Source organism: Streptomyces sp. NPDC041122 (genome assembly GCF_055592445.1).
Genome location: NZ_JBVIYQ010000002.1, coordinates 984558 through 1096085, shown reverse-complemented (window position 1 = coordinate 1096085; position 111528 = coordinate 984558). Strand labels below are relative to the sequence as shown.

The window sequence follows — 111528 nt, the reverse complement described above, 5'->3', positions numbered from 1 at the left end:
CGGGCGAGTGTCCTTCGGTGGCGTTCTCGATGCGGAAGAGGGCGGAGTTCTCGTCGCCGTTGAAGTAGCCGGTGCCGTAGTCGAGGACGTACAGGGCGCCGTCGGGGCCGAAGGCCATGTCCATGACCTGGGTGCCGGTCCACGGGAACGCGTTGATCTTCGAGACAGTACCGTCGGCGCCCTGCTCGATGCGCTTGATCCAGCGGCGGCCGAACTCGCCAGCGAAGAAGTCGCCGTCGTAGGCCTCGGGGAACTTCACCGGGGAGTCGTTGGCGGCGTCGTAGCGGTAGACGGGGCCGCCCATCGGGGACTCGGAGCCGGAGCCGAACTCGGGGACGGAGCCGCCGTCGTAGGGAATCCAGGCCTCCTGCGCGGGCGGCAGGTCGGTCAGTCCGGTGTTGCGCGGCGAGTCGTTCTTGGGTGCCTCGCAGTCGAAGGCGGAGCCGGAGGTGCCGGTGGCGAAGTCGTAGTCGATGTAGGCGTCGTTCTTGCCGGTGCAGTACGGCCAGCCGAAGTTGCCCGGCTTGGTGACGCGGGCGAACTCGACCTGTCCCGCGGGGCCGCGCTTGGGGTCGGCGGCGCCCGCGTCGGGCCCGTAGTCACCCACGTACACGGTGCCGGTGGGCTTGTCGACGCTCAGCCGGAAGGGGTTGCGGAAGCCCATCGCGTAGATCTCGGGCCGGGTCTTCTCGGTGCCCTTGGCGAACAGGTTGCCGTCCGGGACCGTGTAGGAGCCGTCGTCGGCGACCTTGATGCGGAGGATCTTGCCGCGCAGGTCGTTGCTGTTGCCGGCGCTGCGGCGGGCGTCGAAGGCGGGGTTGCGGTTCTCCCGCTCGTCGATGGGGGTGAAGCCGTCGGAGGCGAAGGGGTTGGAGTCGTCGCCGGTCGAGAGGTAGAGGTTGCCGTCCTTGTCGAAGTCGATGTCGCCGCCGACGTGGCAGCAGATGCCGCGGTTGGCGGGGACGTCGAGGACCTTCTTCTCGCTGGCGGTGTCCAGGGTGCCGTCGGCCTTCAGGACGAAGCGGGAGAGGCGGTTGACGCCGTCGAACTTCTTGAAGTCCTCGGCGGTGCCGGTCTCCGGTGCGTCGCCGGCGGGGGTGTCCAGCGGGGGCGCGTAGTAGAGGTAGATCGCGCGGTTCTCGCTGAACTTCGGGTCGACGCCGACGCCCTGGAGACCCTCTTCGTCGTGGGAGTAGACGGGAATCTTCCCCGCGACCTTGGTGTCGCCGGCGGCGTCGGTGAGGCGCAGTGTGCCGTCGCGGGCGGTGTGCAGGACCGACCGGTCGGGCAGGACGGCGAGCGTCATGGGCTCGCCCATCTCCGGTTCACCCTTGGCGAGGGTGACCTGCTGGAAGTCCTCGGCGGCGGGGGCGGCCTTCGCGGGCGGGTCCGCGGGGACGGCACCGGCCTGGGGTACGGCGAGGGCGATGCCGGCGCCGGTGAGCACGGTGCTGGTGAGCAGGGCGAGCGTCGTGCGGAGTCTCGGGCGTTTCCTGTGCACGGGGTTCCTCCGGAATGGGGGGACGGTCGTACGGGGGCGGGTGCGCCGTGCGCCGGGGTGCGCCGTCACCCCGGAGTTTTCATGTCCTGTACACCTCAAGGACGGTAGCCACGTTTGTCCCGGGCGGAAAGCCCTTACGCAGCACGGAAGTTGAACTTTTTCCTGTCAATGGACAAACAGGGACGGGGGCCGTACTAGTCGGAGCCGCCGAACGCCGCGTCGAACGACGCCGTCGGGGCCTCGAAGTCGAAGGCCTTCAGCCGCGCGAGAGCCTCGGGGGCGCCCTGCAGCCGGTCCATGCCCGCGTCCTCCCACTCCACCGAGATGGGCCCCTCGTACGCGATGGAGCGCAGCATCCGGAAGACGTCCTCCCAGGGGACGTCGCCGTGACCGGCGGAGACGAAGTCCCAGCCGCGGCGCGGGTCGCCCCACGGCAGATGGGAGCCGAGGCGGCCGTTGCGGCCGTCGAGGCGGCGGCGGGCCTCCTTGCAGTCCACGTGGTAGACGCGGTCGCGGAAGTCGTAGAGGAAGCCGACCGGGTCGAGGTCCTGCCACACGAAGTGCGACGGGTCGAAGTTGAGCCCGAAGGCGGCGCGGTGGCCGACGGCTTCCAGGGCCTTGTGCGTGGTCCAGTAGTCGTACGCGATCTCCGAGGGATGCACCTCGTGGGCGAACCGCACGCCTTCGGCGTCGAAGACGTCCAGGATCGGGTTCCAGCGCTCGGCGAAGTCCTCGTATCCCCGCTCGATCATCGATTCGGGGGCGGGCGGGAACATCGCGACCAAGTGCCAGATGGACGAGCCGGTGAAGCCGACGACGGTGTCGACGCCGAAGGCCGCCGCCGCCCGCGCGGTGTCCTCGATCTCCGCGGCGGCCCGCTGCCGCACCCCTTCCCCTTCGCCGTCGCCCCAGATGCGGGCGGGCAGGATCGCCCGGTGGCGCTCGTCGATGATCGCGTCACAGACGGCCTGGCCGACCAGGTGGTTGGAGATGGCCCAGCACTTGAGTCCGTACTTGTCGAGCAGCGCGTGCCGCCCGTCCAGGTAGGCGGGGTCGGCGAGCGCCTTGTCGACCTCGAAGTGGTCGCCCCAACAGGCGAGTTCGAGGCCGTCGTAGCCGAAGTCGCGGGCGAGCCGGCAGACCTCTTCGAGCGGCAGGTCGGCCCACTGACCGGTGAAGAGCGTGAACTGGCGTGGCATGTCCTGGGCCTCCTCAGGCGGGGATCGGCGTGTACACGGAGTTCTTCGCCGCGCTCTCCTCCACGGCGGCGAGCACGCGCTGCACCGAGAGGCCGTCGGCGAAGGAGGGTTCGGGGCACGTTCCCTCGGCGATGGCGAGCAGCAGGTCGCGGGCCTGGTGCACGAAGGTGTGCTCGTAGCCGAGGCCGTGGCCCGGCGGCCACCAGCCCTCCAGGTACGGGTGGTCCGGCTCGGTCACGAGGATGCGGCGGAAGCCGGAGGACGCGGCGGGCTCGGTGTGGTCGTGGAAGGAGAGCTCGTTGAGGCGCTCCAGGTCGAACGCCAACGAGCCGTCGGCGCCGTTGAGTTCGACGCGCAGGGCGTTCTTGCGTCCGGCGGCGAAGCGGGTGGCCTCGAAGGAGGCGAGGGCGCCGGAGGCGAAGCGGCCGGTGAAGACGGCCGCGTCGTCGACCGTGACCGGGCCGAGCCGGCTGCCGGCCTCGGCGCTCAGGCCACTGGACGCGCCGTCCAGGAGGGGTCGTTCGCGGACGAACGTCTCGGTGAGGGCCGACACCCCGGCCACCGGCTCGCCGACCAGGAACTGCGCCAGGTCCACGATGTGCGCGCCCAGGTCGCCGAGCGCACCGGAGCCCGCCCGGTCCTTCCGCAGCCGCCAGGTGAGCGGGAACCCGGCGTCCACCAGCCAGTCCTGGAGGTAGGTCAGGCGTACGTGACGCAGCGCGCCGAGCCGGCCCTCGGCGACCATCCGTCTGGCGAGCGAGAGGGCGGGAACCCGGCGGTAGTTGAAGCCGACCATGGCCACCTGGTTCCGGGCGCGGGCCCGTTCGGCGGCCTCGGCCATCGCCTCCGCCTCTTCGACGGTGTTGGCGAGGGGCTTCTCGCACAGCACGTGTTTGCCCGCCTCCAGAGCGGCGAGGGCGATCTCCGCGTGACTGTCGCCCGGCGTGCAGATGTCGACGAGGTCGACGTCGTCACGGGCGATCAGGGCGCGCCAGTCGGTCTCGGCGGCGGCCCAGCCGAGCCGGTCGGCGGCGGCGCGCACGGCGCCGCCGTCGCGACCGCAGACGGCCGAGAGCACCGGCCGCACCGGCAGGTCGAAGACGCGTCCCACGGTGCGCCAGCCCTGGGAGTGGGCGGCGCCCATGAAGGCGTAGCCGACCATGCCCACTCCCAGCGGCCGCTTGCCGGCCGGCCCGGAATCGGGCCCTGCCTCGGTTTCCGTCTCACGCATGCGGTACTCCTCCTGGTAAACGCTCGGTGGGGGGTGCGGGCGTGCGCGTCACTTGAAGCCGGTGGACATGTACTGGCCGACGTTGTCCTTGTCGACGACGGCGGAGTAGCAGGTGACGAACGAGGGGATCTCGAACTCGGCCATGCCGCCGACGCCCTTGCCCTGGCCGAGGGCGCGCGCGAGGTCGATGGCGGAGGCGGCCATGGTGGGCGGGTAGAGGACGGTGGCCTTCAGGACGCTGTCGTCCTGTTCGATGGCCTGGAAGGCGGAGAGCGCGCCCGCGCCGCCCACCATCAGGAAGTCGTCGCGGCCGGCCTGCTTGATGGCGCGCAGGGCGCCCACACCCTGGTCGTCGTCGTGGTTCCACAGGGCGTCGAAGTTCTTCTGGGCCTGCAGCAGTTGGGACATCTTCGACTGTCCCGACTCGACGGTGAAGTCGGCGGCCTGCCGGGCGACCTTCTTGATGTTGGAGTAGTTCTTGAGGGCGTCGTCGAAGCCCTTGGAGCGCTGCTTGGTGAGCTCCAGGTTGTCCAGGCCCGCCAGTTCCACGACGCGCGCGTTCTCCTTGCCCTTGAGCTTCTCGCCGATGTAGTGGCCGGCGCTCAGGCCCATGCCGTAGTTGTCGCCGCCGATCCAGCAGCGGTAGGCCTGCGGGGTGGCGAAGACGCGGTCGAGGTTGACGACCGGGATGCCGGCCTTCATGGCCTTCAGGCCGACCTGGGTGAGGGCCTTGCCGTCGGCCGGCAGGATCACCAGGACGTCGACCTTCTTGTTGATGAGCGTCTCGACCTGGCCGATCTGGGCCGCCGTGTCGTTGGAGCCCTCGGTGGCCTCCAGCGTGACGTCCTGGTACTTCTCCGCGCGCTTCTTGGCGTTGTCGTTGATGGCGTTGAGCCAGCCGTGGTCGGCCTGGGGGCCCGCGAAGCCGATGGTGACCTTCTTGCCCGGCTTGTCGTCGGCGACCTGCTGCGACCTGTCGTCGGAGTCGTCGTCCTTCGACTCGTTGCTGGTGCACGCCGTCAGGAGCGCCCCGGAGGACAGGGCGGCGGCTCCGAAGAGGAGTCCTCTGCGGCTCGTGTGGGTTGGCATGGGTGAACCCCTCAGCTCAGGATGTGTGGGCTGTACGTCGTTGGACGAGCACCGCGGCGACGATGATCGCGCCCTTGGCGATCTGCTGGGTCGCGGTCTCCAGGTTGTTGAGCGCGAAGATGTTCTGGATCGTGGTGAAGATCAGCACGCCGAGCACGGAGCCCGTGATGGTGCCGCGGCCACCGCTGAGCAGGGTGCCGCCGATGATCACCGCGGCGATGGCGTCGAGTTCGTACAGGTTGCCGTTGGTGTTCTGTCCCGAACCGGCGAGGACGATCAGCAGGAAGGCGGCGATGCCGCAGCACAGGCCGGAGAGCAGATACAGATAGAGCCGCTGCCTGCGCACGTCGATGCCGGCGAGGCGGGCCGCCTCCGGGTTGCCGCCGACCGCGACCGAGCGCCGCCCGAAGGTGGTGCGGTTCAGCAGCAGCCAGCCGACGACGGTGACCGCGGCGAAGACGAGGACCAGCGGCGGGATGCCGAGGATGTACGAGTCGCGCTCGCCGAGTTCGAGCACCGAGTCCACGGTGACCATCTGGGTCTTGCCGTCGGTGATCTGCAGGGCGAGACCGCGCCCCGCGGCGAGCATGGCGAGGGTGGCGATGAACGGCACGATCGCGCCGTACGCGATGAGCACGCCGTTGACCAGGCCGCATCCCATGCCGACGATCACGGCGGTGAAGAGGATGCCCGCGAAGCCGTACTCCTGAGTGGCGACCGTCGTCGCCCACACCGAGGCCAGCGCGACGATCGCGCCGACCGACAGGTCGATGCCCCCGGAGATGATCACGAACGTCATGCCGACGGTGACCACGCCGATGACGGAGGCCTGGGTGAGGATCAGCTGGACGTTGTCGGTGTCGAGGAACGAGTCGGGCTGGGTGATGCCGCCGATCAGGATCAGCACGGCGAGCACGCCGAGCAGGGACAGCGTCCGCACGTCGGCGCGGGCCACGGTGGCGCGCCACGGGCGGCCGTTGTCGGCGGGGGCGGTCTTGCGGGTGGCGGCCTCGGCCGCCGGTGCCGGCTGGGTCATGCCGCCGGGCTCCCTTCTAGGACGAGGTCGAGTACGCGGTGTTCGTCGAGGTCACGGGCGGGGGCGGTGTGGACGACGCGGCCTTCGCGGAGCACCAGGACGCGGTCGGCGAGGCCGAGCACCTCGGGCACCTCGCTGGAGACGAGGAGGACGGCGAGGCCCTCGTCGGCGAGCCGGCGGATCACCGCGTACAGCTCGGCGCGGGCACCGACGTCGACGCCGCGGGTGGGCTCGTCGAGCAGCAGGACGCGGCAGCCGCGCAGCAGCCAGCGGGCCAGGACGGCCTTTTGCTGGTTGCCGCCGGACAGGGTGCGCACCGGGGCGGACGGTTCGTCGGGGCGCAGGGACAGCTCGCGGGTCGCGGTGCGCGCGGCCTCGCGTTCGGCTCCCCGGTCGAGCCAACCGCCGTGGCTGAAGCGGGACATGGAGGAGACCGAGACGTTGCGGGTGACGGACTCCAGCATGAGCAGGGCCTGCGCCTTGCGCTCCTCGGGGGCGAGGCCGAGTCCCGCCCGGACGGCGGCCCGGACGCTGCCGGGACGCAACACCCGTCCTTCGAGGCTCACTTGACCGGAGCTGGGCTTGCGCGCCCCGTAGATGGTCTCCAGGATCTCGGAGCGTCCCGAGCCGACGAGTCCGGCCAGACCGACGATCTCGCCGGGCCGCAGATCGAGGTCGAGGGGCTCGAACTCACCCCGCCGTGACAGGCCGCGTACGGTCAACACCGCTGGTGGTGAGGCCTGTTCGGCGGCGGGTGCGACGGGCCGTTCGGGAAAGACGTACTCGACGTTGCGCCCCGTCATGAGGGCCACGACGTCCTTGGTCGGTGTGGACTTCGCGGGAAGCCCGCCTGCGACGGCGCGTCCGTCCTTGAGGACGGTGACCCGGTCGCCGATGCGGCGGATCTCCTCCAGGCGGTGGGAGATGTAGATGACGGCGACACCTTCGGCGGTGAGATCGCTGACGATGCGGAAGAGGTTGTCGACCTCGTCGGGGTCGAGGGCGGCGGACGGCTCGTCCATCACGATGAGGCGGACCTCGTGGGAGAGCGCCCGGGCCATCGAGACGATCTGCTGCTGGGCGGCGGAGAGGTCGCCGACGAGCCGGCCGGGGTCGATCTCACCGTGCCCGAGCCGCTTGAGCAGGGCGGCCGTCGACGCCCGGACCGTCCGGCCCCGGACGACGAATCCGGCGGCGGTCGGCTCGTGCCCGAGGTGGACGTTCTCGGCGACGGAGAGCCCCTCCACCAGGTCGAGTTCCTGGTAGATGGTGGCGATGCCGAGCCGCATGGCGGCGATCGGCGAGCGGAGCGTGGTGCGTTCGCCGCGCCAGGTGATCTCACCGTCGTCGGGCTGGTGGGCGCCGGCGAGGACCTTGATGAGGGTGGACTTCCCGGCGCCGTTCTGACCGAGGAGGCAGTGCACTTCTCCGGCCTGGACCCGGAGGTCGACGCCGTCGAGGGCGCGCACCCCGGGGAACGACTTGGTGATGCCGGACATGGTGAGCAGCGGTGGTTCGGGTGCCATGACGGTTCCCCTCGGCGGCGGCCGCAGCAGGGCAGGACGGATTCAGGGCAGGGCGAAGAGAGAGGTGACGGTGGTATTCAGCAGGGCGCGACAGAGCGAGGCAGGATGTCGCCACGATCCGTACGTACCGGTGGCAGGTGTCGCCGACCCGTCAGGCCGGGGAGAACAGGTGGTCGCTGATGAGCCGCGCGCCGCCGATGACACCGGCGGTGGGGCCCAACTCCCCGAGGACGATGGGGAGGTTGCCGGTCGCCAGAGGCAGCGACTGGCGGTAGACCTGGGTGCGGATCGCGGCGAGCAGCGTGTGGCCGAGGCCGGTCACACCGCCGCCGATCACCACGAGGCCGGGGTTGAAGAAGCTGACGAGGCCCGCGATGACCTGGCCGGTGCGGTTGCCGCCGTCGCGGATCAGCTCCAGTGCCGTGGCGTCACCCGCGGCGGCGGCCGCCGCGACGTCGACGGCGCTGAGCCGTCCCGCCTCGTCGAGCCGCGTGGCGAGCTCCGCCGAACGCCCCTCCCTGGCCGCCTCCTCGGCGTCGCGGGCGAGCGCCGCGCCACTGAAGTAGGCCTCCAGGCAGCCCTTGTTGCCACAGGCACAGGGGCGCCCGTCCGGCTCGGACTGGATGTGGCCGATGTCGCCGGCGCTGCCGGTCGTACCGCGGTAGACCTCACCGCCGACGACGATGCCGCAGCCGATGCCCGTGCCGATCTTGACGCAGAGGAAGTCGGCCACGGAACGGGCGACGCCCGCGTGCTGCTCCCCCATCGCCATGAGGTTCACGTCGTTGTCCACCATGACGGGGCAGCCGAGGTCCTGGCTGAGCGCCTCCCGTACGGGGAAGCCGTCCCAGCCCGGCATGATCGGCGGGGCGACCGGCACACCCTCCGGGAAGCGGACGGGGCCGGGGACGCCGATGCCGGCGCCGTCGAACCCTTCCGCGAGACCGGAGGCCTTGAGTTTGGCCGCCATGGCGAGGACCTGCTCGAAGACCGCGACCGGGCCCTCGCGCACGTCCATGGGCTGGTTGATGTGGCCGAGTACCTCCAGCTCGGCGTTGGTCACCGCGACGTCGATCGAGGTCGCGCCGATGTCCACGCCGAGGAAACGCAGGGCCGGGGCCAGGCGGATGTTGTGGGACCGCCGACCGCCGCGCGAGGCGGCGAGCCCGTCGGCGACCACGAGTCCGGTCTCCAGGAGCCGGTCGACCTCGACGGCCAGCTTGGACCGCGAGAGATCGACCTGATCGCCCAGCTGGGCGCGGGAGTTGGGTCCTCCGTCGCGCAGCAGCCGCAGCAAGCGCGCCTGGTGCGCATTGGCGGGTCGAGCCGTCATACGTCTCACGCGCCCCTCCCCGCCTCATCGGGCTTCCCATGCCGTTGCCGTCAGGCTTTCCGTGCCGTCGCCTTCGGGCTTCCTTCAAGCTTTCGAGGGGAACGTAGCAGCGCCTGTCGGGGCTGGGAAGAAGTTGCGCAGGAATTACCCATGACTTTCTCCAGTCACAGGACAAAGGGCGGTGGCGCGCACGCCGCGGGGCTCAGCCCGTCTCGCGCTGGTGGTAGGTGCGCCGGGTGTGCTCGGTGTGGGCCCGCATGATGTCCGTGGCGCGCTGTTCGTCGCGCTCGGCGATGGCCGCGATCAGCTCGCGGTGCTCCAGCCAGGACTGGCTGCCGCGCTGCCGGGCCACCGGCGTGTAGTACCAGCGGACCCTGCGGTCCACCTGCCCGGCGAGCTCGGCGAGGACCACGTTGCCCGCGAGCTCCATCACCTTGGCGTGGAAGGCCGCGTTGAGGGTGACCACCTGGTCCACGTCGCCGTCGGCCACGGCCTGCTCGCCGCGGGTGCACAGCTCGTCGAGCGCGGCGATGCCCGCGGTGCCGGTGTTCGCGGCGGCGAGACGGGCGGCCTCGGCCTCCAACAGGGTGCGCACGGTGAGGAGTTGGTCCGCCTCCTGCTCGGTCGGCTCGTGCACGAACGCGCCCTGGGCGGGCCGCAGGTCGACCCAGCCCTCGGTGTTCAGCCGTTGCAGCGCCTCGCGCACCGGCTGGCGGGAGACCCCCAGGTGGCCGGCCAGTTCGCTCTCGACCAGATGCTGGCCGGGTTGCAGTGAGCGGGTGGTGATCAGTTCGAGCAGCGCCTCGTAGACCCGCTCCCGGAGCGGCCCCGGGCGTTCGAGTCTGGGCACCGCCCCCTGCGGCAGTCCTGTGGACAACATCGCGGTCCCCTCCTCGACGATTGCCTTTTGTCTACAGTCTACGAGCGGGAGGGGCCAGCGCCAGGACGAGTTGAGCCGACCACACGGCCGTACATGACTCATTCATGGGCATCGCATGACCGGCTCTTGGGTATCACGCGGGCCTGCGAGGTCGCGTCAGGGGCAGCGCACGACCTGTCCCGCGTACGAGAGGTTCCCGCCGAACCCGAACAGCAGCACCGGGTCGCCGGAGCGGAGGTCACCGCGCTCGACGAGCTTCGACAGCGCCATCGGGACGCTGGCCGCCGAGGTGTTGCCGGAGTCGACGACGTCCCGCGCGACGACGGCGTTCACGGCGCCGATGCGCTCGGCGAGCGGCTCGATGATCCGCAGGTTGGCCTGGTGCAGGACGACTCCGGCGAGGTCGGCCGGGGTCAGCCCGGCGCGCTCGCAGGCCGCGCGGGCGAGCGGGGGCAGCTGGGTCGTCGCCCAGCGGTAGACGCTCTGGCCCTCCTGGGCGAAGCGCGGCGGAGTGCCCTCGATGCGGACGGCGTTGCCCATCTCGGGCACCGAGCCCCACAGCACCGGGCCGATGCCGGGCTCCTCGCCGGGGCCGCACGCCTCGACGACGGCCGCGCCCGCGCCGTCGCCGGTCAGCACGCAGGTGGTGCGGTCCGTCCAGTCGGTGACCTCGGTCATCTTGTCCGCGCCGATGACCAGGGCACGGGTGGCGGCACCGGCCCGCAGGGTGTGGTCGGCGGTGGCGAGGGCGTGCGTGAAGCCCGCGCAGACGACGTTGACGTCCATCGCGCACGGGGAGGGGATGCCGAGCCGGGCGGCGACCCGGGCGGCCATGTTCGGGGAGCGGTCGATGGCCGTGGAGGTGGCGACCAGGACCAGGTCGATCGCCTCGGGCGCCAGGCCCGCCGCCGCGAGGGCCTTGCCGCCGGCGTGCGCGGCCAGCTCGTCGACCGGCTCCTCCGGGCCCGCGACATGGCGGGTGCGGATGCCCACCCGGGACCGGATCCACTCGTCACTGGTGTCGACCATGCCCGCCAGCTCCTCGTTGGTGAGGATCTTGGCGGGCTGGTAATGGCCGACAGCGGCGATGCGCGAGCCGTGCATGGAGGGGTCCCCCTTGGTGCGGACGTGGTGCGGAAACTGCTTGCCGGAATCGGGTGCCGAGGTACGGAACCCCCCAGTCTGGTCAGCGACTGGTGAGTAACCGTGCACGTGATGCGACAGGAAAGGAGCGCGGGGTTTGGATGCTTCTCATGATCCGGTCACCCTCCGCAGAAGGGTGTGACCTTGTGTGCGAGTGCGCGTCATCCGCAGGCGTGACGCCGCGGGAAGTCCGCGCACGCCCGGCCCGCTCGACAGACGCAGTGCCGCGCAAACCCTTGCCGAAACCCTTGTTCGCCTAACTTCCATACTGTAGACAATATTTCGTAGACGTTCTCCTCCACGTCCCGCGGCACACGTGCGCCGCGCCACGTTCCTCGGACCCTCAACCGAACGGAGCGCCCACCGTGAAAGTCGCAGTCCTCGGTGCCGGTGCGATCGGTGCCTACGTCGGAGCCGCGCTGCACCGCGCGGGCGCCGACGTCCATCTCGTCGCCCGTGGACCGCACCTCGCGGCCATGAGGCGGCACGGAGTCAGGGTGCTGAGCCCGCGCGGCGACTTCACCGCGCGGGCCCGGGCCACCGACGACCCGGCCCAGATCGGGCCGGTCGACTTCGTCTTCCTGGGTCTGAAGGCCAACTCGTACGCGGCGTGCGGGCCGCTGATCGAGCCGCTCCTGCACGAGAGCACCGCGGTCGTCGCCGCGCAGAACGGCATCCCCTGGTGGTACTTCCACCGGCACGGCGGCCCGCACGACGGCCACCGCGTCGAGAGCGTCGACCCGGGCGGCGCGGTGAGCGCGGTCCTCGCGCCGCAACGCGCGATCGGCTGCGTCGTCTACGCGGCGACCGAGCTCGAAGGCCCGGGCGTCGTGCGCCACTTGGAGGGCACCCGCTTCTCCGTCGGCGAGCCCGACCGGTCCGTGTCGGCGCGGTGCACGGCGTTCAGCGAGGCCATGGTGGCGGGCGGCCTCAAGTGCCCGGTCGAACCCGAACTGCGCGGCGACATCTGGATCAAGCTGCTCGGCAACATCTCCTTCAACCCGATCAGCGCGCTGGCCCGCGCCACCATGGCCGAGATGTGCCGGCACGGCGGCACCCGGCGGGTCATCGAGATCATGATGAACGAGACGCTCGCCGTCGCCGCCGCACTCGGCTGCACGCCGGACATCTCTGTGGAGCGGCGGCTGGCCGGCGCCGAGCGGGTCGGCGACCACCGCACGTCCACCCTCCAGGACCTGGAGCGCGGCAAGCCGCTCGAACTCGACGTGCTGCTCGCGGCCGTCGTCGAGCTGGCCGACATCACCGGCGTCCCGGTGCCGACGCTGCGCACCGTGCACGCCATCTCGGACCTGCTCGCAGTGAGGACCGCCGCATGAGCACACGTGACGACACCCGCGGGAGCACACGTGACGCCCGCGGGGCCGGGCCCCGCACCGCCGGGCCCCGCACCCCCAAGACGTACACCCGCCTCACCCACCCGCTGGTCCGCGACGCCCGCGGCCGGCCGCTGCGCCGGGCCACCTGGGAGGAGGCGCTGACCCGCACGGCGGCCGGGTTCGAGCGGGCCCGCGGCGCCTTCGGGATGTTCTCCTGCGCCCGCGCGACCAACGAGATGAACTACGTGGCGCAGAAGTTCGCGCGCGTGGTGATGGGCACCAACAACGTCGACTCCTGCAACCGCACCTGCCACGCGCCCAGCGTCGCCGGGCTGTCGGCCGCGTTCGCCTCGGGCGGCGGGACCTCCTCGTACGAAGAGGTCGAGCACACCGATGTGATCGTGATGTGGGGCTCCAACGCCCGTTTCGCGCACCCGATCTTCTTCCAGCACGTCCTGAAGGGCATCCACAACGGCGCCCGGATGTACGCGGTCGACCCGCGCCGCACGAAGACCGCGGAGTGGGCCGAGAGCTGGCTCGGCCTGGACGTCGGCACGGACATCCCGATGGCGCACGCGATCGGCCGCGAGATCATCCACGCGGGCCTGGCCAACCACGCGTTCATCGAGCGGGCGACCACCGGCTACGACGCCTACGCCGCCCTCGTCGAGCCGTGGACGCTCACGCTCGCCGAGCAGGTGACGGGCGTACCGGCGGCGGCCGTCCGGGAGTTGGCGCACGCCTACGCGCGCGCCGAGCGGGCCCAGCTGTGCTGGACGCTCGGCATCACCGAGCACCACAACGGCACCGACAACGTCCGCGCCCTGATCAACCTGTCCCTCCTGACCGGACACGTGGGCCGCTACGGCTCGGGCCTGCAGCCGCTGCGCGGCCAGAACAACGTGCAGGGCGGCGGCGACATGGGCGCCATCCCCAACCGCCTGCCCGGCTTCCAGGACCCGCGCGACCCGGACACCCGGCGGAAGTTCGAGTCGGCCTGGAACACCGTGATCCAGCCCCGCTACGGGCTGACCCTCACCGAGATGTTCGAGGCCATGGACGAGGGCACCCTCAAGGCCGTCTACTGCATCGGCGAGAACCCCGCGCAGTCCGAGGCGGACAGTGAGCAGGCGGTGCGGCGGCTGCGCGCCCTGGACTTCCTCGTCGTCCAGGACATCTTCCTGACCAGGGCCGCCGAACTGGCGGACGTGGTGCTGCCCGCGACCGCCGCGTGGGCGGAGACCGAGGGCACGACGACCAACAGCGAGCGACGCGTGCAGCGGGTCCGCAGGGCGGTGCGGCCGCCCGGCGAGGCGCGTGAGGACATCGACGTCCTGTGCGACCTCGCCACGCGGCTCGGTCACGACTGGAAGTACGCCGACGCGCGGGCGGTCTGGGACGAGCTGCGGTCGGTCTCGCCGGACCACCACGGCATGACGTACGACCGTCTGGAGGCGCTGCGGGGCATCCAGTGGCCCTGCCCCGACGAGAACGGGCTCGAACCCCCTTATCTGCACGGCAGGTTGTGGGATCCGGATCCGGCGCAGCGCGGTCCGCTCGCGCCGTTCGGGCTCGTCGAGCACGATCCGCCGGTCGACGTCACCGACGAGGCGTACCCGATCCGGCTGACGACCGGGCGGCGTCTGGACTCCTACAACACCGGGGTGCAGAGCGGGAGTTTCGCCTCCCCGCTGCGCCGCGGCGAGTACGTCGAGCTGTGCCCGCGGGACGCGGAGCGGTACGGCGTCGTGACGGGCGAGGAGGTCCGGGTCTCCTCGCGGCGCGGGACGGTGACGGCGCCGGTCTGGATCGACCCGGGCCTGCGTCCCGGCCTGGCCTTCATGACCATGCACTTTCCCGACGAGGTCGACACCAACCGGCTGACCATCGAGGCGAACTGCCCGATCGCGGGCACGGCCGAGTTCAAGGCGTCGGCGATACGCATCGACAAGCTGTCCACACCCGTGAGGTGAGGTGACGTATGGATCTGCACTTCGGTGACAGCGAGCCGACGGACGAGGAACGGGCGGCCGTCGACTCCGTGCTCGGACCGCCCGGATCCGCCCGGGAGTTCCCCGCCGGCCGGCGCGCGGAGGGCGACGGCGCGGAGCTTCGCTGGGCGCGGGGCGGCCGGGCGGCACGGGACCGGCGCGATCAGCTGTTGCCGGGGCTGCACGCGCTCAACGACCGGGTGGGGTGGATCAGCGAGGGCGGCCTCGACTACCTGTGCCGGCGGCTGACGGTGCCGCCGGCCGAGGGGTACGGGGTGGCCACGTTCTACTCCCTCTTCTCGGTGCGGCCGCGGCCCGCGACGGTGGTGCGGGTGTGCACGGATCTCGCGTGCGGGGGCGCCGCGCTGTGCGGCGATGTGGCGGAGCGGTTGCGCTCCGCGCCGGGGGTGGCGGTCGAGGCGAGCCCCTGTCTGGGGGTGTGCGAGCGGGCCCCGGCGGCGATGGTGGTGCGGGCAGGGGCGCCCTCTTCCGCCGGTCCGGCGTACGAGGGCGAGCACGCGAAGCGATCGGGGGCTCTGGGGCAGAGTCCCCGGGACGGCGCCCCCGTGGCGGCGGAGCCGCTGGATTCGGGCAGGGGCGGGAGCGGACAGAAGGCCCACGCCACCGCGACCATCGCCCCGGCCACACCCGAGACCCTCGCCTCCGTGGCCACGGACCCCGGCCTCGCCCCCGCCGAACCCCCGGCCGCCCTCTCCGTCCCCCAGACGGGTCACCCGGGCCCGGACCACCCAGGGCGCGCCGACCTGCTGCTCCTGCGCCGGATCGGCGCCGTCGATCCCGCCTCCCTCGACGACTACCGCGCCCACGGCGGCTACACCGCCCTGCGCCGCGCCTTCGCCATCGGTCCCGCCGAGGTCATCCGGGAGGTCACCGACGCGGGGCTCGTCGGCCGGGGCGGCGCCGCCTTCCCCACCGGCCGGAAGTGGGCGGCCACCGCCGCCCGGCCGGACCACCCGCATTACCTCGTCTGCAACGCCGACGAGTCCGAGCCCGGCACCTTCAAGGACCGGGTACTCATGGAGGGCGATCCGTACGCCCTGATCGAGGCCATGACGATCGCCGGGTACGCGACCGGCGCCCACTTGGGCTACCTCTACCTGCGCGGCGAGTACCCCCGCGCGCTCCAGCGGCTGCGGCACGCGATCGACCGGGCCCGCGCGCGGGGTCTGCTCGGTGACGACGTGCTCGGGCAGGGCTACGCCTTCGACATCGAGATCAGACGGGGCGCGGGTGCCTACATCTGCGGCGAGGAGACCGCCCTCTTCAACTCCATCGAGGGGTACCGGGGCGAGCCCCGGTCCAAGCCGCCCTTCCCCGTGGAGAAGGGCCTGTTCGGCAGGCCCACCGCCGAGAACAACGTGGAGACCCTCGTCAACGTCCTGCCGATCCTGACGATGGGCGCCCAGGCGTACGCCGCCGTCGGCACCGGGCAGTCGACCGGCCCCAAACTGTTCTGCGTCTCCGGCAGCGTGGCGCGGCCCGGCGTCTACGAGCTGCCGTTCGGGGCCACGCTCGGTGAACTCCTCGACCTCGCCGGGAAACCGGACCAGCTGCGCGCGGTCCTGCTCGGCGGCGCCGCGGGCGGCTTCGTGCGCCCCGACGAGCTGGACATCCCGCTGACGTTCGAGGGCACCCGCGCCGCCGGCACCACCCTCGGCTCGGGTGTCGTGCTCGCGCTCGACGACACCGTGCCGCTCCCCCGGATCCTGCTGCGCATCGCGGAGTTCTTCCGGGACGAGTCGTGCGGGCAGTGCGTGCCCTGCCGGGTCGGCACCGTCCGCCAGGAGGAGGCCCTGCACCGGCTGCTTCAGCGGACCGGCGCCGAGGCGGCCGGCGACATCGCGCTCCTGCGCGACGTGGGGCGGGCCATGCGGGACGCCTCGATCTGCGGTCTCGGCCAGACCGCGTGGAATGCCGTGGAATCCGCCATCGACCGTCTGGGGGCGTACGCATGACCGCCGTTCCTCTTCAACCGCCCCGACGTCTCGTGGAGTTCACCCTGGACGGACAGCCAGCCAGGGTGCCGGAGGGGGCGACGCTCCTGGACGCCTGCCGCGCCGCCGGGAAGAACGTCCCGACCCTCTGCGAGGGCGACACCCTGACCCCCAAGAACGCCTGCCGGGTCTGTGTCGTCGAGGTGGAGGGCGCCCGCACCCTCGCGCCGGCCTGCTCGCGCCGGGCCGAGCCGGGCATGACCGTCCGCACCGACACCGAGCGCACCCGGCACAGCCGCCGTCTCGTCCTCGAACTGCTCGCCTCCTCCGTCGACTTGTCGACGACACCGAAGGTGGCGGGGTGGCTCGATGAGTACGAGGCGGAGCCGGACCGCTTCGGCCCCGAGGCGGCGCGCCTGGCCGAGGAGCCCCGGGTCGACAACGACCTGTACGTGCGCGACTACGACAAGTGCATCCTCTGCTACAAGTGCGTCGACGCCTGCGGCGAGCAGTGGCAGAACACCTTCGCCATCGCGGTGGCGGGCCGCGGCTTCGACGCCCGTATCGCCGTCGAGCACGACGCGCCGCTGACCGACTCGGCCTGCGTGTACTGCGGGAACTGCATCGAGGTGTGCCCGACGGGCGCCCTCAGCTTCAAGTCGGAGTTCGACATGCGGGCGGCGGGGACCTGGGACGAGTCGGCGCAGACCGAGACGACGACGGTCTGCGCCTACTGCGGAGTCGGCTGCAGCCTGACCCTGCACGTGCAGGACAATGACATCGTGAAGGTCACCTCGCCGCACGACAGCCCGGTGACCCACGGCAACCTCTGCATCAAGGGCCGCTTCGGCTACCAGCACGTACAGAACCGGGACTGATCGACACATGGGACGAGTCACTGAGCGACGCAAGGTGATCCGGGTCCGGGACGGGCGCGTCTCGGAGCGGCCCGACACCCTGGTCGCCGAGGAACCCCTGGAGATCCGGCTCAACGGCAAGCCGCTGGCCATCACCATGCGCACGCCCGGTGACGACTTCGCGCTCGCGGCCGGGTTCCTGGTCAGCGAGGGCGTGCTCGGCGCCGCGGACGAGCTCCAGTCGATCGTGTACTGCGCCGGCGCGACGACCGAGGGCGTGAACACGTACAACGTGGTCGACGTGCGGACCGCTCCGGGCGTCGTCGTCCCCGACATCACGCTGGAGCGCAACGTCTACACCACGTCCTCCTGCGGCCTGTGCGGCAAGGCGAGCCTGGACGCGGTGCGCACCACGGCGCGCTTCCCGATAGCCGACGCTCCCCCGGTCCGGCTCGGCACCGAGCTGCTCGCGAGCCTCCCCGACCGGCTGCGCGCGCGGCAGCGGGTCTTCGACCGGACCGGGGGGCTGCACGCCGCGGCGCTCTTCGACGAGCAGGGGGAACTCCTCGACCTGCGCGAGGACGTGGGGCGGCACAACGCCGTGGACAAGCTCGTCGGACGCGCCCTCCAGGACGGCCGGCTTCCGCTCTCCCGCGCGGTCCTGCTCGTCTCGGGCCGCGCCTCCTTCGAGCTCGCCCAGAAGGCCGTGATGGCGGGCATCCCGGTGCTCGCCGCGGTCTCCGCGCCGTCCTCGCTGGCGGTGGACCTGGCCGCCGAGACGGGACTGACGCTCGTCGGTTTCCTGCGCGGCTCCTCCATGAACGTGTACGCGGGCGAGCACCGCGTCGCCCTGGAGGCCGCGGCCGCCCAGGACTGACCCGGGCCACCCGCCGCACGGCGGCGGCGCCCCGGCCGGCGGGGAGCGCCCCCTGCGCCGGCCGGGCCCTCTGCCCCGGCCCCGGCGTCACGTCCCGCGCCGGCGTCAGTCCTGCGGCGCGACCCCCGAGATCCGGACCAGCAGCGCGAGGAACCGTTCGCGTTCCGCCGCCGAGAGGGGCGCGAGGAGTTCGGCGTTGGCCTGCTCGGCCGCCTCGGCGCACCGCCGTACGGTCCGGCGGCCGCGCGCGGTGATGGTGATCGCGTTCTTGCGGCGGTCCGCGGGGTCGGGTGCGCGCTCGATCAGTCCTTCGGCCTGCAGGTCGTTGAGGACGCCGACCATGTCCTTCGGGTCGAGCGAGACGCTCCGGCCGAGTTCCGCCTGGGCGAGCGGCCCGAGGTCGGCGACGGCGGACAGCACCACGTGGTGCCACATCTTCAGCCCCTCGCGCGCCAGCGCCTCGGCGACCAGGCCGCGCCCGCGGGCCGCCGCGCGGCCGAGCAGCCAACTGGGGAGGGTGCGGATGGTGCTGGGAGCGGACGGTGTCGTGGCCATGGGAGGAGCCTAGCCAAGCCTCACGTAATCGTTGGACTTCCCCATGATTTGCGGGCTACCGTGAGCACGCGTGAACTCGTTGGGACTCCCAACGGTTTCTGGTGCGGATCGTTCCCGGGACGGTCCCCGGTGTCTGGAGGTGGTCGGATGCGTCGCATTCGGTACGAGCGCAGTGGTGGACCCGAGGTCCTGTTCCTGGAGGAGACCCCCGTCCCCGAGCCGGGGCCCGGCGAGCTCCTGGTGCGGGTCGAGGCGGTCGGCGTCACCTTGCCCGTCGTCCGCAAGGTCCGCGAGGACCGCCCGCCGATCGCGCTCGGCGGAGAGATCGCCGGCACGGTCGTCGCCCTCGGCCAGGGCGTCACCGCTCACGCGCCGGGCGACCGGGTGACCGGCCTCGTCTTCGGGCACGGATACGCCGACCACGCCCTGCTGCACACCACGATGGCCTCCCCCGTGCCGGACGGCGCGAGCGCCGTCGACGCGGTCGCGCTGGTCCGCTCCGGGCTCGTCGCACGCGGCGCCCTCGAAGCGGCCCGCCCCGCACCCGGCGAGTCCGCGCTCGTCACCGCGGCGGCCGGCGGCGTCGGCCACCTCGCCGTGCAGCTGGCCCGGGCGCGGGGCGCGGGCCGGGTCGTGGCGGCCGTGTCCGACGCCGCCAAGGCGGAGTTCGTGCGCGGCCTCGGCGCCGACGAGGTCGTCACGTACGACCGGGCGGAGTGGGGCGAGCCCGTGGACTACGTCCTGGACGCGGTCGGCGGCGAGCTGCTCACCCCCGCCGTCCGCTCCCTCGCCCCGCACGGCCGGCTCGTCGCGTACAGCTCGGGCGGCGGCACGGTGGCCGCGTACGACCTGCTCGTCGGCGCGAAGTCCGTCATCGGGTTCCAGATGGGCCTGATCGCGCGCGGCCGGCCGGGGCTGTACGAGGCGTGGCGGCGCGAGCTGTGGGAGCTGCACGCGGCGGGCACGCTGCGGCCCGTGGTGCACGCGGAGTTCGCCCTCACGGACGCGGCGGAGGCGCACGCGGTGATCGAGGCGCGGACCAACCGGGGCAAGGTCGTCCTGATCCCGTGACGCCTGCTCCTTGTGGGTGGCCGAGAGCCCCACGTAGCGTCTGTGCCACGCACATGGGACGTGGGATGTCAGGATGTCCGCATCACCGTACGATCTGATTGCCCGTCATCCCGGGTCCGGGACCGGGGCGCCTCGCCCCGGCCCCTCATCGCCATGAGTCGCCGTCGCCCCGAAAGGCGGACCGCACCATGCCATCGAGCCTCCGTGCACGTCTGAGACCGCTCCGCGCCGCCACGGCCCTGCTGACCGCCGTCACCCTCGGCGCCCTGCTGCCCGCGCCCTCGGCGCAGGCGGCGCGGGCGACGGCCGCGCCGACACCGGCCTTCGAACAGCAGGTGCTGTTCAGGGCCTCCCAGGACCCCGGTTATGCCTGCTACCGCATCCCTGCCGTGGTGCGGACGGCCAAGGGCACGCTGCTCGCCTTCGCCGAGGGACGGGTGAACAACTGCGGCGACGCGGGCGACATAGACATCGTGGTCAAGCGGTCCCACGACGGCGGCCGGACCTGGGGGCCGCTCCAGGTGGTCACCGAGGGCGCGGGCGACACCCACGGCAACCCCGCCCCCGTCGTGGACCGCAGGACCGGCCGCATCCTCCTCGCCGAGACGTACAACACCGGCCGCACGGACGCGCAGAACTGCACCGTCCCCTGCGACCGCACCCCCCACCTCCAGTACAGCGACGACGACGGCCGCAGCTGGTCGGCGCCGCGCGACCTGAGCGACCAGATCCTGCCGAAGGACTGGAACTCGTGGTACGCGACCGGGCCCGTGCACGGGCTGCAGCTGACTCGCGGGCGGCACGCGGGCCGGCTCGTCTTCACCGCCAACACCGAGACCTGGGACGGCAGTCGGGTCACCGCCAACCACGCGGCGCTGATCGTCAGTGACGACGGCGGCGACCGCTGGAAGATCGGCGCCAGGGACTCCTACCCGATACCGGCCGACGGCACCTTCCGGCAGAAGCCGTCCGAGATGACCGTCACCGAGCGGCCCGACGGGACCCTCTACGTCAGCGGCCGCGAGCAGGACGGCACGGACCTGGGCCACCGCACGCACACCGTCAGCCGCGACGGCGGGAGCTCCTTCGTCGCGCCGTTCCGTGCGATCCCCGACCTCTACACGCCTCAGGTGCAGGGCTCCACACTGCAGTTCGGCAAGCGGATGCTGCTCGCCTGCCCCGCCGACCCCGACCGGCGCCGCACCATGCAGATCCGCTCCTCCTACGACGGCGGCCGCACCTGGGACAGCGTCGACCGCGGCACGACGGTGACCACCGACTGGTCGGGCTACTCCGACCTGGTGCGGGCCGACGGCGCGCACGTGGGACTGCTGTACGAGGGCGGCGCCGTCGACGCGCGCGACGAGATCCGCTTCGCCCGCTTCACCGAGGAGTGGCTCACGCCGCGCCGCGGCCCCGACCCGACGACCCCCGACCGGGCGCCGGGTGCCCGTCCCGCGGCGGTGCTCGGCGGGGCCCGCACGACCGAGGGGCGGTTCGGCCGTGCGCTCGCCCTCGACGGGAGCGACGACGCGGTGCGCCTGCCGTTCCAACGCCACCTCCCGCTCGGCACAAGTGACTTCACCGCCTCGGTGTGGTTCCGCTACTCCGCCACGACCGGTGAGCAGCCGCTGCTCTGGATGGGCGGCATCGGCACCAACCAGCCGCAGGTGTGGCTGCGCGGCGAGCCCGCGAGCAACCGGGTCACCGGCCTGATCACCACGCGCGAGGGCGCCACGCCCCCGAGGTCGGCGTCCGTGCGCACGGCCGGCGCGTACAACGACGGCCAGTGGCACCACGTCGCACTGCGCCGCGGCGACGGGCGCCTGACGCTCTTCCTCGACGGGGAGCGGGTGGAGGCCCCGGACGTGCCGGGCTCGGTCAGCCGCAACTCCCCCTTCGGCGTGCACGTCGGCCAACGCATGGACAGCCGCGCCTACTTCACCGGGGACATCGACGAAGTCCGGGTGTACGACGAGGCGTTGGACGACGACCGGATGGAAGCCCTGCGAACTCAAGGGGACGCTGTGACACGGGACACCGTGATCCACCTCCCCATGGACCACGTGCGCGGCAGCAACTAACGTCCCGGTCGTGTCCGCCCGCGAACGTCCCGCCGCGGGGCCGCGCAGGATCTGGCCGGTCCTGCTGCTGGTCCTGGCCTGCGCGGCCGTGCTGCTCATCGCCCTCCCGGACGACGACCGGGAGGGCGACGCGGCGTGCCGGCCCCGCACGGTCACTTCCTGGAGCGCCGACGACGCGGCCACCGCGGAGTTCGCCCGCTACGGCGACGACACGGCGCGCACCGACGACTGGACCGGCGGCGACGGCACCCACTCGGTGCGGCTGCCGGACGGGCGGGTGCTGTGGCTTTTCTCCGACACCTTCCTCGGCCAGGTCCACGCGCCGCCCAACCCGGCGGGCCAGCCGCACACCTGGCGCGACGCGAACACCCCGATGGTCCGCAACTCCGCGGTGGTGATGTCCCGTTCGGGCACCCTCCAGCGCACCCTCGCCGCGCCGCTCTTCCCCGATCCGGCGCCCCAGCAGTGGCGCTGGCCGGTGGCGGCCCGGGTGGAGCCCCGCTCGCCCGGCGCCGACGAGCAGGTCGTGCGGGTGCTGCTGTGGACCCGGCAGGCGAGCCAGGGCCCGTGGATCTACGGCGTCCCGCTCGCCACCGAGGTCGCCACCCTCTCCCTGCCGGACCTGCGCGTCGAGTCCGTCGTGAAGGTCTCCGACCAGCAAGGGGTGGCCGATCCGCAGAAGCGGGTCCTGTACGGCACGACGACGGTCGAGGACGACGGCTGGACGTACGTCTTCGGCGGCACGGACGCCCAAGCTGCCGCGCGCCCCTCCTCCCACGCCCATGTGGCACGCGTCCCGCGCGGCAGGCTCGCCGACGCCTCGGCGTGGGAGTACTGGGACGGCGAGGAGTGGGGGCACGGGGTGACGTCGCGGTCCGTGCTCGGGGACGGCAAGCGCAAGGGGGTGGGCAGCGCGTTCACCGTGGTGCGGGACGACGGCACGTATGTCCTGTTCACCATGGCCGCGGGCACCGAGGGCCTGACCACCGTCGCCTCGTACTGGTCGTGCTCCCCGACCGGCCCCTGGCACGGCCCCGCCAAGGGCTTCGAGGCACCGCTCCCGCACGACGGCAACCCGCAGCAGGAGACCGCCGCGTACAACCCGCAGGTCCACCCGGCGCTCGGCGGCGACGGCCGCGTCGTCCTCAGCTACGACGTCAACTGGCTCAACGCGACGCCCACGACCGCGCAGGCCAACGTCACCCGGAACGTGTCGCTGTACCGACCGCGGTTCGTGTCGCTGCGTCTCGGGGCGGCTCGCTGACGTACTCCCGCGGATCGCGCGAGCGGCGTTTGGCGATGACCGCGCAGACCATCAGCTGCATCTGGTGGAAGAGCATCAGCGGCAGCACCGCGAGGGAGGCGTCCGCGCCGAACAGGACGCTCGCCATGGGCAGTCCGGCGGCCAGCGACTTCTTGGAGCCGGCGAACTGGATCGCGATCCGGTCGGCCCGCCCGAAGCCGAGCCGCTTCGCGCCGTACCAGGTCAGCGTCAGCATCACCGCGAGCAGCACCGCCTCGACGCCGAGCAGCGCGAGCAGCCGCACCGGGTGGACCTGGTGCCAGATGCCCTGCACCATGCCCTCGCTGAACGCCGTGTAGACGACCAGCAGGATCGAGCCGCGGTCGACATAGCCGAGGATCTTCTTGTGGCGCGTGACGAAACCGCCCACCCAGCGGCGCAGGAACTGCCCGGCGAGGAACGGCACGAGCAGTTGCAGCACGATCTTGACGAGCGAGTCGCCCGAGAACCCGCCGCCGCTCCCACCGAGCAGCGCCGCCGCGAGGAGCGGGGTGAGCAGGATGCCCGCGAGCGAGGAGAAGGAGCCCGCGCAGATCGCCGCGGGGACGTTGCCGCGGGCCATCGAGGTGAAGGCGATGGACGACTGGATCGTCGAGGGCACCAGGGTGAGAAAGAGGAAACCGCTGAAGAGCGCGGGCGTCAGGACGTACGGGACGAGCCCCTTCGCGGCGAGCCCGAGCAGCGGGAAGACGACGAACGTGCAGGCCAGGACGGTGACGTGGAGGCGCCAGTGCTTCAGCCCGTCGAGCGCCTCGCGGGTGGAGAGGCGGGCACCGTAGAGGAAGAAGAGCAGGGCGACGGCCGCGGTGGAGGCGCCGGATGCGACATCGGCGGCGGTGTCGCGGGCGGGCAGCAGGGCCGCGAGCCCCACAGTCGCGAGCAACGCCACGATGTACGGGTCGACCGGCATCCAGGACGGCCACTTCAGGCGTTTCACGGCGCTCCATGCTCTCGGTGCGGGGTGGTACGGGTGGTACGGGTGGCGCTGGGTCGTGCGGGCGCCGAGGCCGGCCGGGGGGCGCCCTGACGTGCCCCTCCCATGATCCTCCCGACCCGGGTGATCGGGAATCCCGTACACCGCACTGACTGCCATCGTGATCCGTGATGAGCGGGTTAGGCTGGCCCGTGTGTACGACCCCTCGCAGCTCCGCACCTTCCTCGCGGTCGCCCAGACGCTGAGCTTCACGCGCGCGGCCCTGCGGCTGAACCTGCGCCAGTCGACCGTCAGCCAGCACGTGCGCCGCCTGGAGGAGGCGGCCGGGCGGCAGCTGTTCACCCGGGACACCCACAGCGTGGAGCTCACCGAGGACGGCGAGGCGATGCTCGGCTTCGCCCGCCGCATCCTGGCCGCGCACGAGCAGGCGGCGGCGTTCTTCACCGGCAGACGGCTCGGCGGGCGGCTGCGGTTCGGGGCGTCGGAGGACTTCGTCCTGACCCGGCTCACCGACATCCTGGAGTCGTTCCGCCACGACCACCCCGACGTCGACCTGGAACTGACCGTCGAGCTCTCCGGCACGCTGCACAAGCAACTGGACGCGGGCCGGCTCGACCTGGTGCTGGCCAAGCGGCGCCCGGAGGATACCCGCGGCGAGCTGGTCTGGCGGGACGACCTGGTCTGGATCGGCTCCGAACGGCTGCGGCTCGACCCGGAGCGCCCGGTGCCGCTGATCGTCTATCCCCCGCCGGGCATCACCCGCGCCCTCGCCTTCGAGGCGCTGGAGCGGCGGGGCCGCGCGTGGCGGGTGGCCTGTACGAGCGGCAGCCTCAACGGCCTGGTGGCCGCCGCCCGCGCGGGCCTCGGCGTGATGGCGCACTCGCGGGGCCTGATCCCGCCGGGCCTCGTCCGTGTCCCGGAGCGGGCGGGCCTGCCGGAGCTCGGCTCCGTCGACTTCGTCCTGCTGCACGGCGAGCGGCGGGCCTCCGCACAGGAGGCCGCGGACGCGCTGGCGGCGGCGATCCTGGCGGGCGGCGACCGGCTGCACCGGGGCGGCCGGTGAGCGTCGGTTCGGATCGTCCGGGCCCGGTGCCACCGCGTCGCCGCTCACCCCGGCCGGCGCGTACCGCGTCGTGACGGCCCGTACCGGCCCTTGACGGTCCGGGCCGACCCTCGGCCTCCCGCGGCACATGAGCCCGCGAGGGACGGGTGGGGTCCACGGGCTGTGAGTGCGGAGCTCCGTCCCCTCCGGCGGAAGGCGCGGCGAAACTATCGGCCATTCGCGAAGACTGCCCCATCCTTCCTGAATTCGCCTTTCCGGCCGATCCGCCCCAAAGCTATCGTCGCGGTCCCGGCTGGTCGGCCGGGAAGAAATCAACCGGGCAGAGGAGATCTGCGCATGTCGAAGGTCGACACGTCAGGCACCTGGACCGCGATCAGCATCAACCCGCCCAACCTGGAAGGCCTGAGCACCGACAACATCAAGTGGGGCATTCCCGCGGGCGGCGGCAAGAGCGGCTATCTCTTCGCCGGCGGCACGGTCGATGTCCTCCTGGACGGCACGGAGTTCACGCTCGGCACGTTCACCCATCAGAACTTCCCCATTCAGGGAATGCCGCAGAACCAGTTCGAGATCGACCTCGCCGCACGCGTCGTGTTCGAGGACCAGGTTCCGCACGACTTCAGTTTCCGTTTCCAGCACAACGAGACGCCGAACGTCGGCCCGAACCCCGAGGACATCGTCGACCTGCCCACCCGGGTGTCGCCGGAGACCGTCACCATCGACAACACCGAATACGCGGTGGTCATCACGGGATTCAAGCAGGGCGGCCAGATCGTCACGCGGTTCATCAGCCCCGAGAACGCCGCCAACAGCGCCGACCTCGTCGCGGTGCTGGCCCGCACCGGACTCCCGGACGTCCACATCACCACCGTGCGGTTCAAGGGCGAGGTGAAGCGCTCGCAGGCCGACGAGTACGTGGAGGTCGTCAACCGCGGCACCGCGCCCGCCGACATCTCCGGCTGGGTGCTCGGCGCGGACGACGCGGGGCAGAACTTCACCTTCCCGGCGGGCACGACGCTGCTGCCCGGCGCCCGCGTCCGCATCTACACCAACCAGAGCCACCCGGAGTGGGGCGGCTTCTCGTACGGCAGCGGACGCCCCATCTGGAACGACCGGGGCGACGCGGCCAGGCTGCGCGACACCGGCGGCACCCTGATCTCCGAGTACGCCTACGGGTCGGCCGCGTCCGCTCCCTGAGCCGCCCCCTCCGTCCCGCGCCCGCGCGGATCAGTGGCGGGTGGGGCGGTAGATGAGCTCCTGGATGCGGCCGTCGAGCGTCCGGCTCTCCAGCAGTTCCAGGTCGAAGTCGTCCGCGCCCCGGAAGACGGGGGCCAGACCGGTGCGGCCGGTGACGACGGGGAAGACGGTCACCTGGAGGCGGTCGACCAGGCCGGCGGCCATCAGCGCCCGGTTCATCGACAGGCTGCCGTGCGAGCGCAACGGCACGGCGGACTCCTTCTTGAGCCGGGCGACTACGTCGACGGCGTCGCCGCTCGCGACGGTGGCGTCCGGCCAGTCGAGTGGGCCTTCCAGCGTCGTCGACACCACCGTCGCCGGCAGGTTCACCATCCGGGTGACCCAGGGGTCGCGCACGTCGGAGTCCTCGGTGGCCGCCCCCAGCATCTGCACGAACTGCCGGTAGGTACGGGCGCCGAAGACCATCCGCTGCTCCGCGCCGTACAGCGAGAGGCGGTGGTCGAGCAGCTCGGGACCCTGCTTGCCCCAGTAGCCGGTCCAGTCGCCCTCGGCGGCGCCGTAGCCGTCGAGGCTGGAGAAGACGTCGAAGGTGTAGGTGGCGGCCATGGCGTTCTCCTCGGGCGGTGACTGCGGCGGGTTCCGTCGACCGGCGAACCGCCGAGCGATCAATCCGTCGACTCAGCGATCGTCACCCCTGTAGACCCGGCGCGCCCGCGGAACTCATCGCACTCGGCGCCCGGCCCGCTCGGACGGGGATCACGCCACCGTGTCCCCCGGCGCGTTCCCCGCCCACACCCGGGGCGTCCGGCCGGCCCACGGGCTCGCCTGTTCGAGCTGCCCAGCGAGGCGGAAGAGGAGCCCTTCCCGCCCGAAGCCCGCGGCGAACTGCGCGCCGACCGGGAGCCCGGTCGCGGCGTCGGCCGTCACGGGCACGGACATGGCGGGTGTGCCCGCCACATTGAACGCCGCGGAGAACGGCGCGCGGTCGAAGAGGCGGCGCAGCCAGTCCAGGCCGTCCAGCTCCTGTGCCCCGCGCCCCGGCGTACCCAACGGCACCGCGAGCTCCGGAAGGGTCGGGGTGAGCAGCACGTCGTAGGCGGCGAAGGAGCGCGCGAGGCTCCGGGCGACGCGGTTGCGGACCGCGAGGGCGGAGACGAACCCGGCGCCGGTGACCCGCTGCCCGTACCGGTAGCCGGCCAGGGTGGAGGGCTCCAGGGTCGACAGGTCGACGGGACGGTCGAAGGCGGCGGCCAGCTCGTCGACCGACGCGGTGAGGTGCGCCGACCACTGCCGGGCGTTGGCCAGGACGAACTCCTCCCAGTCCACGCCGAGTTCGACCTCGGCCTCCGTCACCCGGTGGCCGAGGGATTCGAGCAGGGCGACGGTGCGGGCGAGGCCGTCGGCCACCGGCGCGGTGGTGCGGCACCCACCCCACGGCTGTCCGAGGACGCCGATCCGCAGCCGGCCCGGGTCGCGGGTGACTTCCCGCACGTACGGGCGGGGCGGCTCGGCGGCGAAGTAGGGGTCGCCCGGTTCCGGGCCGCGCACCGCGTCGAGCAGCACCGCGCTGTCGCGCACCGTACGGCTGACGCAGCCCTGCACCGCGAGGCCGCCCAGGACCTCGTCGGCGTCGGGGCCGACGGAGACCCGGCCGCGGGTGGGCTTCAGGGCGAACAGGCCGGTGCAGGCGGCGGGGATGCGCAGCGATCCGGCGGCGTCGGTGCCGTGGGCGACCGGCACCACCCCGGCGGCGACCGCCGCGGCCGCGCCCCCACTGGAGCCGCCGGCGCTCCGGTCCGGGTCCCACGGGTTGCGGGTCGGGCCGCGGAACGCCGGTTCGGTGGTGATGCCGTACGCCATCTCCGGTGTCGCGGTGCGGCCGAACGTCACGAGTCCGGCGCGGCGGAAGCGCCGCATCAGGAAGGAGTCGGCGCGGGCGACGTGGCCGGCCGCGAGGCGGCTGCCGAGCTCCGTGCGCCGGCCGGCCATCGTGACGCCGATGTCCTTGATCAGGAACGGGACGCCGGCCAGCGGGGCGCTGCCCGGCTCGGGCCGGTCGTCGGTGGGCCAGGTCTCCACGATCGCGTTGATCAGCGGATCGACCGCCCGCGCGGCCTCGCGGGCGACCGTCTCGACCTCGGCGGGGCTCACCTCGCCCGCAGCGACCAGCTCGGCGAGGCCAACGGCGTCATGACTCACGTACTCGGCAATTCTCACGGTCACTCCCAGCGGTGAGGCGGTACCGGATGCGCACCTCTCGATACCCGTGAGTACCGAGTGATACCGATCGGTATCGCGTGGAACGGACTGGTACCGTAGCACCGCGTCGAGGGCCCAAGAACCACAGGCCCCGGAGCGGACCCGAGCGGACGGACGGCACGGAGGACTCATGGCGACGACCGCCGGCAGACCGGACAGAGTGGCGAAGCTGCCGCCGCGCGAGCGGATCCTGGACGCGGCCGAGGAGCTCTTCCAGAGCGAAGGGATCCGGCGGGTGGGCGTCCAGGCGATCGCCGAGAAGGCCGAGACCACCAAGATGGCGATCTACCGGCACTTCGAGACGAAGGACGCCCTCGTCGCGGAGTGGCTGCGCATCGTCGCCGCCGACTACCAGGCGGCCTTCGACCGTGTCGAGGCCGCACACCCCGGCCGCCCCGAGGAACAGATCCTGGGCCTGGCCCGCTTCATCGCCGAGGGGCTGCCCGGCATCTCCTACCGGGGCTGCCCCTTCATCAACTCCCTGGCGGAGCTGCCCGACCGCGCCCATCCGGCCCGGCAGGTGATCGAGCGGCACAAGGCGCTCCAGACCCGCAGACTGGTCGCCATGTGCGCCGCGGCCGGGCTGCCGGACCCCGGACAGACCGCCGCAGAGATCACCTTCGCGCTCGAAGGTGCGCAGGTCAGCACGCAGAACGGCAGCGTCGACCGGGTCGGCGAGCGGCTGATGACGATCATCGAGGGCATCGTGGACCGGCACCGCGGGCGCTGAGCGGGCGACGAGTGAGCGACGAGCAGGCGATGAGTGGGCGATGAATCGGCACAAGTTCCCCACCTGCTCCACGCCCGAGGAGCCGTGACGAAGGGTCGGCCGCCAGGGGCCCGAAGGGCTCGCGCCGCCACCTCGCTCCGCGAAGTCCCAGGCGGGAGCGGAAGCGCGACGGGGCGGACGCGTACATGATCTTGTGGTGGGCAAGCGGCCGGAAGATCGTCCGATGCGAACGAATCTGTGTGCTGCGTACAGATTCGGTGGAGATTACGCTCCCGAAACTTACTCCTCCGTAAGTAAGTTGTCCCGCCCTTCCCCTTGTGGCCGCATTTCCACCGGCTGACCAGTGCCGATGGTCCGTACCGGCGCCTTTTGGACCCCCTCCCGAAGGCGGGCGGGGTGGGGTACCGTCACGGCGCTGTGCGGAGCGCCACAAGGAGCATCATTGCGCGAGTTCTCGAATCCTCCGATGGCGTCGGCGCCGCTGGTGGGCGGCCTTGCCGACGCCGTGTTCGACCATGCCGTCGAGGACCCGTCGCGCGTCGCCTTCGGCCGCAAGACCGACGGACGCTGGAGCGACGTCACCGCGGCCGAGTTCCGCGACGAGGTGCTCGCGCTGGCCAAGGGCCTGATCGCCCAGGGGGTGCGGTTCGGCGACCGCGTCGCCATCATGTCCCGCACCCGCTACGAGTGGACGCTCTTCGACTTCGCGCTGTGGACCATCGGCGCCCAGGTCGTGCCGATCTACCCGACGTCCTCGGCCGAGCAGGTCTTCTGGATGCTGCACGACGCGCAGGTCTCGGCCGCGATGGTCGAGCACGAGGACCACGCGATGACGATCGGCTCGGTCGTCGACCGCCTCCCCCAGCTGCGCAAGCTCTGGCAGCTCGACGCCGACGCGGTGGGTGAACTGGGCGCGGCGGGCCGCGACATCGACGACGAGGTGGTGCACCGCCACCGCCGCGCCGTGACGCCCGACTCGATCGCCACGATCATCTACACGTCCGGCACCACGGGCCGCCCCAAGGGCTGTCTGATCTCGCACGCGAACTTCATGTTCGAGGCGGACGTGATGGTGTCGCGCTGGGAGCCGGTCTTCCACTCCAAGCGCGACAGCGAGGCGACCACGCTCCTGTTCCTGCCGCTCGCCCATGTCTTCGGCCGCATGGTGCAGGTCGCGGCGGTGCGCGGCCGGGTCAAGATGGGCCATCAGCCCAACCTCAACGCGGCGGCGCTCCTTCCCGATCTCGCCGCCTTCCGGCCCACGTTCATCCTGGCCGTGCCGTACATCTTCGAGAAGGTCTTCAACGCGGCGCGGCGCAAGGCGGAGAAGGACGGCAAGGCCGGCCCGTTCGACAAGGCCGTGGAGTGCGCGGTGCGGTACGCCGACGCGCTCGAGGCCAAGGCCTTCGGGACGGGGCCGGGCCCGGCGGCGGGGCTGCGCATGCAGCACCAGCTCTTCGAGAAGCTCGTCTACTCCAAGGTCCGCGAGGCGATGGGCGGCCGGGTGCGGCACGCGATGTCCGGCGGTTCCGGGATGGACCGACGGCTCGGGCTGTTCTTCGCGGGCGCCGGAGTGACGATCTACGAGGGGTACGGCCTGACGGAGTCGACGGCCGCCGCGACCGCCAACCCGCCCGAGCGCACCCGCTACGGCACGGTCGGCCAGGCCATCCCCGGCGTCAGCGTGCACATCGCGGAGGACGGCGAGGTCTGGCTGTACGGCGGCAACGTCTTCCAGGGGTACCTCAACGACCCCAAGTCCACCGACGCGACCCTGCACGACGGCTGGCTCGCCACCGGTGACCTGGGCGCGCTCGACGAGGACGGCTATCTGACGATCACCGGGCGCAAGAAGGAGATCCTGGTGACGTCCGGCGGCAAGAGCGTCTCGCCGGCCCAGCTGGAGGAGCGGGTGCGCGACCATCCGCTGGTCGCGCAGTGCATCGTCGTGGGCAACGACCGCCCCTACATCGCCGCGCTCGTCACGCTCGACTCCGAGGCCGTGGAGCACTGGCTGACCATGCGCCGCAAGCCGATGATGGCGCCGGGCGACCTGGTGCGCGACCCCGACCTGGAGACCGAGGTGCGGCGGGCCGTCGTCGCCGCCAACACCCTGGTCTCCCAGGCCGAGTCGATCCGTACGTTCCGCATACTGGCGCACCAGTTCACCGAGGAGCACGGCCTGCTCACGCCGTCGCTGAAGCTGAAGCGCAAGGCGATCGAGACGGTGTACTCGGCGGAGGTCGAGGCGCTCTACCGCAGCTAGGCGCGGTCACGCGGGTGCGGAGATCGTACCCCGGCACACCTCCTGCCGGCCCATCAACTGACGCTGCGCCGACGCACGGTGGCGTTGCCGAACTCGGTGTTCTCGAGGTCGGTGTCGAAGGCCTTCACCTTGTAGGCGTCGATGACCCTTCGGTAGGCGCCGGCGAGCGTGAACCACCTGACGCCGGTCGCGGCCATGACGTCGGTGGGCTTCGGAAGGCTTGGGCCGGCGTTCACACGTTCACATGTATGTCGCACGTTCGGCGACGTGCAAGAGATTCGCGTGACGGGACACCGTCAATGGCCCGGACCGATCCGCGAGGAAAACCGCGTCCGCGTTCGTTTCGGCACCCGCCCGACCGGCGACAGGATGGAGACCGGTGCACACGACGATCGGCGTCCCGACCGCGGCCAGGAATGCGGCACGGCCCCTGATCGTTGACCATGGGAAGACCAACCGACGACTTAAGGATCGAAAGCTCGTGAGCAAGGTTCCCCCGATCATCCTGAACAACGGCGTCGAGATGCCCCAGCTCGGCTTCGGCGTGTGGCAGGTTCCGGACGACGAGGCCGAGAAGGCCGTCGCGCTGGCCCTGGAGGCCGGGTACCGGAGCATCGACACCGCGGCCATCTACGGCAACGAGGAAGGCACCGGCCGGGCGATCGCCGCGTCCGGTGTGGCCCGTGAGGACCTGTTCGTCACGACGAAGCTCTGGAACAGCGAGCACGGCCACGACGCGACACTGCGCGCCTTCGACGCCTCGCTGGAGAAGCTGGGCCTCGACTACGTGGACCTCTACCTGATCCACTGGCCGGCGCCGTCGAACGACAAGTACGTGGACACGTACAAGGCGTTCGAGAAGATCCTGGCGGACGGCCGCGCGAAGTCCATCGGCGTCTCGAACTTCCTCCCCGACCAGCTGACGCGGCTCATCTCCGAGACGTCGGTCATCCCCGCCGTCAACCAGATCGAGCTCCACCCCCACCTGCAGCAGCGCGCCTCGCGCGAGCTCCACGCCGAGCAGGGCATCGCCACCGAGGCGTGGTCGCCGCTCGGCTCCGGCAGGGGCCTCCTGGAGGTCCCGGCGATCATCGCCATCGCGCAGAAGCACGGGCGCTCGCCCGCGCAGGTCGTCCTGCGCTGGCACATCCAGCTGGGCAACATCGTGATCCCGAAGTCCGTGACGCCGTCGCGGATCAAGGAGAACATCGACGTGTTCGACTTCGAGCTGGACCCCGAGGACATGGCGGCGATCTCGGCCCTGAACGAGGACCGCCGCATCGGCCCGGACCCGGCGACGTTCCACGTCGTCTGAGCCGCGGCACCCCGGCTCTGCGCCGGCGGGACCTCAGCGGTCCGCTGCACGTCACCCGGCCTGTCACGACAGGCCGGGTGACGTATGTCCACTCGAAGCGCGCCCTCTCGGTCGCCGCTAAGCGTTCCTCACCGCCACATGCACCGTCTGCGCCGTCAGCACGAACAGGTCGGCGCGGTGGTGCAGGCTCTGGGGGTCCTTCTCGTCCAGGAGGCGGTCGAGGGTGGTGAGGTCGTCGGGGGCGAGGCGGTCGGCGTGCATCTCGCGGCGGCGGGTGAACTCCTGCACCACGTGGGCGCGGGCGTCGTGGGAGAGCGGGGCCGGCAGGTCGAGCAGGAAGCTGCGGCTGGCCTCGTGACGCAGGCCCGCGCCGGCGAGGAGGGCCGGCCAGTCCTCCGGCGTGTCCCGCGAGCCGTCGAGGCCCGCGCGCATCCCCGTGAACCACTCCTCGTCCGCCGCCTCCAGCCGGGCGAGCAGTCCCGGGCGGCCGACGCCGATGTCGCGGGGCAGATAGCGGGAGCCCAGGCCGCCCTCCAGGAGAGCCATCGTGCCGCCCGGCGCGAGGCGTCCGGCGAGCGCCGCCAGCGCACCGGCCTGGTCGCCGACGTGGTGCAGGGACTTGCACAGCCACAGCAGGTCGGCCGTCGGCACGTCGCCGATGTCGTCCGGGAGTGCGGCGCGCGCCGTGCCGAACCGGTCGGCCAGGCCCTCGCGCTCCGCACGCTCGCGGGCCTGCTCCAGGAGGGCGTCCTCGGGGTCCGCCGCGACGATCCGGGCCTTCGGGAACGCCTCGGCCAGCAGGACGGAGACGGCGCCCGGGCCGGAGCCGACGTCGACGACCACGCCCGGCGCGGGGGCCCAGCGCTTCAGCCAGTCGGCCACCTGGCCGTAGAGGGGCGCGGCGATGCGCGCGTAGCGCTCCAGCATGGCACCCATGGCGGCCCAGTCCATGTCGCCGTCATGCCCATGCCCATGCCCGTGGCCGTGCCCCTGTCGGTGCCCGTGGTGATGCCCCATCGTCTTCTGCCGCCTTCCGGTTCCCGAGCCGTGCTGTGTGCTGCCGACGGAGCCAGCCTGCTCCCCGTACCGGTTTCGGACCACCACAGTTGCCGGTTCCGCAAAAGATCCGTCAGCCTCGCTTGCGGTAGGCGCGCACGCCGAACCGGGGGTCGGGGCGCGGAACGTCCTGGTCGGGGAGGTCCGCGAGCGCGGTCGTGAACCGCGCGGCGAGCGGTCCTCCGGCCGGGATCTGCGTGAACCAGCCGCGTCGCACGTCCTCGATGGTGGAGCGGGGCGAGCGGCCCTGGCCGTGGCCGCGGAAGCTCGCCCGGCCCGCCGGCGTCAGGCCGTGCTCGGCGGCGCAGGCGTCGACGGCCTCGGCGCGGTCGACGGCCACCGCCACCGGGCGCGGCGCGAGCACGGCGTCGATGTCGCTGCCCACGTCGTGCGCGGCGGCCTTGTCCACGGTGGTGACGTAGACGCCGCCGGGCCGCAGCACCCGCGCGCACTCCGCGACGACCGCCGAGGCCTCCTCGGCCCCGGACAGCAGGTGCAGCAGCCACACGGTGCTCACGGCGTCGAACGACGCGTCGGCGAAGGGGAGTTGACGGCTGTCGCCGAGGACCACGGCGCCCGGCAGCCGTCCCGCCGCCATCCGCGCCATCCGGTATGTGGCGTCGAGGCCGGTCACCCGCAGCCCCTGCCGCGCGGCGAGGCGCCGGGTGACCAGGCCGGTGCCGCAGGCGACGTCGAGGAGCGCGCCCGGCCCGTCGGGCACCAGGCCGAGCACCGCGTCCGCGGCGGCGGCGGCGCGGGGCTCTCCGCCGCGCGAGGCGTCGTACCGGTCGGCTTCCTCGCTGTAGTCCAGCATCGGCCTCTTGCTCCCCTGACTCGGCTTGCGTCGCTTGCCCGGCCGAGCCGCCGTCGATGCGGGCGGTCGCCGGTGCGGGGCCGTCCGCCGGGAAAGGCCTCAACCGTCCCCGGCGAGGTAGCTGCCCAGTACGGGTGCGAACAGTTCGACCAGGGTCTCGGTCGAGGCCGAGGCGAGCGGCTCCACCCGCACGATATAGCGCACCATGATCAGGCCGATCAGCTGGGAGCCGACCATCGTGGCGCGCACCGGCGCGTCAGGGCCGGGGATGGACCGAGCGAGCGTGCCGAGAACCTCCGTGGTGATGAACTTCCGCAACTGGAGCGCGGCGTCCTCGTGGGAGACCGCGGACCGGATCACCGCCAGCATGGGATCGCGCCGCTCCACCGTCTCCCACTGCTGGAGGAAGCTGCGCAGGATCCGTTCGCCGAGGCCGTCCGGTGCGCCCGCGAGTACCTCCGGCTTGATCTCGGCCGGGTGCAGGGCCCGGCTCATCGCGGCCGAGAAGACGCCCTCCTTCGTACCGAAGAAGTGGTGGACCAACGAGGCGTCCACACCGGCCTCGCGGGCGATCGACCGGATCGTGGTGCCTTCGTAGCCGCGTTCGGCGAACTTCACCTGGGCGGCTCGCAGGATCTGCCCGCGGGCGCTGCCCGCGCCGGGCCGTCTGCCCCGGCGGACCGGCGGACCGCCGCTCACGGCAGCGGCTCCCTCAACAGGACGAGCAGATAGTCGGCGAGCGCCCCGGGAACCAGTGGCGCCGGCGGATCGAGCAACTCGGCTCCCGTGCAGGACAACAGGGCGAGGCCCAGCAGGTGACTGACCGTCATGGCGACCCGTGATTCCCGCTGGCGCAGCTGCACCGATCCCAACAGCTCGTCGACGAGCCCGGTGAGGAAGGAGCGGAGCAGCGCCGCGGAGCGCTCGTGGGTGAGTGCCGCGGCGACCAGCGCCCGGCCGACAGGAGGGTCGGCGGCCCACGTGCGCAGGAGGGCCTGGGCGATACGGGGGCCGGCCGGCGCGCCGGGCTCCCCCGCGTCGGGCGGGCGGGACACGGCCGTGGCGCAGGGCAGCCTGATGGCCTCGGCGCAGAGCCGGTCCTTCCCGGCGAAGTAGTGGCTCACCAGGCGGGTGTCCACCTGGGCCCGGCGGGCGACGCCGCGCAGTGTCATTCCGTCGTAGCCGTGCCGGGCGAGCTCCTGGCGGGCCGCGTCCACGATGCGTTCCTTCGTGGGGGCTCTGGGCGTGCGGTCGGACACTTCGACCTCCACTGCATTGAATTCAACTTCCGTTTATTTTCGCAGACTAGAGGAAAGCGAGGCGGCCGTGCAGGGCGGATTTCGGCAATAATCCCGGCTGTCACAGACGTGTCGGGCACCTGTCCCCGCGTGTGGGCGGTCGTCCCGGGTGTCTTCGGCCATTTGTCACGTGCCGGCCGTGATCCGCGCCCATCGAAACCGTGAGCGGTACTGCCATAGATTCATGTGCGGCACCGACCCGATCCGGCAATCACCTGACGGAAAGGAAGCACATGAGGCGCGTTCACAGGACCGCGGTAAAGGCGGAGATCGTAAGGGAGCCGGGAGCGAAGGAAACCACCCACCGCAAACTCATCGACACACCCGACGGCGCGGACCGGTTCGTCCTCACGGAATTCGAGGTGGCGCCGAACGGCTCCACGCCGCCGCACTTCCACGAGTGGGAGCACGAGATCTACGTCATCGAGGGCTCCATGGGCCTCGTCATGCCCGACCAGGGCAGGACCGAGCAGGTGGGACCGGGGGACGCCATCTTCATCCCCAGGAACGAGCCCCACGGATTCGTCACGGGACCCGACCAGACGTGCCGGTTCCTGGTGGTGGCGCCCTGTGAACGGCCGCCGGTGCGCAATGTCTTCCTCTCCGAGGACCCGTACGAGTACACGCAGCTCCCCGCGTACACGAGTCTCCTGGAGGGCAAGTGAGCACGACGGACGCCACCGAGCAGGACTCCTCCCGGGTCCACTCGATCCTGACCGCCTACCTCCAGTCCAAGGCGGTGTTCAGCGCACTCGAACTGGGCGTCTTCGAAGCCCTCGAGAAGAGTCCGCGGACCATCGAGGAGCTGGCGGCGGAGCTGGAACTCCAGCATCGGCCCACCCGCGCCCTGCTGGTCGCGCTCACCGGGCTCGACCTGGTGTCGCGCGAGGACGGCCGCTACCGCAACACCCCGGAGTCCTCCCGCTTCCTCGTCGCGGGCCGGCCCGAGTACATGGGCGGCTTCGCCGAGCACCAGAACAAGCACTTCGGCCACTTCGACCGCCTCGGGGACGCGGTACGCGAGAACGCCTCGCTCAACCAGCGTGTCCTCAAGGAGGGTTACCGCGACCAGGGTGCGGCGGTCGGCGAAGGCCGCGAGGGCACCGGCCGGCTGATCCAGGCCATGCGGGTGAGTTCCCGGCTCCAGGCCGACAAGCTCGCCGCCGCGGTGCCCCTCGACGGGGTGGGGAACATCATCGACCTGGGCTGCGGCTCGGGCGACTACTCCATCGCGCTGGCCAAGCACCACCCGCGGCTGCGGGTCACCTCCCTCGACTACCCCGCGGTGTGCGAACTGACCAAGGCGAACGTGGCGGAGGCGGGCGTCGCGGACCGGGTGGAGGTCCGGCCGTCGGACATCATGAGCGACCCGTGGCCCGCGAGTGACGCCGTCCTGCTCTCGCACGTGCTCGACGGGTACGGCCCTGAGCGCGCCGGACATCTGATCAAGCGGATCCACGAGCACCTGCCGGAAGGCGGGCGGCTGTTGGTGCACGCGCACATGCCGTCGCTGGCCACCGGGCTCTTCCCGTACATGTTCGGCCTGATCCTCCTCGTCAACACCGAGGAGGGCGAGGTGCGCGACAGCGAGGACATCCTCGGCTGGGTGCAGGAAGCGGGCTTCCGGGACGTACGCACCAGCAACGTCTCGCTCCTCTCCGGGCTGGTCGTCGCCACCAAGTAGGGAGCTCCCGGTGCCGAAGAACATCCCCTCGTACGACCTGTCGACGGCGCTGGAAGGCCCCGACCCGGCTCCGCTGCTCGCCCTCAACTTCGGGTTCGCACGCGCCAGGGTGCTCTCCGCCGCCCTGGAACTCGGCGTCTTCACCGAACTGGCCCGCGCCCCCCGCACCGCCGCGGCGCTCGCCGGGGTGCTGCGCTGCGACGGTGAGGCGGTGCGCAGGCTGCTGGACGCGCTCACGGAGCTGGGCCTGGTCCGCGGTGACGACGCGAGCGGCCGGGAGGTCACCGAGCTCTCCCGGGCCCATCTCGTCAAGGGCGGCCCGGGGTTCCTCGGGGACCACTTCGCCGAGGTGATGGCGCAGTGGGACAGCTGGGGCGGCCTCGCCGATCTGGTGCGGAGCGGTCGGCGCGGCGGCGACCTGGGCGAACCCGGGGCCCGCGGCGTCCATCGCGGGATGTTCGGCGGCGCCTTCGCCCTGGCGGCCCGCGCCGCCACGGCCGTGGTCGAGGCGCTCCGGCCGGTCCCGGCCGGCCGGGTCCTCGACCTCACCGCGGGCGGCGGGGAGTGGGGCATCGCCCTGGCCGTGTCGGACCCGTCGGCGCGGGTGACGGCCCACGACGATCCGGCGCTCCTGGCGGGGGCCCGGGCACGGGTGACGGAGCTGGGGCTGCTGGACCGCTTCGACTTCGTGCCGGCCGACTTCGGCCGACCGCCGTTTCCCGACGGCTCGTTCGACACCGTGGTGATGGCGCACGCGGGGCGCTTCGCGGGGCCGGCGGCCGCCGGGCGGCTCATCCAGGAGTGCGCCCGGGTGCTGCGACCGGGCGGAACCCTGCTCCTCGCCGACGTCATGCGGCCGGCCCCCGGGGAGCCGACGCTCTCCCGGTCGATGCTCGATCTCAGCCTGCTGGTGAACACCACGGAAGGCGGTCTACCGGAACCGGATGAATATCTCGCGCGGATGGAGAAATCAGGCGTGACGGCGAAAGAGTCCGTGACACGGGGTCTTGTGACGGCACTGACAGGTGAAAGGCGGTAGTCATGCGAGAAGTGGTCGTCACCGGGCTCGGCGTCATCAGCCCGGCCGGAATAGGGAAAGAAGCCCTCTGGGAAACCGTTTCGGCAGGGAAGAGCGTCACCAAATCCCTGTCGGACATCACGAGTTCCGATCTGTTCGGGGATTTCGACTTCGTGTCCGACGCGGTGGCCGAAGTCCCCGGATTCGAGGACCAGGTGCCGGCGCTGCCCACCGAGGTGCAACGGCTCGACCGGTATGTGCAGTTCGCGGTCGCCGCGGCGCTCCAGGCGATGGGGGACGCCGGGCTCGAGGCCGGTGACTACGCCGCCGAGCGGACCGGCATCTCCCTGTCCACCGCCATCTGCGGCACCCCCAAGATGGAGCAGGAGTTCCTCGCGGTCACGGACCGGGGCCGGGGTCCCATCGACCCCGCCAAGGCCGGCCGCGATCTGTATCTCGCGTCCATGTCGAACACCCCGGGTGCCATCCTCTCGGCCCTGCTCGGCACCCAGGGGCCGTGCGTGACGCTGTCCACCGGGTGCATCGGCGGGATCGACGCCGTCGGCCACGCGGTGGAGGCGATCCAGTACGGCGAGGCGGACGTGATGATCGCCGGTGCCAGCGAGGCGCCCATCACCCCGGTGACGGTGGCCTCCTTCGAGATCATCAACTGTCTTTCGCGCGCCCACGCGGACCGGCCGGAGGCGGCCTCGCGGCCCTATGACGCGGGGCGCGACGGTTTCGTGCTCGGCGAGGGCTGCGGCATCGTCATCCTCGAGGAGCGCGAACACGCGCTGCGCCGCGGCGCCACCCCGTACATGGAGATCAACGCCTTCTCGCACACCTCCAACGCCGTGCACATGACCGACCTGCTCTCCGACGGCGCCGACCTGACCCGAGCCATGACCCAGGCCGTCGAGCGGTCCGGGCTCACCCCCGCCGACATCGATCACGTCAGCTCGCACGGCAGCTCCACCCCGCAGAACGACACCTGTGAGACCAGTGCGCTCAAGCTCGCCCTCGGCGACCGGGCCCGAGAGGTCCCGGTGAACTCGGCGAAGTCCATGCTGGGCCACGCGCTCGCCGCGGCCAGTGCCATGGAGATCGTGCTCTGCGCGCTGGCCTGCGAGCGGTCCTTCGTCCATCCCACGGCCAACTATGAGACGCCCGACCCCAGTTGTGACCTCGACTACGTGCCGGGGACCGGCCGGCCCTGGAACGGTGAAGTGATCCTCAAGGACGCCAGCGGATTCGCCGGGCTGCACGCCGCGATGGTCGCCCGCGCCGTACGGGAAGGAGCGGCACGATGAGTGTCGTCATCACCGGGATCGGTGCCGTCACCCCCGCGGGCACGGGCATGGAACCCCTGTGGCGCAGCGCCCGTGACGGGGTCGCGCGGCTCACGACGATCGACCGCTTCGACGCCTCGGACTACGCGTGCCCGGTCGCCGGTCAGGCCGACTTCGACGCACGCGCCGAACTGCCCTCCCGGTTCGTCAAGCGCACCGACCGCTTCACGCACCTCGCCGTGCACGCGGTGCGCCAGGCACTGGCCGAGGCCGGCGTGCGCGTCGGCGAGGACGTGGCGCCCGAGCGCACCGGCGTGATGGTCGGAAACGTGCTGGGCGGCTGGGAGTTCGCCGAGCGCGAGCTGCGCAGGCTGTGGACCGACGGCCCACGCGCGGTCAGCCCGTACCAGGCCACGGCCTGGTTCCCGGCGGCCCCGCAGGGCAACATCTGCATCGACCAGGGCATCAAGGGCCCGGCCCGCACCTTCGTCGCGGACCGGGCGAGTGGGGCGTACGCCCTGATCGGCGGCGCCGAGGCGCTGCTGCGCGGCAGGGCCGACGTGGTGCTCGCGGGCGGGGTCGAGGCGCCGCTGTCGCCGTACGGCTGGCTGTGCCTGGAGACCAGCGGGCTCAACGCCAAACCCCGGGCCGCGCTCGCCCCGCACGAGCTGTACCGGCCCTTCGACGCCGGGCACACCGGCAGCGTGTTTGCCGAAGGCTCCGTCTTCCTGGTGCTGGAACGCCGGGAGCACGCCGAGCGGCGCGGCGCCGTCATCCACGGGGAGCTGGCCGGCTGGGGAGTGAGCAGCGACGGCTACATGCCGTACTACACGGTCGAGCCGACCGGGCAGGTGCTCGGCCGCGCCATGCGCGCCGCCACCGAGCGCGCCGGCATCACCGGCGAGCAGCTCGGCGCGGTCCTCGGGCACGGCTCGGCCATTCCCTTCGAGGATGTCACCGAGGCGTACGCGCTGCACGAGGCGTTCGGCCCCACCGCGGACCGGCTGCCCTTCACCGTGCCCAAGTCGGGCTTCGGCCACCTCCTCGGCGCGGCCGCCCCCGCCGACGCGGCACTCGCGCTGTACGGCATGCGCGACGGCCTGGTCCCGCCCACCGTCAACCTGGACAGGACCGCGCCGGGGGTCGACCTCGACCTCGTAAGGGACACCGCGCGGCCGGTACGGGACTGGGAGCACACCCTGGTGGTCTCCCGCGGTCTGGGAGGGGTCAACGCGTGTCTGCTGCTGCGGCGTTGACCGCGCTCGGGGGCGTGGAAAGCGCTCTGGCGGTGGGGATCGACGTGGTCGGCGCCGAGCGGCTCGGCACGATGGTGGCGCGCCGCGGGCAGCCGCTGCGGGACCGGCTCTTCACCCCCGCCGAGCAGGCGCTGTGCGAGGGCGCGTCGCCGCGCTACCGGACGTACTGCATGGCCGGCCGCCTCGCGGCCAAGGAGGCGGTGCGCAAGGCCCTCGGCGCGCACGGCCGCGGCGTCGGCTGGCTGGAGGTGGAGATCGGCCGTGCCGAGTCGGGTGAGCCGATCGCCGGGCTGTCCGGGCGGGCTCAGGAGGCCTTCTGCCGTGCCGGGTTCAGTGGGTTCCGGCTGAGCATCGCGCACGAGGCCGGGGTGGCCGTGGCGATCGCGCTGGCGCTGGGAGCTCCCGGCGGCACGGACATCTCCGGGAGTGCCGCCGTGGGCGGCGCCCTCGGGGCCGGTGACAACACGGACGAGAGGTAAGGGGAGTTCATGGACATCCACCAGGAAGTGGTCTCCGTCATGGAGGGCATCGGGTTCCAGAAGGAGGAGCTGGCGCCGGACAAGCGGCTGGCGAAGGACCTCGGCATCGACTCGACCGAGCTGGTGGAGATCGTGGTCGCGCTGGAGGAGCACTTCCACATCTCCATCGACGCGGACGCCGAGGACGGTTTCACGACCGTGGCCGATCTGGTCGACCGCGTCGACCAGATGCTGTCCGCCGGCGCGCACCCGAGGAAGGACTGACGCCATGCCCAGGATCGAGAACAGCATCGTCATCGAGGCGGCTCCCGAGCTGGTCTTCGACATCACCAACGACATCGAGCGCTGGTCGGAGATATTCGACGAGTACAGCCACGCCAAGGTGATCTCACAGGAGAACGAGGGCCGTTGGACCGAGATCGTCTTCGAGCTCACCAACGCGGAGGGGGCGACGTGGCGCTCCTGGCGGCTGCTCGACCACCGCGAGCTGACCGCGGTCGCCGAGCGCCGCGACCCGCTCTACCCCTTCCGCTACATGCATCTGAAGTGGACCTGCGCACCGGTCCCCGGCGGAACCTCGATGACCTGGATCCAGGACTTCGAACTCGACGAGAAGTTCGACGTCCCGCTGGCGACCGTGCTCGACCGGATGCAGCTGCACACCAGGCAGAACCAGGCCGGCATCAAGCAGAAGATCGAATCCGGAGCCGTGCCGGCCACCTGACGGACCCGCTCCGGCCACCGTCGCGCGCAGGCAGCCGCCCCCACCTCTTCACCGGGTGGCCGCCTGCCCGCTCCCGCCCCGACCCCGGCGGGACACGTCACCCGGAGCCCCGCCTCGTACCGCTTTCCCGCCCTCAGGAGGCGCCAGGTGCGCATCGCCGTCACCGGAACCATCGCAACGGACCATCTGATGCACTTCCCGGGCCGCTTCGCCGACCAGCTCCTGCCCGACCGGCTGCACGCCCTGTCCCTGTCCTTCCTCGTCGACCGGCTCGAGATGCGGCGCGGCGGAGGAGCGGCCAACATCGCCTACGGCATGGGCCGGCTGGGCCTGGCCCCCACGCTGGTCGCGGCGGTGGGCACGGACTCCTCCGACCACCAGATCTGGCTGAAGCAGCACGGGGTCGACGTCGACTCGCTCCTGGTCGTACCGGGCGAGCCCACCGCCCGCTTCGTGTGCACGACCGACGTGGACCATCAACGGATCGGCGCCTTCTACCCCGGCGCGATGCGGGCGGCCTGCACCATCTCCCTGCAGGGCGTCGTGGAGCGGGTCGGCGGCCTCGACCTGGTGATGATCTCGCCCAACGACCCCGCGGCGATGCTCCGGCACACCGAGGAATGCCGCACCTCGGGCCTGCCCTTCGCCGCCGATCCGTCCCGGCGGATCGCGGGCATGAACCGCCAGGACGTCCAGTTCCTGCTCGACGGCGCCCGGTATCTGTTCGCCAACGAGTACGAGGCGGCGCTCCTCCAGGAGAGCACGGGCTGGAGCGCGCTGCGCATCCTCGAACGGGTCGGCGTCCGGTTCACCACGCTCGGGGCGGCGGGCGTGCTCGTCGAGCGGGCGGGCCAGGAGCCGTTCGTCGTTCCCGCGATCCCCGAGGTGTCGGCCCCCGACCCGACCGGCGCGGGGGACGCGTTCCGGGCCGGGCTGCTCTCCGCGCTCGCCCGCGGCGTCTCGCTCCGGACCGCCACCCAACTCGGGTGCGCCCTGGCGTCGTTGGCCATGGAGTCGGTCGGGACACAGGAGTACGTACCGAGTGCGCGGTCCCTCGCCGGCCGCATCCGCGGTGCCTACGGCGAGGAGGCGCTGGCCGCCGCTGCGCCCGTCCTCGCGGAGACGTCGTGAGCGCCGGACGCCTGGCCCGTCCCGCGCCCGTACTGATCCCGCTGGTCACCGCGGGGTTGGTGCCGGCACTGCTCGGTCTGCTGCTGCCCGGGCCCGGCCTGCCGGTGCCGGGCGTGCCGCGGCTGGCCGGCGGGGGCGTCCTGGTGCTGCTCGGCGGCTGGATGACCGCGGACTCCGTGGACCGGGTCTATCTGCGTCAGCGCACACCTCTGGGCGACCGGCCGCCGGAACACCTGGTCCGCTCGGGCTGGTACCGGGTCGTCAGGAACCCGATGGCGGCCGGGATGACGCTGCTCCTCATCGGCCTGGCGCTGTGGTGGTCCGCGTCGTCCGTCCTGTGCTGGGCCGCCTTCGTCCTCACCGTCTCCTGTGTGGCCGTGGTGCGCGTCGAGGAGCCGAGCCTGCTGGACACCTTCGGTGCGCAGTACGCCGCCTACCGGCGTGAGGTGGCCGGGTGGATCCCGTACGCCCCGAGACCGCGCTCCGCGAAAGCTGTGCCGTACGCCACCGATCCCCGGCCGGACAAGGACTAGCAGCAAAGGATCAGCAGTGTATGTCGATCTGAGCATTCCAATCAGTCGCCGGGCGCCCGGCGTGGAATTCGAGCGGTGGCTGCACCGGGACGGAATCCGCCATCTGACCAGGCGGATCAGGGCGTTGCCCGGCGACAGCCGACGCGAGCGCCGCGTCAACTACTGGCGGTGGCTGACCGGCAGACGCCGCCTGAGGGAGGAGGACGTGCCCGGGGGCTGCTTCCTGTCGAACGAGTTCTACCGGATGTCCGTGCACCAGGGCACGCACGTGGACGCGCCCTTCCACTACGGACCCGAGTGCGAGGGCCGGCCCGCGAAGAAGGTCACGGAGCTGCCGCTGGAGTGGTTCAGCGGACCGGGGGTCGTCCTCGATGTGCGCGGATGCGGAGGGAGCGTCGGCGAGCGCGACGTAAAGGAGGCGCTCCGCACGGCCGGTCGCGCGGTGGGCCCCGGCACGGTGGTGCTGTTCCGTACCGACTCGGACCTGCGACTCGGCAGCGCCGCCTACTACACGGAGTCGACCGCGATCTCCCCGCCCGCCGTCGACCATCTGCTGGATCTCGGCGTGAAGGTGCTCGGCACGGACTGCTGGAGCTTCGACGGGCCCGCCCGCCACATGGTGGAGGAGTTCTTCCGCACCCGCGACCCGCACGCACTGTGGCCCGCCCACATGCACGGCAGGAAGCGCGAGTTCATCCAGATCGAAGGGCTGGCCCGGCTGCGCGAGCTGCCACCGGGGCCCTTCACCTTCATGGCCTTCCCGATCGCCCTGGCCGATGCCGGTGCCGCCTGGTGCCGTGCGGTGGCCGACACGGAGACGGGGTAAGGGGGACCCGCCCGTGACGCGCACGCCCGCGGAGGAGAGCTGTCGATGACCACGCACACCACGCATCTGCTGCCGCTCTCGGCGGCCACCGCGGACGCACTCGCGGACCGCGCCCTCGCTGCCGTGCGCTCACTGTCGGCGCCCGGCGCCGCCTCCCCCGGCGAACTGTGCGTCACCGCCGCCGCGGCCCGGCACGACACCCACCGGCTCGCGGTGACCGGACATGACGCCGAGGAGTTGACGGCAGGCCTGCGGGCCTACCTCGACGGCACCACGGCGCGCGGGGTGTCGGCCGGAGCGGCCCGCGCGGGCGGACCGCGCGTCGCGTTCCTGTTCAGCGGTCAGGGTGCGCAGTTCCTCGGCATGGGGCACGGGCTCTACCGCACGGCGCCGGTGTTCCGGTCCGTCGTCGACCGCTGCGCCGAGGCGGCCCGGCCCTTCCTCGGCCACCCGTTGCGGGAACTGCTCGATCCAGGGTCGGGGCGGGGCGACGCCGTGCACCGGCTGGTGGCCGCCGCGCTGGGCACGTTCAGTGTGAGCCTCGCGCTCACCGCCCTGTGGCGCAGCTGGGGCATCGAGCCCACCGCCGTGCTCGGGTTCAGCTCGGGCGAGTACACCGCGGCGTGCTGCGCCGGGGTCCTCTCCCCCGAGGCGGCGATACGGCTGCTCGGCACCGAGGCCTCACTGGCGGCGCGGGTGACGGACGGCGCGATGGCGGTGGTCACCCTCGACGAGGCCGCGGCACGCGAACTGCTCGCGGACGGTACGGAAGCGGTGGACGTCGCCGCGGTCGTCTCGGAGCACGAGGTGTCGCTCTCCGGGGAGATCGGGGCGCTGACCAGGCTGACGGAGCGCCTGGAGGCGAACGGTGTCCGGGTGAGCGGGCTGCCCGTGCCGCAGGGCCTGCACTCCCGGCTCCAGGAGCCGGCGCTCGACGAGTTGGCCGAGGCCACAAGCACGGTCGCCTTCGCGGCGCCGCGGATTCCGCTGGTCTCCACGGTGACCGGCACGGTGGTGGACGCCTCAGCGCTGAGCGAGCCGGGGCACTGGCGCCGCCACATGCGCGGCCCGGTCCGCTTCCTCGACGCGATCCGGGCCCTGGACGGCCTGGGCCCCGACACCTACGTCGAAGCAGGTCCCGGGCGGGCGCTGGTCGGTCTCGGTGCCCGCTGTCTGCCGGGCGGTGGACGGCAGTGGCTGGCTTCCCTCGGGCGCAGCACCGACGGCCGCGGCCCGATGCTCGACAGCCTCGGCAGGCTCTACACCGCGGGAGCGCCGGTGCGCTGGTTCGGTGGTGTCCATCCCGAGGGCCCGGGCGGCCGATAGCCGTCGTTACACTGGCTTGAATGGCTCAGGAGAATACGACCCGACCGTCGCCGGGACGCCCGCGCAGCGCGGAAGTGTCCCGGGAAATCGTCGCGGCCGCACTGAAATTGCTGCGCGAGCGGGGCCCTCAGGGGGTCACGATCGAGGCCGTGTCTCTTTATTCGGGCTCCGCGAAGACCACGATCTACCGCCGGCACAAGAACCGCTATGAATTGCTGCGGGCGTCGCTCGCGTTCGTCGAAGGCATGCCGGAGCCTTCATCCGACCTGTCGGCCCGGGAACGGGTGGCCGAGTTGCTGAAGCAATTCAGGTACGGCCTGGAGGAGGTCGTGGGACTGCGCGCTCTGGCCGCCCTCCTGCACGGCGACGAAGACCCGGAATTCACACGCGCTTTCCGTGAAGGCGTGCTCCAGCCGCGGCTCGACATTCTGCTCGGGGCGCTGCAGGCAGGCGTGCGCGACGGCGAACTGCGCCCGGACGCCGATTACCAGACGGTGGTCACCATGATGGCCGGATCGTTCATCGCCCGTTCCGCGGTCCAGGGCTCCGTGCCCGCCGACTGGGCCGACAGCGTGCTCGACACGATCTGGCCCGCTCTGCGGGCCTGACGGCGGACCGCATCACCGGCACGGGCCGGTCAGCCTTCGCCGACCCGTTCCGAACGCAGCCCGACCCCGATGAAGTGGGCGGTCCAGCGGCTCAGGAAGGGGAACCTCCGCACGAGGCGCGCCGCGAGCGGCCGTTCGACCGTGGAGTGCCGGTCCTTGGGGTAGAGGTCGGCGAGCATGTGGACCTGCGCCAGTTGCATGGCGCGGACCGGGAACGCACGGCGACGCTGGACACGGGAGAGCTCCTTCCGGGTGGGCCGTCGGCCGGCGCGCAGGACCGGCCCCAGCATCCGGGCCGCGGCCACCCCGTCCTGCACCGCGAGGTTGATCCCGACTCCACCCGCGGGCGACATCGCGTGCGCGGCGTCTCCGATGCACAGCAGCCCCCGGCGGTACCAGGTGCGGAGCCGGTCGACGCGGACGCTCAGCAGCTTCACCTCGTTCCAGTCGTCGATCTCCGCACGCAGCCGGCCGGCGAACTCCGCGTGTATGGCGGTCACATCGGCGTGCAGCCGACCGAGGCCCTCCCGCCTGACGGTTTCGTACTGGCCCTGTGGGATGACGTACGCGATCTGCCAGTAGTCGCCGCGGTCGATGGTGATCAGCACGAAGCCCGATCCCGTGTGCAGGAAGCTCATGGTCTCGTCAGGTCGCCGGCTCAGCCGGAACCAGAGCACGTCCATGGGCGCCCCGCCGGAGACGACGGGGAGGCCGACGGCCCGTCGCATGGTCGAGTGCCGGCCGTCGGCGGCGATGACGAGGTTCGTCCGGAACTCCAGGGGCCCGTCGGGGGTCTCGGCACGGACGCCTCGCACCTCGTCGCCCTCGCGGATCACCTCGACGGCCTCCGCCTTCTGGATCAGCCGGAAGCCGGGCAGCTCCGCCGCCTTGCGGGCCAGGAAGTCGAGCACGTCCCACTGGGGCATGAACGCGATGTACGGGTAACGGCCGCCGAGCTTGGAGAAGTCCGCGAAGTCGGTGGGCCCGGCCGGGGTCTCCACCGTGATGGTGGAGACCTTGGTGTGCGGAATCTGCAGGAACTCGTCGATCAGGCCGAGTTCCTCGAAGATCCGCAGGGTCGAGGGGTGCACGGTGTCCCCGCGGAAGTCGCGCAGGAAGTCGCCGTGCTTCTCCAGGACGACTACGTCCACTCCTTGTCGGGCGAGCAGGAAACCCGTCATCATTCCGGCGGGCCCGCCGCCGACGACGCAGGCCTGGATCTGTTCGGTCTTCATTCGTCGGGCTCCTGGGTGTGGGTGGCCGGGTGGTCGGTCCGGTGCCGTGCTCAGTGCCCCGCCGTCATCGCCAGGCGCTCGCCGTCCGGGTCCGACGTGTCGATGTCCCGGCTCCTGATGAGAGGCAGCACGGCGACCGCCCCGGTGAACGCGACGACGGCCGCGACGATCAGGATCGAGTTGAGGCCGTCGATGAAGCCGGCCTCTGCGGCGTGCGAGAACACTCCTCGCTGCCTGGGTGGAAGCCTGCCGATCACCTCGCCGACCTGGCCCGACGACACGGCGTGCGACAACTCGTCGGCCCGGCCGGACAGCGGCGTGCCGGACAGTTCCTCACGCACTCCGTCGCGCACCCGGTCGGCGAAGACGGCGCCGAGGGACGCGATGCCCACGGCGATGCCCAGGGAGCGGCAGGTGTTGCTCAGGCCGGAGGCGATGCCTGCCCTCGACGGTTCGACCGCGCCCATCGCCGCGGCCACCACGTTGGGGTTGACCAGGCCGACGCCGAGACCGGTGACGAGTTGCCCGGCGAGCAGCGCGGTCCATGCGTCGCCCACGTCGAGGCCGCCCATCAGGAGCAGGCCGACACCGATGCAGGCGAGGCCCGACGAGACCAGCCAGCGCGCGGGCAGTACGGTGCCGAGCCGCGCGGCGAGTGCGGAGGCCACGAAGATCGACAGGGTGAGCGGCAGCAGGCGCAGTCCCGCCGCGAGCGGTTCGAGACCGAGCACCGTCTGCAGATAGAGCGTCAGGTACAGCAGCAGCGCGAAGGCGGTGGCGCTCATCGCGAGGACGCCGACGCTGGCGCCCGTGGTGGTGATCCGGGTGAAGACGCTGCCCGGCAGCATCGGGTCGCGCCGGGACCGCTCGACGAGGACGAACAGGACGAGTCCGCCGGCCGCGACCACGAAGGCGCCCACCACCTGGAAGCTGCTCCAGCCCTCCTCGTTGGCCCGGAGCAGGGCGAAGGAGAGCGAGCCGAGGGCGGTGCCGAGGGTGAGGAAGCCCGGCCAGTCGATGCGGCCCGCGGACGGTGCCCTGGATTCGTCCACCCTGGTCACGGTGGCGATCAGGGCCAGCGCACCGACCGGCAGGTTGACCAGGAAGATCCACCGCCATCCCGCGCCCTCGACCAGCAGGCCGCCGGCGAGCGGTCCCACCGCGAGAGCGGCCCCGCTGACCGCTCCCCAGACGGCGAGCGCCAGATGCCGGTCCTTGCTCTCCGGGTAGGCGGCGGCGAGCAGGGCGAGCGAGGTGGCGAGCATGGCGGCGCCGCCCACCCCCTGAAGCGCGCGCGCCAGGATGAGCAGCAGCGGATCACCGGCCACACCGCACAGGAAGGAGGCGACGCAGAACAGCACCATCCCCCAGGAGAAGAGGGCGCGCCGCCCGAACTTGTCGGCGAGTGAGCCCGCCGTGAGCAGGGCGGCGGACAGCGCGACCGCGTAGGCGGCGACGACCCACTGCAGATCGGTGAGCGTCGCGTCGAGGGCGCTCTCGATCTCGGGCAGAGCGATGTTCACGATGGTGACGTCGAGCAGCAGCATGAAACTGCCGACACACACCACACCCAGCGTCCACCAGCGGCTGCGTGCCATGGCCCCCTCCCCTCAGACAGGGTCCCCTTGCGTCCGGCGGGCTCCCATTTAAATACGATACGAGGAGCGTAGCGTATTTAGGAACGAGGCGGCAAGGCGTTCCGAAGGGGACGCAGGCACGGCGGGGAGAACTACGACTCGGCGGGCAGATCGGCCGGCTGGCCCAGGAAACGCTTGGCGTACAGCACGGTCTGCACCCGGTTCGGCGTGCCGAGTTTGGCGTAGATGCGGCTGAGGTAGTTCCGGACGGTCTTCGGGCTGATGCCCAGGAACTTGGCGATGTGCCCGGTCTCCTGGTCATCGGCGACCAGGGACAGGATCTGCCGCTCGCGCTCGGTGAGCCGGGCGAGCGGGGAGCCGCCCGCGACGGGCCGCTCGGACACGAGCCCGAGGACGTGCGCGGCGGTCTCGGACGACAGGGCCACCCCCTCCCGGTGCACCGTGAGCAGAGCGGTGCGCAGCTCGCTCGCACCGATGGTGCGCGGCAGGTAGGCGTTGGCGCCGGCCTGGAACGCCTCCCGCACATAGACCGGCTGCTGATGGGAGGTCAGGATGACGATCCGCGTGTGGCTGAAGTCCCGGCGAATCGCGCGGGTCGCCCCGACACCGCCCATGCCCGGAACGCCGAGACCCATCAGAACGATGTGCGGGAAGTGCAGCCGCATCTGGCGCAGCGCCGACGGGCCGTCGCAAGCGAGCGAGACCACGGAGAACTCCGCGAATCCCTCCAGGAGCTTGCATAATCCCTCGATGACGATCTTTTCGTTGTCGACCAGCAGAACCTTTATCATCCGAGCAGCCCCCGTGACTTGGATTCCTTCATCGCTGAATTATGCGTCTGCGGAACAGAGTACCGCACACTTCAATCAACTCCCTTGGGGCGTGGTGAATTTAGCCACCCGAGACGCTGCGTTACAGCGGAATTCTCGATTCCTATTTCACCGGAATTTACCATTCCTATTCCAGCGGAGATCTCGCCCGGAGCCCCTCTCCCGCCCCGATTCCCCCGCCACGGGAAGGGATCGCGCGATTTCGCATACAAGTTCGCATGCGACCGGGCACTCCGTCGAGGGGCGACCAATGCTCCCTTCCGCACCTTCAGTAACTCATTCCCCATAAAGGTGAGCCGGATCTACACGGCGCCGTGACCGGGCGCCAACCCCTCGACCCTGCGCGCGAGTTCGAAGTCGAGGTCGGTGAGCGCGCCGCCCGCGCTGTGCGTGTTCACGGCCAGCCGGACGGTGTTGTAACCGAGCGTCAGGTCGGAGTGGTGGCCGAGCTCCTCCTGCGTCCGGGCGATGTGGACGACGAGGCCGGTCGCGGCGAAGTGCGTGCCGAGCCGGTAGGAGCGGGTCAGCCTGCCGTCCGCCACGGACCAGCCGGGAAGCTCGGCGAGGCGGTCCTCGATCTCCTTCTGCGAGAGCGGTTCGGGGTTCATGGGCGGCCACGCTCCTTCGGCGACGGGGTGAGTGCGTCTCGGCGGCCGGGGAGCCGGCCCCGGCCTCACCTTGCCACACGGGGTTCGCCATCCGGGGCCTTCGATTACCGTCTCCGTATGACGACCGCCGCGCGCGCCACGGGGACCACCAGAGGCAGGGGCAAGGGGAACACCGCCGGCCAGGCATCCGGAGTGGGACCGCTGCTGCGCGGCTGGCGCGAGCGGCGCCGGATGAGCCAGCTGGACCTGGCACTGCGCGCCGACTCCTCCGCCCGGCACATCAGCTTCGTCGAGACGGGCCGGTCGCGCCCGAGCGAGGAGTTCCTGCTGCGCCTGGCCGACCACCTCGACGTACCGATGCGGGAGCGCAACTCCCTTCTCCTGTCCGCCGGTTACGCTCCCCGCTACCGGGAGACCCCGCTGGACGACCCGTCCATGGGCACCCTGCGCGAGGGCCTCGAACAGCTCCTCGCCGGGTACGAGCCCTATCCGGCGCTGGTGGTCGACGCGACGTACGGCGTGATCGCGGCGAACCGCGGCATCGCGATGATGCTCGACGGGATCCCCGAGCACCTCCTGACCCCGCCCCTCAACGCGATGCGCCTCACGCTCCACCCGGAGGGCCTCGCCCCCCGGATCCGCAATCTGCGCGAGTGGCGGGGCCATCTGCTGCACCAGATGGAGCGGCAGATCGCGCTGCGGCGCTCCGACGCGCTGCGGGAGGTGTACGAGGAGGTGGCGGCGTACCCGGTGGCGGATCCCGGCGTGGACGCCTTCGAGGCGGGGACGGACGTGCCCTACTTCGCGCTGCCGCTGCGGATCGAGCACGACGGGCACGTGCTGTCGTTCATCTCGTCGATCTCGACCTTCAACACCCCGATGGACGTGACGGTCGCCGAGCTGGCCATCGAGACGCTGCTCCCGGCCGACCCGGCGACGGCCAAGTATCTGCGGAGCCACCTGCCCTAGCGCCGGTCCCGCCGAGCCGGCAGCTCCCGCAGCGCCACGTACTGCGCCGCTGCGAAGGCGCCCACGACCACGGCCTGGAGCGGGATCCACACCGCGCCGGCCGCGCCGGGCGACAGCCAGGCGAACAGCGCGACGACGCTGAGCACGGCCCAGCCGGTGTTCGTCTCGACGACCGCCCGCACGGCGGCCCCGGGCGGGCTCTTGCGGGCGGCGAGCAGCCCGACGCCCGCGGCGTACAGGACGAGGCCGATCCCGAGGCCGCGGAGCAGCCCGGAGTCGACGCCGAGGAAGTCGCCGAGCGGCCCCGGGGCGACGGCGTACGCGAGACCGTTGCCGCCGGTGACGACCGCGTCCAGGCCGAGGAAGCGGCGCAGCATCGTCGTCGGGTCGGTGGTACGGGCCAGAGCGGTGAGCGGGTGGGTGAGCGTGGACGTGGCCATGACGAAGTACCTCCGGGCGGAGACGGATGTCGGGTGCCGGACCCGGTCCGGAGTGCGCCGGACCGGATCCGTGGACACCACTGTGTCCGTCCGGCGTGACCTGGTCGATTACGTCGCGGGTAAGGCGGGGACCGGTCCGCAGGGGCCCCCGCAACCCGTACGGCGGCGGCCGACAGGTGCCCCATGGGTCCCGCGCCTAGGTTCGGTGGGAGGCAGACCTAGGGAGCTCCACGGTGACAGAGACGACCGAGCCCGCCGCCGCCCTGCTGCGGGCGGGGAAGTTCTTCCGGCGCGGCACCCCCGCCCCCGACCTGCACAGCGTGCGGCTGACCGGTGGCCGGGACGCGGACGCCTTCTACCGGGACCGGTGGAGCCACGACAAGGTCGTGAACTCCACGCACGGCGTGAACTGCACCGGCTCCTGCCGCTGGAAGGTGTACGTCAAGGACGGCATCATCACCTGGGAGACGCAGGCGACGGACTACCCGAGCGTCGGCCCCGACCGCCCCGAGTACGAGCCGCGCGGCTGCCCCCGGGGCGCCGCGTTCTCCTGGTACACGTACTCCCCCACGCGCGTCCGCTACCCGTATCTGCGTGGCGTCCTGGTGGACATGTACCGGGAGGCGAAGGCGCGGCTCAGGGATCCGGTGCTCGCCTGGGCGGACATCCAGGGCGATCCGGAGCGCCGCCGGACGTATCAACAGGCGCGCGGCAAGGGCGGGTTGGTGCGGGCGAGCTGGGACGAGGCGGTCGAGATCATCGCGGCCGCGCACGTCCACACCATCAAGACGTACGGGCCCGACCGGGTCGCCGGCTTCTCCCCCATCCCCGCGATGTCGATGGTGTCGCACGCGGCCGGGGCCCGTTTCATGAGCCTCATCGGCGCGCCGATGCTCTCCTTCTACGACTGGTACGCCGACCTGCCGGTCGCCTCCCCGCAGGTCTTCGGCGACCAGACCGACGTGCCGGAGTCGGGTGACTGGTGGGACGCCGCGTATCTGATGATGTGGGGCTCCAACGTGCCGGTGACGCGGACGCCGGACGCGCACTGGATGGCCGAGGCGCGCTACCGCGGCCAGAAGGTCGTGGTGGTGGCGCCCGACTACGCGGACAACGCCAAGTTCGCCGACGAGTGGCTGCACCCGCATCCGGGCACCGACGGGGCGCTGGCCATCGCCATGGGCCACGTGATCCTGAAGGAGTTCTTCGTCGACCGGTCGACGGAGTTCTTCACCGACTACGTCCGCAGGTTCACCGACCTGCCCTTCCTGGTGACCCTGACCGAGCGGGACGGCGCGTACGTCCCCGCGAAGTTCCTGCGCGCCACCGACCTCGGCGAGGAGGGAGAGGGCGGCGACTGGAAGACGGCGGTGCTCGACGCGAACACGGGCCGGCCCGCCGTGCCGAACGGGTCCCTCGGCTTCCGCTGGACCGAGTCCGGCAAGGGCAGGTGGAACCTGGAGCTCGGCGGCATCGAGCCGCAGCTGTCCCTGCACGGCTCGGACGTGGCGACCGGCGTCGAGGTGCTGCTGCCGCGCTTCGACACCGAGGGCGGCACGCACGGCCAGGGCCGCGGCGAGGTCGTGCGGCGCGGCGTGCCCGCCACCCGGCTCGGCGGGCAGGGCGGGCCGCTGGTCACCACGGTCTTCGACCTGCTGCTCGCGCAGTACGGGGTGGGGCGCGAGGGTCTCCCGGGCGCCTGGCCCGCCTCGTACGAGGACGCGGACACCCCCGGCACGCCCGCCTGGCAGGAGGCGCACACCTCCGTCCCGGCCGCCAAGTGCGTCAAGATCGCACGGGAGTTCGCGGCGACGGCGGAGAAGTCCCGCGGCCGCTGCATGATCCTGATGGGCGCCGGCACCAACCACTGGTTCCACTCGGAGACGATCTACCGCTCCTTCCTCGCGCTGCTCCAGCTCACCGGCTGCCAGGGCCGCAACGGTGGCGGCTGGGCGCACTACGTCGGGCAGGAGAAGTGCCGCCCGGCGACCGGCTGGGCGACGCTGGCGAGCGCCAACGACTGGAGCAGGCCGCCGCGGCAGATGATCGGCGCCGCGTACTGGTTCCTCAACACCGACCAGTGGCGCTACGACCGGTTCGCCGCGGACGTCCTCGCCTCGCCGCTGGGTGAGGGCCGGTTCGCCGGGATGACGGGCGCCGACTGTCTCGCGCTGTCCGCGCGGACCGGCTGGATGCCGTCGTACCCGACGTTCGACCGCAACTCCCTCGACCTGGGCGCGGCGCAGGGCGATCCGGTGGCGGGCGCCGTCGACGAACTCAAGGCGGGCACCCTCAAGTTCGCCTGCGAGGACCCCGACGCCCCCGAGAACTGGCCGCGCGTGCTGACCCTGTGGCGCGCCAACCTGCTCGGCTCGTCGGCGAAGGGCGCCGAGTACTTCACCAAGCACCTGCTCGGCACCCACTCCTCGCTGCGCGCCGAAGAGGCGGCTCCCGACGAGCGCCCGTCCACGGTGACCTGGCGCGACGAGGCCCCCGAGGGCAAGCTCGACCTGCTCGTCTCCCTGGACTTCCGGCAGACCTCGTCGACGCTCCTCTCGGACGTGGTGCTGCCCGCGGCCACCTGGTACGAGAAGCACGATCTGTCGACCACGGACATGCACCCCTACGTGCACTCCTTCACGCCGGCCGTCGACCCGCCCTGGCAGGCCCGCACCGACTTCGACACCTTCCGCGCCATCGCCGACCGGCTCAGCGAGCTCTCGGTGGACCACCTCGGCGTGCGCAAGGACCTGGTCGCCACCGCGCTCCAGCACGACACGCCCGGCGAGACCGCGCAGCCCGGCGGGGTCGTCCTGGACTGGCGCAAGGGTGAGTGCGAGGCCGTCCCGGGCAGGACGATGCCGAACCTCACCGTCGTGGAGCGCGACTACACCGCGATCGGCGCGAAGTTCGCCGCGCTCGGCCCGCTGGTGGAGAAGCTCGGGCTGCCGGTGAAGGGCATCTCCTTCCACCCCGACCAGGAGGTCGACGACCTGCGTGAGCGCAACGGCGTCGTGCGCGGCGGGCCCGCGGACGGCCGGCCCGCCCTGGACACGGCGGTGAAGGCCGCCAACACCATCCTCGCGCTGTCCGGGACGACCAACGGCCGCCTCGCCACGCAGGGCTTCCACACCCTGGAGGAGCGCACCGGCCAGGAGATGGCGCACCTCGCCGCCGAGCACGAGGGCAAGCGCATCACGTACGCCGACACGCAGGCCGCGCCCGTCCCGGTGATCACCTCTCCGGAGTGGTCCGGCAGCGAGTCCGGCGGGCGCCGCTACACGGCGTTCACGCTCAACACCGAGCACCTCAAGCCCTGGCACACCCTCACCGGACGCCAGCACTTCTTCATCGACCACGACTGGATGCACGAGCTGGGCGAGGCGATGCCCGTCTACCGGCCGCCGCTCGACATGAACCGGCTCTTCGGCGAGCCACGGCTCGGCGCGGACGGGGAGAAGGAGGTGACGGTCCGTTACCTCACGCCGCACAACAAGTGGTCGATCCACTCCGAGTACCAGGACAACCTCTTCATGCTGTCGCTCTCGCGCGGCGGCCAGTGCATCTGGATGGCGCCGCAGGACGCGGACGCGATCGGGGTGCGGGACAACGACTGGATCGAGGCGGTCAACCGCAACGGCGTGGTGGTGGCCCGCGCCGTCGTCTCGCACCGCATGCCGGCCGGCACCGTCTTCATGCACCACGCGCAGGAGCGCACCGTGAACGTCCCCAAGGCGGAGGCCACCGGCAAGCGGGGCGGCATCCACAACTCGCTGACCCGGCTGATCCTCAAGCCGTCCCATCTCATCGGCGGATACGCGCAGTTGTCCTGGGCCTTCAACTACCTCGGCCCGACGGGCAACCAGCGCGACGAGGTGACGGTCATCCGCCGCCGCAGCCAGGAGGTGCAGTACTGATGCCCCGAGGCCGAGCCGACGGCGGACGACGCGTCATGGCCCAGATCGCGATGGTCATGAATCTCGACAAGTGCATCGGGTGCCACACCTGCTCGGTCACCTGCAAACAGGCGTGGACCAACCGCGACGGCATGGAGTACGTCTGGTTCAACAACGTCGAGACCCGCCCCGGGCAGGGCTATCCGCGCCGCTACGAGGACCAGGAGAAGTGGCGCGGCGGCTGGGAGCTGAACAAGAAGGGCGCCCTGAAGCTCAAGAACGGCGGCCGCGTCAAGTCGCTCCTGGAGATCTTCTCCAACCCCAAGCTCCCGGAGATCAAGGACTACTACGAGCCCTGGACGTACGAGTACAAGAACCTCACCGACGCCCCGCTGGGCGACGACTACCCGGTGGCCGAGCCGCGTTCGCTGATCTCCGGCAAGCCCATGAAGATCGAGTGGTCCTCCAACTGGGACGACAACCTCGGCGGCACCACCGAACACGGCCATCTGGACCCCATGGTCGCCAAAACCCGCGAACAGGCGGCGGAGAAGGTGAAGTTCGCCTTCGAGCAGACCTTCATGTTCTATCTGCCGCGCATCTGCGAGCACTGCCTGAACCCGTCGTGCGTGGCGTCGTGCCCGTCCGGCGCGATGTACAAGCGCTCCGAGGACGGCATCGTCCTCGTCGACCAGGACCACTGCCGGGGCTGGCGCAAGTGCGTCACCGGCTGCCCGTACAAGAAGGTCTACTTCAACCACCGCACCGGCAAGGCCGAGAAGTGCACCATGTGCTACCCGCGTGTCGAGGTGGGCCTGCCGACGGTCTGCTCGGAGACGTGCGTCGGCCGGCTGCGCTACCTCGGTGTGATCCTGTACGACCCCGACAAGGTGACGGCGGCCGCCTCCGAGCCCGACGAGCACAAGCTGTACGAGGCCCAGTTGGGCGTCTTCCTCGACCCCGACGACCCCGAGGTGCGCCGCGACGCGGAGCGGTCCGGGATCTCCCACGACTGGATCGAGGCGGCCCGCCGCTCCCCCGTGCACGCGCTCATCAGCAAGTACAAGGTGGCGCTCCCGCTGCACCCGGAGTACCGCACCATGCCGATGGTCTGGTACATCCCGCCGCTCTCCCCCGTCGTGGACGCGCTCACCGAGACCGGCCACGACGGCGAGGACCTGGGCAATCTGTTCGGCGCCATCGACACGCTGCGCATCCCCCTGGAGTACCTCGCGGAGATCTTCACGGCGGGCGACGTCGGCCCGGTGCGGGCCTCCCTGGAGAAGCTCGCCGCGATGCGGGCGCACATGCGGGCCATCAACCTCGGCGACCGGCCGGACGACGCGACCGCGCGGGCGGTGGGGATGTCGGGCACCGAGATCGAGGAGATGTACCGGCTGCTCGCCATCGCCAAGTACGAGGACCGGTACGTCATCCCGACGGCGGCCGTCGCCGACGCCCAGCGCCTGGAGGAGTCGGCCCTGCCGGACTCCTGCAGCCTCGACTACGAGGGCGGGCCCGGCATGGGCGACGACGGGCCCTTCGGGCAGGACTCCGGCCGCCGCCAGCTGCCGCTGGTCACCATCGAGAACTTCCACGCGCTGCGCGCCCGGCAGACCGCCGACGAACAGCCCAGCGCGGCCGAGAAGGCCCACGCGGCCAAGGAGGACGACGAGTGACCCGGCACGCCCTGCTCTACCAGGCCGCGGCGCACTGCCTGGCCTATCCCGACGAGGAGTTCCACGAGCGGCTCCCTCTGCTGACGGCGGCGGCACCCCCGGAACTCGGCGGCTTCCTGGAGTACGCCTGCACCACCGGGCGCCGCGAGCTCGCCGCCCACTACGTGCAGGTCTTCGACTTCAAGAACCGCCACAGCCTGTACCTGAGCTGGTGGCGGGAGGGCGACACCCGGCGGCGCGGCATGGCCCTGGTCCGCTTCAAGGAGATCTACCGCGAGCACGGCCTGGAGTTCACCGACGAGGAGCTGCCGGACTTCCTGCCCGCGGTCCTGGAGTTCTCCGCGCACGCGGGGCCGGTGCTCCTGACGGAACACCGCGGCGGCCTGGAGCTGCTGCGGATCGCGCTCGCCGACTTCGGCACGCCGTACGCGGCCGTCCTGGAGGCGGTGTGCACGACACTGCCCGGGCCCTCGCCCAGGGACCGCGCCGAGGCCCAGGCCCTCGCCCGCTCCGGGCCGCCGCGCGAGGACGTCGGCCTGCGACCCTTCGCACTCATCGGGGAGCGCCCCTCATGAAAACGCTGCTGTGGGGCGTGCTCCCCTACGTCGCCTTCGTCCTGCTGGTCGCGGGCACCGTGTGGCGCTACCGCTACGACAAGTTCGGCTGGACGACCCGCTCCTCCCAGGTGTACGAGTCGAAGCTCCTGAACATCGCGTCGCCGATGTTCCACTACGGCATCCTCTTCGTGCTCGTCGGCCATCTGGTGGGGCTGTTCCTGCCGGAGTCCTGGACGGACAAGGTGGGCCTGAGCGAGCACACGTACCACCTGTTCTCGCTGTACGGGGGCACCGCGGCCGGGGTCCTGCTGGTCCTCGGCATCCTGCTGCTGCTCTACCGGCGGCGGACCAACACCCCGGTGTTCCGCGCGACGACGGCCAACGACAAGCTGATGTACCTGGTGCTGTTCGCGGCGATCGTGCTCGGCATGGTCGCCAAGCTGACGCACGCGTCGGGCGACGGCTACAACTACCGCGAGTCCATCGCCCCGTGGGCGCGCAGCCTCTTCACGCTCCAGCCGGACATCGACCGGATGACGGGGGTGCCGGTGCTGTACGAGATCCACGCGGTGGTCGGGATGGCCCTCATCGCGCTGGTGCCGTTCACCCGGCTCGTCCACATGTTCAGCGCACCGGTGCAGTACCTGTTCCGGCCGTACGTGGTCTACCGCACCAAGGATCCCGAGCGGGTCGGGGCGCGGCCGGACCGGCGGGGCTGGGAGCGGACGGGTTCCTGACCCCACCCGCTCCCCCGCTCCCCTGCCGGTTACGAGGTGGCGCCCTTGTCCCGGTCGCCCCTGTCCCGGTCACCCCCGTCCCGGTCGCTCCCGCTCCGGTCGTCCTCGTCCACGATCTCGGCGTCCACCACGCCCTCCTCGGCGGTGGCCTCCGCGGCCGGCTTCTCCTGGTCGCCGCCCCCGCCGGAGGCCGCGTACATCGCCTGCCCCATCTTCTGGCTGACGGTGGCCAGCTTCTCGGCGCCGGCGCGCAGGGCCGCCGTGTCGTCGGCCCGGTTCTTGAGGAGCTCCTTCAACTCGGCGGCAGTGGCCTCCACTTCGGCCCTCGTGTCGGCGGGCACCTTGTCGGCGTTGTCCCCGAGGAAGCGTTCCGTCTGGTAAACGAGCTGCTCCGCCTGGTTGCGGGTCTCCGCCGCCTCACGCCGCCTGCGGTCCTCCTCCGCGTGCTCCTCGGCCTCGCGCACCATGCGGTTGATGTCGTCCTTGGGCAGCGCGGAGCCGCCGGTCACGGTCATGCGCTGCTCGCGTCCGGTGGCCTCGTCCTTCGCCGAGACGTGCATGATGCCGTTGGCGTCGATGTCGAAGGTGACCTCGATCTTGGGCACGCCGCGCGGGGCGGGCGGGAGTCCGGTCAGGTCGAAGACGCCGAGCTTCTTGTTGTACGCGGCGATCTCCCGCTCGCCCTGGAAGACCTGGATGCCGACGGAGGGCTGGTTGTCCTCGGCCGTGGAGAAGGTCTCCGAACGCCGCGTGGGAATCGTGGTGTTGCGCTCGATGAGCTTGGTCATGATGCCGCCCTTGGTCTCGATGCCGAGGGACAGCGGCGTCACGTCGAGCAGCAGCACGTCCTTGACGTCGCCGCGGATCACCCCGGCCTGGAGCGCGGCGCCGAGCGCCACCACCTCGTCGGGGTTGACGCCCTTGTGCGGGTCCTTGCCGGTGAGCTCCCTGACCAGCTCCGTCACCGCGGGCATCCGGGTGGAGCCGCCGACCAGGATGACGTGGTCCACGGCGGACAGCTCGATGCCCGCGTCCTGCACCGCCTGGTGGAAGGGCTCCTTGCACCGGTCGAGCAAGTCCGCGGTCAGCTCCTGGAACTGGGCGCGGGTCAGCTTCTCCGCGAGGTGCAGCGGGCCCTCGGCCGATGCGGTGATGTAGGGCAGGTTGATGTCGGTCTCGCTCGACGAGGACAGCTCGATCTTCGCCTTCTCGGCGCTCTCCCGCAGGCGTTGCAGGGCCATCTTGTCCTTGGCCAGGTCCACGCCGTGGCCGTTCTTGAACTGGCGGACCAGGTGCTCCACGATCCGCTGGTCCCAGTCGTCCCCGCCGAGCCGGGTGTCGCCGTTGGTGGCCTTCACCTCGATGACGCCCTCGCCCATCTCCAGGAGCGAGACGTCGAAGGTGCCGCCGCCGAGGTCGAAGACGAGCACGGTCTCGTCGTCGCCCTTGTCGAGGCCGTACGCCAGGGCCGCCGCCGTCGGCTCGTTGATGATGCGCAGGACGTTGAGCCCCGCGATCTCGCCGGCCTCCTTGGTGGCCTGGCGCTGGGTGTCGTCGAAGTACGCGGGCACGGTGACCACGGCGTCCCTGACGTCCTCGCCGAGGTAGGACTCGGCGTCGCGCTTGAGCTTCTGCAGGACGCGGGCCGACAGCTCCTGCGCGGTGAGGCGCGTGCCGTCCACGGAGCCGTCCTCGGGGAACCGCCAACCGCCGTCGCCCATGTGGCGTTTGACGGAGCGCGCGGTGCGCTCCACGTTGGTGACCGCCTGCCGCTTGGCGACCTCGCCCACCAGAACGTCGCCGTTCTTGGCGAACGCGACGACCGAGGGCGTGGTGCGGGCCCCCTCCGCGTTGGCGACGACGGTGGGCTCACCGCCCTCCAGTACGGCCACCACTGAGTTCGTCGTACCGAGATCGATCCCGACCGCACGTGCCATGGTCCAGTCCCTTCCGCCGCGAGCTCACGTCCTCGTATCCAGGTCTACTCCGTTCTCCATCACAAAACTTGAGCGGGCCGATGTCAATGCCGCGCGTGACAATGCCGCCACCCCGGAGAGGGGCGGCGGCATCGGCAACGGGCGTCGGCTCAGGCCAGCTTGGCCGAGAGCGTGATGGTGGTGGCCGACAGGGCCTGGCTCACCGGGCAGCCCGCCTTGGCGGTCTCGGCGGCCTCGACGAAGCCGGCCTCGTCGAGGCCGGGCACGACGCCCTCGACGGTGAGGTGGATGCCGGTGATGCCGGTGCCCGGCTGCAGCGTCACGTCGGCGGAGGTGGTGAGCCGGGTGGGCGGGTTGCCCGCGCCGGCCAGGGTGTGCGACAGCGCCATGGCGAAGCAGCTGGAGTGCGCGGCGGCGATCAGCTCCTCCGGGCTGGTCTTGCCGTTCGCCTCTTCGGCGCGCGACGGCCAGGACACCGCCTGCGCCCCGATGCCGGAGGAGTCGAACGTGACGGTGCCCGAGCCCTCCATCAGAGAGCCTTCCCAGACCGTGTGCGCGGAGCGCGTGGTTGCCACGATGCAGTTCCCTTCAGTGCGGTTCATGAGGTTCGGCGCGGTTCCGCGAGCGGAACTTCCGTAGCCGCCATCCGATCACACTCCGGCCCGGATGGGGCTCCTGATGGAGCATCGCATGCGGGTTCGGCGGGTCGCACGCGTGTCCCGTCCGTGTCACCGCCGTTCAGAAGAAGTTCACTCCGGCCGAATCCCACGCGCTCCGCAGTTCGACGCCATCCTTCACGAACCCCCGGCGAGCTGGTAATTGGGCAGTCGTTCCGGCGCTCCGGGCACGAGCAATGGGCGGCGGGTTCCAGCCGCCACGGCGGCCCGCGCAAACGTTACTGCCGGCCCCGCGGATGTACCGATCAACGGCGGGGTGCGCAGAAAACAGCACAGAATGCAGATAAAGCAATGAGGCCCGATCCGCCGAGGAGTCCGCCCGAAAGGTCCACGAGAACATTCCCGGAATTCCCCCGGCCACGCGCGATCCGAAGATCGTGCGGGAGACCTCACCCGAGGCGCTCGGCATCATGAGCACCTTCTAGGACCGCCGGTACGGCGTCGGCGACCAAGGACGAGGCGTGCAAGAAGGTGGAGGTGGAGGTCCGGACGAGGACCAGCCGAGGATCAGCGAGGAGGGACGGCCCAGGAGCAGCGAGGAAGAATGGCAAGCACTGAGGAAAGAGAACGAGAAATCGGCCGCGAAGGCCAAGGCGAGCGGAAACAAGGGGAGCGGGAAGGGGGAAGGCGGCGAGAGCGCCGGCACCCCCGCGGTACGGCTCATCTCGGCGAGCGATCCGTACGCCACCCGATGACCGGCAGAAACCTCAAGGAACTCAAGGTGGCGGAGAGGGCGCCCGTCACCCTCGAACGGGACAGGGAGAAACTGAAGAGGGAATACGAGAAAAAGGCTCCCGACGGGACGGACCGCTATGCCCCCCCCCGGATTCTCCCTGAACAAGGTCCGCTTCGCCGACTTCCCCGACGGGGCGAACGGCGCGGCCCACCACATGGTCCCACACCGTCGAGTTCACGATCTCGAACACGCTCCGCAAGCCCGCAGCCCGCAGCCCGTAGGGGACGGGGCCACCCCGAGCCGGGGCCGCGGCCCCGCGTCCGTCAGCGCTTGCGGGCCACCGCCCCGTACATCGCGATGGCCCCGTCGTCGATGCCTTCCTGCATCGGGCCGGGCCGCCACTTGTGCACCTGGGTGACGCCCGGGTCGAGCAGGTCCATCCCGTCGAAGAAGGACGTGGCGGTCGGCAGGTCGCGCAGCACCATGGGCATGCCCTGCTGCGCGTACTCCTCGGCCACGCGTCCGACCTCCTCCGGGGCGAAGTCGGCGGTGCCGATGGTCAGCGCGAGGAAACTGCCGGACGGCAGCGGGTCGAGCAGCCGCCGTACCAGACGCTGGTCGTCCGGGGGCAGGATGAAGTGCAGGATCCCGATGATCATCAGCCCCACGGGTTCGCCGAGATCGATGAGGGCGCGGAACTCGGGGCTGTCCAGGATGGCGTCCGGGTCATGCATGTCCGCGTCGACGTAGGCGGTCGCGCCCTCCGGGGAGCTCTGCAGCAGGGCGCGGGCGTGGGCCAGGACGATGGGGTCGTTGTCGACGTAGACGACGCGGGACTCCGGCGCGACGTCCTGGGCGACCTCGTGCAGATTGGGGGCGGTGGGCAGACCGGTGCCGATGTCGAGGAACTGGCGGACGCCCTGCTCCTGCGCGAGGTAGCGCCCTGCGCGGTGCATGAACCGCCGGTTCTCCCGCATGTGCACGGGCAGCGCGGGCCAGTGCCGGCACATGACGTCCCCCGCCTCGACGTCGACCAGGTAGTGGTCCTTGCCACCCAGGATGTAGTCGTACACCCGCGCCGAGTGGGCCGTCGACGTATCGATCCGATCGCCTGCGCCATGCATGGGCAACTCCGCTCTTCACCGGTGGACTTGAGCCGTCACTGAACCGTCGGGGGACTACTCGGCTGTCATTGAACTGCAGACGTTACGCCGGGAACCCACCGGGGCCCCACCTGTCTTGTTAGGGTGCGCCGATGTCCTCGACGTCAGCGATCAAGAAATTCCAGGTCACCTTCGACTGCGCGGAACCCGAACGCGTCGCCCGCTTCTGGTGCGAGGCGCTGGGGTACGAGCTTTCGCCGCCCGGCGAGAACGGCGGTGCGTGGGCCGCCTGCGCGGATCCCACAGGGGTGAGCCCGCGGCTGTTCTTCCAACGCGTCCCCGAGGGCAAGACCGTCAAGAACCGCGTGCACCTCGACGTACGGGCCGGCACCGGCCTGGTGGGCGAGGAACGGCTGTCGACGCTCGAAGCGGAGTGCGCACGCCTGGTCGCACTCGGCGCGACCCGCGTGCAACTGCTCCCCGCCGACGAGGAGAACGAGTCCTGTGTCGTGATGCAGGACGTCGAGGGCAACGAGTTCTGCCTCGACTGACCGTGCGCCCGTCCACGTTGTCAGACCCTCGCGGGCAGCACCGTGGATCTCGCGCGCACCCGAAGCCGATCTGCGGGTAAGGGGAGGCCCTGGGCCTGCTCTTGGCGGACGAGACGGAGCGCGAATGTCGGTCGACCTCATCGGTTTCCTCGGCGTGGTGCTGGTGGCGTACGTGGTGCCCGGACCGGACTTCCTGGTGGTGGTCCGGTCGGCGGTCGAGCATCCGGCCAAGGGGCGGGCGGCGGCACTGGGTGCCCAGGCCGGGCTGTGCGTGCACATGCTCGCCGCCGCCGTCGGGCTTTCGGTGATCGCCACCCGCTCACCGGTGGTGTACGACACGATCAAGCTCCTGGGGGCGGCCTACCTGGTCTCCTTGGGAGTGCGCGCAGTGCGCGCCGCCCGACGGGCCGCCCGGGAGCGCGCCGCCGGAGGGAAGGCGCACGGCGTCCGCCCGGACGCCCTTGCTCGACCACCGCGGGCGGAACCACGGTCAGCCGGCGCCCGGTGGCGTTCCGGCTTCACCCAGGGGTTCTTCACCAATGTGCTCAATCCCAAGGCCGCGCTGTTCTTCCTCAGCATCCTGCCGCAGTTCGTCGACGGCGGCGGTTCGATGCCGCGGCAGATCTTCCTGCTCGGCGCCCTGGACGTGCTGATCGGGATCGTCTACTGGTTCATCCTGGTGGCCGTGGCCGCCCGGCTGCGCGCCCTGCTGGCCCGCCCGAGGATCCGGCACCGCTGGGAGCTGACCACCGGCTGGCTGTTCATCGCGATCGGCATCGGCGTCGCGGCGGTCGCCTGACCGGCGATGGGCGCCGACCCTTCGAAGGGGGGGCAGGCCGGGTCGACTGCACCACCCTCAACTCCCCTGCTTCGATGTGAGGTTGGACCACTCAGTGCTGGTCACCGGTCGGCCCGCGTAGGCGTCCAGAAAGATGCGGCTGCCGAGCGGGCGGTCGAGCCGCACAGTCATCTTCTCGGCCCGCAGCTCGGAGGTGCAGTCACCGTCCCCGGCCTTCTCGGTGGAGGCGGACTGCGCGCCCCGCTGGGCATGGTGACTCGCCTCATGGCCTCGTCGCCACCACACCCGGCGACAGCTCGGCGTTCTCCATGCCGACGCCCCTGGATGAAAACGGGCCGCCCGGGGCTCCGGGAGTGTTCGAGCGGGGGCCGCAGGTGCGGGTCGGCGGATACGAACACGTGGTGTGCGCCGGCGGGCCCACGGGGTCGTTGAGGTGCGGGAACGGCCCCGTGACCGGGGGCCTATGGCCGGAATGGCAACTGGGCAACGAGCGTCCGCGGTGACACTTTGAGGCCCCCTCGCGCACGGCGCGAGGAGACCGTCTCAGGGGGTATGGCCATGCGCATCAACTACTCGGACCGCGGTCCCTCTCCACTCGAACCGGAGAAGCCCGGAGCCGCGGGGGACCGGGACTCGACCTTCGGCTGGTGGGGTGCCTTCAGCATCCAGAAGTTCGTCAACCAGGCGACGCTCTACCACACGCACGAGGACGCCACCGGCTGGCTGGCGTACCTCCAGCAGTTCTACGACCGCAACTTCTGGTTCGCCGACGGCGGCGCGCAGGTGTGGGCGTACGAGGAGACGTACGACAACTGGCAGGACCGGTACGGGATGGACGCGGTCGTCGCCGTGTACCACTCGGGGCACGGCGGCATGGACGGCAACGGCGTGTTCTTCGCGCCGCTCGGCGCGGCCTGGGACGGCCGCAGCGACGCGATCTCCAACCGGATGGCGCTCGGCAACGAGAAGGTCAACTACGTCTTCTGGTCGACCTGCGACTCGCTGAAGGTCACCGGCGGCCACTCCCCCATCCGCACCTGGGGCGGCCCCAACATCGGCTTCCGGATGCTCTTCGGGTTCGAGACGACCAGCATCGACAGCGGCGACTACGGCAAGAAGTTCTGGGAGAAGTGGCGGGCCGGGCAGACGTACTGCGACGCCTGGCTGAACGCCAGCTGGGACATCTACCACGGCCAGGCGCCGTCGGTGTGCGCGGTCGGCGCCACCCAGGCCGAGGCCACCAACCGCCTCAACACCGAGCGGAACTTCTACCGCGAGCACGTGCCGGACAGCTGGTACGCGTGGCGCTGGTACTACGCGCGCGACAGCATCAGGGACACCCTCACCCAGCTCCCCGGACCGCAGCAGATCGTCCGGCTGGCGCCCGCCGACCCGGGCGCCGAACTGAGCCGGCTCGGGCAGCTCGCGGACTTCCCGTCGGCCGCGCTGCAGGAGATCCAGACCGAGCGGATGGGCGTGCTCAGCGCGGCCTCCGGCGACCGCGTCATCTCCACCTCGCCGCAGGGCGACCGCTGGATCAGGCTCGCCGAGCCCAACCACCGCAACACCCAGCAACTGCCCACCGAGCGCGCGATCGAGACCGCGCGGACCTTCGCCGAGCGGTACGCCGAGGGCGCCGAGCTGGTCGTCGACAGCGTGCACGACCTGATGCAGAACTCCGGGACGAAGGACGGCTCGGAGGTCGGGCGGCCGGTCTCGTTGCAGACCCATGTGACGTTCCGGCAGGTCTTCGACGGCGTCCCCGTCATCACTCCGGGCCGCGGCCTGATCCGCGTCGGCCTCGACAACGACGGCACGCCCGTACAGGCGCAGATCGCCACCCGCCGGGCCACCGGCGCCACCCGCGAGCCGAGCACCGGGATCGCCCCGCCGCAGCCCGAGGGCGCCGCGGCCGCGACGGCCTCGCCGGAGCCCGACCCGCGCAAGGCGCTGGACGCGGCGCAGCGCAGGCTGCTCGCCCACCTCGCGGCGGTCACCGCCGGTGAGGAGAGCGCGCACGACGCGGCGGCGGAGCAGTCGCTCCAGGTCACCGACGTGCCCGGCACGTTCGAGGTCGGCTACGAGGTGGAGGACGACGAGGCGTACCCCGCGGCCCGCAAACTGATCGAGATCGGCGCGCGGGACAGCATGTTCAAGACCCGTCGCTGGGTCGTCGCGCCCCTCGCCCGGTAGGCGGGAGGGAACCGGTTCAGTCGCTCCGCACGGTGGCGGCCCGCTGCTTGCGGGCCGCCATCCACGCGTAGACGAGCACGCCCACGAAGAGGAACAGCACGCCCTGGTAGACGGCCGCGTAGCCGGAGCCCGCGACCAGCCACATGGAGAACGCGAACGCCAGGCCCGCAAGCACCGCGTCCCGCACCAGGCGCCCGCGCACGACGCGCTCGCGCTGTCCGGAGACCAGGAAGTAGATCTGCGCGGCGGTGGCCAGGAGGTAGGGGACGGTCGCCGTGAACGTGGTGATGAGGACCAGCGACTCGAAGACCCCGCCGGAGCCCGCCGTGTAGTTGTAGACGGTCAGCAGCGAGGCGAGGACGACGGTGACGAGGACCCCGACGGTCGGCACCCCACGCTTCTTCCGCCCGAACGCGCTCGGGAACAGCCCGTCCTGGGCGGCGGCGTACGGCGTCTGGGCGCTGAGCAGCGTCCAGCCGTTGAGGGCGCCGACCATCGAGACCAGCGCGGCGACGGCGACCGCGGTGCCGCCCCAGGAGCCGCCGAACATCGCGTCGACGGCGTCGGAGAAGGGCGCGGTGGAGCCCACCAGCTTGTCGTGCGCGACCGTCCCGAAGACGGCGAGCGTGCCGAGGAGGTAGACGAGGGCGGCGCCCAGGGTGCCGAGGATGGTGGCGCGTCCGACGTTGCGGCGCGGGTCGCGCACCTCACCGGCGCTGACGGCCGCCGACTCGACGCCGAGGTAGGAGAAGAGCAGGATCGCGGCGGCGGCCGACACCGCTCCGACCGGGCTGTCGTCGCTCGCCTGGAAAGGGCCGAGGTTGGCGCTGTCGAAGGAGAGGAGTCCGCCGACGGCGACGAGCAGCAGCGGCAGGAACTTCATGACGGTGGCGACCAGTTGGACGGCGCCGACGTACCGGGTGCCCGCGAAGTTGGCGAGGGCGGGCAGGAGTTGCAGGACGAGGGCGGCCAGGCAGGCCGTCCACTTGTGGTCGCCGACGGGCAGCAGGACGTCGAGGTAGCCGACGGCGGCGACGGCCAGGGCCGCGTTCGACACCCAGGTGGTGATCCAGTACGACCAGGCGGCCAGGAACCCCGCGAAGTCGCCGAAGGCGGCGCGGGCGTAGACGTAGGGGCCGCCGGTGCGCGGGTCGCGTTCGGCGAGCCGGCCGAAGACGAGCGCGAGGGCGATGGCCCCGGCGGTCAGGACGCCGAAGGCGACGAGGCTGATGGTGCCGAACGGGGCGACGGACGCCGGCAGCAGGAAGATGCCGCCGCCGATGATGTTCCCCATCACCAGACAGGTGGCGACCGGCAGCCCGAAGCGCCGTGCGTGCTTGCTCTGCGGCGCGCCTTCGACGGATTCCCGCTGGTCGGGGGCCGGAGCCGAGGGTGCGACGGTTCCGGTGTCGTGCATGGGGTGGTGCGCCTCTCGTCGTGCCCGGCGCCCGGGATCGCCGGGCGGAAGACATGGTCGGGCACGCCGGGCGCTGCTCCAAATCAGCGCGTATTGTCCTGCGCCGCACGGTCGGGAGCCGCAAAAGCTGTGTCGGCGGGCGGCTCGAACAGGGAATCGTTCGCCGGTACGGTCACGGGGATCTCCGGTCCCAGGTCCTCCCCCAGCCAGCGCCGCAGCACCCGGTGGACCTGTTCGGCGCCGACCGGCCCGGTGCCGTCCGCCGCCGGGTCGCCGAGCGCGAGCGGCGACAGCAGGAAGGGGCGGGCCTGTGCGCCGCCGAGGCCGCCGTGCGAGCCGATCTGTTCCTCGAAGGCGAGGACCTCGCCCTCCTCCGGGTCGTACCAGGAGTTGACCATGATGTCGGCGACGTGCGGGAAGCCGTCGGTGCGGCGCACGGCGTCCGCGGCGCCGGGCCCGAAGTCGGTGAGCGGCCCGAGGTCGGCGGGGTCCTCGTCCAGATACACCTCGGCGCCGCGCGCGCCGAGCACGAGGGGTCCGCGCTCCGCGCTGCGCACGAGCAGGAAGCCGACGCCCGGGTGGTTGGCGAGGGTGGCGAGCAGCGCCGGGTGCCGCTGGTCGATCTCCTCGCGGGTCAGGCGGTGCGGCACGTCGGGGAAGGAGACGAGGCCGAGGTTGCCGGAGGCCAGCACGATCGGCTCGGCGCCGCGGGCCGGGCGGTGCTGGTCGGTGCCCTCCTCGACGGGCCGGCGCAGCGCGGCCCGGACCGCGGAGCGGGCCTCGGCCCCGCTGTGCGTGCGCTGCGCCTTGCGCGGCACGGGCAGCCCGCAGCCGGCCCGGACCAGGTCGCCGAGGGTGAGCCCGTAGCGGGCGCGGAAGGTCTCGCCCGGGCTCTGTCCGTGGTCGGAGAGCACCACGATCCGGTAGGCGCGCGGCGCGTGGTCGGCGACCTGGTCGAGGAGCGCGAGGGACCGGTCGAGGCGGCGCAGGACCTTGTCGACGTCCTTGCCGGCCGGCCCGGAGTGGTGTGCCACCTCGTCGTACGCGACGAGGTCGGCGTAGACCGCGCTGCGCCCGACGAGCATGTCGCCGATGACGGCGGCGACCACGACGTCGCGCTCGACGACGGTCGCGAAGGCGCGGATGAAGGGGTACAGACCGCCGCGGCCGACCCTGGGGCGGCGCCGCTTCAGCCGGGCGCTCGTGGACTCGCCGATCTCGCGGAAGACCTCGGCGACGAAGGAGAGGGCGGTGCGGACGGCGTTGGCGGGGTCGGAGAAGTACGCGAAGTAGCCGGCCCTCGACCGGTTCTCCCTGCCGCGGCGGGCGGCGATCGACAGGACGAGGGCGAGCTGTTCGGCGCCGCCGCTGAAGAGGTTGCCGCGGCTGGCGCCGTCGACGGTGAGGAGCCCGCCGTCGCCGGTGCGCAGCACGGCCCGGCGCTGCAGTTCGGCGGCGGAGGCGGGCCGGTTGCTGACCATCACCTCGCCGGTGTCCTTCTCGTACCAGCGGAAGGCGGGCACGTCGTGGTTGGAGCCGTGCAGGATGCCGAGCTGGCTCGCGCCGGTCTGGCTCGACCAGTCGGTGCGCCAGGGGGTGAGCCGGTGCGAGGCGGTGGCCGTCGGGCCCTTGCCGAGCCAGCGCGCGACGGTGGGCATGACGTCCCGGTCGACGGCCGAGGTCAGCACGTCGTGGCCGACGCCGTCGAGCTGGAGGAACACGGTGCCGGGCGTGGTGGGGCCCGGGCTGCCGTCGGGGCCGCGCCGGCGGCGGCGGTCGGCGAGGCGGTACAGCCGTCGCCGGTAGGCGTCGTCGTCCCGTACGGCGAGGGCGCCGCCGGTGGCCGAGGCGACGGCGGACATCACGGCGGCCACGACGACAGCGGTCTCGGCGCCCGCCTCCCCGCGGCCCTCCGGGATGAGGCTCAGGGCGAGCAGGAACAGCGACCCGTTGAGGAAGAAGGCGAGCAGCCCGAGGACGAGGGCGGGCACGAGCAGCAGGGCCCGTACGAGCAGCGGCCACACCAGGACGGACAGCAGACCGAAGGCGCCGGCGCCGAGGGCGGCGGTGACCGCGATCCGGGTGGCGCTGTCGCCGGAGTCCGACTGGAGCTTGAAGTCCGGCAGGATGCCGGCGAGCACGAGCATCGTGAGCGTGCTGACGGCCCATACGGCGGTCACGCGCCACAGCGCGCTGCCGACTCTTCGCCATCGCCCGTGCCCCACGCCTCGCCCCTTCACATCTCCCCCGCAACCGGAGACCAGCGTGTCATACCCGTCGGTCGGCCTGGAGCGGAGCGGTACCGGGCGCGGAGGGGGCGGCCCGGCGCGCGGGGCGGGGCGAGGGCCCGGGCGAGGGGTGGCGGTCAGCGGCCGTCGTATCCGGCCGTGGGCATCGAAAGGCGCCGGTGCACCCGTGCCTTCATCTGCGCGTCGTACGCGGGCTCGGCGAGCCCCGCCGTCTCGACCCGCACCCCGCGCCGCGCGCACTCCGCGGTGAACTCGTCCGCCGACCGCAGCGCCCGCTCCAGGACCCTGCGGCTCGGCGCCACGAAGAGGTCCACGAGGCCCGCGTCGACGTCGTCCCACAGCATGGCGTGGTCGGCGCGCAGTCCCCGTACGACGAGTTCGCGGGTGATGACATAGCCCCGCTCGGCCGCCCACCGCGCGCACATCGCGTGCTGGCTGCGCGAGTCGACGAGGAAGGGGTCGGTGTCGAGTTCGGCCAGGGGCGTCAGGCTGGCGATGGCGGCGGCGCGCAGGACGCCGACCACGGTGCCGGCACCGGCCCCCACGACATCTCCCATGGCGTCCCCTCTCACCCTTGGCGTAGGCCGCCGACCCTACTCCTGGCCGTAGGCTCGGAGACAGTCGCACGAAGGAGGAACCGGGTGCCCGTCGAGGTCACATGGTGGGGTCACGCAACATGCACGGTCGAGGACTCGGGCGTGCGCGTCCTGACCGACCCCCTGTTCGCCCGTCGCCTCGCCCATCTGCGCCGGCGCAGAGGCGCGCTGCCGCCGCCGGAGGCGGCCGTCGCCGACGTGGTGCTGGTGTCGCATCTGCACGCCGACCACCTCCATGTGCCGTCGCTCGCCCGGCTCGCGCCCGGCACCCGTGCGCTGGTCCCACGCGGGACGGCGCGCGCCGTGCCCGGTCTGGCCCGCAGGCTGCCCCACCTCCGCTTCACCGAGGTCGCGCCGGGCGACGAGGTCCCGGTCGGCGATGTGGTCGTACGCGTGGTGCCGGCGCTGCACGACGGGCGGCGGCTGCCCGTCGGCCCGCACCGTTCGCCCGCCCTCGGCTTCGTGGTGGCGGGCGAGGCGCGCACGTACTTCGCCGGGGACACCGGGTTGTTCGACGGGATGGCCGACGAGGTCGGTGACATCGACGTGGCGCTGCTGCCGGTCGGCGGCTGGGGCCCGTACCTGGGCCAGGGGCATCTGGACGCGGGCCGGGCGGCGGAGGCGCTGGCCCGGATCGCGCCGCGCAGCGCGGTCCCGGTACACTACGGCACGTACTGGCCGATCGGCATGGACGCGGTGCGTCCCCACGAGTTCCACGCGCCGGGCCATGAGTTCGTCCGGCAGGCGGCCCGGCTCGCCGCCGGGGTGACGGTGCACCGGCTCGCGCACGGGGAGAGCGTGCTGCCGGAGGTGGCGCGGTGATACTCGACGCGGCGACGCGGATCCCGCCGGAGAGCACCCAGCAGGCGCTCGGCTACCCGTCGCTGTTCCTGCTCGTGGTGATCGGCGCGCTGGTCCCGGTGGTGCCGACGGGCGCGCTGGTCAGTTCGGCGGCGGTGGTCGCCGTCCACCAGACGGCGCCGTTCTCGCTGCTGCTGGTCTTCGGTGTGGCAGCGTTTGCGGCGTTCCTCGGGGACGTCGCCCTGTACTGGCTGGGGCGGCGCGGCATGCGGTCGAAGAACGGGTCGCGCTGGCTGGCGGCGATCCGGGACCGGGCGCCGGAGGAGCGGCTGGCGCAGGCGCAGGCCAAGCTGAAGGACCACGGCGTGCTGGTCCTGGTCCTGTCGCGGCTCGTCCCGGCCGGCCGGATCCCGGTGATGCTGGCCTGCCTGATGGCGAAGATGCCGCTGCGTCAGTTCGCCCGCGGCGACATCCCGGCGTGTCTGGCGTGGGCGGTGACGTACCAGCTGATCGGCATCCTCGGCGGCTCCCTCTTCAAGGAGCCGTGGGAGGGCGTCGCGGTGGCGGTCGTCCTGACGGTCCTGATCAGCGTGGCGCCTTCGGTGTGGCGCAAGGTGCGACGGGCCCCGGCCCACTAGTACCGCGCGCGCTCGGCCGGGCGACGGCGCGGCGTCCCGGTCCCGTTCCCCCGGCTCCCGTCCGGCCGCCTACCGGGCCGTCGGGCTGGAGAGGGGCGGAGGTTGATGGGGGCGGGTGGGGCCCGGGCGGTACTGCATCATCACCAGCTGCGCCGCCGTCTCCTGCAGCGTGCTGGCGGCGGTCGCGATGACCCAGCCGGGGCCCTTCTCCGCGTGGTTCACCTGACGGACCGTCCCGTCGGGGTGCAGCGGGTACAGCGTCGAGGTGGCCTGGTAGATCGGGCCCGCGACGGGGTCCCGTCGCACGTCGTGGGCGAGATCGACGAGCGCGGGGTCGGCCGGGTGGGTCGTGACCGCGCGCCGGACGGCCGGGCAGGCCCCCCGCGCCCAGTCCTCGGCCCAGTTCAGCAGCGTGCCCTCGCGCGCCTGGTCGTCCAGCAGCATCCACCGCATGATGTTGGACGGAACGCGGCCGCCGGGGAAGAGCGCCTTGAACTCGGCGTTGTACGCCCGGACGTTCCAGTGCTTGTCGGCGATGTAGGCCATGGCGCCCGTGACCCCTTCGACGACGGTCCGCCAGACCATCCCCGTCCGCGTCGCCTCTGGGTCCTGCTCACCCGGCTGCACTGCCCCGTCTCCCCTCGTCGCGTTCCCCGTGGGGCTCCGTGCCGGCCGGGCTCGTCGGACGAGCCCGGCCGGCATCGGAAGCCGCGCTTCCGGTGCCCCCGGTTCCACATTGTGGGGCATCTTCGGGCCGGTGGGGGTGCGAACTGGGCCCCGTAGGCGGGATTCGGCCCCGCCCACGGGAAGCTCACGGGATGTCCACGGGACGCCGTGCGGCTCAGTGCCCCATGGCGGCGCCTCCGTCGACGGGGATGAGGGCTCCGGTGATGTAGCCGGCCTGCGGCGAGGTGAGGAAGGTGATCGCCGCCGCGATCTCCTCGGGGCGGCCCAGTCGCCCCAGGGGTATCTGGCCGACCATGTGCTCCACCTGCTTCTCGTCGAGCTCCTCGATCATCTTGGTCCGGGTGAGGCCGGGGGCCACGACGTTGAAGGTGATGTTGCGGGAGCCCAGTTCGCGGGCCATGGAGCGCGCGAACCCGACGAGAGCCGCCTTGGATGCCGCGTAGTTGGCCTGTCCCGCCTCTCCGCGCAGCCCGACCGCGGAGGAGACCAGCACGACCCGCCCCGACTTGGCGCGGAGCATGGCCCTGCTCGCGCGCTTGACCGCGCGGAAGGCCCCGGTCAGGTTCGTGTCGAGGACCGAGGTGAAGTCGTCCTCGCTCATCCGCATGAGGAGTCGGTCCTTGGTGATCCCCGCGCAGTACACCAGGACCTCGACCGGCCCGTGTGCCTCCTCCGCCGCCTTGAACGCGGCGTCCACTTGGGCCGTGTCGGTGACATCGCAGGGGAGAGCGAGCAGATCCGCGGGCGGCTCGGCGGTGCGGCAGGTCACGGCGACGCGGTCGCCCGCGTCCCGCAGGGCACGCGCGGTGGCCAGACCGATGCCGCGGCTGCCGCCGATGACGAGGGTGGAACGGGACACGTGAAGCGTCCTTTCTGGCTCCCGGGGAGCCGGTGCGGGGACGGTGGTCAGCACGGGGAGAGCGGCGCCTCGTCACCGGCAGGCCGCGGGCCGATGGCGTCCGCGGTGTCCAGCACGGCGCGGACGAAGCGCTCCCGGACCACGGCGCTGCGCGCGTGCCGCCGTGCGACGAGGAGGCTGACGGCACCCGCGACGGCCGCACCGCGCCACAGCGGCGCCGCGATGACGTCGTGGTCCATCAGCGGGGCGGGGCTGATCGCGTAGCCGTCCTCCCGGATGCGCTGGAAGGGCGGTCGAGCCGCGGTGGAGTCTCCGAGGCCCGCCTGGACGACCCAGCCGGCGGCGTCCGTCTCCAGCGGCGCGCACCACAGCGCCCGAAGTGCCCCTCGTGGAGCGGCTTCCAGCAGTCGCGTGTTCGCCCCGAGCGCCCTTTCCGCGTGTACGCGGAGCGGCGTGCCGACCAGAATCGCCGCGTACGCCAGGGCGATCTGACCGGTCCGTGATTGTAGTGTGATCAATTCAGCACGAACGGAAGGCGAACTGAGCCCCGTTGATGCGTGGTCGCTCGACTCGGGAGGGAAGTCGGAGAACAGATGGGGTGTCTCGGCGAGGGCATAGTGGCCGCGTGGGCCGTGCCGCTGGATGGCGCCCTCACCGACCAGGGCCCGGACATAGCGGTGGACCGTGGCCGGAGGCAGGCCGGACCGCAGCGCGATGGCCGCCGACGGGTGTGCCCCGGGCCCCAGTTGACCCAGTGCGCGCAGTACGGCGAGCGTGCGCCCCACGGCACCGCCCGCCTGGTCCGGCGGCAGGACGACAGCACTCCGCGGCATCGCGCACTCTCCCTCGCAGTCGAGGACCGACGCGCCCCCCGCGGTACGCGTCGGTCCGGTCCGCCATCTTGGCCGCACCCGGCCGCCGACCACCAGGAACGCTTTTTTACGTCGGATGAATTTCAGGAAATCCAGCTTCCGGTAAATGGGAGTGTGCCGTGCGCGACCGCAGCCGAAAGGGAGAAAGGTGGACAATAAGGCAGCCCTGCGCGAACTGCTGCAGTGGAAGAGGCGACAGTTGGACCCCGCCGAGCTGGGCTGGCCCCCGCGCCGCGGCCGCGGCCGGCGTGCCGTGGGGCTCTCCCAGGCACAGGTCGCCCAGCTCCTCTACGTCTCGGAGCGCACCTACGCCCAGCTGGAACGCGGCGAAATGCCCTCCCCCACCGCCGATTTCCTCGACCGCGTGGCCGACGTCCTGCGGCTGGCGGAACATGAGCGCACGGCCGTGTACATCTACGCCCTGGGGCACGAGCCGCCCCATCCACAGGATCCACTGGCCGGCACCACCGTGCCCCCCGCCTGGGTCGAGGCGGTGCGCAGCGTCACGGGCCAGCCGTGCTACGTCAACGACGTCGCCTGGAACGTGGTCGCCTACAACGACGAGTTCGTCCGCATGTTTCCCCGCGCCCCGCACGCCGAGCCTGCCGTTCCCCATCGGAACCTCATGCGCTACATGCTGCTCGACGAGACCGCGCGGGAGCACCAACTGCTGCACTGGGAAACCGAATGGGCCGTACCGCTCACCGCGCAGCTGCGCAACGCCGTGGCCCAGTACCCGGAGAACGAGGACCTGCAGCGGCTCGACGAGGAGGTCGCCGCCGACCCGGTGTCCGGCCCCATCTACCGGGCCAACCATGTGGCGTACGGACATCCCAACGGCGACACCCGTCGTATCCGCTGCACCTGGACGGCTCCCGACCCCGAGCCGGCGCGCCTGAGCCGCTGCTGCGCCGCACACGCGCCCTCCCAGGAGGGTGACGTCACCATGTGCGCCGCCACCCCCCTCGGTTCACCGGGGGCGCGCTTCTTCGTGCTGGTCTTCAAGCCCGACCCGGTGCACTGAAGCGCGCGGCCCCCGGCCGTCTCACCGGTACGACCAGGCCGCCGCCCGGCCGGCGAGTTCGAGGACGGTCGGAGCCGGCGCGTCACCGGCGAGGTGGCTGTACTCGACGGCGATCACGATCATCAGCCGCTCGGGCAGTCCCAGATGCGGGTAGAAGCCGCGCTGGAACAGGTCGTCCATCGCCTTCTCCGCGGTCATCCCCGCCTCGAAGCGACGGTGTATCTCCCGCTGCGCCGTACGGAGATAGACCAGGTGCTCCTCCAGCCCGGCCCGGTCCGTCGGCCGCCCGTGCCCCGGAACGACGATCCGGGGGTCGAGGCCGAGGACGAGCTCGCACGCGTCGATGACGTTCTGGAGCGGGCCCGCCCAGTGCGGCGGATGGTCCCCGTTGAAGAACACGTCTCCGGTGCAGACCACATCACCGATACGCGCCACGAGGTCCCCGACGTGGTGCGCCGGGCCCACCTCGATCAGCTCCACCTCCTTCTCGCCGACGGCGAACGTGTGCCGTCCCGAGAAGGTCCGGGTGGGCGGCGCCAGTCGGGCGGAGGAGAAGTCGAAGACGCCGAAGTGGTCCCGCAGGTACCGGCCGAGGGGTCCGTCGGGTGACTGGTGCACCAGAGCGTGCATCTGCTCGGGAGTCGGCTCGTGGTGCAGGTGCTGCCGCCCGGCGTCGGTGGCGATGATCTCCGCGCCGTCGAACAGGTGGTTGCCGAAGGTGTGGTCGCCGTTCGCATGGGTGTTGACCACGGTGGAGACGGTGCGGGTCCCGAGCCTGGGCCGGGCCGCGGCGATCATCGCCCGGGTCAGGGGGCCGTCGTACGGAGTGTCGATGACGGCGGCGTCGGAGCCCGAGACGATCCACAGACAGTTCGCGTAGCCCCAAAGACCCTCGCCTTCGGGGGCCCAGAGGAAGAGCCCGTCGGCGCCTGGTATCTCGGTGAGCTGCGTGGGGAGGTTCATGGGCGCATTCTCACCGATTCGCGCGCTTCGCCGCCTGTGGTGTGGACCACAGTCAGTTTCGTTCCCCGACCGACGACTTGACGGGCCGTCCCCTCGGGCGTCGCCGCGAGGTGGTTTCCTTCCCGGGCCGGGCGTGTCGGGAGTCTGTCGGTGGCTTCCCCTGCCTGTCGGTCCGCTGTCGGTGCGGTCTGTGATCTTGGGCAAGTGGGTGCTCGGCCGGGGCACCCTTCATCTGCCCGAGCGAGGAGTCGCCACATGCCGTCCACCGCCCAGCACCGACCGTGGGACGTAGACCGGTTGCCGTCCGCCCGAGAGCGCGTGTTCCTCGTCACCGGGGGCAACGCGGGGATCGGCTACTTCACCGCAGAACAGCTCGCCGGCACCGGCGCCGTCGTCGTTCTCGGCAGCCGGGACGACACCAAGGCCGAGGCGGCGATGGCCTCGATCCGCTCGCGTGTACCCGGCGCGCGGGTCCGCCACCTCCGCCTCGACCTCGCCGATCTGTCGTCCCTGGAGAGTTCCGTCGACCGGCTGGGACTCGACCGGCTCGACGCGGTCGTGCACAACGCCGGCGTCGCGCTCGACGATCCGCCGCGCCGGGAAACGGGGGACGGCAACGAGCTGATGTTCGGCACCAACCATCTGGGCCACTTCGCCCTCACCGGATGGCTCGCGCCCCTCCTGCGTGCCGCTCCGGCCGCCCGCGTCGTGACGGTGGGGAGCTTCGCGGCGCGCTCCGAACGCCTCGACCCCGACGATCTGCAGTCGGTACGGGACTACCGCCCCAAGCGCACCTACGGCCGGTCGAAGCTGGCGCAGATGCACTTCGGTTTCGAGCTCGACCGCCGGCTGCGCGCGGCCGGGAGCACGGTGCTCAGTCTGGTGGCCCACCCCGGCGGCGCCCTGGACTCCCTCACGCCCTCCCGCCCGCCGGTCCACGCGGTCTCCCCCGGCGCCCGGCTGCGGGCCGCGCCCGCCGGGCTCATGGTGCAGGGCAAGGACGCCGGGGCGTGGCCGATCGTCCGCGCCGTGCTCGACCCCGGGGCCGAGGGCGGGCAGCTGTGGGGGCCGAGGATCTTCGGGCTGCGGGGCCTGCCGCGCCGAGAGCCCGTCCCCGAGCACATGCGGGACACGGCCGTCGCCGCCCGGCTGTGGGCGGCCAGCGCCGAACTGACCGGCGGGGACCCGCTTCTCGGGTTCCGATAGGGGGAACCGCGCGCCCCGCCGCTCACTCCACCACCCGTGACGCCCCCACCGGCAGGTCCCACAGGTCCGCGCGGGGGCGTCCCGTCCTCTCCCAGGCCGCCCGCACCCGGGTGAGCGGTTCGAGCACGGGCTCGGCCGAGAGCAGGAAGGTGCCCCAGTGCATCGGCGCCATCCGGCGTGCGCCCAGGTCGGCCGCCGCGCGGACGGCCTCCTCCGGGTCGCAGTGGACGTCCCTGAGCCACCAGCGCGGCTCGTACGCGCCGATCGGCAGGAGCGCGAGATCGATGCCGGGGTAGCGGGCACCGATCCGCTCGAACCAGTGGCCGTATCCGGTGTCGCCCGCGAAGTAGACCCGTTGGCCCTGTGCGTCGGTGAGCACCCAACCGCCCCACAGCGTCCGGCAGGTGTCGAGGAGGGACCGCTTCGACCAGTGGTGGGCGGGCACGAAGTCGAAGCGCACACCGCGCAGTTCGGCGCCCTCCCACCAGTCGAGCTCGGTGACGTGGGTGAAGCGGCGCCGGGTGAACCAGCGCGCGAGGCCCGCGGGCACGAAGACCGGGGTGTTCCTGGGGAGCCGGTTCAGCGTCGGCGCGTCCAGGTGGTCGTAGTGGTTGTGGCTGATGACGACCGCGTCGACGGGCGGCAGGGCGCTCCAGGTGACGCCGACGGGGGTGACACGGGCCGGGGTGCCGAGGATCCTGCGGGACCAGACGGGGTCCGTGAGCACGGTGAGGCCGCCGATGCGGACGACCCAACTGGCGTGCCCCGCCCAGGTGACGGCGACGGTGCGGGCGTCGACACGGGGCAGCGGTCCGGGGGCGAAGGGCAGCCGCCGGATGTCGGCGAGGCCTTCGGCGCGCGGCCGCAGCGCGCCCTCGCGCGCGAACCTGGCGAGCCCGCGCAACCCGGGCAGGGGCGCGGTGAGCCGGTCGGCGAAGGACCTGGGCCAGGCCCGGGTGCCACCGGGCGGGCGCGGCGGCGCGGGGGCGGGTGCGGTGGGCAGGTCGGCCACGCCAACCACGTCGGCCGCTTCGGACACGTCGGGCAGCGGTCCGGGAGCGGCTCCGGTGCGCGGCGGCGTCGGGGTCCCGGCCATCGGCTGTCGCCGCCGCTGCCGCGACCGGCCGTCTTCCTTCGGCTGTGCCTGCTGGGTCATCGAGGAGGCTCCCTTCGCCGGGCTGCTGCGCGGAGATCGTCGAAGGCGGCGGTGAAAGCACTCAACGCCCGTTGTATGTGCGGCAGTTCCAGCGGGTCCGGCGCGGCGAGCGACGCCAGGCGCTCCGCCTGGGTCGTGCCGAGGAGCGGTCCCGTGGACAGCCGTACGCGCAGGGCGTCGATGTCGTCGCCGAAGCGGTGGCCACCGGGCGCGGGCATGCCGAGCCGGGCGGTGAGGAAGTCCTCCAGGTCCTGCGCGTCACCGACGCCACGCGCGGCGAGCACGCAGCGCAGGGGGCCGAGGTCCGCGTACAGGTGGCGGCCCGCCTGCGGGGGCCGGGCCAGGACGCCCGCGTCGAGCAGCGCGCGGTGCGCGGCGGCGGCCACGCGCGTGTGCAGGCGGACGGTGGCCGTGAGCCGCCCGGTGACCTCGTCCGGCTCGCCGAGCGCGTATGCCGCCGCTGCCGCGGCCGGGGCGGCGAGGGTCGCGCCGAGCGCCGTGAGGACGTCGAGGGTGCGGGCGCGCAGGGCGGCGCCCGCGTCGGTGGCGGGGAAGCGGGCGACGGCGGCGGGCAGCGCCGGCGGGAGCAGCGGCCCGGCGAGGTCGCAGAGGACGGTCACCCGCTCGTGGTCCATCTCGGCGGGGCCGATCAGGACGGTGTCGTGGGGGTGGTGCAGGGTGTCGCGCCAGGTCTCGTCGCTGACGACGTGCAGTCCCTCGCCGGCGGCCGCCTCGACGGCCTCGTGCAGCACCTCGGGGGGCGGCACGGTGGCGGTGGGGTCGTCGGCCACGGAGAGCACCAGGAGCCGGGGGCGGCCGCCCTCGGCGCGGACCCGGCGGACGGTCTCCAGGAGCGCGTAGGGGTCGGGGACGCCGCCGCACTCCGCCGGGGTCGGCACATGGTAGACCGCGCTGCCGAGCAGCCGCGCCTGCGGCTCCCACCAGGCGGGGCAGGGCCGGGGCAGCAGGACGTCGCCGCCGAGCGCCGCACCGAGGGCGAGCAGCAGCGGCGGGGCGCCGGGCGCGGCGGCGATGTGGTCGCGCTCGACGGGCAGGCCGCGCCGGTCCCAGTAGCCGCTCGCGGCGTCCCGGAGTGCGGGGCCGCCGCCCGGGGGCTCGCCGGAGGAGCGGCCCGCGACCGCGGCGGCGGCCGCCGCCACCTCGGGCAGGACCGGGAGGCCGGGGTCCGGCGCGGGCGGCCCGTACCGGACGGGGCCGTGGCCCTCCGTGTCCGTCCGCCTCATCCGCACCTCCGTGCACTCGTGTGACGGTGTCCTGATGCCCCGTGTGCCGGTGCGTATCCAGGACCGCCGGGACGTCGCCGTACCTGCCCATCACAACGCGGCACCCTCCCGCGCGCCCGCGCTGGCCCCCGCCCGGGTGAGCGTCCCGCGGGCTCGCGCGGCCGGTGGAGCGGACACGGGAAGGGCCCGGACCTGGTCGTTTCCGACCGGTCCGGGCCCTTGTGCGCCGCCCTGCGGATGCGCCGCCCTGCGGACCTCCTGTGCGGCTGCCTCGGCGTCAGCGCCCCAGGGAGGCCAGCTCGCGTTCCAGTCCTCGCCCCTTCGTCTCGACCAGCGCGGCCGCGACGTCCGCGAGCTTCCGGTTGGTCGCCTGGGAGATCCGCCGCAGCACTGCGAACGCGGCGTCGGCGTCGCAGGCGAGGACGTGCATGACGATCCCCGAGGCCTGGTCCACGACGGGCCGTGTCCGCAGGGCCGCGCCGAGCTGGTCCAGCTCGGTCAGCGCGGCGCGGTAGTGCCGGTCGCGGACGAAACTCGTGGTGGCGAAGGAGCCGAGCGCCTGCGCGGGCCCGCGCCGGGTGTCGTCGAAGACGCCCGGGTGGAAGCTGAACAGGGTCAGGGTGACCGTGAGGCCGCCGCGCGGGAAGGGCAGCGTGAGACAGGACCGTACGCCGGAGTCGAGGGCCAGCGCCCGGTACTCGGGCCACCGTTCGTCCCGCAGCAGGTCCTCGGAGTCGACCGCCGTGCCGCTCTCCTCCGCGGCGGGGATGGGCCCGTCGCCCGAGCGCAGCTGCAGCGCGACGAGACCGGCGAGGTCGGGGTGGGTGACCGCGGCGGGGTGCTCTCCGCCCAGGTCGGAAACGGTCGTACCGGCGCCGCAGCAGGCAGGGGTGCAGCGCGCGGCCTGTTCGGCGAGCTCGGACAGCCTACGGCCGGGCAGCGACGACTCGGGGCGCAGCAGGTCCGGGTCCGGCAAGGGAGCCATGGCGTCTCCTCCTCTCTGCTTCGGCTTCCCGGCAAGGCCTCCGGAAAACGGCCGCAGCCGTTAGGTTCGACCCATGTCTCACATGGAGGAGTTCGGTGAAGACCTCGCGGATTTTGTGCGTCGTATCGCCGAGTTGAAGTCCGCCCGCTCCGTCCCCGCGGGCGACCTCAGCACCGTGCTCGACGCGGCGCTCTTCGAACTCGACCACGTCGCCGCCCAGTTGTGGCCCACGTACGAACGCCTCGCGGTCAACGGGCAGTGGGACAGCGCCACCTCGGACCGGGACGAACAGCGGCTGCTGCGGGCGCTGTTCCAGCGGATGCCGCTGCCGGTCGCGCTGATAGACAGGGAGACCGTGGTCCGGCGGATGAACTTCGCCGCGACCGGTCTCACCGGGGTCCGCGCCGGGTACGCGACGGGCCGGCCGCTCGCCGGTTTCCTGGTCCACGCCGACCGGGTCGCCTTCCGTTCGCAGACCGCGGCGGTCGCGCGCGGCGAGGGCGACCGGAGCCTCAACGTCCATCTCCAGCGGAGCCCCGGCACCCCGGTGCGCGCCACGCTCACGGCGCTGCGTCCGGGCGCCGAGCCGCGCGCCGGGGTGCTCGTCGTGCTGCAGCCCTCGGGAGAGCGCGCCGAGCGGCTGCCGAGCGCCCCGGGCCCCGCCCCCGACCTCGCCGAGGCGACCCGGCACGCCGCGCAGCTCGACCTCGCCGACGAGATGACGGCGGCCCTGCTCACCGCGCCGGCCGGGGACCGCACGGCCGTCCTCGAACGGGCGGCGGCGGTGCTGCACGGGCGGTTCGCGGACTGGGTGATCGCCGACGAGGGCGCGGCGCGGCTGCGGCGCGTGACGGTCCTCGGCCCGCCGGACGCGCCGGCCGGCGACGTCCTGACGCAGGACCCCGCCGCGTGCCCCCTCGTCGTGGAGGCGGCGCGCGGCGGGGCGGCCTCGCTGCAGGTGCGCCCGGAGGACCCGGACGCCTTCGGCAGGGACGCGTCCGGCGCGCACGTCCTGGTGCGCGCCGAGGTCACCTCCCTGCTGTGCGTGCCGCTGACCGCCCACCGGCACGGGCCGGTGGAGGGCGTCCTCACGCTCTTCCGCAGCGGCCCGCGCCTCGCCTTCTCGATGGCGGAGGCGCGGGCCGTCGACGTGATGTCCCGGCACATGGCGCTCGCCATGCGCCGCGGCGCGGGCCCCTGAAGGGCCGGGGCAGGGCGCCCGGTCCGCCCGGGCGTCAGGCGGCGTCCCGCATGACCTGGTCGCGCAGCCGGTCGCAGCAGCGGCTGATGAGCCGTGAGACGTGCATCTGCGAGATGCCCATCTCGTCGGCGATGCGGCTCTGCGTCATGTCGCCGAAGAACCGCATGTAGAGGATGGTGCGTTCGCGTTCGGGCAGCTGGGCGATGCGGGGCTTGACGGCCTCGCGGTCGACGACGATGTCGAGCGCGTGGTCGGGGCCGCCCAGGGCGTCGCTCAGCGAGTAGCCGTCCTCGCTGCCCGGGAGTTCGGCGTCGAGGGAGAGCGCGGTGAAGCTGTCCAGGGCCTCCAGGCCGGCCTTCGCGTCCTCCACGCTCATCTGCGCGTGCTCGGCGATCTCGGCGACGGTCGGGGCCTGTCCGGAGACGGTCTGGGAGAGGTCCTGGCGCGCGAACCGCACCCGGTTGCGCAGGTCCTGGACGCGGCGCGGCACATGCAGGGTCCACATGTGGTCGCGGAAGTGCCGCTTGATCTCACCGGTGATGGTGGGCACGGCGTAGCTCTCGAAGGCGGTGCCGCGCCGGGGGTCGTAGCGGTCGACGGCCTTCACCAGGCCGAGGGCCGCCACCTGGCGCAGGTCGTCGAGGGCCTCGCCGCGGTTGCGGAACCGGCCGGCGAGGCGCTCGGCCATGGGGAGCCAGACCTGGACGATCTCCTTGCGCAGGGCGTCCCGTTCGGCGCCGGGCGTCAGGTCGACGAGGCGCTCGAAGGCTTCCGCGGTGTCGGGGGCGTCGTCGTGCGGGTGACGCTTGGTCCGCGCGGGGCCGGTCGCCGCGCGAGCGGGGGCCGCGGTGCGGGTCGTCCGCACGGGGGCCGCGGGGACGGTCGTCCTCGTGGCCACGGGGGTGGCGGACGTCCTGGGGGGTACTGCCTTGCCGGTGTGGGATCGCATGGTGCGTCGCAACTCCCTAGTGGGTGCCTTGGGTGGACGGTCACCGTGGGAGCGCGTGCGCGTCGGACCACGACGGGACACACCCGGGAGGAGTGACGCGGTCACTCCCACGGACGTGCCTCCGGTCCGAAGCACTCTCCTCCGCCTGCCCCCGGCTTCCCGCGACAAACGCCCCCGAGGTTTTCCGCCGCTCGCTCAGGACACCCGGACGGGTCCGACGCCCCGGCGGTGGCCGGAGGTTCGCCGTCGGGCCGGCCGGGTGACGACGGCGTACGGCGGAGCGATGGGCACCGAACCTCCGCGACCGGCCGAGGCATGGGCCGTTGACGCGGGGGTACGCGCCGGAATCATCACGACGAACGTACGACGGACGCAGGCAGGAAGGGACTCGGCCATGGCTGAATTCGTGAGGGACGTCATGACGCCGGGCGTCGTGGCGGTACGCCCCGACGCTTCCCTCGTCGAGGCGGCGCAGCTGATGCGCGCGCAGGACATCGGCGACGTGCTGGTCGCCACCGACGGGCACGTGCTCGGCGTACTCACCGACCGGGACATCGCGCTGCGCGCCGTGGCGGACGGCGCCGATCCGCTGACGGTCAGCGCGCAGGCCGTCTGCACGCCGAACCCCGTCGTCGTGGCCCCCGACGACGCGGTGTCGGAGGCGGTCGGGCTGATGCGCGACCACGCGGTGCGCCGGCTGCCCGTCGTCGAGGACGGCCACCCGGTGGGGATGGTGAGCCTCGGTGATCTGGCGCTCGCCCAGGACCCGTCGTCGGCGCTGGCGGACATCAGCCGCGCCGCCCCGGACGGTCGGCCCGGCAGGGCCTAGGGGGCGCGCCGTGTCGGTGCCCCGCCCGCGTGCCGAAGGCCCGTACAAAGGCTGGACGGCGTCGGGCCGGACGGCGCGACGCGAGGGGACGGCGACGCAAGTGGACCGGAACGGAGGTGCCCTCGGGTGATGTCCCGTGACGTCTCGCCGGCGGGCCGTGAGCTGTGGTCGGCCGGTCGTGAAGTGCTGCTCTGGGCGGTCCTGTTGCTCGCCCTCTATCTGATCTTCGTGGGCCCGCTCTCCCTCCTCGAACTGGCCGTCGGCGCCGGCCTCGCCGTGCTCGGTGCGCCGGCCGCTCGGGGCGTACGGCGCGTCTCCGGGGTGCGGGTCGACGGCCTCGGACCGTGTCTGGCGGCGCTCCGCGTCTGGCCCGTCGCCTGTGTCACGGAGATGGCCGGCCTGGGGGCCGCGGTGGTACGGGCACTGCGGGGGCGCCCGGAGCGCGGCGGCTTCCGGACGGTGCGGCTGCGGCCGGGCGTCGGGCCCGCGTGGGCGGCCACGCTGCTCTCCTCGACTCCGGGGGCGTATGTGCTGGACGCGGACGACGGGGAGATGCGGGTGCGCGCCCTCGACGGAAAGCCCTCACGCATCGAGCGGGTCCTGTCGACGGGCGCCGACGAGGGGTCACCGTCGCGCACCCCGGACGGCGCCGCGCCGCGGCCTGGGGGCGGGGCCTCGTGAACGGCTGGCTGGTGGCGGCCCTGGTGCTGCTCGTCGGCGGCCTGGGCCCCGCGCTGTGGGTGGCCTGCCGGGGTCCCGCGACCGAGCGGCTCGTCGGGCTCGCCCTCGCCTCTACATGCTCGCCCGCCGTATTCCTCGCCCTCGCCGAGGGTTTCGGCCGCTCCTCGTACGTGGATGTCGCCCTGGTGTCCGTCGTGCTCGGGCCCGTCGGGGTGCTGGTGTTCGCCCGCTGTCTGCCTCTGGAGGACTGATCCGTGCGGCACGCCTGCGCGTTGACGCTGCTGACGGCCGGCGTCGGTGTCCTGTTGTTCTCCGCCCTCGCGCTGCTCGTCCTGGAGCGCCCGTACGGGCGGCTGCACGCCCTGGCCCCGGCGGCCTCGGTCGGGGTGCCGCTCGTGGCGCTGGCGGCGGCGGTGGAGACCGGCCCGGGGCGCGCGGCGCTCAAACTGCTCTTCCTGGCCCTGCTCTCGGCGGTCGGCGGTCCGGCCACGACGACGGCGGTGGCCCGCGCCCAGGCCCGCAGGGCCGACATGCCGCGGAAGGACGACGCCCGGTGAGCCCCGCTGATCTGCCCCTGGCCGCCGCGCTGTTGCTGGTGGCGGTGGCCGCGACCGTCTCCGTGCTCACTCGCGACCCGGTGCGCCAGGCGGTGGTCCTCGCCATGCTGGGGCTGCTCCTCGCCCTGCTGTTCCTGTTGCTGCACGCCCCCGACGTGGCGCTGTCGCAGCTTGCGGTGGGCGCGGCCGTCACCCCGCTGCTGATCCTGCTGACGGCACGGTCGGTGCGCAGGTCCGCGGGGCGGGGGCGCGTCCGGCCCGGTGGCGGGCCGGGGCTGCCGCGTGGCGCGGGCGACGGCGATGGTCCCGACGGGTCCGGCCAGGGCGCCGACGGCGCCGGTGCGGGCGCCGACCGCGCCGGTCCCGGGGGCGCGCCGGACGAGGGAGGGGCATGAGCCGGCGCGTCAGGACGCTGCTGTTCCTCGTCTCCGCCGCGGTGTTCGCCGTCTGCTTCACCCTGGCCTGTTTCCGCCTGCCGCCCTTCGGCACCGACCACCACCCCTACGGGGCCCGCACCGTGGCCGCCTCGCTCCAGCAGCGGACCGCCAACGTCGTCGCCTCCCTCACCTTCGACCAGCGCGGCCTGGACACGCTCGGCGAGGAGGCCCTGCTCTTCGCCGCGGTGCTCGGCGCGGTGGTGCTGCTGCGGCGGGCCCGCGACGAGAGCGCCCACGACCCCGAACCCCTCGACGTGGCGCCGCCGATCGGCCTGTTCGGCGCGCTGTCGCTGCCGGTGACCCTGCTGGTGGGCGGCTACGTCGTGGCGCATGTGCAGCTGACGCCCGGCGGCGGCTTCCAGGGCGGCATCGTCCTGGCGACGGGCCTGCACCTGGCCTATCTGGCCGCCGACTACCGGGTGTTGAAGCGGGTGCGGCCGCTGGCCACCCTGCACGCCGCCGACGCGATCGCCGCGGGGGCGTTCGCCGCGCTCGGCTGCGCGGGGCTCCTCGCGGGCGGCGCGTACCTGGAGAACGTGCTGCCGCTCGGCACCTTCAAAGAGCTCTCGTCGGCGGGCCTCGTCCCCGTCGTGAACGTCGCCGTCGGCGTGGAGGTGGGCTCCGGCATCGTCGTGCTCCTCGCCCACTTCCTGGAGCAGGCGCACGAGATGGGGTCGCTGGGGCAGGAGTCGGAGAAGGATGCGGGAGGAGCGCTGTGAGTTCAGGAGGAGCACGTTGAGCTCGGGAGGAGCACGTTGAGTACGCTGCCGTTTCTGGTCGCCGGGTGGATCTTCCTGGTCGGGCTGTACGGGATGGTGACCAGCCGGGACCTGATCCACACCGTCGGCTGTCTGTCGGTCACCCAGTCCTCCACGTACATCCTGCTGCTCGGCATCGGCTACCGCGACGGCGCCGGCGCCCCCGTGTTCGCCGACGTCTCCGTGCACACGCCCGTGGTGGACCCGGTGGTGCAGGCGATGGCGCTGACCGACGTCGTCGTCGGGGCGACCGTGAGCGCGCTGCTGCTCGCGCTGGTCCTGCAGATCCGCAAGCGCAGCGGCACCGTCGATCCGGACCGGCTCGGCGAGCTGCGCGGATGACCGCGGGAGCCGCCCTCCCGCTGGCGGTGGCCATCCCGCTGTTCGGCGCCTCCGTGCTCGTGCTCGGGGGGCGCCGGCTGCCGCGCGTCGCCACGGACGCCCTGGCCGCCACGTTCGCGGTGGCCGTGCTCGTCGACCTCACGGTGCTGTGGGCGCGCACGGGTGGCTCGCGGACCGTCGAGTGGGCGGGCGGCTGGCGCCCGCGGGACGGGCACAGTGTCGGGATCGCGCTGGTCGGCGACCGGTTCGGGGTGGGCATCGCGCTGCTCGCGGCCCTGCTCGTGCTGTCCGTGACCGCCTACTCCTGGCGGTACTTCGAGGAGCCGCCGCACGGGCACCCCGGTGTCTTCCCGGCGCTGGTGCTGCTCTTCGAGACGGGCATGTGCGGCTTCTCGCTCACCGGCGACCTGTTCAACGCGTTCGTCTTCTTCGAGCTGATGGGTGTCGCGGCGGTCGCCCTCACCGGCTTCCACATCGAGGATCCGCGGCCGCTGCAGGGCGCGTTGACCTTCGGCATCCTCAACGCGCTCGCGGGCTGCTGCATGCTGCTCGGCATCGGACTGCTGTACGCGCGCACCGGCGAGCTGGGCTTCGCGCAGATCGGGGTCCGGCTCGCCGCCCGGGAGCCGGACGCGCTGCTGGGGTGCGCCGTCGCGCTGGTCCTCGCCGGGCTGCTCGTGAAGTCGGCGTCGGCGCCCTTCCACTTCTGGCACGCCGACGCCCACACGGTGGCGCCGACCCCGGTGAACATGCTGCTCGCCGGGGTGATGGTGCCGCTCGGCGTGTACGGGGTGGCCCGGGTCTGCACCGTGGCGTTCGGCGGTCCCGGCGGGCTTCCGGCTTCCGTACACGGGCCGCTGCTCACCGGCGCCGGGACGGTGACGGCGCTGCTGGGCGCGGTGATGTGCTGGCAGCAGCGCAACCTCAAACGCCTGCTCGCCTTCTCCACGGTGGCGCACGCGGGGCTGCTCCTGATCGGGATCGCGCCGCTCACCGCCGACGGTCTCGCGGGGACCGCGGTGTACGTCGCCGGGCACGCGGGGGTGAACGCGGCGCTGTTCGGGCTCGCCGGGATCGTGCTCGACCGGTACGGCTCGGTGGACGAGCGGGAGTTGCACGGCCGGGCCCGCGAACTCCCGGTGACCGGGGCCGTGTTCCTGGCCGGCGGATTGGCGCTGGCCGGCCTTCCGCCGTTCGGGACGGCGCTCGGCAAGTCGCTCACCGAGCATGCCGCGTCGCGGGAACACGCCTGGCTGCCCGCCGTGTTCGTGGTGGTGTCCGCGGTGACGGGCGGCGCGGTGCTGCGGGCGGGTCTGCGCGTGTTCTTCGGCAGGGGCGTACGGGTGGATCGCGGGCCCGCCGAGGAGATGAGCGGGGCGCGCGAGCAGCCGGAGGTCACGCGGTCGGCGGAGCGGCGGGTGCCGCGCCCGATGCTCGCCGTGCCCCGGCTGCTGCTCGCCGCCTCGCTCGCGTCGGGCACCGTTCCCGCGGTGCGGCACGCCCTGGCGGACGGCGCGCGGCTCTTCGCCGACCGCGCCGGGTATCTGGCGGCGGTGCGGGGCGCCGCTCCACCGCCCCTCCCGGCGGTACCGGCCACGGCGTGGACCCGCGAGGGCGTGCTGTACGGGCTCCTGTCGGCGGCGCTCGCCGTGGCGCTCGGGCTCCTGTCGGTGCGCCGCACGGGCCTCGGCCCGGACCGGGTGCTCCGGCCCCTGCTGCGGATGCACTCGGGGCGGCCCGGCGACTACATCAGCTGGCTGGCCGCCGGGCTCGCCGCGCTCACCCTGACCCTCGTGCTCGCCCTGCACTGACGGTGCCGGTCAGGTGGCGCGCACCGCGGTGCCGGTGAGGTGTCGCGGTAGCGGTCACGTGGTGCAGGTCGCGGCGGCGAGGCTCAGGGCGGCCGGGCCGCCGCGCGCGGCGTCACCGGAGAGCACGTGCTCCCGGGCCCACCAGTCCGCGTCGCCGTCCTCGATGTAGCGCAGCAGGATGCCCTCGCGCAGCGCCCACGGGCAAACCGTCACCGTCTCGGTGCCGGTCAGCTTCATGGCCGTGTGGGCGACCACCGCACCGGCTACGGACTGCCCGGCGCGTGCCGCCGAGATCCCCGGCAGCTGGGCCCGCCGTTCGGCGGGGAGACCGGCGAGCTCCTTCAGCGCCACGCCGAGTGCGCGGCGGTGCAACTGCCGTTCCACGAAGGGCCCGTGGCGGCCGGGCGCCGCTCCGCACAACCGGGCGAGCTGCTGGAACGTGCGCGAGGTGGCGACGGCCGTGTGCGGCATCTCCCAGCGGATCCGGGCGGCCACGTCCCGCAGCTGGTGGCGCACTTGCCGGCGGACGGCCTTGAGGTGCTCCGCACGGGGCGGGTCCTGCCCGTCGAAGAGTTCGTGCGTCAGCCGTCGCGCGCCCAGCGGCAGCGAGGCCGCGTAGTCGGGAAGGCGGCTGCGGCCGAAGGCCACCTCCAGGGAGCCGCCACCGATGTCGAAGAGCACCAGGGGCCCCGCACGCCAGCCCATCCACCGCCGGGCGGCCAGGAACGTCAGCTCCGCCTCGGCCTCGCCGGACAGGGTGCGCAGCCGCACCCCGGCCCCCGACTCCACCGCGGCCAGCACCTCGTCCCGGTTCGGGGCGTCGCGCACGATCGACGTCGCGAAGGCGAACGGCTCCGCCACGCCCCACCGCTCGGCTTCCTCCTGCACCTCGCGCACGGCGTCGACCAAGGCCCGTACCGGCTCCGCGCCGAGCCGGCCGCGGGCGTCCGCGTACTCGGCGAGCCGCAGCCGTCTCTTCGCCGTGTGGACCGGCAGCGGCACTTGGCCGTCGGCGTCCGCGACGACCAGTCGCACCGTGTTCGATCCCACATCCACCACGCCAACTCTCATGCACACCAGGTTCCCTCAGCGCGCGCGGAGCAAGCGGGCGGTGTCACACCCTGCGTCCCATGAGGTTCAGCAGTTTCGTCTGCGCGTCGGCGCCGGGTGGCGGCTCGACGGCGGACGCGAAGAGGCCGCTCTTCTCCAACTCGGCCGCGTGCGGCTCCACTTCGCCCCGCACGAAGTCGACGAGCCGCCCGGGGAGCCGCTCGTCGGCGCCGATCGCGCGGGAGAGGTCCCACGCGTGCACCGTCAGGTCGGTGATCATCTGGCCGAGGTAGAAGGTGGCGTCGGTGTCGCCGAAGGAGAGGTGGACGGTGCGGTCGAGGGCGCCCGGCTCCCGGAAGGCCGCGCGCGCCGCGGCGGCCGCCGTGTCCCAGGAGGCGACCGGGTCGGGACCGAGCATGTCGCCGTCGAAGGAGTCGCCGACGGACTCCATCGTCGCCCCGTCGCGGACCAGCGCGGGCACCCACAGCTGTTCGGTCGTGAGGTGGCCGACCAGGTCGCGCACGGTCCAGTCGGTGCAGGGTGTGGGAGCGTCCCACTGGTCGCCGCGGACGGCGTGCACCCGGTCGGCGAAGAGATCGAGCGCCTCGACGTGCCGGTCCAGGACGGATGGTGTCCCTGACCGGCCCGAGGTGTCCGCGCCGCTTGTGGTCTCTGCCTCGTCGCTGCTCATGGATCGGGGGTTCCCTCCCGCTCACGCGCTCCCGAACGGGTCCGTCCGCCCGCCACCGACCTGCGCGGATGGCGGCGCAGATACTCGCCCTCCAGTTGCGCCATGCGTTCGTTGTGGGTCCGCAGGGCGTCGTTCGAACCGTGCAGCAGGGTGCTGTGGCGGGTGCGGTGGATCGTCTCCAGCTCCCTGATGAGCTGCTGGTCGTCCAGCCGGCCCGGATCGACTCCGTTCATGGATCGCTCCGATCGCTGTGTGCGTCGCTCCCTGCCCCGGGGCAGCCCGTGCGGCCCGTACTACCCAGGATGCACCGCGAGGGGTCCGCGCGCGCACCGCAGGGCGCGACCGGCGCGTACGACACGCCCCCGCGTGTCCGGAAATCGCGGCGGCGCGCGGGCAGGCGGCGGGCGGTGTTTCCGCGTCCCACCGTTCGGCAGAGCAATTCCGACGAGCATGCGACCGGAAGGACCGCCCACGTGTCCCCTCGCACACCGAGACCCTCCCACCGCGCACCGAAACGCCTCCTCTTACCCCTCCTCGCCCTCGGCGTGGCAGCCACGCAGGCCCCCGGGCTGTTGGCGACACCCGCCTCGGCCACCCCCCGCCAGGCCGCCCACCGCGCCGCCCCCGGCGACCCGCTCGCCCGGTTCACGGACCAGAAGCCCGACTGGAAGCGGTGCGGCGCCGACACTCCGGCGCGGTTCCGGTGCGCCACCCTCACGGTGCCGCTCGACTACCGCTCCCCCGGCGGCGCCACCATCGACCTCGCGATATCCCGGATCGCGGCGGGCGACGCCGGCAAGCGCCACGGTGTGCTGCTGTCCAACCCCGGCGGGCCGGGCGGGCCGGGTCTCGATCTGCCGCTGTATCTGGCCGAGAAGATGCCGAAGTCCGTGACGGACCGGTACGACCTCATCGGGTTCGACCCCCGCGGCATCGGCCGCAGCGCGCCGGTGAACTGCGGCCTGACCGTGGCGGAGCTGCAGTGGCCGCGCACCTTCCGGCCGTTCGGCGAGAGCGTGGCCCGGGCCGAGGCCGTCGCGGACAAGTGCCGGGCGAGGGCGGGCGGCACGCTGGCGCACATCACCACGCGCAACACCGCGCGGGACATGGACGTCCTGCGGGCCGCGCTCGGGGAGAAGAAGATCTCCTACTTCGGGGTCTCGTACGGGACGGCCCTCGGCGCCGTCTACACCCAGCTGTTCCCGGGCCGCGCCGACCGGTTCGTGCTGGACAGCGCCATCGACCCGGGGCGCATGTGGCGCGAGATGTTCCGGATGTGGGCGCCGCAGGAGGAGCCGGCGTTCGCGCGGTGGTCGCGGTGGACCGCGGCGCGCTCGGCCACGTACGGCCTGGGCAGGACCCCGGCCCAAGTACGCTCCCGCTTCTGGGGGTTGGTGAAGCGGGCCGACCGTGACCCGATCGTCGTGGGCGACGCCAAGCTCACCGGCGCCGACATCCGCGCCGTCCTGCGGCGCGAGTTCTACACCGTCCGCAGCGCCGCCGAGCTCGTCGCCCTCCTCCGGGACGCCGCGGCGGGCGAGCCGGTCCCGGAGTTCCCGACGCCGCCGGAGGGGGAGACGGACAACGGCGCGTCGGCGCTGTGGGCCGTCGTGTGCGGTGACTCGGCCTGGCCGCGCGATCCGCGCACGTACCTCCGCGACTCGGTCAGGGACGCCGCGCGCCACCCGCTGTTCGGGGACTTCGCCTCGAACATCGCGCCGTGCGCGTTCTGGGACGCCCCGGTGGAGCCCGTCACCAGGATCGACAACACGGTCGGCACGCTGATCCTGCAGAACGAGTGGGACTCGCAGACCCCGCTGACGGCCGCGCGCGGCATGCACCGCGCGCTCAAGGGCTCCCGCATGGTGACCGTCGACGAGGGCGAGGGGCACGGCGTCGCCTTCGGCATGGCGCCCGGCCCCGTCAATAGGTGCGCGCAGGACACCGCGACGTCGTACCTGGTGACGGGCGCGCTGCCGGACAAGGACGTGACGTGCCGGGCGGTGCCGGGCGACGGACCGGGCGCGGGGTCGGCGAAGCCGGTGCGCCCGGCCTTCGGCTGACCTCGGGGCCTCGGGCCTTCGAGGTTTCGGGGCTACGCGGCTTCGGGCTACGCGGCTTCGGGGTTACCGCACGCGTTCGACCCGCCGCTCGTCCCACACCGGCTCGGGGGTCTCCCGGACCTGTCCGTCGCTGCCGAAGACCAGATAGCGGTCGAAGGAGCGGGCGAACCAGCGGTCGTGGGTGACGGCGAGGACCGTGCCCTGGAAGGCCTCCAGGCCTTCCTGGAGCGCCTCGGCGGACTCCAGGTCGAGGTTGTCCGTGGGCTCGTCGAGGAGCAGGGCCGTGCAGCCCTCCAGTTCGAGCAGCAGGATCTGGAAGCGGGCCTGCTGGCCGCCGGAGAGCCGTTCGAAGTTCTGCTCGGCCTGCTGGGTCAGTTCGTACCGCCGCAGCCGGGACATCGCGGCGCCGCGGTCCTGGGCATGCTCGCGCCAGAGGATGTCCAGGAGCGGGCGGCCCATCAGCTCGGGGTGCGCGTGGGTCTGGGCGAAGTGGCCGGGCACGACGCGCGCGCCGAGCTTCCAGGCCCCGGTGTGGGCGACCGGGTTGTCGGCGTCCCCCGCGAGCAGGCGCAGGAAGTGCGACTTGCCCGAGCCGTTCGAGCCGAGCACGGCGACCCGCTCGCCGTAGAAGACCTCCAGGTCGAAGGGTTTCATCAGGCCGGTCAGCTCCAGCTGCGCGCAGGTCACGGCCCGTACGCCGGTCCGGCCGCCCGGGAGCCGCATGGTGATGTCCTGCTCGCGCGGCGGCTCGGGCGGCGGCCCCGCCTCCTCGAACTTGCGGAGCCTGGTCTGCGCCGCGTGGTAGCGGGAGGCCATCTCGTGGCTGACGTCGGCGGCCTGGCGCAGCGTGCGCACCAGCTTCCTCAGCTGCTCGTGCTTCTCGTCCCAGCGCCGGCGCAGCTCCTCGAAGCGCGCGAAGCGCTCCTTGCGGGCCTCGTGGAACGTCGCGAAACCGCCGCCGTGCACCCAGGCGTCGGCGCCCTCGGGGCTCTGCTCGACGCTGACGATCTTCTCGGCGGCGCGGGCGAGCAGCTCCCGGTCGTGGGAGACGAACAGGACGGTCTTACGGGTCTCCTTGAGCTGCCCCTCCAGCCAGCGCTTGCCGGGGACGTCGAGGTAGTTGTCCGGCTCGTCGAGCAGCAGCACCTCGTCGGTGCCGCGCAGCAACGCCTCCAGGACGAGGCGCTTCTGTTCACCGCCGGAGAGCGTGCGCACCTCGCGGAACTGTGCCGTGTCGTACGGGACGCCGAGCGCGGCCGTGGTGCAGATGTCCCACAGCGTCTCGGCCTCGTACCCCTGGACCTCCGCCCAGTCGGAGAGCGCCTGCGCGTACCCCATCTGGGCGGCCTCGTCGTCGACCGTCATGATCGCGTGCTCGGCGGCGTCCACGGCCTTCGCGGCCTGGCGGATCCGCGGGTGGGAGACGGAGACGAGCAGGTCGCGCACGGTGGTCTCGTCGCGTACGGAGCCGACGAACTGCGGCATCACGCCGAGGCCGCCGCTGACGCTCACGGTGCCGCCGTGCGGCTGGAGCTCGCCGGAGATGAGGCGGAGCAGGGTGGTCTTGCCCGCGCCGTTCGCCCCGACGAGGGCGACGACGGCGCCCTCGCCGACCCGGAAGGAGACATCACCGAGCAGCGCCCGCCCGTCCGGCAAGTAGTACTCGAGGTGTGCGGCTTCCAGATGTCCCATGTGCGGGATTGTCCGTGGCCGACCGCCGCCCGGGCAAACCGTTTGCGCAGCCGCCCGGCGAAACGCCCCGCGTCCCCGCCCGGACCTGCTCTTTCCGTGGCCGGGAGCCTGAAGCGCGGCGCTCGGGGTACGCGGGCGCCATGAGCGCTGACACCCCGGACGTCTCCGGCCTCGATCTGTCCCGGCCCGCCCCCGGCCACCGCTCGTACAAGGCTCGCCTGCTCGGTCTCGACAGGCGCCTTTTCGACGCGGTCGCCACCCGGCACTGGCCCGGCGCCGACCGGGTGCTGCCCCGGCTCAGCCGGAGCGCCAACCACGGCGTGCTGTGGTTCGCGACGGCCGCGGGGATCGCCGCGACGCGCACCCCGCGGGCCCGCCGGGCCGCCGTGCGCGGGGTGGCCTCGCTGGCGCTGGCGTCCGCGACCATCAACACGCTGGGCAAGCGTTCGGTGCGCCGGGCCCGTCCGGTGCTCGACACGGTGCCGCTGATCCGGCAGCTCAAGCGGCAGCCGATCACCACGTCCTTCCCCTCCGGCCACTCGGCGTCGGCCGCCGCCTTCGCCACGGGGGTGGCGCTGGAGTCGCGGGCGTGGGGCGCGGTGGTGGCGCCGGTCGCGGCCGCCGTCGCGGTCTCCCGGATCTACACCGGCGCGCACTTCCCGAGCGACGTCCTGGTGGGCGGCGCCCTGGGGATGGGCGCGGCGTTCGCGGTGCGCGGCCTGGTGCCGACGCGGGCGCAGCCGGCCCCGCCCGGCCGCCCGCGGGTGACGGCGCCCGCGCTGCCGGGCGGCGCGGGACTGGTGCTGGTCGCCAACGCGGGGGCGGGCACCTCGCAGCGCGTGAAGGCGCTGCGCGACGCGCTGCCCGAAGCGGAGATCGTCATCGCCGAACCGGCCGACCTGGAGGCGGAGCTGGCGAAGGCCGCGACGCGCGCCCGGGTCCTCGGCGTGTGCGGCGGCGACGGCACCGTGAACACCGCGGCCACCGTCGCCCTGGAGCACGGGGTGCCGCTCGCGGTGCTGCCCGGCGGCACGCTCAACCACTTCGCCCAGGACCTCGGGGTCGAAAACGCCCGTGAGCTGTCGGGCGCGGTGGAGGCGGGCGAGGCGGTCGCCGTCGACGTCGGCCGGTTCCGGGCCGAGGTCGGCGACGGGTCCGGTGCGCCGGTCGAGAAGTACTTCGTCAACGCCTTCAGCCTCGGCGTCCATCCGCAGCTGGTGCGGTGGCGCGAGCGCTGGTCCGGGCGGATCGGCGACAAGCCCGCCTCGGTGCTCGCGGCGCTGAAGGTGCTGCGGTCCGACGAGCGGCCGATGGTCGCCGCGTTCCGCGGCAAGGAGCGGCCGCTGTGGCTGCTCTTCGCCGGCAACTGCACCTACCGCCGGCCGGGTTTCGCGCCGGACCGCAGGCTCGACCTGGCCGACGGGCTGCTCGACGTCCGCATCGTGCACGGCGGCCGCAGGCCGGGCGCCCGGCTGCTCGCGGCCGCGCTGACGGGGCCCGCGGTGCGCTCCCCCGCCCAGGCCGCCGTGCGGCTGCCGCGGCTGCGGGTGGACGGCCTCGGCCCGGACACGGCGGTCGCGTACGACGGCGAAGTCACCCATGTCCACGGCTCGTTGACGGTCGACAAGCTGCCGGAGGCGCTGACGGTCTACCGTCCGCTGAGCCGCGTACGGTGAACCACCCGATGACCACATACTGATACACGTATCTCATCATTCGGCATGGCGGCGTACGGTGCCCACTACACGTACACGAAGGAGTCGCCATGCCGAAGGAGACCGCCGTCTACACGCACGGACACCACGCGTCCGTGCTGCGCTCGCACACCTGGCGCACCGCCACCAACTCCGCCGCGTATCTCGTCGGTTCGATCGAGCCGCACATGCGGGTCCTCGACATCGGCTGCGGCCCCGGCACCATCACCGCGGACCTGGCCGCGCTGGTCCCCGAAGGGCGGGTCACGGGCGTCGACCGGGCGCCCGGCATCCTGGACACCGCACGCGCCACCGCCGCCGAACGCGGCCTGGACAACGTCGACTTCGCCGTCGCCGACGTGCACGACCTCGACTTCCCCGACGACTCCTTCTGTGTCGTCCACGCCCATCAGGTACTGCAGCACGTGGGCGACCCGGTGCGGGCGCTGCGCGAGATGCGGCGGGTGTGCAGGCCGGGCGGCCTCGTCGCCGTCCGCGACGCGGACTACTCGGCGATGACCTGGCACCCCCGCTCCCCCGGCCTGGACGACTGGCTGGACCTGTATGTGCGGGTGGCCCGCGCCAACGGCGGCGAGCCCGACGCGGGGCGCCGCCTGAAGGCCTGGGCCCTGGAGGCCGGCTTCACCGACGTCACCGCGTCCGCGGGCGCCTGGTGCTACAGCTCCGAGGAGGAGCGGGCCTGGTGGAGCGGGCTGTGGGCGGACCGCACGCTCGCCTCCGCGTACGCCGAGCACGCGGTGGCCGGCGGGCACGCGGACCAGGAGCGGCTGCGGGCCGTCGCGGCGTCCTGGCGGGACTGGGGCGAGCGGGCGGACGCCTGGTTCGCGGTGCTGCACGGCGAGATCCTCTGCCGCGCGTGACGGCCGCGCGCCCCCTGGGGGCGTCGCGGCCGTCCGTGGGTCACTCCCTGGGCAGCAGGGGCCCCAGGGGGCCGAGATCCAGGTTCAGGTCCTCGGGCCGCAGCCCGTAGCGGTCCCGGAGCTCGGCCATCCGGTCCTCCAGGAGCATCAGCGTGAGGCCGACCCGCTCCTCCTGGTCCTCGGTCAGTTCACCGGTGTCGAAGCGACGCACCGCCTGACGCTCCATCAGCTGGCGCAGGAGTTCGACGACGGTCAGGACCAGCTTCACCAGGTCCCGCTCGACCGTGTCGGGGTCGAGGTCCATCCGTTTGCGGTGGTCAGGCTCCATGGGTCACTCCGTCTTCGGCCACGGTGCGGGCACCTGCTCGTTCACCGAGCTGATCAATGCCTTCAGGTCGATGCGCACGAGGTCGACGTCCGCGATCCGCAGGGTGATGTCACCCGCGATGACCACGCCGCCGGCGAGCAGCCGGTCGAGCAGATCGACCAGGGCTATCTCGCGGCGCTCCACTACGGTCATGCGGGCCGGCCCTCCTCGTCGCCGGTGAAGGAGTACGCGGCCCACGGCCCCGTGAGCTCCACCCGCAGCCGGCTCGTCCCCTGGTCCTCGTCCTTGGTGCGGTCCACCAGTTCGACGAACTCCTCGGAGTCCACGCGGGGCACCAGATAGGCCGCGTTGAGCACGTTGCGGCCGGGTGTGCCGGCGAGCTCGGGGTTCTGCGGCGCGTGCAGCCGGGAGGCGTCGGCCCGCCGCGCGAGCCTCTCGTGCAGCCGGTGCGAGAACGCCTCGGCCTGCTGCCAGCTCTCCTCCTGCGCCGTGCGCTGGCTGCGCCGCCGGCGCAGGTAGTCGCGCCCGCTGCCCGGCTTGCTCGGCCGGGGAGCGTCGGCGGGTGTCGCCGGCGCGGCGGACTCCTCCTTCTCCAGGTAGACCTTCACGCCCCACTCGACGCGCCCGTCGATCCGCTCCAGGACGCGGTGGAAGCGCTCCTCGCCCTCCTCCAGCATGGCGCGTACGCCGCTGTCGTCCCGGAAGACCGTCGCGAGGCGCAACGGCAGCGGGCAGGTGACGGACGTCAGCGCGTCGATCACCCGCTGATGCGCGCGGGCCGTCTCGGAGAGCCAGTCCAGGTCCTCCAGGTGCCGGCGCAGCGCCTCCTCCGCGAAGTCCCGCTCCGGCACCGGGCCGACCAGGGCGATCAGGCCCGCGTGGCTGAGCTGGCGCGGCGGGACGCCGCCGACCCCGGTGAGGTCGGCGGCGAGCGGCGCGGCGAGGGGGCGGCAGACCGCGTAGACGTAGCGCAGGTCGTCATGGCGCTGTTCGTCGTGGCGCGGGCCGTCGCCGTGCGGATCATCGTTCACGGCGTTCATGTGACTCCTTCTCGGCCGGCTCCAGGGACTGCCGCTCCTCCAGGTCCGCCAGGCGCTGTCGCAGCTCGGCGTTCTCCCGGGAGAGTTCTGAGTGGCGTGCCCCGGAGGAGAGCGCGGGATCGCCCTCCCACCAGTCGATACCCATCTCCTTGGCCTTGTCGACCGACGCGACGATGAGGCGGAGTTTGATGGTGAGCAGTTCGATGTCGAGCAGGTTGATCTTGATGTCGCCGGCGATGACGACACCCTTGTCGAGGACCCGTTCCAGGATGTCGGCGAGGTTGGCTCCCCCACCGCTGCCGCCGTAGGGACCGGGGAGCCCGCCGCCCTGGGAGACCGTCATCGACGGTCCCGTCCGCCGGCCGACTCGGCGTACTCGCGCTGCTTCTCGTCGTCGGCGTCAGCCTCGTCCTCGGCCTCTTCGTCGTACTCGGCCTCGGGCTCGTCCTCGAACTCCTCCTCGTCCTCGTACTCCTCGGCCGGCTCGTCCTCGCGGTCGGCCGCGTCCTCGACGTCCTCGTCGTCCTCGTCGTCCTCGACGTACTCGGCCTCCGGGTCGTCCTCGTCCTCCTCGGCCGCCGGCTCGTCGTCGAACTCCTCGTCGGCCTCGGTGTCGCGCCCGTCCTCGCGCTCCTGCTCGTCCTGCTCGTCCCGCTGCTCCTGCGCCTCGCGCTCTTCCTCCTCCTCGGCCACCGCGTCCTCGTGGCTGTGGACGACCTCGCCGTCGCGGATCTCGCCGCGCCAGCCGTCGGTCGCCTCGCCGCGCATCGAGATGTGCCGGGCGAAGTTCTTGAGGTCCAGGCGGGCCCGGCGGCCCTGGGCGCGCCAGATGTTGCCGGTCTTCTCGAAGAGGCCCTTCGGGTAGTACTCGATGACCAGCAGCACCCGGGTGAGGTTGTCGCCGAGCGGGTGGAAGGTGACGACACCCTTGGTCGTGCCCTTGGCGCCCTCCGACGTCCAGGTGATCCGCTGGTCCGGGACCTGTTCGGTGGTGTGCGCCCTCCAGCTGCGGCTGGACCAGAAGACCTTGAGCTTCCAGTCGGAGTCCGTGTCGTTCGCGACGGTGGCGCCCTTGACGCCCTTGGCGAAGGTGGAGAACTCCTGGTACTGCGTCCACTGGTCGTAGGCGTCACGGACCGGCACGCCGACGTCGATGGTCTCCAGGATCACCGTGGGCTTCTGGCCCGCGCCGCCCTTCTTGCGCTTGCCGCCGAGGCTCTTGAAGGCCTCCTTGGCCTTGTCCTTCAGGTGGCTGCCGCCCAGTTCCAGCGCGCTGCGCACCGGGCCCTTGCCCTCGGCGACCTTCTTGCCGGCGTTCAGCGCCAGCTTCCCGAAGCCGGGGCTGTTGCCCTCCGCTATGTCGTTCAGTTTGCCGGTGGCGTCGCCGAGCTTGTGTCCCACGCCGACGAGCATGCGCTCGACCTGGGCCATCATGTACGCCTGCGCCTCTTCCTTCAGGCGGTCGGCGGCCGGGCTCTTCGTGATGTTGCTCAGGGGTGACTCAGCCATGATCGCGGTCTCCCTTCGCCCTGCCGCCGCTCGTGCGGGCCGACGAGGTGGCCCTGCGGGCGGTGCCGCGCGCCGAGCTGGACTTCTTCTGGGCGGTCTTGCGAGCCGTCTTCTGCGCGGTCTTCTTGGCCGGAGCCTTCTTCGCGGCCGCCTTCGGCGCGGACTTGGCGTCGGACTTCGTGTCCGACCCCGACCGCGACTTCGACGCGGCGCGCTTCGCCGGCGCCTTCTTGCGCGGCGCGGACTCCTCCGACTCCTCCGACTCCTCGGACTCCGCGTCCTCGTCCCGGTCCCGGTCCTCGGGTTCCTCGTCGCGGTCGTCGTCCTCGTCGTCCTCGTCGTCGTGCCGGTCGACGACGGTGCCCTTCACGTCCTTCGGCACCACACCGGAGATCCGGTCCTGAACGTCCAGCGTGCGGTCGTGCAGACGGTCGGCGAGACCTTCGAGCTGCCGGTTCAGAAGCGATCCCGTGGCCGCCTTGCCGACGCCCCGCAGGTCCTGGCGCAGCTGGTCGCCTATCTCCTTGAACTGCGGGTTGTTCTCCAGCTGCTGCGTCACCAACTGGCCCAGCGCCTTGGGGCTGAGGTTCAGCTTCTTGCCGGCCACCATGCTGCCGACGGCGAACGCGAACTTCGCCTTCTTCGTGCGTCCGAGCACGTACCCCGCGCCTACGGCGAGGCCCATCGCGAGACGGTTCATAGTCAGAAGTCCTGTCCTGTGCTGTGCTGCAGTCGGTCGAGGAGCTCGTCCTCGTGCCGCTCGAACTCGGCCTCGTCGATCTCTCCCGCCTCCAGGAGTTCCTCGAGGCGGGAGAGTTCACGACGGATCGCCGAGGGGTCGTAGTACTGCCGCTCCGCCTCGTCGACCACCTGTCTGAGCACCCAGAGGGAGCCGCGGGCGGGGGCGAGGGGAAGCATGAGCAGTTCCCCTATCAGTCCCATGGGGTCATCACTCCGCGGGTTCGGCGGGCCCCGGGTCGACGAAGCTGTACGGGGGCAGCGGGCCGTGCACCTTCAGCTCCAGGTGCGGATGAGTGGCCCGCAGTTCCTCGACGGCGGAGAGGAAGCCCTCGGACGTCTTGCGGTCGACCAGGAACGAGATGTTCGCCAGCCAGCCGGTGCCCTCCGGGCCCTCGCCGACCGCCTCGACGGTCGGTTCGAGCGCGCGCCGCACCTCGATGGCGTCGCTGGCCTCCCGGGCCCGCACGCCGTTGGTGATGGCCTCGCCGAGCTGCAGCTTCTGCTCGTGACTGCCGCCGCCCTGGCGCTGGTTGGCCTCCACCATGGCGCGCAGCTCCGGGTTCTCGGCGAGAACCTGGTGCAGGACGGCCTCTTCGTTGTGGGTGGCCTTCACGTTGTACTCGACCTTGCCGTCGAGGGTGCGCAGCCGCTCCTCGTAGTGCCCGGCCCGCTCGCCGAGCACCGAGACGACCGTCTCGTCGTCCGGGGCGAGGCTGCCGAAGCGCATCGGGAGCACGGAGCCGGCCGCGCCGGCCTCCGAGAGGACGTTCTGGTGCGCGAGCAGGTCGCGCCGCTTGGGCTTCAGGTCCTCGGGGGCGTCGCTCACGATGGCGGCGAGGTCGCCGTTCTTCAGGATGCGCACGGGGCAGGCCGGCCGGCCGATGCCCTCCATGCCGTCCGGCAGCGCCGGGTGGGAGCTGCTCGCGATGCCGTAGACGTACGTGGTCACTCCTTCTCCTCCTTCCGGCGCGAGGACGTGGAGCGCCGGGCCCGGGGACGGTCCTCGGTCTCGCGCTGGCTCTCCTCGCGGGACTGCTTGAACGCGTCCGATATGGTCTCGGCCGCTCCGGAGAGCGCGCCCTTCGACTTGCCCTTGGCGCCCGACTCGGTGATCTCACCGACGAGATCGGGCAGGCCGGGGTCCTTCTTCTTGCCGGATTCCAGGTCGAGGCGGTTGCACGCCTCGGCGAACCGCAGATAGGTGTCGACGCTCGCGACGACCACACGGACGTCGATCTTCAGGATCTCGATGCCGACGAGCGAGACGCGTACGAAGGCGTCGATGACGAGTCCTCGGTCGAGGATGAGCTCCACGACGTCGTACAGGCCACTGGTGCCGCCTCCGCCGCCGGACTGTTGTGCCGGGACTACGGTCATACCGACTCTGCCTCCTTGGGTCTTGTTCTCTCGTTCTCTCGGTCTGGCTTCTGCCGCCCTGTGCCAAAGGCCGCTACTGGCCGCTAATGGCCGCCGGGTTCCGCACGTCCGCGCTCGTAACGGCGCAGCCTCCGGTAACCCGTGAGCTCACCCTGCGGGTCCAGCTGCACCTCGTAGCTGGCGAGGAGACTCATCGTGTCGGGGACACGGGACAGTTCCAGGACCTCGATCTCCAACAGCCAGCCGTCTTCGGTGCGTTCGAAGGACGACACCGACTCGGGCGTCATGCCGGTCAGCTCGGCGAGCTGCTCGCGTGCCTGGCGGAGGACCACCATGGGCCCCGGCAGGGAATTCCCGCCGCCGTCCGAGTCCTGCCGCCCGGCGTCCGCGTCACGCTTCTCCGACGTCTTCGCCTCCGATGGCTTTTCATCTGATGTCTTGCTGTCTGTCGTCTTACGTGTCGTATTGGCCATGTTCACCTCCTTCTCCGAGTTACCCGATGAGCCTTGGCCAAACGTGATCGCTACGTATCCGCCCGGGCACGGTCACGCCGTCCGGCCGCGCAGCGCGCGCAGCTTGTGACGGGCCGGTCCGAGCGCGCGTCCCGAGCGCAGCACATCGGCCCACGGGTCGGTCCTGGCCTGCTCCACGGCGTTGTCGATGGTCCAGCTGCGGGCGTGCACGGCAGGATCGTCGAGTTGCCGCCACGCGATCGGCACGGCCACCGGTGCGCCCGGCGCGGACCGTACCGAGAAGGGGGTGACGGCGGTCCGCGCGTAGCCGTTGCGCCGCACGTCGAGGTAGAGCCGGCCGCCGCGCGCCTGTTTGCGGACGGCCGTGGTGAACCGCTCGGGGTGGGCGTCGGCGAGGGTGTCCGCCACCTCTTGTGCGAAGTCGCGGACGTCGTCGAAGCCGTGCCGGCCGTCTAGGGGTACGACGACGTGGAGTCCGCGGGAGCCGGTCGTCATCAGCGCGGACGGCAGTCCCATGTGGTCGAGGAGTTCACCGAGCAGCCGGGCCGCGTCCCGCACGACGTCGAAGCCGTCCGGCGCGGGGTCGAGGTCGAAGACCATCCGGTCGGGGTGGTCGACGCGGCGCGTGCGGGAGAGCCAGCGGTGCAGGGTGAGACAGGCCTGGTCGGCCAGGAAGAGGAGGGTCGCGGTGTCGTCGCACACGGTGTGCGTGACGGTGCCGCCCTCCTTCGCGACCTCGGCGCGGGTGACCCACTCCGGGTAGTGGTCCGGGGTCTCCTTCTGCAGGAACCGGGGTCCGCCGACGCCGTCCGGGTGGCGTTCCAGCATGAGGGGGCGGCCGCGCAGGTGGGGCAGCATGTAGGGGGCGACGGCCCGGTAGTAGTCGAAGAGGTCCTCTTTGGTGTGCCCGCCCGCGTGGCCGTCGAAGTGGCCGTTCGATGCGGCGTGCCCGTCGGTGCCCGTGCCGCCGGTGCTGGTGCCGGCGCCCTGTCCGTCGCCCTTGCCTTCGCCGGCCGGGAAGAGCACCTTCCGCGGCCGGTGCAGCTCCACGGTGCGGCGTCCGGCCCGCACCGTCCGTACGTCGTCCATGGGGCTCCCTTCGCTCGCTCCGCCGGCGGTCGACGTCCCGGCCGGGTACCCAGGGGTGAGCCCGGTACGCGTGCCGGGGCGACCGGGCGAGGTGGTGTCAACCCTGGTGGGGAGGGTGGCTGCCCCCACCGGGAAATCGGGGGCGGGCGGGCGTGCCGCGGGGCCCTGCGGCCGGAAGGATCGTTACGACCAGCCGCCCCGTCCCACTCCTCTTCCTGTCCCCACTCCTGTGAGGTCCGCCATGCCGCACGACTCCGACGCGATGCGCCAGGACACGACGCCCCCGCACCACCCCGACGCGACGCGTCACCCCGCCCCCGGCTTCGGCCCGCATCGCGCCTCTCGCCCGCGGCCCCGCTCGCACGACCCCGGACTGCTGGCCCGTGTCCTCGCGGGCACCGACGGTCCTCCGGCCCCCGGCTCCGTGCGGGCGGCGTTCGCGCTGTGGCTGACGGCGGTCGCGGCGGGGGTGTTCGGGGTGGCGCTCGCGGTCGTCCGCACCCCGTCCGGCACCGGCCTCGGCGCCGACGGAGTCCCGCTGCGCATGGCGTTGCTCTCCGCGACGGTCCTGGTGGCGGTGCGGATGCGGCGCGGCTCGCCCTGGGCACGCGCGACGCTGGCCGCCGCCCTCGGCGCACCGGCCCTGACGGCCGGCACCGCCCACCTGCCGGACGGCGCCCCCACCCTCGGCGACGCCGTCCGGAACCCGGACGTACTCGCCGCGGTGTCCGCCGGCACCCTGGTCCTGCACCTCACCGCGGCGGTCGCGGCGACGCTGCTGATGTTCCGGCCCACGGCCAACACGTGGTTCAGGTCGACACGACCGAACTGACGACGCGCCAGGGCACGCACCGCCACGCCCCGAACCGAACCGAACCGACCGAGCCGCGCTGCTCGGTGCGCGGACCCGCCGTTCCCCGGACGGAGACCCCGGAACCTCGCTCAGCCGACCACGCCCTGCTCGACCAGGAGTCGGGCCGCCGTGGCGATCGACTGCGCGTCGATGCCCGCGGCGTGCAGCTGTTCCTCGGGGGACGCCGAGCCCGGCATCGAGCGGACCGCCAGCCGTGCCAGGCGCGGCACCGGCCTGCCGTCGGTGAACGCGTCGAGCACCGCGTCGCCGAGTCCGCCCTGTTCGCGGTGGTCCTCGACCGTCAGCAGGCAGCCGGTCCGCTCGGCCGCCTCCCGCAGGGTCTCGCGGTCGACCGGCTTGACCGAGTACAGGTCGATGACGCGCACCGGGATGCCCTCGTCGGCGAGAGCGTCGGCCGCCGCGAGCGCCTCGTGGACGGTCACGCCCGCGGCCACCACGGTCAGCCGGTCCGCGTCACCGGAGCGCAGCACCTTGGAGCCGCCGATCGGGAACTCCTCGTCGGGGCCGTAGAGGACGGGCGCGTCCCCGCGCGACGTACGCAGGTAGCGGATTCCTTCGAGCCCGGCCATCTGTGCGACGAGCTGACCCGTCTGGTGGGCGTCGCACGGGTAGAGGACCGTGGAGCCGTGCACCGCGCGGAAGAGCGCGAGGTCCTCGAGGCCCATCTGGGACGGGCCGTCCTGACCGATCGCGACGCCCGCGTGGGAGCCGACCAGGTTGATGTCGGCGCCGCTCACCGCCGCCATCCGCACGAAGTCGTGGGCGCGGGTGAGGAACGCCGCGAACGTCGACGCGTACGGCACCCAGCCGCGCGCCGCCAACCCCACGGAGACGGCGACCAGTTGCTGTTCGGCGATGTAGCACTCGAAGTACCGGTCGGGGTGCTCCTTGGCGAAGTACTCCGTGCGGGTCGAGTCGCCGACCTCGCCGTCCAGCGCCACGACGTCGCCGCGGGCGGTGCCGAGCGCGGCGAGCGCCCGGCCGAAGGCGTCCCGGGTCGCGACCTCCTCGCCCAGCTCGTATCGGGGCAGTTCGAGGTGGCCGCTGCGCACCGTGTGCGGCGCCCGCGCCTCCGCCGGCTTCCGTACCTCCACGCGTACGTCGCGCACACCGCCCAGCTCCTCGACGGCCGCCTCGGCGTCCGGCAGCGGCTTGCCGTGCAGGCCCTCGCGGTTCTCCACGGAGGCGACGCCCTTGCCCTTGACGGTGCGGGCGAGGATCACGGTGGGTTGGCCGCTGGTGGAGGCCGCCTCCTGGCAGGCCCGGTCGATGTCGTCGACGTCGTGTCCGTCGGTCTCGACGACGTGCCAGCCGAAGGCCTTGAAGCGGTCGGCGTAGGCGCTCAGCTGCCACTCGTGGCGGGTCGGGCCGCGCTGGCCGAGGCGGTTGACGTCGACGATCGCGATGAGGTTGTCGAGGTGCTCGTACCCGGCGTGCTCGGCGGCCTCCCAGACGGAGCCCTCGGCGAGTTCGCTGTCGCCGCACAGCACCCAGACGCGGTACGGGATCCGTTCGAGCCGCTTGCCGGACAGGGCCATGCCGACGCCGACGGGCAGCCCCTGTCCGAGCGAGCCGGTGGCGACCTCCACCCAGGGCAGAGCGCGCGGCGTGGGGTGCCCCTGCAGCCGGCTGCCCTGCTCGCGGAAGGTGAGCAGCTCCTCGTCGGTGAGCGCGCCGGCCGCCTTGTACGCGGCGTAGAGCAGCGGCGACGCGTGGCCCTTGGAGAGGATGAAGCGGTCGTTGCCGGGGTGGTCGGGACGGTCGAAGTCGTACTGGAGGTGGTGGCCGAGCAGCACCGCCATCAGGTCGGCGGCGGACATCGAGGACGTGGGGTGGCCGGAGCCGGCGGCCGCCGCGGCCCGTACGGAGTCGACCCGCAGCTGCCGGGCGAGGGCGTCCAGGTCTTCACGGTTGAGGGGCATGAGGGTCCTCCTTGGACTGCGGAGTGTGGGCTTGCGGGGGTCGGGGGGCCGGGGGGCGGGGTGCGGTGGGGGCTCGACGGGTTGGCGGGGATCGGGGGTCGGGGTCGGGCGGGGGTCGAGGGTGCGGGGGTCGGTGTGCGGGCTGCCGGCTGTGGGCCGGGCCGTCGGCTACGAGCGGCGGACCGCCCTGGGGCGCACTTCGAGCTTCGGGCCTCGGGCGACCGCACGGCGCGCGACGCTCCGGCCCGGCGGGTCGGACCCCCCGCGTGCCCCTGCGCGACGGGCGCCAAACTCCCATTCCGGACAGGTCGCCCCGAGCGGTGCGCCCCTGTCGGGCGGCGCGCGGAAGGCGCCTGACGGCACGTGTGACGGCGGGTGCCGGGCGGACGGAGGGTGCCGGGCGGACGGCGGGGGCCCTGACGGCACACGCCGCGTGGCGTCCGGGAGAAAGTGCCGCGTGGCCGCAGGGCCACGGCCGTTTGCTCCCGCGTCGCGGGGTTACCCGCAGTTTTATCCGGCAAGCATCCGGCAAGCTCCACCCCCCGCCGCGGAGGTGCACCCCCATGCCCGAGTACGGATATTTCCTGTCGACCGAGGAGTTCGGTCCCGCCGACCTCGTCGAGCAGGCCCGAATGGCCGAGCAGGCCGGGTTCCAGGCGCTGTGGATCTCCGACCACTACCACCCGTGGAACGCGGCGCAGGGCCAGAGCCCGTTCGTCTGGTCGGTGATCGGCGCGCTCACCGAGGCGGTCTCGCTGCCCGTGCAGACGGCGGTGACCTGCCCATCGGTCCGCATGCACCCGGCGGTCGTGGCGCAGGCCGCGGCGACGAGCGCGGTGATGACGGGCGGCCGGTTCCGGCTCGGGGTCGGTACGGGCGAGGCCCTCAACGAGCATGTCGTCGGCGGCCCCTGGCCCCCGGCCCACCGGCGCCTGGAGATGCTGGAGGAGGCGATCCAGATCATCCGGAACCTCTTCACCGGCGAGGAGGTCAACCACCACGGGACGCACTACACGGTCGAGAACGCCCGCCTGTACACCGTGCCGGACGAGCCCGTCCCCATCGACATCTCGGGGTTCGGCCCCAAGGCGACGGCGCTCGCGGCACGGGTCGGGGACGGGTTCATCACCATGACGCCCGACGAGACGCTCGTCTCGCACTACCGCAAGGGCGGCGGGGGCGGGAAGCCGGTCAGCGGCGGCCTCAAGGTCTGTCACGGGCTCGACCGCGAGGAGGCGGTGCGCCGGGCCCGCGAGGTGTGGGGCAACCAGCTGCTGCCGGGCGAGCTGGGTCAACTCCTGCCCACGCCACGCCACTTCGAGCAGGCGATGCCGCTGGTCACCGACGCCATGGCCGCCTCGTCCTTCACGTGCGGCGACGATGTCGACGAGCACGTCGGGGCGCTCACCGCGTTCGCCGACGCCGGGTTCGACCGCGTGTACGTGAGCCAGATCGGTCCCGACCAGCGGGGCTTCTTCGACTTCTACCGTACGAAGGTGCTGCCGCAGGTACAGGGTGCGGCGCCCGCGTCCCCCGGTGACGGCGTACTCCGCTGACGCCCCCGCGCGCACCGCTTCCCCGCGTACCCCCTCTCCCCCGCCCGTCGCAGCTCGCGCCCCGGCCCTAGGAAAGATGCGATGAAGCACGAAGTCCCCATCCAGCGGCCCTCGGTCTCCGCGTACACCGTGCCCGCGGACGGCCCCGAGGCCGACGGCACCTTCGCCTGGGACACCACGACCATCGTCGTCGTCGAGATCACGGCGGGCGACGCGACGGGGACCGGCTGGACCTACGCCCCCGCCGCCGTTGCCGCCCTGGTCGACGAGCAACTCACCCCGGCGATCAGGGGACTTGACGTCCTCGACATCCCCGCCGCGCACGACGCGATGACGAAGGCGGTGCGCAACACCGGCCGCCCCGGCGCCGCCGGCTGCGCGATCTCCGCGGTCGACATCGCCCTGTGGGACCTCAAGGCCCGCCTCCTCGAACTCCCCCTCGTCCGGCTCCTCGGGGCCGCCCGCAACGAGGTCCCCGTCTACGGAAGCGGCGGCTTCACCACGTATCACGACACGCATCTGGCGGCGCAGCTGAACGGCTGGGTGCACGGGCAGCACATTCCGCGCGTCAAGATCAAGATCGGGGAGGCCTGGGGCCGGGCGGTGGCCCGCGACGTGTCGCGCGTGCGCACCGCGCGCGACGTGATCGGCCCGCAGGCAGAGCTGTACGTCGACGCGAACGGCGGCTACACGCGCAAGCAGGCGGTACGGGTGGGCGGGGCGCTCGCCGAGTACGGCGTGGGCTGGTTCGAGGAGCCGGTCTCCTCGGACGACCTGCGGGGCCTCGCGCAGGTCAGGGACGCGCTGGTGTGCGACGTCACGGCCGGCGAGTACGGCCACGACCTGCCGTACTTCGCCCGCATGATCCCCTCCGTGGACTGCCTCCAGGTGGACGCGACGCGCTGCGGCGGCATCACGGAGTGGCTGCGCGCGGCGGCCCTCGCCCAGTCGCACGGCCTGGAGGTCTCGGCGCACTGCGCGCCGCACGCGCATGCCGCGGTCGCCGCGTGCGTGCCGAATCTGCGGCACATCGAGTGGTTCCACGACCATGTGCGGATCGAGTCGATGTTCTTCGACGGCGCGCTCGACCCGACCGGCGGCGTGGTCCGCCCGGACGGCGGCATCGGGCACGGTCTGCGGCTGCGCATCGACGAGGTGGAGGAGTTCCGGGTCGCGTGAGATGGGGAGTTGGGGTACGGGAGGGGGAGGCGAGGGCGGGCGTCGGCGTCGGCGTCGGCGTGAAGGTGGCCGTGGGTGAGGGCGTGCGCGTCCGGCCCGCAGATATCGTTCGCGCGGGGGCGCGGCGCCCTGACACGCTCGTTCCATGGACGAACCGTCGCGGACAGGGAACAGCGCGTACGACCGCGCCGAGGTCCTTCTGATCGGGGGCCGTTCCGGGGTCGGCAAGTCCTCGGTCGGCCTGGAGGTCGCGGCGCAGTTGCGGGCGGCGGACGTCGGCCACGCCCTCATCGAGGGCGACCTCCTCGACGCGGTCCACCCGCCGCCCCGGGGCGACCCGCACCGCTCGCGGATCACGGAGCGCAACCTCGCGGCGATCTGGGCCAACTACCGTGCGCTCGGCTGCCGTCGGCTCGTCCACACGAACACGGCGAGCGTGTTCCCCGACGAGGCGGACCTGTTCGTACGGGCCCTGGACGGGCCACGTATCGTCCGCGTCCTGTTGACCGCGTCGGACGCGACGGCGGAGCGGCGCCTCGTCGCCCGCGAGCGGGGCTCCGAGCTCGAACAGCAGGTGCGCCGCAGCGCGTTGACGGCCCGTCGCCTGGACGAGTACGCGGCGCCCGACGCCCACCGCATCGCCACGGACGACCGCGACGTACGGGACATCGCGGCGGAGGTGGTGCGGGTGACGGGGTGGGGCGGGTGACCGGGTGGCGCGGTGACGGGATGGGGCGGGTGACGGGGTGGCGCTGACGCCCAGCCCATGGCACGCGCGGAAGGGGCCCGCCGCGACGGGGGAAACGCGGCGGGCCCCTACGGACCGAATGCCCGGCATCCGGGGCCTCGTAACCAGCCCGTTCCTGAAGGTTGCGGCCCGCGCCGGATGGGGCGAGAGTTCCGACCGTCCCGGCAGCAGGTGGGGTTACGTCCGACGCGAGGCCGGGGCGCGACCCTCGCGGGACGAGACGGAACTTGCACGCTCCCGGCGCACGAGCCCGAAGCGCGGACCTCGTAGTGCGACACGGGGATCGCGGCCGTCCCGGCGCAAGGCCGGGATCACAGCCCCGCGGCGCCAAGCCGACGCCTGCCCCCCCCTCGGAGCGAGGAGAGTTGCCGACCCGCCCGGCCCGCCCGGCCCGCTCTCAGGCCTCCCGGCGCGGAGCGGTCTCCCCCTCCGGCGTGGGGGCCGGGACCGTGGGCGGCATGGGCGGGGGTGCGGGTACGCCGGCGCCGTCCGGGGCCGTGAGTCCGCCCGGCGGGGTGAGGCCGGGCTCCGGGAGCGGGCCGGTGGCGGGCGGCGCGGCCGGGACCGCCGCGTCCCGTCCGGGCCCGTGGCCCTGGCGTGCCGCGTTGCGCAGCAGGACCGCCGCGCCGCCCAGCGCGGCACCCATGATGAGCGCCGCCGCCCAGGCGGGCAGCCCCAGGTCGATGACGAGGCCGAGTCCGAGCGCGACCGCGGCGCCCGCGTAGAGCGCGGCGGCGCCGGACGCAGCGTAGAGCGTGGCCTTCCGCCGCTGCTTCCTGGTCTGCTCGCGCAGCTCTTCCCGCAGCTCGGCACGGATCGTCCGGACCAGTTCGTCGGTCAGGCCCTTGTCGAGGCCGCTCAGTGTCTTCTCGGGACCAGTCATGGCGGCCGGGTACCCGGAGCAGGGGACGCTTAACGGCAGACGCCCAGGTAGCGCCGCCGACCCGCACGCCCCGGCATCCGGGGTGCTTCGCCACCGGCGGCCTACTCCGGCCTCACCGCCCTCGCCGGACTCACCAGCCCCGCCCTCCTCACCAGCCTCGCCACCCCCATGTGACGCAGGCCACACCATGGCAAGGTGAACGCCTGGGTAGGCGGCG

The 111528-nt window shown here is 72.4% G+C and carries 108 protein-coding genes (1 of these 108 cut by a window edge); 54 read left to right on the top strand and 54 right to left on the bottom strand.

Annotated features, from left to right (window positions below; translation table 11 throughout):
* The 9 genes from ACZ6B8_RS11135 to ACZ6B8_RS11095 all read right to left on the bottom strand — a co-directional run.
* Nucleotides 1-1501, bottom strand: the 5' portion of a protein-coding gene (locus tag ACZ6B8_RS11135; protein ID WP_471607018.1) for a PQQ-dependent sugar dehydrogenase. Its footprint begins 983 nt before the window's first position; the window shows 1501 of its 2484 coding nt (coding positions 1-1501); the start codon lies at nt 1499-1501; the stop codon falls past the left edge of the window.
* A gap of 194 nt (nt 1502-1695) precedes the next feature.
* Nucleotides 1696-2700: a sugar phosphate isomerase/epimerase family protein gene (locus ACZ6B8_RS11130; protein WP_471072914.1), complete on the bottom strand. Its 1005-nt coding sequence runs from the start codon at nt 2698-2700 to the stop codon at nt 1696-1698.
* Between the two features lie 13 nt (nt 2701-2713).
* Nucleotides 2714-3931, bottom strand: coding sequence for a Gfo/Idh/MocA family protein (locus ACZ6B8_RS11125; RefSeq protein ID WP_471607017.1), 1218 nt, complete (start codon nt 3929-3931; stop codon nt 2714-2716).
* A gap of 48 nt (nt 3932-3979) precedes the next feature.
* Nucleotides 3980-5020: a substrate-binding domain-containing protein gene (locus ACZ6B8_RS11120; RefSeq protein WP_471607016.1), complete on the bottom strand. Its 1041-nt coding sequence runs from the start codon at nt 5018-5020 to the stop codon at nt 3980-3982.
* A gap of 16 nt (nt 5021-5036) precedes the next feature.
* Nucleotides 5037-6056 (bottom strand): ABC transporter permease, encoded by a 1020-nt coding sequence (locus ACZ6B8_RS11115; protein WP_471607015.1) that lies wholly within the window; start codon nt 6054-6056, stop codon nt 5037-5039.
* The gene (locus ACZ6B8_RS11110; RefSeq protein ID WP_471607014.1) at nt 6053-7582 is read right to left on the bottom strand and encodes a sugar ABC transporter ATP-binding protein; all 1530 of its coding nucleotides are present in this window, start codon (nt 7580-7582) and stop codon (nt 6053-6055) included. Before ACZ6B8_RS11110 ends, ACZ6B8_RS11115 begins: the two co-directional genes overlap by 4 nt.
* 151 nt (nt 7583-7733) lie before the next feature.
* Nucleotides 7734-8915: an ROK family transcriptional regulator gene (locus ACZ6B8_RS11105; RefSeq protein ID WP_471072929.1), complete on the bottom strand. Its 1182-nt coding sequence runs from the start codon at nt 8913-8915 to the stop codon at nt 7734-7736.
* 202 nt (nt 8916-9117) lie between these two features.
* On the bottom strand, nt 9118-9795 hold the full coding sequence (locus ACZ6B8_RS11100; protein ID WP_471607013.1) for a GntR family transcriptional regulator: 678 nt from the start codon (nt 9793-9795) through the stop codon (nt 9118-9120).
* Between the two features lie 156 nt (nt 9796-9951).
* Nucleotides 9952-10899, bottom strand: a complete 948-nt coding sequence (locus ACZ6B8_RS11095; RefSeq protein ID WP_471072935.1) for a beta-ketoacyl-ACP synthase III — start codon at nt 10897-10899, stop codon at nt 9952-9954.
* 404 nt (nt 10900-11303) lie between these two features.
* Here ACZ6B8_RS11095 and ACZ6B8_RS11090 point away from each other — a divergent pair, with 404 nt between their 5' ends.
* From ACZ6B8_RS11090 to fdhD, 5 genes are read left to right on the top strand one after another with little or no spacing between them, the layout of a single operon-like run.
* A complete protein-coding gene (locus ACZ6B8_RS11090; protein WP_471607012.1) occupies nt 11304-12275 on the top strand; it encodes a 2-dehydropantoate 2-reductase in 972 nt (323 codons plus the stop codon).
* Nucleotides 12272-14248: a molybdopterin oxidoreductase family protein gene (locus ACZ6B8_RS11085; protein ID WP_471607011.1), complete on the top strand. Its 1977-nt coding sequence runs from the start codon at nt 12272-12274 to the stop codon at nt 14246-14248. The genes ACZ6B8_RS11090 and ACZ6B8_RS11085 overlap by 4 nt, the downstream gene beginning before the upstream one ends.
* 8 nt (nt 14249-14256) lie before the next feature.
* Nucleotides 14257-16242: an NADH-ubiquinone oxidoreductase-F iron-sulfur binding region domain-containing protein gene (locus tag ACZ6B8_RS11080; protein ID WP_471607010.1), complete on the top strand. Its 1986-nt coding sequence runs from the start codon at nt 14257-14259 to the stop codon at nt 16240-16242.
* The gene (locus ACZ6B8_RS11075) at nt 16239-17099 is read left to right on the top strand and encodes a 2Fe-2S iron-sulfur cluster-binding protein (protein WP_471607009.1); all 861 of its coding nucleotides are present in this window, start codon (nt 16239-16241) and stop codon (nt 17097-17099) included. Before ACZ6B8_RS11080 ends, ACZ6B8_RS11075 begins: the two co-directional genes overlap by 4 nt.
* A 7-nt stretch (nt 17100-17106) precedes the next feature.
* A complete protein-coding gene (fdhD, locus tag ACZ6B8_RS11070; protein ID WP_471607008.1) occupies nt 17107-17955 on the top strand; it encodes a formate dehydrogenase accessory sulfurtransferase FdhD in 849 nt (282 codons plus the stop codon).
* Nucleotides 17956-18060: 105 nt separating this feature from the next.
* On the opposite strand, the gene ACZ6B8_RS11065 is transcribed toward fdhD, so the two are convergent.
* Nucleotides 18061-18510: a MarR family winged helix-turn-helix transcriptional regulator gene (locus ACZ6B8_RS11065; protein ID WP_471072953.1), complete on the bottom strand. Its 450-nt coding sequence runs from the start codon at nt 18508-18510 to the stop codon at nt 18061-18063.
* Nucleotides 18511-18657: 147 nt separating this feature from the next.
* On the opposite strand from ACZ6B8_RS11065, the gene ACZ6B8_RS11060 reads away from it, so the two are divergent.
* From ACZ6B8_RS11060 to ACZ6B8_RS11050, 3 genes are all read left to right on the top strand, one after another.
* Complete coding sequence (locus tag ACZ6B8_RS11060; protein WP_471607007.1) at nt 18658-19581, top strand: quinone oxidoreductase family protein; 924 nt, start codon at nt 18658-18660, stop codon at nt 19579-19581.
* A gap of 188 nt (nt 19582-19769) precedes the next feature.
* Nucleotides 19770-21665: an exo-alpha-sialidase gene (locus ACZ6B8_RS11055; protein ID WP_471607006.1), complete on the top strand. Its 1896-nt coding sequence runs from the start codon at nt 19770-19772 to the stop codon at nt 21663-21665.
* A gap of 10 nt (nt 21666-21675) precedes the next feature.
* Nucleotides 21676-22929, top strand: coding sequence for a DUF4185 domain-containing protein (locus tag ACZ6B8_RS11050; protein WP_471072962.1), 1254 nt, complete (start codon nt 21676-21678; stop codon nt 22927-22929).
* On the opposite strand, the gene ACZ6B8_RS11045 is transcribed toward ACZ6B8_RS11050, so the two are convergent.
* A complete protein-coding gene (locus tag ACZ6B8_RS11045) occupies nt 22865-23905 on the bottom strand; it encodes a bile acid:sodium symporter family protein (protein ID WP_471072965.1) in 1041 nt (346 codons plus the stop codon). The genes ACZ6B8_RS11050 and ACZ6B8_RS11045 overlap by 65 nt on opposite strands.
* 190 nt (nt 23906-24095) lie before the next feature.
* On the opposite strand from ACZ6B8_RS11045, the gene ACZ6B8_RS11040 reads away from it, so the two are divergent.
* A complete protein-coding gene (locus ACZ6B8_RS11040) occupies nt 24096-24965 on the top strand; it encodes a LysR substrate-binding domain-containing protein (RefSeq protein ID WP_471072967.1) in 870 nt (289 codons plus the stop codon).
* Nucleotides 24966-25301: 336 nt separating this feature from the next.
* Nucleotides 25302-26162 carry a choice-of-anchor K domain-containing protein gene (locus ACZ6B8_RS11035; RefSeq protein WP_471072970.1) on the top strand — a complete coding sequence of 287 codons (861 nt, stop codon included), beginning with the start codon at nt 25302-25304 and terminating at the stop codon, nt 26160-26162.
* 30 nt (nt 26163-26192) lie between these two features.
* On the opposite strand, the gene ACZ6B8_RS11030 is transcribed toward ACZ6B8_RS11035, so the two are convergent.
* Both ACZ6B8_RS11030 and ACZ6B8_RS11025 read right to left on the bottom strand, forming a co-directional pair.
* Entirely contained in the window at nt 26193-26768 is a 576-nt protein-coding gene (locus ACZ6B8_RS11030; RefSeq protein WP_471607005.1) for a dihydrofolate reductase family protein, read from the bottom strand.
* Between the two features lie 150 nt (nt 26769-26918).
* Complete coding sequence (locus ACZ6B8_RS11025; protein ID WP_471607004.1) at nt 26919-28379, bottom strand: amidase; 1461 nt, start codon at nt 28377-28379, stop codon at nt 26919-26921.
* 172 nt (nt 28380-28551) lie between these two features.
* On the opposite strand from ACZ6B8_RS11025, the gene ACZ6B8_RS11020 reads away from it, so the two are divergent.
* Together ACZ6B8_RS11020 and ACZ6B8_RS11015 are read left to right on the top strand one after the other, a co-directional pair.
* Nucleotides 28552-29151: a TetR/AcrR family transcriptional regulator gene (locus tag ACZ6B8_RS11020; protein WP_471072979.1), complete on the top strand. Its 600-nt coding sequence runs from the start codon at nt 28552-28554 to the stop codon at nt 29149-29151.
* A gap of 442 nt (nt 29152-29593) precedes the next feature.
* Nucleotides 29594-31417: an AMP-dependent synthetase/ligase gene (locus tag ACZ6B8_RS11015; protein ID WP_471607003.1), complete on the top strand. Its 1824-nt coding sequence runs from the start codon at nt 29594-29596 to the stop codon at nt 31415-31417.
* Nucleotides 31418-31470: 53 nt separating this feature from the next.
* Here ACZ6B8_RS11015 and ACZ6B8_RS11010 read toward each other — a convergent pair whose 3' ends face one another.
* Nucleotides 31471-31653, bottom strand: a complete 183-nt coding sequence (locus tag ACZ6B8_RS11010; protein WP_471607002.1) for a hypothetical protein — start codon at nt 31651-31653, stop codon at nt 31471-31473.
* A 287-nt stretch (nt 31654-31940) separates the two neighbouring features.
* Here ACZ6B8_RS11010 and ACZ6B8_RS11005 point away from each other — a divergent pair, with 287 nt between their 5' ends.
* The gene (locus ACZ6B8_RS11005; protein WP_471607191.1) at nt 31941-32732 is read left to right on the top strand and encodes an aldo/keto reductase; all 792 of its coding nucleotides are present in this window, start codon (nt 31941-31943) and stop codon (nt 32730-32732) included.
* A gap of 117 nt (nt 32733-32849) precedes the next feature.
* Here the strand turns inward: ACZ6B8_RS11005 and ACZ6B8_RS11000 are convergent, their stop codons facing one another.
* The 4 genes from ACZ6B8_RS11000 to ACZ6B8_RS10985 form a co-directional block, all read right to left on the bottom strand.
* Nucleotides 32850-33749 (bottom strand): class I SAM-dependent methyltransferase, encoded by a 900-nt coding sequence (locus tag ACZ6B8_RS11000; RefSeq protein ID WP_471607001.1) that lies wholly within the window; start codon nt 33747-33749, stop codon nt 32850-32852.
* Nucleotides 33750-33861: 112 nt separating this feature from the next.
* Nucleotides 33862-34602 carry a class I SAM-dependent methyltransferase gene (locus tag ACZ6B8_RS10995; RefSeq protein ID WP_471072990.1) on the bottom strand — a complete coding sequence of 247 codons (741 nt, stop codon included), beginning with the start codon at nt 34600-34602 and terminating at the stop codon, nt 33862-33864.
* 99 nt (nt 34603-34701) lie between these two features.
* Nucleotides 34702-35301: a TetR/AcrR family transcriptional regulator gene (locus tag ACZ6B8_RS10990; RefSeq protein WP_471607000.1), complete on the bottom strand. Its 600-nt coding sequence runs from the start codon at nt 35299-35301 to the stop codon at nt 34702-34704.
* Nucleotides 35298-35861, bottom strand: coding sequence for a TetR/AcrR family transcriptional regulator (locus tag ACZ6B8_RS10985; protein ID WP_471072996.1), 564 nt, complete (start codon nt 35859-35861; stop codon nt 35298-35300). The genes ACZ6B8_RS10990 and ACZ6B8_RS10985 overlap by 4 nt, the downstream gene beginning before the upstream one ends.
* 272 nt (nt 35862-36133) lie before the next feature.
* Between ACZ6B8_RS10985 and ACZ6B8_RS10980 the strand changes: the two genes are divergently transcribed.
* The 13 genes from ACZ6B8_RS10980 (at nt 36134) to ACZ6B8_RS10920 (ending at nt 46774) form a co-directional block, all read left to right on the top strand.
* On the top strand, nt 36134-36565 hold the full coding sequence (locus ACZ6B8_RS10980; protein ID WP_471072999.1) for a cupin domain-containing protein: 432 nt from the start codon (nt 36134-36136) through the stop codon (nt 36563-36565).
* Nucleotides 36562-37584 carry a methyltransferase gene (locus ACZ6B8_RS10975; RefSeq protein WP_471073002.1) on the top strand — a complete coding sequence of 341 codons (1023 nt, stop codon included), beginning with the start codon at nt 36562-36564 and terminating at the stop codon, nt 37582-37584. The genes ACZ6B8_RS10980 and ACZ6B8_RS10975 overlap by 4 nt, the downstream gene beginning before the upstream one ends.
* Before the next feature lie 10 nt (nt 37585-37594).
* On the top strand, nt 37595-38623 hold the full coding sequence (locus ACZ6B8_RS10970; protein ID WP_471606999.1) for a methyltransferase domain-containing protein: 1029 nt from the start codon (nt 37595-37597) through the stop codon (nt 38621-38623).
* A 2-nt stretch (nt 38624-38625) separates the two neighbouring features.
* The gene (locus tag ACZ6B8_RS10965) at nt 38626-39912 is read left to right on the top strand and encodes a beta-ketoacyl-[acyl-carrier-protein] synthase family protein (RefSeq protein ID WP_471073008.1); all 1287 of its coding nucleotides are present in this window, start codon (nt 38626-38628) and stop codon (nt 39910-39912) included.
* On the top strand, nt 39909-41147 hold the full coding sequence (locus ACZ6B8_RS10960; RefSeq protein ID WP_471073011.1) for a beta-ketoacyl-[acyl-carrier-protein] synthase family protein: 1239 nt from the start codon (nt 39909-39911) through the stop codon (nt 41145-41147). Before ACZ6B8_RS10965 ends, ACZ6B8_RS10960 begins: the two co-directional genes overlap by 4 nt.
* Nucleotides 41126-41626, top strand: a complete 501-nt coding sequence (locus tag ACZ6B8_RS10955; RefSeq protein ID WP_471606998.1) for a holo-ACP synthase — start codon at nt 41126-41128, stop codon at nt 41624-41626. Before ACZ6B8_RS10960 ends, ACZ6B8_RS10955 begins: the two co-directional genes overlap by 22 nt.
* 9 nt (nt 41627-41635) lie before the next feature.
* The gene (locus ACZ6B8_RS10950) at nt 41636-41890 is read left to right on the top strand and encodes an acyl carrier protein (protein ID WP_471073017.1); all 255 of its coding nucleotides are present in this window, start codon (nt 41636-41638) and stop codon (nt 41888-41890) included.
* A gap of 4 nt (nt 41891-41894) precedes the next feature.
* On the top strand, nt 41895-42350 hold the full coding sequence (locus ACZ6B8_RS10945; protein WP_471073020.1) for an SRPBCC family protein: 456 nt from the start codon (nt 41895-41897) through the stop codon (nt 42348-42350).
* Between the two features lie 147 nt (nt 42351-42497).
* On the top strand, nt 42498-43481 hold the full coding sequence (locus ACZ6B8_RS10940) for a carbohydrate kinase family protein (protein WP_471606997.1): 984 nt from the start codon (nt 42498-42500) through the stop codon (nt 43479-43481).
* Nucleotides 43478-44014, top strand: a complete 537-nt coding sequence (locus ACZ6B8_RS10935; protein ID WP_471073026.1) for a methyltransferase family protein — start codon at nt 43478-43480, stop codon at nt 44012-44014. The genes ACZ6B8_RS10940 and ACZ6B8_RS10935 overlap by 4 nt, the downstream gene beginning before the upstream one ends.
* 16 nt (nt 44015-44030) lie before the next feature.
* A complete protein-coding gene (locus ACZ6B8_RS10930) occupies nt 44031-44840 on the top strand; it encodes a cyclase family protein (RefSeq protein ID WP_471606996.1) in 810 nt (269 codons plus the stop codon).
* Nucleotides 44841-44885: 45 nt separating this feature from the next.
* The gene (locus ACZ6B8_RS10925; RefSeq protein ID WP_471073032.1) at nt 44886-46166 is read left to right on the top strand and encodes an acyltransferase domain-containing protein; all 1281 of its coding nucleotides are present in this window, start codon (nt 44886-44888) and stop codon (nt 46164-46166) included.
* Nucleotides 46167-46186: 20 nt separating this feature from the next.
* A complete protein-coding gene (locus ACZ6B8_RS10920; RefSeq protein WP_471073035.1) occupies nt 46187-46774 on the top strand; it encodes a TetR/AcrR family transcriptional regulator in 588 nt (195 codons plus the stop codon).
* Nucleotides 46775-46803: 29 nt separating this feature from the next.
* On the opposite strand, the gene ACZ6B8_RS10915 is transcribed toward ACZ6B8_RS10920, so the two are convergent.
* The 4 genes from ACZ6B8_RS10915 to ACZ6B8_RS10900 form a co-directional block, all read right to left on the bottom strand.
* A complete protein-coding gene (locus ACZ6B8_RS10915; RefSeq protein WP_471606995.1) occupies nt 46804-48009 on the bottom strand; it encodes an FAD-dependent oxidoreductase in 1206 nt (401 codons plus the stop codon).
* A gap of 50 nt (nt 48010-48059) precedes the next feature.
* Nucleotides 48060-49607, bottom strand: a complete 1548-nt coding sequence (locus ACZ6B8_RS10910; RefSeq protein ID WP_471606994.1) for a DHA2 family efflux MFS transporter permease subunit — start codon at nt 49605-49607, stop codon at nt 48060-48062.
* A gap of 131 nt (nt 49608-49738) precedes the next feature.
* Nucleotides 49739-50398 (bottom strand): response regulator, encoded by a 660-nt coding sequence (locus ACZ6B8_RS10905; RefSeq protein WP_471073044.1) that lies wholly within the window; start codon nt 50396-50398, stop codon nt 49739-49741.
* Between the two features lie 341 nt (nt 50399-50739).
* The gene (locus ACZ6B8_RS10900; protein WP_471606993.1) at nt 50740-51045 is read right to left on the bottom strand and encodes a 4a-hydroxytetrahydrobiopterin dehydratase; all 306 of its coding nucleotides are present in this window, start codon (nt 51043-51045) and stop codon (nt 50740-50742) included.
* 117 nt (nt 51046-51162) lie between these two features.
* Between ACZ6B8_RS10900 and ACZ6B8_RS10895 the strand changes: the two genes are divergently transcribed.
* Nucleotides 51163-52014: a helix-turn-helix domain-containing protein gene (locus ACZ6B8_RS10895; RefSeq protein WP_471606992.1), complete on the top strand. Its 852-nt coding sequence runs from the start codon at nt 51163-51165 to the stop codon at nt 52012-52014.
* On the opposite strand, the gene ACZ6B8_RS10890 is transcribed toward ACZ6B8_RS10895, so the two are convergent.
* Entirely contained in the window at nt 52011-52454 is a 444-nt protein-coding gene (locus tag ACZ6B8_RS10890; protein ID WP_471606991.1) for a hypothetical protein, read from the bottom strand. The two genes, ACZ6B8_RS10895 and ACZ6B8_RS10890, sit on opposite strands and share 4 nt — an antisense overlap.
* A 233-nt stretch (nt 52455-52687) precedes the next feature.
* Between ACZ6B8_RS10890 and ACZ6B8_RS10885 the strand changes: the two genes are divergently transcribed.
* The 4 genes from ACZ6B8_RS10885 to narI are packed head-to-tail and all read left to right on the top strand — an operon-like array spanning nt 52688 to nt 59323.
* On the top strand, nt 52688-56371 hold the full coding sequence (locus ACZ6B8_RS10885; RefSeq protein ID WP_471606990.1) for a nitrate reductase subunit alpha: 3684 nt from the start codon (nt 52688-52690) through the stop codon (nt 56369-56371).
* Nucleotides 56371-58029, top strand: a complete 1659-nt coding sequence (narH, locus tag ACZ6B8_RS10880) for a nitrate reductase subunit beta (protein ID WP_471606989.1) — start codon at nt 56371-56373, stop codon at nt 58027-58029. Before ACZ6B8_RS10885 ends, narH begins: the two co-directional genes overlap by 1 nt.
* Nucleotides 58026-58604: a nitrate reductase molybdenum cofactor assembly chaperone gene (narJ, locus tag ACZ6B8_RS10875; protein WP_471606988.1), complete on the top strand. Its 579-nt coding sequence runs from the start codon at nt 58026-58028 to the stop codon at nt 58602-58604. The genes narH and narJ overlap by 4 nt, the downstream gene beginning before the upstream one ends.
* Nucleotides 58601-59323 (top strand): respiratory nitrate reductase subunit gamma, encoded by a 723-nt coding sequence (gene narI, locus ACZ6B8_RS10870; RefSeq protein WP_471073063.1) that lies wholly within the window; start codon nt 58601-58603, stop codon nt 59321-59323. The genes narJ and narI overlap by 4 nt, the downstream gene beginning before the upstream one ends.
* A 29-nt stretch (nt 59324-59352) precedes the next feature.
* On the opposite strand, the gene dnaK is transcribed toward narI, so the two are convergent.
* From dnaK to ACZ6B8_RS10855, 3 genes are all read right to left on the bottom strand, one after another.
* Complete coding sequence (gene dnaK / locus ACZ6B8_RS10865) at nt 59353-61260, bottom strand: molecular chaperone DnaK (protein ID WP_471606987.1); 1908 nt, start codon at nt 61258-61260, stop codon at nt 59353-59355.
* 149 nt (nt 61261-61409) lie between these two features.
* Nucleotides 61410-61835 (bottom strand): OsmC family protein, encoded by a 426-nt coding sequence (locus ACZ6B8_RS10860; RefSeq protein WP_471073069.1) that lies wholly within the window; start codon nt 61833-61835, stop codon nt 61410-61412.
* A 1101-nt stretch (nt 61836-62936) separates the two neighbouring features.
* The gene (locus ACZ6B8_RS10855; protein ID WP_471073075.1) at nt 62937-63737 is read right to left on the bottom strand and encodes an SAM-dependent methyltransferase; all 801 of its coding nucleotides are present in this window, start codon (nt 63735-63737) and stop codon (nt 62937-62939) included.
* A gap of 131 nt (nt 63738-63868) precedes the next feature.
* Here ACZ6B8_RS10855 and ACZ6B8_RS10850 point away from each other — a divergent pair, with 131 nt between their 5' ends.
* The 3 genes from ACZ6B8_RS10850 to ACZ6B8_RS10840 all read left to right on the top strand — a co-directional run bounded on the left by ACZ6B8_RS10850 (nt 63869) and on the right by ACZ6B8_RS10840 (nt 67259).
* Nucleotides 63869-64267: a VOC family protein gene (locus ACZ6B8_RS10850; RefSeq protein ID WP_471073078.1), complete on the top strand. Its 399-nt coding sequence runs from the start codon at nt 63869-63871 to the stop codon at nt 64265-64267.
* Nucleotides 64268-64391: 124 nt separating this feature from the next.
* Nucleotides 64392-65066, top strand: a complete 675-nt coding sequence (locus ACZ6B8_RS10845; protein ID WP_471606986.1) for a LysE family translocator — start codon at nt 64392-64394, stop codon at nt 65064-65066.
* Nucleotides 65067-65624: 558 nt separating this feature from the next.
* Nucleotides 65625-67259: a DUF6345 domain-containing protein gene (locus tag ACZ6B8_RS10840; protein WP_471606985.1), complete on the top strand. Its 1635-nt coding sequence runs from the start codon at nt 65625-65627 to the stop codon at nt 67257-67259.
* A gap of 16 nt (nt 67260-67275) precedes the next feature.
* Here ACZ6B8_RS10840 and ACZ6B8_RS10835 read toward each other — a convergent pair whose 3' ends face one another.
* The 3 genes from ACZ6B8_RS10835 to ACZ6B8_RS10825 all read right to left on the bottom strand — a co-directional run bounded on the left by ACZ6B8_RS10835 (nt 67276) and on the right by ACZ6B8_RS10825 (nt 71482).
* A complete protein-coding gene (locus ACZ6B8_RS10835; protein WP_471073086.1) occupies nt 67276-68676 on the bottom strand; it encodes an amino acid permease in 1401 nt (466 codons plus the stop codon).
* 83 nt (nt 68677-68759) lie between these two features.
* Nucleotides 68760-70901 carry a phage holin family protein gene (locus ACZ6B8_RS10830; protein ID WP_471606984.1) on the bottom strand — a complete coding sequence of 714 codons (2142 nt, stop codon included), beginning with the start codon at nt 70899-70901 and terminating at the stop codon, nt 68760-68762.
* A 140-nt stretch (nt 70902-71041) separates the two neighbouring features.
* Nucleotides 71042-71482, bottom strand: a complete 441-nt coding sequence (locus ACZ6B8_RS10825; RefSeq protein ID WP_471073089.1) for a hypothetical protein — start codon at nt 71480-71482, stop codon at nt 71042-71044.
* An 84-nt stretch (nt 71483-71566) separates the two neighbouring features.
* Between ACZ6B8_RS10825 and ACZ6B8_RS10820 the strand changes: the two genes are divergently transcribed.
* Nucleotides 71567-72343 carry an MBL fold metallo-hydrolase gene (locus tag ACZ6B8_RS10820; RefSeq protein WP_471073092.1) on the top strand — a complete coding sequence of 259 codons (777 nt, stop codon included), beginning with the start codon at nt 71567-71569 and terminating at the stop codon, nt 72341-72343.
* Nucleotides 72340-72960, top strand: a complete 621-nt coding sequence (locus ACZ6B8_RS10815; RefSeq protein WP_471606983.1) for a DedA family protein — start codon at nt 72340-72342, stop codon at nt 72958-72960. Before ACZ6B8_RS10820 ends, ACZ6B8_RS10815 begins: the two co-directional genes overlap by 4 nt.
* A gap of 69 nt (nt 72961-73029) precedes the next feature.
* On the opposite strand, the gene ACZ6B8_RS10810 is transcribed toward ACZ6B8_RS10815, so the two are convergent.
* The 3 genes from ACZ6B8_RS10810 to ACZ6B8_RS10800 all read right to left on the bottom strand — a co-directional run bounded on the left by ACZ6B8_RS10810 (nt 73030) and on the right by ACZ6B8_RS10800 (nt 75339).
* The gene (locus ACZ6B8_RS10810; protein ID WP_471073098.1) at nt 73030-73587 is read right to left on the bottom strand and encodes an MmyB family transcriptional regulator; all 558 of its coding nucleotides are present in this window, start codon (nt 73585-73587) and stop codon (nt 73030-73032) included.
* 214 nt (nt 73588-73801) lie between these two features.
* Nucleotides 73802-74506 carry a 3-oxoacyl-ACP reductase FabG gene (fabG, locus tag ACZ6B8_RS10805; protein ID WP_471073101.1) on the bottom strand — a complete coding sequence of 235 codons (705 nt, stop codon included), beginning with the start codon at nt 74504-74506 and terminating at the stop codon, nt 73802-73804.
* A 47-nt stretch (nt 74507-74553) separates the two neighbouring features.
* A complete protein-coding gene (locus ACZ6B8_RS10800) occupies nt 74554-75339 on the bottom strand; it encodes a helix-turn-helix domain-containing protein (RefSeq protein WP_471606982.1) in 786 nt (261 codons plus the stop codon).
* A 187-nt stretch (nt 75340-75526) separates the two neighbouring features.
* Between ACZ6B8_RS10800 and ACZ6B8_RS10795 the strand changes: the two genes are divergently transcribed.
* Nucleotides 75527-76402 (top strand): helix-turn-helix domain-containing protein, encoded by an 876-nt coding sequence (locus ACZ6B8_RS10795; RefSeq protein WP_471073107.1) that lies wholly within the window; start codon nt 75527-75529, stop codon nt 76400-76402.
* A gap of 21 nt (nt 76403-76423) precedes the next feature.
* Here the strand turns inward: ACZ6B8_RS10795 and ACZ6B8_RS10790 are convergent, their stop codons facing one another.
* Nucleotides 76424-77365, bottom strand: coding sequence for an MBL fold metallo-hydrolase (locus tag ACZ6B8_RS10790; protein WP_471606981.1), 942 nt, complete (start codon nt 77363-77365; stop codon nt 76424-76426).
* Nucleotides 77366-77620: 255 nt separating this feature from the next.
* Between ACZ6B8_RS10790 and ACZ6B8_RS10785 the strand changes: the two genes are divergently transcribed.
* Nucleotides 77621-78571: an SDR family NAD(P)-dependent oxidoreductase gene (locus ACZ6B8_RS10785; protein ID WP_471606980.1), complete on the top strand. Its 951-nt coding sequence runs from the start codon at nt 77621-77623 to the stop codon at nt 78569-78571.
* Between the two features lie 22 nt (nt 78572-78593).
* Here the strand turns inward: ACZ6B8_RS10785 and ACZ6B8_RS10780 are convergent, their stop codons facing one another.
* The 3 genes from ACZ6B8_RS10780 to ACZ6B8_RS10770 all read right to left on the bottom strand — a co-directional run bounded on the left by ACZ6B8_RS10780 (nt 78594) and on the right by ACZ6B8_RS10770 (nt 81956).
* Nucleotides 78594-79667, bottom strand: coding sequence for an MBL fold metallo-hydrolase (locus ACZ6B8_RS10780; protein ID WP_471073577.1), 1074 nt, complete (start codon nt 79665-79667; stop codon nt 78594-78596).
* A 56-nt stretch (nt 79668-79723) separates the two neighbouring features.
* Nucleotides 79724-80971 (bottom strand): aminotransferase class I/II-fold pyridoxal phosphate-dependent enzyme, encoded by a 1248-nt coding sequence (locus tag ACZ6B8_RS10775; protein WP_471606979.1) that lies wholly within the window; start codon nt 80969-80971, stop codon nt 79724-79726.
* A 277-nt stretch (nt 80972-81248) separates the two neighbouring features.
* Entirely contained in the window at nt 81249-81956 is a 708-nt protein-coding gene (locus ACZ6B8_RS10770) for an ANTAR domain-containing response regulator (RefSeq protein WP_471073119.1), read from the bottom strand.
* 73 nt (nt 81957-82029) lie between these two features.
* Here ACZ6B8_RS10770 and ACZ6B8_RS10765 point away from each other — a divergent pair, with 73 nt between their 5' ends.
* Nucleotides 82030-83157, top strand: coding sequence for a PAS domain-containing protein (locus ACZ6B8_RS10765; RefSeq protein ID WP_471606978.1), 1128 nt, complete (start codon nt 82030-82032; stop codon nt 83155-83157).
* A 34-nt stretch (nt 83158-83191) separates the two neighbouring features.
* Here ACZ6B8_RS10765 and ACZ6B8_RS10760 read toward each other — a convergent pair whose 3' ends face one another.
* Nucleotides 83192-84055 carry an RNA polymerase sigma factor SigF gene (locus ACZ6B8_RS10760; protein WP_471606977.1) on the bottom strand — a complete coding sequence of 288 codons (864 nt, stop codon included), beginning with the start codon at nt 84053-84055 and terminating at the stop codon, nt 83192-83194.
* Between the two features lie 445 nt (nt 84056-84500).
* On the opposite strand from ACZ6B8_RS10760, the gene ACZ6B8_RS10755 reads away from it, so the two are divergent.
* From ACZ6B8_RS10755 to ACZ6B8_RS10720, 8 genes are all read left to right on the top strand, one after another.
* Nucleotides 84501-84935: a CBS domain-containing protein gene (locus ACZ6B8_RS10755; RefSeq protein ID WP_471073125.1), complete on the top strand. Its 435-nt coding sequence runs from the start codon at nt 84501-84503 to the stop codon at nt 84933-84935.
* A gap of 129 nt (nt 84936-85064) precedes the next feature.
* Complete coding sequence (locus ACZ6B8_RS10750; protein ID WP_471606976.1) at nt 85065-85616, top strand: hypothetical protein; 552 nt, start codon at nt 85065-85067, stop codon at nt 85614-85616.
* Nucleotides 85613-85867, top strand: coding sequence for an MrpF/PhaF family protein (locus tag ACZ6B8_RS10745; RefSeq protein ID WP_471073131.1), 255 nt, complete (start codon nt 85613-85615; stop codon nt 85865-85867). Before ACZ6B8_RS10750 ends, ACZ6B8_RS10745 begins: the two co-directional genes overlap by 4 nt.
* 3 nt (nt 85868-85870) lie before the next feature.
* Nucleotides 85871-86173: a monovalent cation/H(+) antiporter subunit G gene (locus ACZ6B8_RS10740; protein WP_471073134.1), complete on the top strand. Its 303-nt coding sequence runs from the start codon at nt 85871-85873 to the stop codon at nt 86171-86173.
* The gene (locus ACZ6B8_RS10735) at nt 86170-86568 is read left to right on the top strand and encodes a hydrogenase subunit MbhD domain-containing protein (RefSeq protein ID WP_471606975.1); all 399 of its coding nucleotides are present in this window, start codon (nt 86170-86172) and stop codon (nt 86566-86568) included. Before ACZ6B8_RS10740 ends, ACZ6B8_RS10735 begins: the two co-directional genes overlap by 4 nt.
* Nucleotides 86565-87329, top strand: coding sequence for an MnhB domain-containing protein (locus ACZ6B8_RS10730; RefSeq protein WP_471606974.1), 765 nt, complete (start codon nt 86565-86567; stop codon nt 87327-87329). Before ACZ6B8_RS10735 ends, ACZ6B8_RS10730 begins: the two co-directional genes overlap by 4 nt.
* Before the next feature lie 36 nt (nt 87330-87365).
* Nucleotides 87366-87710 carry a sodium:proton antiporter gene (locus tag ACZ6B8_RS10725; protein WP_471073143.1) on the top strand — a complete coding sequence of 115 codons (345 nt, stop codon included), beginning with the start codon at nt 87366-87368 and terminating at the stop codon, nt 87708-87710.
* Complete coding sequence (locus tag ACZ6B8_RS10720) at nt 87707-89521, top strand: complex I subunit 5 family protein (RefSeq protein WP_471606973.1); 1815 nt, start codon at nt 87707-87709, stop codon at nt 89519-89521. Before ACZ6B8_RS10725 ends, ACZ6B8_RS10720 begins: the two co-directional genes overlap by 4 nt.
* A 54-nt stretch (nt 89522-89575) precedes the next feature.
* Here ACZ6B8_RS10720 and ACZ6B8_RS10715 read toward each other — a convergent pair whose 3' ends face one another.
* The 3 genes from ACZ6B8_RS10715 to ACZ6B8_RS10705 are packed head-to-tail and all read right to left on the bottom strand — an operon-like array spanning nt 89576 to nt 91495.
* Nucleotides 89576-90592: a Ppx/GppA family phosphatase gene (locus ACZ6B8_RS10715; RefSeq protein WP_471606972.1), complete on the bottom strand. Its 1017-nt coding sequence runs from the start codon at nt 90590-90592 to the stop codon at nt 89576-89578.
* Nucleotides 90593-90635: 43 nt separating this feature from the next.
* Nucleotides 90636-91262, bottom strand: coding sequence for a TIGR03086 family metal-binding protein (locus tag ACZ6B8_RS10710; RefSeq protein WP_471606971.1), 627 nt, complete (start codon nt 91260-91262; stop codon nt 90636-90638).
* Nucleotides 91259-91495 carry a DUF6158 family protein gene (locus ACZ6B8_RS10705; RefSeq protein ID WP_471073155.1) on the bottom strand — a complete coding sequence of 79 codons (237 nt, stop codon included), beginning with the start codon at nt 91493-91495 and terminating at the stop codon, nt 91259-91261. Before ACZ6B8_RS10705 ends, ACZ6B8_RS10710 begins: the two co-directional genes overlap by 4 nt.
* Nucleotides 91496-91807: 312 nt before the next feature.
* On the opposite strand from ACZ6B8_RS10705, the gene ACZ6B8_RS10700 reads away from it, so the two are divergent.
* A complete protein-coding gene (locus ACZ6B8_RS10700) occupies nt 91808-93325 on the top strand; it encodes an alpha/beta hydrolase (RefSeq protein WP_471606970.1) in 1518 nt (505 codons plus the stop codon).
* A 63-nt stretch (nt 93326-93388) separates the two neighbouring features.
* Here ACZ6B8_RS10700 and ACZ6B8_RS10695 read toward each other — a convergent pair whose 3' ends face one another.
* On the bottom strand, nt 93389-95017 hold the full coding sequence (locus tag ACZ6B8_RS10695) for an ABC-F family ATP-binding cassette domain-containing protein (RefSeq protein WP_471606969.1): 1629 nt from the start codon (nt 95015-95017) through the stop codon (nt 93389-93391).
* A 140-nt stretch (nt 95018-95157) separates the two neighbouring features.
* Between ACZ6B8_RS10695 and ACZ6B8_RS10690 the strand changes: the two genes are divergently transcribed.
* On the top strand, nt 95158-96693 hold the full coding sequence (locus ACZ6B8_RS10690; protein WP_471606968.1) for a phosphatase PAP2 family protein: 1536 nt from the start codon (nt 95158-95160) through the stop codon (nt 96691-96693).
* An 89-nt stretch (nt 96694-96782) separates the two neighbouring features.
* Nucleotides 96783-97592, top strand: a complete 810-nt coding sequence (locus ACZ6B8_RS10685) for a methyltransferase domain-containing protein (RefSeq protein WP_471606967.1) — start codon at nt 96783-96785, stop codon at nt 97590-97592.
* A gap of 40 nt (nt 97593-97632) precedes the next feature.
* Here ACZ6B8_RS10685 and ACZ6B8_RS10680 read toward each other — a convergent pair whose 3' ends face one another.
* The 11 genes from ACZ6B8_RS10680 to ligD form a co-directional block, all read right to left on the bottom strand.
* Nucleotides 97633-97920, bottom strand: coding sequence for a gas vesicle protein K (locus tag ACZ6B8_RS10680; RefSeq protein ID WP_471073169.1), 288 nt, complete (start codon nt 97918-97920; stop codon nt 97633-97635).
* Nucleotides 97921-97923: 3 nt separating this feature from the next.
* The gene (locus tag ACZ6B8_RS10675; protein ID WP_355817312.1) at nt 97924-98112 is read right to left on the bottom strand and encodes a gas vesicle protein; all 189 of its coding nucleotides are present in this window, start codon (nt 98110-98112) and stop codon (nt 97924-97926) included.
* Nucleotides 98109-98960, bottom strand: a complete 852-nt coding sequence (locus tag ACZ6B8_RS10670; RefSeq protein ID WP_471606966.1) for a GvpL/GvpF family gas vesicle protein — start codon at nt 98958-98960, stop codon at nt 98109-98111. Before ACZ6B8_RS10670 ends, ACZ6B8_RS10675 begins: the two co-directional genes overlap by 4 nt.
* Entirely contained in the window at nt 98941-99303 is a 363-nt protein-coding gene (locus ACZ6B8_RS10665) for a gas vesicle protein (RefSeq protein ID WP_471606965.1), read from the bottom strand. The genes ACZ6B8_RS10670 and ACZ6B8_RS10665 overlap by 20 nt, the downstream gene beginning before the upstream one ends.
* On the bottom strand, nt 99300-100469 hold the full coding sequence (locus ACZ6B8_RS10660) for an SRPBCC family protein (RefSeq protein ID WP_471606964.1): 1170 nt from the start codon (nt 100467-100469) through the stop codon (nt 99300-99302). The genes ACZ6B8_RS10665 and ACZ6B8_RS10660 overlap by 4 nt, the downstream gene beginning before the upstream one ends.
* Nucleotides 100462-101169, bottom strand: coding sequence for a DNA primase (locus ACZ6B8_RS10655; RefSeq protein WP_471606963.1), 708 nt, complete (start codon nt 101167-101169; stop codon nt 100462-100464). The genes ACZ6B8_RS10660 and ACZ6B8_RS10655 overlap by 8 nt, the downstream gene beginning before the upstream one ends.
* 2 nt (nt 101170-101171) lie before the next feature.
* On the bottom strand, nt 101172-101411 hold the full coding sequence (locus tag ACZ6B8_RS10650) for a gas vesicle protein GvpG (RefSeq protein WP_361733837.1): 240 nt from the start codon (nt 101409-101411) through the stop codon (nt 101172-101174).
* A gap of 7 nt (nt 101412-101418) precedes the next feature.
* The gene (locus ACZ6B8_RS10645; RefSeq protein ID WP_471606962.1) at nt 101419-102159 is read right to left on the bottom strand and encodes a GvpL/GvpF family gas vesicle protein; all 741 of its coding nucleotides are present in this window, start codon (nt 102157-102159) and stop codon (nt 101419-101421) included.
* Nucleotides 102156-102587, bottom strand: a complete 432-nt coding sequence (locus ACZ6B8_RS10640; RefSeq protein WP_471073189.1) for a gas vesicle structural protein GvpA — start codon at nt 102585-102587, stop codon at nt 102156-102158. The genes ACZ6B8_RS10645 and ACZ6B8_RS10640 overlap by 4 nt, the downstream gene beginning before the upstream one ends.
* Before the next feature lie 83 nt (nt 102588-102670).
* Complete coding sequence (locus ACZ6B8_RS10635; RefSeq protein WP_471073192.1) at nt 102671-103060, bottom strand: gas vesicle protein GvpO; 390 nt, start codon at nt 103058-103060, stop codon at nt 102671-102673.
* Between the two features lie 72 nt (nt 103061-103132).
* Complete coding sequence (gene ligD, locus ACZ6B8_RS10630) at nt 103133-104149, bottom strand: non-homologous end-joining DNA ligase (RefSeq protein WP_471606961.1); 1017 nt, start codon at nt 104147-104149, stop codon at nt 103133-103135.
* Nucleotides 104150-104390: 241 nt separating this feature from the next.
* Between ligD and ACZ6B8_RS10625 the strand changes: the two genes are divergently transcribed.
* Nucleotides 104391-104981: a hypothetical protein gene (locus tag ACZ6B8_RS10625; RefSeq protein WP_471073198.1), complete on the top strand. Its 591-nt coding sequence runs from the start codon at nt 104391-104393 to the stop codon at nt 104979-104981.
* A 110-nt stretch (nt 104982-105091) separates the two neighbouring features.
* Here ACZ6B8_RS10625 and ACZ6B8_RS10620 read toward each other — a convergent pair whose 3' ends face one another.
* Nucleotides 105092-106945: a transketolase gene (locus tag ACZ6B8_RS10620; RefSeq protein ID WP_471606960.1), complete on the bottom strand. Its 1854-nt coding sequence runs from the start codon at nt 106943-106945 to the stop codon at nt 105092-105094.
* A 563-nt stretch (nt 106946-107508) separates the two neighbouring features.
* Here ACZ6B8_RS10620 and ACZ6B8_RS10615 point away from each other — a divergent pair.
* The 3 genes from ACZ6B8_RS10615 (at nt 107509) to ACZ6B8_RS10605 (ending at nt 110389) form a co-directional block, all read left to right on the top strand.
* Complete coding sequence (locus tag ACZ6B8_RS10615; RefSeq protein ID WP_471073203.1) at nt 107509-108501, top strand: TIGR03557 family F420-dependent LLM class oxidoreductase; 993 nt, start codon at nt 107509-107511, stop codon at nt 108499-108501.
* A gap of 81 nt (nt 108502-108582) precedes the next feature.
* Entirely contained in the window at nt 108583-109680 is a 1098-nt protein-coding gene (locus ACZ6B8_RS10610; RefSeq protein WP_471606959.1) for an enolase C-terminal domain-like protein, read from the top strand.
* Between the two features lie 145 nt (nt 109681-109825).
* Complete coding sequence (locus ACZ6B8_RS10605; RefSeq protein WP_471606958.1) at nt 109826-110389, top strand: nucleoside/nucleotide kinase family protein; 564 nt, start codon at nt 109826-109828, stop codon at nt 110387-110389.
* Between the two features lie 436 nt (nt 110390-110825).
* Here ACZ6B8_RS10605 and ACZ6B8_RS10600 read toward each other — a convergent pair whose 3' ends face one another.
* Nucleotides 110826-111311: a phage holin family protein gene (locus ACZ6B8_RS10600; protein WP_471606957.1), complete on the bottom strand. Its 486-nt coding sequence runs from the start codon at nt 111309-111311 to the stop codon at nt 110826-110828.
* Between the last annotated feature and the right edge of the window lie 217 nt (nt 111312-111528).

Excerpts from the sequence above, each read along its gene's own strand:
- ACZ6B8_RS10945 (WP_471073020.1), top strand. The coding sequence starts at position 41,895 with ATGCCCAGGATCGAGAACAGCATCGTCATCGAGGCGGCTCCCGAGCTG.
- ACZ6B8_RS11115 (WP_471607015.1), bottom strand. The coding sequence starts at position 6,056 with ATGACCCAGCCGGCACCGGCGGCCGAGGCCGCCACCCGCAAGACCGCC.
- ACZ6B8_RS10995 (WP_471072990.1), bottom strand. The coding sequence starts at position 34,602 with ATGCTGGACTACAGCGAGGAAGCCGACCGGTACGACGCCTCGCGCGGC.
- ACZ6B8_RS11065 (WP_471072953.1), bottom strand. The coding sequence starts at position 18,510 with ATGGCCACGACACCGTCCGCTCCCAGCACCATCCGCACCCTCCCCAGT.
- ACZ6B8_RS10615 (WP_471073203.1), top strand. The coding sequence starts at position 107,509 with ATGCCCGAGTACGGATATTTCCTGTCGACCGAGGAGTTCGGTCCCGCC.
- ACZ6B8_RS10715 (WP_471606972.1), bottom strand. The coding sequence starts at position 90,592 with ATGAGAGTTGGCGTGGTGGATGTGGGATCGAACACGGTGCGACTGGTC.
- ACZ6B8_RS10655 (WP_471606963.1), bottom strand. The coding sequence starts at position 101,169 with ATGAACCGTCTCGCGATGGGCCTCGCCGTAGGCGCGGGGTACGTGCTC.
- ACZ6B8_RS11035 (WP_471072970.1), top strand. The coding sequence starts at position 25,302 with ATGTCGAAGGTCGACACGTCAGGCACCTGGACCGCGATCAGCATCAAC.
- ACZ6B8_RS11095 (WP_471072935.1), bottom strand. The coding sequence starts at position 10,899 with ATGCACGGCTCGCGCATCGCCGCTGTCGGCCATTACCAGCCCGCCAAG.
- fdhD (WP_471607008.1), top strand. The coding sequence starts at position 17,107 with ATGGGACGAGTCACTGAGCGACGCAAGGTGATCCGGGTCCGGGACGGG.
- ACZ6B8_RS10680 (WP_471073169.1), bottom strand. The coding sequence starts at position 97,920 with ATGGAGCCTGACCACCGCAAACGGATGGACCTCGACCCCGACACGGTC.
- ACZ6B8_RS10690 (WP_471606968.1), top strand. The coding sequence starts at position 95,158 with ATGAGCGCTGACACCCCGGACGTCTCCGGCCTCGATCTGTCCCGGCCC.
- ACZ6B8_RS10790 (WP_471606981.1), bottom strand. The coding sequence starts at position 77,365 with ATGAACCTCCCCACGCAGCTCACCGAGATACCAGGCGCCGACGGGCTC.
- ACZ6B8_RS11085 (WP_471607011.1), top strand. The coding sequence starts at position 12,272 with ATGAGCACACGTGACGACACCCGCGGGAGCACACGTGACGCCCGCGGG.
- ACZ6B8_RS10895 (WP_471606992.1), top strand. The coding sequence starts at position 51,163 with ATGACGACCGCCGCGCGCGCCACGGGGACCACCAGAGGCAGGGGCAAG.
- ACZ6B8_RS10925 (WP_471073032.1), top strand. The coding sequence starts at position 44,886 with ATGACCACGCACACCACGCATCTGCTGCCGCTCTCGGCGGCCACCGCG.
- ACZ6B8_RS10620 (WP_471606960.1), bottom strand. The coding sequence starts at position 106,945 with ATGCCCCTCAACCGTGAAGACCTGGACGCCCTCGCCCGGCAGCTGCGG.
- ACZ6B8_RS10980 (WP_471072999.1), top strand. The coding sequence starts at position 36,134 with ATGAGGCGCGTTCACAGGACCGCGGTAAAGGCGGAGATCGTAAGGGAG.
- ACZ6B8_RS10720 (WP_471606973.1), top strand. The coding sequence starts at position 87,707 with ATGACCGCGGGAGCCGCCCTCCCGCTGGCGGTGGCCATCCCGCTGTTC.
- ACZ6B8_RS11005 (WP_471607191.1), top strand. The coding sequence starts at position 31,941 with ATGCCCCAGCTCGGCTTCGGCGTGTGGCAGGTTCCGGACGACGAGGCC.
- ACZ6B8_RS10640 (WP_471073189.1), bottom strand. The coding sequence starts at position 102,587 with ATGACCGTAGTCCCGGCACAACAGTCCGGCGGCGGAGGCGGCACCAGT.
- ACZ6B8_RS11130 (WP_471072914.1), bottom strand. The coding sequence starts at position 2,700 with ATGCCACGCCAGTTCACGCTCTTCACCGGTCAGTGGGCCGACCTGCCG.
- ACZ6B8_RS10625 (WP_471073198.1), top strand. The coding sequence starts at position 104,391 with ATGCCGCACGACTCCGACGCGATGCGCCAGGACACGACGCCCCCGCAC.
- ACZ6B8_RS10905 (WP_471073044.1), bottom strand. The coding sequence starts at position 50,398 with ATGATAAAGGTTCTGCTGGTCGACAACGAAAAGATCGTCATCGAGGGA.
- ACZ6B8_RS10840 (WP_471606985.1), top strand. The coding sequence starts at position 65,625 with ATGCGCATCAACTACTCGGACCGCGGTCCCTCTCCACTCGAACCGGAG.
- ACZ6B8_RS10660 (WP_471606964.1), bottom strand. The coding sequence starts at position 100,469 with ATGGCTGAGTCACCCCTGAGCAACATCACGAAGAGCCCGGCCGCCGAC.
- ACZ6B8_RS11120 (WP_471607016.1), bottom strand. The coding sequence starts at position 5,020 with ATGCCAACCCACACGAGCCGCAGAGGACTCCTCTTCGGAGCCGCCGCC.
- ACZ6B8_RS10600 (WP_471606957.1), bottom strand. The coding sequence starts at position 111,311 with ATGACTGGTCCCGAGAAGACACTGAGCGGCCTCGACAAGGGCCTGACC.
- ACZ6B8_RS11100 (WP_471607013.1), bottom strand. The coding sequence starts at position 9,795 with ATGTTGTCCACAGGACTGCCGCAGGGGGCGGTGCCCAGACTCGAACGC.
- ACZ6B8_RS10635 (WP_471073192.1), bottom strand. The coding sequence starts at position 103,060 with ATGGCCAATACGACACGTAAGACGACAGACAGCAAGACATCAGATGAA.
- ACZ6B8_RS11020 (WP_471072979.1), top strand. The coding sequence starts at position 28,552 with ATGGCGACGACCGCCGGCAGACCGGACAGAGTGGCGAAGCTGCCGCCG.
- ACZ6B8_RS11000 (WP_471607001.1), bottom strand. The coding sequence starts at position 33,749 with ATGGGGCATCACCACGGGCACCGACAGGGGCACGGCCACGGGCATGGG.
- ACZ6B8_RS10855 (WP_471073075.1), bottom strand. The coding sequence starts at position 63,737 with ATGCATGGCGCAGGCGATCGGATCGATACGTCGACGGCCCACTCGGCG.
- ACZ6B8_RS10775 (WP_471606979.1), bottom strand. The coding sequence starts at position 80,971 with ATGAGGCGGACGGACACGGAGGGCCACGGCCCCGTCCGGTACGGGCCG.
- ACZ6B8_RS10950 (WP_471073017.1), top strand. The coding sequence starts at position 41,636 with ATGGACATCCACCAGGAAGTGGTCTCCGTCATGGAGGGCATCGGGTTC.
- ACZ6B8_RS10780 (WP_471073577.1), bottom strand. The coding sequence starts at position 79,667 with ATGGCCGGGACCCCGACGCCGCCGCGCACCGGAGCCGCTCCCGGACCG.
- ACZ6B8_RS10770 (WP_471073119.1), bottom strand. The coding sequence starts at position 81,956 with ATGGCTCCCTTGCCGGACCCGGACCTGCTGCGCCCCGAGTCGTCGCTG.
- ACZ6B8_RS10650 (WP_361733837.1), bottom strand. The coding sequence starts at position 101,411 with ATGGGACTGATAGGGGAACTGCTCATGCTTCCCCTCGCCCCCGCCCGC.
- ACZ6B8_RS10960 (WP_471073011.1), top strand. The coding sequence starts at position 39,909 with ATGAGTGTCGTCATCACCGGGATCGGTGCCGTCACCCCCGCGGGCACG.
- ACZ6B8_RS10850 (WP_471073078.1), top strand. The coding sequence starts at position 63,869 with ATGTCCTCGACGTCAGCGATCAAGAAATTCCAGGTCACCTTCGACTGC.
- ACZ6B8_RS10835 (WP_471073086.1), bottom strand. The coding sequence starts at position 68,676 with ATGCACGACACCGGAACCGTCGCACCCTCGGCTCCGGCCCCCGACCAG.
- narI (WP_471073063.1), top strand. The coding sequence starts at position 58,601 with ATGAAAACGCTGCTGTGGGGCGTGCTCCCCTACGTCGCCTTCGTCCTG.
- ACZ6B8_RS10610 (WP_471606959.1), top strand. The coding sequence starts at position 108,583 with ATGAAGCACGAAGTCCCCATCCAGCGGCCCTCGGTCTCCGCGTACACC.
- ACZ6B8_RS10765 (WP_471606978.1), top strand. The coding sequence starts at position 82,030 with ATGTCTCACATGGAGGAGTTCGGTGAAGACCTCGCGGATTTTGTGCGT.
- ACZ6B8_RS11110 (WP_471607014.1), bottom strand. The coding sequence starts at position 7,582 with ATGGCACCCGAACCACCGCTGCTCACCATGTCCGGCATCACCAAGTCG.
- ACZ6B8_RS11125 (WP_471607017.1), bottom strand. The coding sequence starts at position 3,931 with ATGCGTGAGACGGAAACCGAGGCAGGGCCCGATTCCGGGCCGGCCGGC.
- ACZ6B8_RS10785 (WP_471606980.1), top strand. The coding sequence starts at position 77,621 with ATGCCGTCCACCGCCCAGCACCGACCGTGGGACGTAGACCGGTTGCCG.
- ACZ6B8_RS10910 (WP_471606994.1), bottom strand. The coding sequence starts at position 49,607 with ATGGCACGCAGCCGCTGGTGGACGCTGGGTGTGGTGTGTGTCGGCAGT.
- ligD (WP_471606961.1), bottom strand. The coding sequence starts at position 104,149 with ATGGACGACGTACGGACGGTGCGGGCCGGACGCCGCACCGTGGAGCTG.
- ACZ6B8_RS10670 (WP_471606966.1), bottom strand. The coding sequence starts at position 98,960 with ATGAACGCCGTGAACGATGATCCGCACGGCGACGGCCCGCGCCACGAC.
- ACZ6B8_RS10845 (WP_471606986.1), top strand. The coding sequence starts at position 64,392 with ATGTCGGTCGACCTCATCGGTTTCCTCGGCGTGGTGCTGGTGGCGTAC.
- ACZ6B8_RS10730 (WP_471606974.1), top strand. The coding sequence starts at position 86,565 with ATGAGCCGGCGCGTCAGGACGCTGCTGTTCCTCGTCTCCGCCGCGGTG.
- ACZ6B8_RS10695 (WP_471606969.1), bottom strand. The coding sequence starts at position 95,017 with ATGGGACATCTGGAAGCCGCACACCTCGAGTACTACTTGCCGGACGGG.
- ACZ6B8_RS11060 (WP_471607007.1), top strand. The coding sequence starts at position 18,658 with ATGCGTCGCATTCGGTACGAGCGCAGTGGTGGACCCGAGGTCCTGTTC.
- ACZ6B8_RS11075 (WP_471607009.1), top strand. The coding sequence starts at position 16,239 with ATGACCGCCGTTCCTCTTCAACCGCCCCGACGTCTCGTGGAGTTCACC.
- ACZ6B8_RS10825 (WP_471073089.1), bottom strand. The coding sequence starts at position 71,482 with ATGGGAGATGTCGTGGGGGCCGGTGCCGGCACCGTGGTCGGCGTCCTG.
- ACZ6B8_RS11030 (WP_471607005.1), bottom strand. The coding sequence starts at position 26,768 with ATGGCCGCCACCTACACCTTCGACGTCTTCTCCAGCCTCGACGGCTAC.
- ACZ6B8_RS10605 (WP_471606958.1), top strand. The coding sequence starts at position 109,826 with ATGGACGAACCGTCGCGGACAGGGAACAGCGCGTACGACCGCGCCGAG.
- ACZ6B8_RS11055 (WP_471607006.1), top strand. The coding sequence starts at position 19,770 with ATGCCATCGAGCCTCCGTGCACGTCTGAGACCGCTCCGCGCCGCCACG.
- ACZ6B8_RS10750 (WP_471606976.1), top strand. The coding sequence starts at position 85,065 with ATGTCCCGTGACGTCTCGCCGGCGGGCCGTGAGCTGTGGTCGGCCGGT.
- ACZ6B8_RS10900 (WP_471606993.1), bottom strand. The coding sequence starts at position 51,045 with ATGAACCCCGAACCGCTCTCGCAGAAGGAGATCGAGGACCGCCTCGCC.
- ACZ6B8_RS10800 (WP_471606982.1), bottom strand. The coding sequence starts at position 75,339 with ATGCCGCGGAGTGCTGTCGTCCTGCCGCCGGACCAGGCGGGCGGTGCC.
- ACZ6B8_RS10710 (WP_471606971.1), bottom strand. The coding sequence starts at position 91,262 with ATGAGCAGCGACGAGGCAGAGACCACAAGCGGCGCGGACACCTCGGGC.
- ACZ6B8_RS10685 (WP_471606967.1), top strand. The coding sequence starts at position 96,783 with ATGCCGAAGGAGACCGCCGTCTACACGCACGGACACCACGCGTCCGTG.
- ACZ6B8_RS10965 (WP_471073008.1), top strand. The coding sequence starts at position 38,626 with ATGCGAGAAGTGGTCGTCACCGGGCTCGGCGTCATCAGCCCGGCCGGA.
- ACZ6B8_RS11080 (WP_471607010.1), top strand. The coding sequence starts at position 14,257 with ATGGATCTGCACTTCGGTGACAGCGAGCCGACGGACGAGGAACGGGCG.
- dnaK (WP_471606987.1), bottom strand. The coding sequence starts at position 61,260 with ATGGCACGTGCGGTCGGGATCGATCTCGGTACGACGAACTCAGTGGTG.
- ACZ6B8_RS10915 (WP_471606995.1), bottom strand. The coding sequence starts at position 48,009 with ATGAAGACCGAACAGATCCAGGCCTGCGTCGTCGGCGGCGGGCCCGCC.
- narH (WP_471606989.1), top strand. The coding sequence starts at position 56,371 with ATGCCCCGAGGCCGAGCCGACGGCGGACGACGCGTCATGGCCCAGATC.
- ACZ6B8_RS10705 (WP_471073155.1), bottom strand. The coding sequence starts at position 91,495 with ATGAACGGAGTCGATCCGGGCCGGCTGGACGACCAGCAGCTCATCAGG.
- ACZ6B8_RS10920 (WP_471073035.1), top strand. The coding sequence starts at position 46,187 with ATGGCTCAGGAGAATACGACCCGACCGTCGCCGGGACGCCCGCGCAGC.
- ACZ6B8_RS11105 (WP_471072929.1), bottom strand. The coding sequence starts at position 8,915 with ATGACGGCTCGACCCGCCAATGCGCACCAGGCGCGCTTGCTGCGGCTG.
- ACZ6B8_RS10890 (WP_471606991.1), bottom strand. The coding sequence starts at position 52,454 with ATGGCCACGTCCACGCTCACCCACCCGCTCACCGCTCTGGCCCGTACC.
- ACZ6B8_RS10665 (WP_471606965.1), bottom strand. The coding sequence starts at position 99,303 with ATGACGGTCTCCCAGGGCGGCGGGCTCCCCGGTCCCTACGGCGGCAGC.
- ACZ6B8_RS10675 (WP_355817312.1), bottom strand. The coding sequence starts at position 98,112 with ATGACCGTAGTGGAGCGCCGCGAGATAGCCCTGGTCGATCTGCTCGAC.
- ACZ6B8_RS10755 (WP_471073125.1), top strand. The coding sequence starts at position 84,501 with ATGGCTGAATTCGTGAGGGACGTCATGACGCCGGGCGTCGTGGCGGTA.